Annotated in this window: 100 protein-coding genes and 1 pseudogene (1 of these 101 only partly in view); 20 read left to right on the top strand and 81 right to left on the bottom strand. The window is 31.6% G+C overall.

What is annotated here, in order from left to right:
* From ACFVR2_RS02215 to ACFVR2_RS02155, 13 genes are all read right to left on the bottom strand, one after another.
* Positions 1-685: the 5' portion of a SpoIID/LytB domain-containing protein gene (locus tag ACFVR2_RS02215; RefSeq protein WP_387358519.1), read on the bottom strand. The gene continues 110 nt to the left of window position 1, outside the view; 685 of the gene's 795 nt are visible here — the first part of the coding sequence; the start codon lies at positions 683-685; its stop codon lies beyond the left edge, outside the window.
* Positions 686-1,095: 410 nt separating this feature from the next.
* Complete coding sequence (locus ACFVR2_RS02210) at positions 1,096-2,556, bottom strand: CoA-acylating methylmalonate-semialdehyde dehydrogenase (protein WP_387358517.1); 1,461 nt, start codon at positions 2,554-2,556, stop codon at positions 1,096-1,098.
* Between the two features lie 30 nt (positions 2,557-2,586).
* The gene (gene iolC, locus ACFVR2_RS02205) at positions 2,587-3,597 is read right to left on the bottom strand and encodes a 5-dehydro-2-deoxygluconokinase (RefSeq protein ID WP_387358515.1); all 1,011 of its coding nucleotides are present in this window, start codon (positions 3,595-3,597) and stop codon (positions 2,587-2,589) included.
* A gap of 15 nt (positions 3,598-3,612) precedes the next feature.
* Positions 3,613-4,437, bottom strand: a complete 825-nt coding sequence (iolB, locus tag ACFVR2_RS02200; RefSeq protein ID WP_387358513.1) for a 5-deoxy-glucuronate isomerase — start codon at positions 4,435-4,437, stop codon at positions 3,613-3,615.
* Between the two features lie 17 nt (positions 4,438-4,454).
* Positions 4,455-6,320 (bottom strand): 3D-(3,5/4)-trihydroxycyclohexane-1,2-dione acylhydrolase (decyclizing), encoded by a 1,866-nt coding sequence (iolD, locus tag ACFVR2_RS02195; protein ID WP_387358511.1) that lies wholly within the window; start codon positions 6,318-6,320, stop codon positions 4,455-4,457.
* A 115-nt stretch (positions 6,321-6,435) separates the two neighbouring features.
* Complete coding sequence (locus ACFVR2_RS02190) at positions 6,436-7,431, bottom strand: LacI family DNA-binding transcriptional regulator (protein WP_387358509.1); 996 nt, start codon at positions 7,429-7,431, stop codon at positions 6,436-6,438.
* A gap of 26 nt (positions 7,432-7,457) precedes the next feature.
* Positions 7,458-8,366: a myo-inosose-2 dehydratase gene (gene iolE / locus ACFVR2_RS02185; RefSeq protein ID WP_387358507.1), complete on the bottom strand. Its 909-nt coding sequence runs from the start codon at positions 8,364-8,366 to the stop codon at positions 7,458-7,460.
* A gap of 17 nt (positions 8,367-8,383) precedes the next feature.
* Positions 8,384-9,352 (bottom strand): Gfo/Idh/MocA family protein, encoded by a 969-nt coding sequence (locus ACFVR2_RS02180; protein WP_387358505.1) that lies wholly within the window; start codon positions 9,350-9,352, stop codon positions 8,384-8,386.
* A 4-nt stretch (positions 9,353-9,356) separates the two neighbouring features.
* Positions 9,357-10,145 (bottom strand): sugar phosphate isomerase/epimerase family protein, encoded by a 789-nt coding sequence (locus ACFVR2_RS02175; protein WP_387358502.1) that lies wholly within the window; start codon positions 10,143-10,145, stop codon positions 9,357-9,359.
* A gap of 15 nt (positions 10,146-10,160) precedes the next feature.
* The gene (locus ACFVR2_RS02170) at positions 10,161-10,991 is read right to left on the bottom strand and encodes a carbohydrate ABC transporter permease (RefSeq protein ID WP_387358500.1); all 831 of its coding nucleotides are present in this window, start codon (positions 10,989-10,991) and stop codon (positions 10,161-10,163) included.
* On the bottom strand, positions 10,978-11,925 hold the full coding sequence (locus ACFVR2_RS02165) for a carbohydrate ABC transporter permease (protein ID WP_387358498.1): 948 nt from the start codon (positions 11,923-11,925) through the stop codon (positions 10,978-10,980). The genes ACFVR2_RS02170 and ACFVR2_RS02165 overlap by 14 nt, the downstream gene beginning before the upstream one ends.
* Before the next feature lie 40 nt (positions 11,926-11,965).
* Complete coding sequence (locus ACFVR2_RS02160) at positions 11,966-13,249, bottom strand: ABC transporter substrate-binding protein (RefSeq protein ID WP_387358496.1); 1,284 nt, start codon at positions 13,247-13,249, stop codon at positions 11,966-11,968.
* A gap of 477 nt (positions 13,250-13,726) precedes the next feature.
* Positions 13,727-14,014, bottom strand: a complete 288-nt coding sequence (locus tag ACFVR2_RS02155) for a hypothetical protein (protein WP_387358494.1) — start codon at positions 14,012-14,014, stop codon at positions 13,727-13,729.
* A gap of 625 nt (positions 14,015-14,639) precedes the next feature.
* Between ACFVR2_RS02155 and ACFVR2_RS02150 the strand changes: the two genes are divergently transcribed.
* Complete coding sequence (locus ACFVR2_RS02150; RefSeq protein ID WP_387358492.1) at positions 14,640-15,062, top strand: hypothetical protein; 423 nt, start codon at positions 14,640-14,642, stop codon at positions 15,060-15,062.
* A gap of 59 nt (positions 15,063-15,121) precedes the next feature.
* On the opposite strand, the gene ACFVR2_RS02145 is transcribed toward ACFVR2_RS02150, so the two are convergent.
* Complete coding sequence (locus tag ACFVR2_RS02145) at positions 15,122-15,634, bottom strand: DUF6933 domain-containing protein (RefSeq protein WP_387358490.1); 513 nt, start codon at positions 15,632-15,634, stop codon at positions 15,122-15,124.
* Positions 15,635-15,774: 140 nt separating this feature from the next.
* Positions 15,775-16,296: a YcxB family protein gene (locus ACFVR2_RS02140; RefSeq protein ID WP_387358488.1), complete on the bottom strand. Its 522-nt coding sequence runs from the start codon at positions 16,294-16,296 to the stop codon at positions 15,775-15,777.
* A 463-nt stretch (positions 16,297-16,759) separates the two neighbouring features.
* Between ACFVR2_RS02140 and ACFVR2_RS02135 the strand changes: the two genes are divergently transcribed.
* Entirely contained in the window at positions 16,760-17,920 is a 1,161-nt protein-coding gene (locus ACFVR2_RS02135) for an Ig-like domain-containing protein (protein ID WP_387358486.1), read from the top strand.
* A gap of 84 nt (positions 17,921-18,004) precedes the next feature.
* Here ACFVR2_RS02135 and ACFVR2_RS02130 read toward each other — a convergent pair whose 3' ends face one another.
* The 3 genes from ACFVR2_RS02130 to ACFVR2_RS02120 form a co-directional block, all read right to left on the bottom strand.
* Positions 18,005-18,463, bottom strand: coding sequence for a hypothetical protein (locus ACFVR2_RS02130; RefSeq protein WP_387358484.1), 459 nt, complete (start codon positions 18,461-18,463; stop codon positions 18,005-18,007).
* Between the two features lie 151 nt (positions 18,464-18,614).
* On the bottom strand, positions 18,615-19,607 hold the full coding sequence (locus tag ACFVR2_RS02125) for a helix-turn-helix transcriptional regulator (RefSeq protein ID WP_387358482.1): 993 nt from the start codon (positions 19,605-19,607) through the stop codon (positions 18,615-18,617).
* 207 nt (positions 19,608-19,814) lie between these two features.
* Positions 19,815-20,270, bottom strand: a complete 456-nt coding sequence (locus tag ACFVR2_RS02120) for a hypothetical protein (protein ID WP_387358480.1) — start codon at positions 20,268-20,270, stop codon at positions 19,815-19,817.
* Between the two features lie 540 nt (positions 20,271-20,810).
* On the opposite strand from ACFVR2_RS02120, the gene ACFVR2_RS02115 reads away from it, so the two are divergent.
* From ACFVR2_RS02115 to ACFVR2_RS02100, 4 genes are all read left to right on the top strand, one after another.
* On the top strand, positions 20,811-21,539 hold the full coding sequence (locus ACFVR2_RS02115; protein WP_387358478.1) for an amino acid ABC transporter ATP-binding protein: 729 nt from the start codon (positions 20,811-20,813) through the stop codon (positions 21,537-21,539).
* A 14-nt stretch (positions 21,540-21,553) separates the two neighbouring features.
* Positions 21,554-22,351 carry a transporter substrate-binding domain-containing protein gene (locus tag ACFVR2_RS02110; protein WP_387358476.1) on the top strand — a complete coding sequence of 266 codons (798 nt, stop codon included), beginning with the start codon at positions 21,554-21,556 and terminating at the stop codon, positions 22,349-22,351.
* Between the two features lie 78 nt (positions 22,352-22,429).
* Positions 22,430-23,068: an amino acid ABC transporter permease gene (locus tag ACFVR2_RS02105; RefSeq protein ID WP_387358474.1), complete on the top strand. Its 639-nt coding sequence runs from the start codon at positions 22,430-22,432 to the stop codon at positions 23,066-23,068.
* 12 nt (positions 23,069-23,080) lie between these two features.
* Positions 23,081-23,743 carry an amino acid ABC transporter permease gene (locus ACFVR2_RS02100; RefSeq protein ID WP_387358472.1) on the top strand — a complete coding sequence of 221 codons (663 nt, stop codon included), beginning with the start codon at positions 23,081-23,083 and terminating at the stop codon, positions 23,741-23,743.
* 138 nt (positions 23,744-23,881) lie between these two features.
* Here ACFVR2_RS02100 and ACFVR2_RS02095 read toward each other — a convergent pair whose 3' ends face one another.
* From ACFVR2_RS02095 to ACFVR2_RS02075, 5 genes and pseudogenes are all read right to left on the bottom strand, one after another.
* The gene (locus ACFVR2_RS02095; RefSeq protein WP_387358470.1) at positions 23,882-24,046 is read right to left on the bottom strand and encodes a hypothetical protein; all 165 of its coding nucleotides are present in this window, start codon (positions 24,044-24,046) and stop codon (positions 23,882-23,884) included.
* Between the two features lie 16 nt (positions 24,047-24,062).
* Positions 24,063-24,647, bottom strand: coding sequence for a hypothetical protein (locus ACFVR2_RS02090; RefSeq protein ID WP_387358468.1), 585 nt, complete (start codon positions 24,645-24,647; stop codon positions 24,063-24,065).
* 20 nt (positions 24,648-24,667) lie between these two features.
* On the bottom strand, positions 24,668-24,910 hold the full coding sequence (locus ACFVR2_RS02085; protein ID WP_387358467.1) for a hypothetical protein: 243 nt from the start codon (positions 24,908-24,910) through the stop codon (positions 24,668-24,670).
* A 109-nt stretch (positions 24,911-25,019) separates the two neighbouring features.
* Positions 25,020-26,132 (bottom strand): annotated as a pseudogene (locus ACFVR2_RS02080) (RNA-guided endonuclease TnpB family protein).
* A 486-nt stretch (positions 26,133-26,618) separates the two neighbouring features.
* Entirely contained in the window at positions 26,619-26,882 is a 264-nt protein-coding gene (locus tag ACFVR2_RS02075) for an excalibur calcium-binding domain-containing protein (RefSeq protein ID WP_387358465.1), read from the bottom strand.
* 412 nt (positions 26,883-27,294) lie between these two features.
* Here ACFVR2_RS02075 and ACFVR2_RS02070 point away from each other — a divergent pair, with 412 nt between their 5' ends.
* The 3 genes from ACFVR2_RS02070 (at position 27,295) to ACFVR2_RS02060 (ending at position 29,480) form a co-directional block, all read left to right on the top strand.
* Positions 27,295-28,113 carry a hypothetical protein gene (locus ACFVR2_RS02070; protein WP_387358463.1) on the top strand — a complete coding sequence of 273 codons (819 nt, stop codon included), beginning with the start codon at positions 27,295-27,297 and terminating at the stop codon, positions 28,111-28,113.
* 54 nt (positions 28,114-28,167) lie between these two features.
* Complete coding sequence (locus ACFVR2_RS02065; protein WP_387358461.1) at positions 28,168-28,914, top strand: hypothetical protein; 747 nt, start codon at positions 28,168-28,170, stop codon at positions 28,912-28,914.
* Positions 28,915-29,000: 86 nt separating this feature from the next.
* Positions 29,001-29,480: a hypothetical protein gene (locus tag ACFVR2_RS02060; RefSeq protein ID WP_387358459.1), complete on the top strand. Its 480-nt coding sequence runs from the start codon at positions 29,001-29,003 to the stop codon at positions 29,478-29,480.
* 76 nt (positions 29,481-29,556) lie between these two features.
* On the opposite strand, the gene ACFVR2_RS02055 is transcribed toward ACFVR2_RS02060, so the two are convergent.
* From ACFVR2_RS02055 to ACFVR2_RS02045, 3 genes are all read right to left on the bottom strand, one after another.
* On the bottom strand, positions 29,557-30,255 hold the full coding sequence (locus ACFVR2_RS02055) for a hypothetical protein (protein ID WP_387358457.1): 699 nt from the start codon (positions 30,253-30,255) through the stop codon (positions 29,557-29,559).
* A gap of 14 nt (positions 30,256-30,269) precedes the next feature.
* Positions 30,270-31,970, bottom strand: coding sequence for a hypothetical protein (locus ACFVR2_RS02050; protein WP_387358455.1), 1,701 nt, complete (start codon positions 31,968-31,970; stop codon positions 30,270-30,272).
* A gap of 165 nt (positions 31,971-32,135) precedes the next feature.
* Positions 32,136-33,251 (bottom strand): HNH endonuclease, encoded by a 1,116-nt coding sequence (locus tag ACFVR2_RS02045; protein ID WP_387358452.1) that lies wholly within the window; start codon positions 33,249-33,251, stop codon positions 32,136-32,138.
* Positions 33,252-34,596: 1,345 nt separating this feature from the next.
* On the opposite strand from ACFVR2_RS02045, the gene ACFVR2_RS02040 reads away from it, so the two are divergent.
* On the top strand, positions 34,597-35,541 hold the full coding sequence (locus ACFVR2_RS02040) for a hypothetical protein (RefSeq protein ID WP_387358450.1): 945 nt from the start codon (positions 34,597-34,599) through the stop codon (positions 35,539-35,541).
* A gap of 627 nt (positions 35,542-36,168) precedes the next feature.
* Here ACFVR2_RS02040 and ACFVR2_RS02035 read toward each other — a convergent pair.
* From ACFVR2_RS02035 to mreC, 25 genes are all read right to left on the bottom strand, one after another.
* A complete protein-coding gene (locus ACFVR2_RS02035) occupies positions 36,169-36,705 on the bottom strand; it encodes a hypothetical protein (protein WP_387358448.1) in 537 nt (178 codons plus the stop codon).
* Positions 36,706-36,821: 116 nt separating this feature from the next.
* Positions 36,822-37,157, bottom strand: a complete 336-nt coding sequence (locus tag ACFVR2_RS02030; RefSeq protein WP_387358446.1) for a hypothetical protein — start codon at positions 37,155-37,157, stop codon at positions 36,822-36,824.
* A gap of 8 nt (positions 37,158-37,165) precedes the next feature.
* A complete protein-coding gene (locus ACFVR2_RS02025) occupies positions 37,166-37,414 on the bottom strand; it encodes a hypothetical protein (RefSeq protein ID WP_387358444.1) in 249 nt (82 codons plus the stop codon).
* A 318-nt stretch (positions 37,415-37,732) separates the two neighbouring features.
* Entirely contained in the window at positions 37,733-37,870 is a 138-nt protein-coding gene (locus tag ACFVR2_RS02020) for a hypothetical protein (protein WP_387358442.1), read from the bottom strand.
* Positions 37,871-38,397: 527 nt separating this feature from the next.
* Positions 38,398-43,461, bottom strand: coding sequence for an FtsK/SpoIIIE domain-containing protein (locus ACFVR2_RS02015; protein WP_387358440.1), 5,064 nt, complete (start codon positions 43,459-43,461; stop codon positions 38,398-38,400).
* Complete coding sequence (locus ACFVR2_RS02010) at positions 43,458-45,026, bottom strand: hypothetical protein (protein WP_387358438.1); 1,569 nt, start codon at positions 45,024-45,026, stop codon at positions 43,458-43,460. The genes ACFVR2_RS02015 and ACFVR2_RS02010 overlap by 4 nt, the downstream gene beginning before the upstream one ends.
* Positions 45,027-45,041: 15 nt before the next feature.
* Positions 45,042-46,727, bottom strand: coding sequence for a hypothetical protein (locus ACFVR2_RS02005; RefSeq protein WP_387358436.1), 1,686 nt, complete (start codon positions 46,725-46,727; stop codon positions 45,042-45,044).
* Between the two features lie 370 nt (positions 46,728-47,097).
* Positions 47,098-47,490: a hypothetical protein gene (locus ACFVR2_RS02000; RefSeq protein ID WP_387358434.1), complete on the bottom strand. Its 393-nt coding sequence runs from the start codon at positions 47,488-47,490 to the stop codon at positions 47,098-47,100.
* Between the two features lie 97 nt (positions 47,491-47,587).
* On the bottom strand, positions 47,588-48,433 hold the full coding sequence (locus ACFVR2_RS01995) for a hypothetical protein (protein WP_387358432.1): 846 nt from the start codon (positions 48,431-48,433) through the stop codon (positions 47,588-47,590).
* Between the two features lie 13 nt (positions 48,434-48,446).
* Positions 48,447-51,890, bottom strand: coding sequence for a hypothetical protein (locus ACFVR2_RS01990; protein ID WP_387358430.1), 3,444 nt, complete (start codon positions 51,888-51,890; stop codon positions 48,447-48,449).
* Positions 51,880-52,758 (bottom strand): DUF4007 family protein, encoded by an 879-nt coding sequence (locus ACFVR2_RS01985; RefSeq protein ID WP_387358428.1) that lies wholly within the window; start codon positions 52,756-52,758, stop codon positions 51,880-51,882. Before ACFVR2_RS01985 ends, ACFVR2_RS01990 begins: the two co-directional genes overlap by 11 nt.
* A 322-nt stretch (positions 52,759-53,080) precedes the next feature.
* Complete coding sequence (locus ACFVR2_RS01980) at positions 53,081-54,118, bottom strand: hypothetical protein (RefSeq protein ID WP_387358426.1); 1,038 nt, start codon at positions 54,116-54,118, stop codon at positions 53,081-53,083.
* 10 nt (positions 54,119-54,128) lie between these two features.
* A complete protein-coding gene (locus ACFVR2_RS01975) occupies positions 54,129-54,647 on the bottom strand; it encodes a hypothetical protein (protein ID WP_387358424.1) in 519 nt (172 codons plus the stop codon).
* Positions 54,647-56,638 (bottom strand): AAA family ATPase, encoded by a 1,992-nt coding sequence (locus ACFVR2_RS01970; protein WP_387358422.1) that lies wholly within the window; start codon positions 56,636-56,638, stop codon positions 54,647-54,649. Before ACFVR2_RS01970 ends, ACFVR2_RS01975 begins: the two co-directional genes overlap by 1 nt.
* Before the next feature lie 14 nt (positions 56,639-56,652).
* The gene (locus ACFVR2_RS01965) at positions 56,653-56,823 is read right to left on the bottom strand and encodes a hypothetical protein (RefSeq protein WP_387358420.1); all 171 of its coding nucleotides are present in this window, start codon (positions 56,821-56,823) and stop codon (positions 56,653-56,655) included.
* The gene (locus tag ACFVR2_RS01960) at positions 56,810-58,981 is read right to left on the bottom strand and encodes a DEAD/DEAH box helicase family protein (RefSeq protein WP_387358418.1); all 2,172 of its coding nucleotides are present in this window, start codon (positions 58,979-58,981) and stop codon (positions 56,810-56,812) included. The genes ACFVR2_RS01965 and ACFVR2_RS01960 overlap by 14 nt, the downstream gene beginning before the upstream one ends.
* Positions 58,982-59,373: 392 nt before the next feature.
* Positions 59,374-59,595, bottom strand: coding sequence for a hypothetical protein (locus ACFVR2_RS01955; protein WP_387358416.1), 222 nt, complete (start codon positions 59,593-59,595; stop codon positions 59,374-59,376).
* Between the two features lie 356 nt (positions 59,596-59,951).
* Positions 59,952-63,704, bottom strand: a complete 3,753-nt coding sequence (locus ACFVR2_RS01950) for an AAA domain-containing protein (protein ID WP_387358414.1) — start codon at positions 63,702-63,704, stop codon at positions 59,952-59,954.
* 300 nt (positions 63,705-64,004) lie between these two features.
* Positions 64,005-64,394, bottom strand: coding sequence for a (deoxy)nucleoside triphosphate pyrophosphohydrolase (locus ACFVR2_RS01945; protein WP_387358412.1), 390 nt, complete (start codon positions 64,392-64,394; stop codon positions 64,005-64,007).
* A gap of 107 nt (positions 64,395-64,501) precedes the next feature.
* Positions 64,502-67,408, bottom strand: a complete 2,907-nt coding sequence (locus ACFVR2_RS01940; RefSeq protein ID WP_387358410.1) for a DEAD/DEAH box helicase — start codon at positions 67,406-67,408, stop codon at positions 64,502-64,504.
* A 298-nt stretch (positions 67,409-67,706) separates the two neighbouring features.
* Entirely contained in the window at positions 67,707-68,627 is a 921-nt protein-coding gene (locus ACFVR2_RS01935) for an HNH endonuclease (protein WP_387358408.1), read from the bottom strand.
* Between the two features lie 228 nt (positions 68,628-68,855).
* Entirely contained in the window at positions 68,856-71,456 is a 2,601-nt protein-coding gene (gene mngB, locus ACFVR2_RS01930) for a mannosylglycerate hydrolase (protein WP_387358406.1), read from the bottom strand.
* A 15-nt stretch (positions 71,457-71,471) separates the two neighbouring features.
* Positions 71,472-73,409, bottom strand: coding sequence for a PTS 2-O-a-mannosyl-D-glycerate transporter subunit IIABC (mngA, locus tag ACFVR2_RS01925; RefSeq protein ID WP_387358404.1), 1,938 nt, complete (start codon positions 73,407-73,409; stop codon positions 71,472-71,474).
* Between the two features lie 132 nt (positions 73,410-73,541).
* Positions 73,542-74,285 (bottom strand): MurR/RpiR family transcriptional regulator, encoded by a 744-nt coding sequence (locus tag ACFVR2_RS01920; protein ID WP_387358402.1) that lies wholly within the window; start codon positions 74,283-74,285, stop codon positions 73,542-73,544.
* Between the two features lie 147 nt (positions 74,286-74,432).
* On the bottom strand, positions 74,433-75,113 hold the full coding sequence (gene mreC, locus ACFVR2_RS01915) for a rod shape-determining protein MreC (protein ID WP_387358400.1): 681 nt from the start codon (positions 75,111-75,113) through the stop codon (positions 74,433-74,435).
* Between the two features lie 252 nt (positions 75,114-75,365).
* Between mreC and ACFVR2_RS01910 the strand changes: the two genes are divergently transcribed.
* A complete protein-coding gene (locus ACFVR2_RS01910) occupies positions 75,366-76,049 on the top strand; it encodes an EcsC family protein (RefSeq protein ID WP_387358398.1) in 684 nt (227 codons plus the stop codon).
* Between the two features lie 218 nt (positions 76,050-76,267).
* Positions 76,268-76,471, top strand: a complete 204-nt coding sequence (locus tag ACFVR2_RS01905; protein WP_387358396.1) for a hypothetical protein — start codon at positions 76,268-76,270, stop codon at positions 76,469-76,471.
* A 285-nt stretch (positions 76,472-76,756) separates the two neighbouring features.
* Here the strand turns inward: ACFVR2_RS01905 and ACFVR2_RS01900 are convergent, their stop codons facing one another.
* Together ACFVR2_RS01900 and mutT are read right to left on the bottom strand one after the other, a co-directional pair.
* On the bottom strand, positions 76,757-77,152 hold the full coding sequence (locus ACFVR2_RS01900; RefSeq protein ID WP_387358394.1) for a VOC family protein: 396 nt from the start codon (positions 77,150-77,152) through the stop codon (positions 76,757-76,759).
* Between the two features lie 193 nt (positions 77,153-77,345).
* Positions 77,346-77,735, bottom strand: a complete 390-nt coding sequence (gene mutT, locus ACFVR2_RS01895) for an 8-oxo-dGTP diphosphatase MutT (RefSeq protein ID WP_387358392.1) — start codon at positions 77,733-77,735, stop codon at positions 77,346-77,348.
* Positions 77,736-78,396: 661 nt separating this feature from the next.
* Here mutT and ACFVR2_RS01890 point away from each other — a divergent pair.
* A complete protein-coding gene (locus ACFVR2_RS01890) occupies positions 78,397-81,237 on the top strand; it encodes an immunoglobulin-like domain-containing protein (protein WP_387358390.1) in 2,841 nt (946 codons plus the stop codon).
* Positions 81,238-81,861: 624 nt separating this feature from the next.
* Here ACFVR2_RS01890 and ACFVR2_RS01885 read toward each other — a convergent pair.
* The 9 genes from ACFVR2_RS01885 to ACFVR2_RS01845 all read right to left on the bottom strand — a co-directional run bounded on the left by ACFVR2_RS01885 (position 81,862) and on the right by ACFVR2_RS01845 (position 91,119).
* Positions 81,862-82,644, bottom strand: coding sequence for an ABC transporter permease (locus ACFVR2_RS01885; protein ID WP_387358388.1), 783 nt, complete (start codon positions 82,642-82,644; stop codon positions 81,862-81,864).
* Positions 82,645-82,650: 6 nt separating this feature from the next.
* Positions 82,651-83,454 carry an ABC transporter permease gene (locus tag ACFVR2_RS01880; protein ID WP_387358386.1) on the bottom strand — a complete coding sequence of 268 codons (804 nt, stop codon included), beginning with the start codon at positions 83,452-83,454 and terminating at the stop codon, positions 82,651-82,653.
* The gene (locus ACFVR2_RS01875; protein WP_387358384.1) at positions 83,451-84,428 is read right to left on the bottom strand and encodes an ABC transporter ATP-binding protein; all 978 of its coding nucleotides are present in this window, start codon (positions 84,426-84,428) and stop codon (positions 83,451-83,453) included. The genes ACFVR2_RS01880 and ACFVR2_RS01875 overlap by 4 nt, the downstream gene beginning before the upstream one ends.
* Positions 84,429-84,597: 169 nt before the next feature.
* A complete protein-coding gene (locus ACFVR2_RS01870; protein WP_387360420.1) occupies positions 84,598-85,809 on the bottom strand; it encodes an exo-beta-N-acetylmuramidase NamZ family protein in 1,212 nt (403 codons plus the stop codon).
* 203 nt (positions 85,810-86,012) lie between these two features.
* Positions 86,013-87,383 carry a PTS transporter subunit EIIC gene (locus ACFVR2_RS01865; protein WP_387358382.1) on the bottom strand — a complete coding sequence of 457 codons (1,371 nt, stop codon included), beginning with the start codon at positions 87,381-87,383 and terminating at the stop codon, positions 86,013-86,015.
* Positions 87,384-87,836: 453 nt separating this feature from the next.
* Positions 87,837-88,574 carry an IclR family transcriptional regulator gene (locus tag ACFVR2_RS01860; RefSeq protein WP_387358380.1) on the bottom strand — a complete coding sequence of 246 codons (738 nt, stop codon included), beginning with the start codon at positions 88,572-88,574 and terminating at the stop codon, positions 87,837-87,839.
* 243 nt (positions 88,575-88,817) lie between these two features.
* Positions 88,818-89,519: an amino acid ABC transporter permease gene (locus tag ACFVR2_RS01855; protein ID WP_387358378.1), complete on the bottom strand. Its 702-nt coding sequence runs from the start codon at positions 89,517-89,519 to the stop codon at positions 88,818-88,820.
* Positions 89,520-89,586: 67 nt separating this feature from the next.
* Positions 89,587-90,369, bottom strand: a complete 783-nt coding sequence (locus tag ACFVR2_RS01850; RefSeq protein WP_387358376.1) for an ABC transporter substrate-binding protein — start codon at positions 90,367-90,369, stop codon at positions 89,587-89,589.
* Positions 90,370-90,396: 27 nt separating this feature from the next.
* A complete protein-coding gene (locus ACFVR2_RS01845) occupies positions 90,397-91,119 on the bottom strand; it encodes an amino acid ABC transporter ATP-binding protein (RefSeq protein ID WP_387358374.1) in 723 nt (240 codons plus the stop codon).
* A 230-nt stretch (positions 91,120-91,349) separates the two neighbouring features.
* Between ACFVR2_RS01845 and ACFVR2_RS01840 the strand changes: the two genes are divergently transcribed.
* Positions 91,350-92,732 carry a hypothetical protein gene (locus ACFVR2_RS01840; protein ID WP_387358372.1) on the top strand — a complete coding sequence of 461 codons (1,383 nt, stop codon included), beginning with the start codon at positions 91,350-91,352 and terminating at the stop codon, positions 92,730-92,732.
* Positions 92,733-93,348: 616 nt separating this feature from the next.
* On the opposite strand, the gene ACFVR2_RS01835 is transcribed toward ACFVR2_RS01840, so the two are convergent.
* The 5 genes from ACFVR2_RS01835 to ACFVR2_RS01815 form a co-directional block, all read right to left on the bottom strand.
* Positions 93,349-94,815: a hypothetical protein gene (locus tag ACFVR2_RS01835; RefSeq protein WP_387358370.1), complete on the bottom strand. Its 1,467-nt coding sequence runs from the start codon at positions 94,813-94,815 to the stop codon at positions 93,349-93,351.
* Between the two features lie 235 nt (positions 94,816-95,050).
* A complete protein-coding gene (locus ACFVR2_RS01830; RefSeq protein WP_387358368.1) occupies positions 95,051-96,325 on the bottom strand; it encodes a GHKL domain-containing protein in 1,275 nt (424 codons plus the stop codon).
* Between the two features lie 2 nt (positions 96,326-96,327).
* Positions 96,328-97,059 (bottom strand): LytR/AlgR family response regulator transcription factor, encoded by a 732-nt coding sequence (locus ACFVR2_RS01825; RefSeq protein ID WP_387358366.1) that lies wholly within the window; start codon positions 97,057-97,059, stop codon positions 96,328-96,330.
* Between the two features lie 738 nt (positions 97,060-97,797).
* A complete protein-coding gene (locus ACFVR2_RS01820) occupies positions 97,798-98,634 on the bottom strand; it encodes a hypothetical protein (protein ID WP_387358364.1) in 837 nt (278 codons plus the stop codon).
* A gap of 976 nt (positions 98,635-99,610) precedes the next feature.
* Positions 99,611-100,255 (bottom strand): hypothetical protein, encoded by a 645-nt coding sequence (locus ACFVR2_RS01815; protein WP_387358362.1) that lies wholly within the window; start codon positions 100,253-100,255, stop codon positions 99,611-99,613.
* A 304-nt stretch (positions 100,256-100,559) separates the two neighbouring features.
* Here ACFVR2_RS01815 and ACFVR2_RS01810 point away from each other — a divergent pair, with 304 nt between their 5' ends.
* The 4 genes from ACFVR2_RS01810 (at position 100,560) to ACFVR2_RS01795 (ending at position 103,939) form a co-directional block, all read left to right on the top strand.
* On the top strand, positions 100,560-101,006 hold the full coding sequence (locus ACFVR2_RS01810) for a hypothetical protein (RefSeq protein ID WP_387358360.1): 447 nt from the start codon (positions 100,560-100,562) through the stop codon (positions 101,004-101,006).
* Between the two features lie 125 nt (positions 101,007-101,131).
* A complete protein-coding gene (locus ACFVR2_RS01805) occupies positions 101,132-102,265 on the top strand; it encodes a hypothetical protein (RefSeq protein ID WP_387358358.1) in 1,134 nt (377 codons plus the stop codon).
* A gap of 301 nt (positions 102,266-102,566) precedes the next feature.
* Entirely contained in the window at positions 102,567-103,673 is a 1,107-nt protein-coding gene (locus tag ACFVR2_RS01800) for a hypothetical protein (protein WP_387358356.1), read from the top strand.
* Between the two features lie 17 nt (positions 103,674-103,690).
* Positions 103,691-103,939 (top strand): hypothetical protein, encoded by a 249-nt coding sequence (locus tag ACFVR2_RS01795; RefSeq protein ID WP_387358354.1) that lies wholly within the window; start codon positions 103,691-103,693, stop codon positions 103,937-103,939.
* A 25-nt stretch (positions 103,940-103,964) separates the two neighbouring features.
* Here the strand turns inward: ACFVR2_RS01795 and ACFVR2_RS01790 are convergent, their stop codons facing one another.
* The 11 genes from ACFVR2_RS01790 to ACFVR2_RS01740 form a co-directional block, all read right to left on the bottom strand.
* The gene (locus ACFVR2_RS01790; protein WP_387358352.1) at positions 103,965-104,090 is read right to left on the bottom strand and encodes a hypothetical protein; all 126 of its coding nucleotides are present in this window, start codon (positions 104,088-104,090) and stop codon (positions 103,965-103,967) included.
* A gap of 212 nt (positions 104,091-104,302) precedes the next feature.
* A complete protein-coding gene (locus ACFVR2_RS01785) occupies positions 104,303-104,872 on the bottom strand; it encodes a hypothetical protein (protein ID WP_387358350.1) in 570 nt (189 codons plus the stop codon).
* A 167-nt stretch (positions 104,873-105,039) separates the two neighbouring features.
* A complete protein-coding gene (locus ACFVR2_RS01780; RefSeq protein WP_387358348.1) occupies positions 105,040-105,516 on the bottom strand; it encodes a GNAT family N-acetyltransferase in 477 nt (158 codons plus the stop codon).
* A gap of 68 nt (positions 105,517-105,584) precedes the next feature.
* Complete coding sequence (locus ACFVR2_RS01775) at positions 105,585-106,286, bottom strand: DUF2711 family protein (protein ID WP_387358346.1); 702 nt, start codon at positions 106,284-106,286, stop codon at positions 105,585-105,587.
* Between the two features lie 70 nt (positions 106,287-106,356).
* Positions 106,357-106,806, bottom strand: coding sequence for a hypothetical protein (locus ACFVR2_RS01770; RefSeq protein ID WP_387358344.1), 450 nt, complete (start codon positions 106,804-106,806; stop codon positions 106,357-106,359).
* A gap of 102 nt (positions 106,807-106,908) precedes the next feature.
* Complete coding sequence (locus tag ACFVR2_RS01765; RefSeq protein ID WP_387358342.1) at positions 106,909-107,256, bottom strand: DUF6054 family protein; 348 nt, start codon at positions 107,254-107,256, stop codon at positions 106,909-106,911.
* A gap of 272 nt (positions 107,257-107,528) precedes the next feature.
* The gene (locus ACFVR2_RS01760) at positions 107,529-108,488 is read right to left on the bottom strand and encodes an aldo/keto reductase (protein WP_387358340.1); all 960 of its coding nucleotides are present in this window, start codon (positions 108,486-108,488) and stop codon (positions 107,529-107,531) included.
* Positions 108,489-108,533: 45 nt separating this feature from the next.
* On the bottom strand, positions 108,534-108,977 hold the full coding sequence (locus ACFVR2_RS01755) for a MarR family winged helix-turn-helix transcriptional regulator (RefSeq protein WP_387358338.1): 444 nt from the start codon (positions 108,975-108,977) through the stop codon (positions 108,534-108,536).
* 158 nt (positions 108,978-109,135) lie between these two features.
* Entirely contained in the window at positions 109,136-109,663 is a 528-nt protein-coding gene (locus ACFVR2_RS01750; protein WP_387358336.1) for a DUF3916 domain-containing protein, read from the bottom strand.
* 451 nt (positions 109,664-110,114) lie between these two features.
* Complete coding sequence (locus ACFVR2_RS01745; RefSeq protein ID WP_387358334.1) at positions 110,115-110,312, bottom strand: hypothetical protein; 198 nt, start codon at positions 110,310-110,312, stop codon at positions 110,115-110,117.
* A gap of 335 nt (positions 110,313-110,647) precedes the next feature.
* Positions 110,648-111,160 (bottom strand): DoxX family protein, encoded by a 513-nt coding sequence (locus ACFVR2_RS01740; RefSeq protein WP_387358332.1) that lies wholly within the window; start codon positions 111,158-111,160, stop codon positions 110,648-110,650.
* A 224-nt stretch (positions 111,161-111,384) separates the two neighbouring features.
* Here ACFVR2_RS01740 and ACFVR2_RS01735 point away from each other — a divergent pair, with 224 nt between their 5' ends.
* Entirely contained in the window at positions 111,385-112,110 is a 726-nt protein-coding gene (locus ACFVR2_RS01735; RefSeq protein ID WP_387358330.1) for a YwaF family protein, read from the top strand.
* Between the two features lie 115 nt (positions 112,111-112,225).
* On the opposite strand, the gene ACFVR2_RS01730 is transcribed toward ACFVR2_RS01735, so the two are convergent.
* The 3 genes from ACFVR2_RS01730 to ACFVR2_RS01720 form a co-directional block, all read right to left on the bottom strand.
* Positions 112,226-112,867, bottom strand: a complete 642-nt coding sequence (locus ACFVR2_RS01730) for a LysE family translocator (protein WP_387358328.1) — start codon at positions 112,865-112,867, stop codon at positions 112,226-112,228.
* A gap of 242 nt (positions 112,868-113,109) precedes the next feature.
* Complete coding sequence (locus tag ACFVR2_RS01725; RefSeq protein ID WP_387358326.1) at positions 113,110-113,640, bottom strand: hypothetical protein; 531 nt, start codon at positions 113,638-113,640, stop codon at positions 113,110-113,112.
* A 262-nt stretch (positions 113,641-113,902) separates the two neighbouring features.
* On the bottom strand, positions 113,903-114,343 hold the full coding sequence (locus ACFVR2_RS01720) for a hypothetical protein (protein ID WP_387358324.1): 441 nt from the start codon (positions 114,341-114,343) through the stop codon (positions 113,903-113,905).
* Between the two features lie 225 nt (positions 114,344-114,568).
* Between ACFVR2_RS01720 and ACFVR2_RS01715 the strand changes: the two genes are divergently transcribed.
* A partial coding sequence (locus ACFVR2_RS01715) for a tetratricopeptide repeat protein (protein WP_387358322.1) occupies positions 114,569-115,343 on the top strand: 775 nt, incomplete at its 3' end.

The raw sequence follows: 115,343 nt of genomic DNA, 5'->3' as shown, positions 1-115,343 counted from the left end.
TATTATATTCATTATACTTCGATGAATCTCTACCAGGTCCGTTTGTTCCAGCCTTATAATAACCTACATCCTGAATTGATGTTGAATTAACTACATGATGAACTGCTATCCCTTTGGTTGCTTTAAAAGCTGCATCTGTTTGTGGTGTCGATGTATTTGGTTTATATACCTGACAATTAGTTGTATTATCAACATAAGCTCCAAGATTTGAATATTTTGGATGATTAACATAATACCATCCAAATGATCTAACAGAAATCGCTCCCATTTTTAAAGCTTCTGGTTTCCAAGTAGATATCCATTCATTTGGTAAAACATTTCTAAGATAGGTTGAGAAGTCAATTGTTTGAGTTACTCCACTTGCTTTTGGATCATTATTTTTTCTAATATAGATTTTTATTTTTGTTGGTTCATTGTTGTACCATTTCCCCAAAGCATCCACTCTTGGACTTATAGAGGGCCCAGTTGATTCCACCTCCTTATAATTAGAATCACTCAGTATATCATTTGGAGCAATTGTGGGACGATTTGCATTTGCTCCTACATAGTTTGGATCACTTGGTAGTAATTCAGTTACTTGTTCTTCCGTAGCATAATTAGTTTCATTAGCAAATACATAAATACTACTGAGACCTAAAAAAGCTAAAATTAAGACTGTTGCGAAGAGGAAAGATTTTTTCAACATATTCATACTCCTTTTTTAACTATTTTTAAAATAGTTTGTGGAAAATAGTTTGCAAATCAATTAATCACTCATTTTAAATCACTCCTCATTTCAAGACATAAATCACTTGTGAAAACTTTAACATGTTTTCTCGTTGGAAAAATATTCTATATGTGATAAATAGTTGAAAATTTCTTGACAAAATTAAGTCAACATTTTTACTAAAATGAATAAAAAACTTATATAATTAGTAAAAAAATCAATGGTTTTACTAATAAAAGTAAAAAGCTCCAAGTAGTAAATATCTACTTGAAGCCTTTTTATTAAGAGATTTCAGTAAAAAGCTTTATATAAAGGCTAAATATTATTAATTAAGCCAGTTTTACTATACCTTTAGTCGCGTTCAAAAAGTGTTTGCCTGTTTTTTTATTCTACCAACGAGCAGTCAGCATTTTCTTTCTAGTATAAAATTCGACGCCATCTGACCCATTAGCGTGTAAATCCCCATAAAACGAGTTTTTATATCCTGAAAATGGGAAGAATGCCATTGGAGCTGGTACTCCTAAATTGACACCTAACATACCAGCATCAATTGTTTCACGGAATAGGCGAACATGGCTTCCATTTTGTGTAAATAGACATGCACCATTTGCGAATTCGGATTTGTTTGTTAAGTCGATTGCTTCTTCTAAAGAATTTACTCTAACAATTGAAAGTACTGGTGCAAAAATTTCTTCTTTCCAAATCTTCATATCTGTTGTTACTCGATCAAATATTGTTGGTCCAATAAAATAACCTTCTTCTGTAGTAGCTTCATCTTTTCTTCCATCTCTAACTAAATGAGCTCCTTCGTTTTCACCTGTTTCGATATAATGAATTGTTCTAGCTTTATGTCCTTCTCGAATAACAGGACCAAGAAATACTCCTTCATCCATTCCATTGCCAATTTTTATTTCGTTCGCAGCTTTATGAAGTCTATCTAATAATGGATCGATTACATCACCAACTGACACGACGACTGATGCTGCCATACATCTTTCCCCAGCAGAACCAAATGCTGCACTAGTAATTTCTTTTACAGCTAATTCTAAATTCGCATCCTCCATTACGATTGAATGGTTTTTAGCACCCGCTAAAGCTTGGACTCTTTTACCATTTGATGCTGCTGTTTTATATACGTATTCAGCAACCGGTTGAGATCCTACAAATGAAATAGCTTTTACATCTTGGTTCTCTAGTAGCCCGTTTACAACGTCATGTGCTCCATGGACAATATTTAAAACTCCATCCGGTAAACCAGCCTCTTTAAATAATTCAGCAAGACGATTTGCAAGTAAGGGAGTACGTTCTGAAGGCTTTAATATAAATGCATTTCCACATGCAATCGCTAAAGGAAACATCCAGCATGGTACCATCATCGGAAAATTGAAAGGTGTGATCCCACCGATTACACCAATAGGATATCGATACATTCCTGATTCAATATTCGTTGCAATATCAGGTAATTGTTTTCCCATCATTAAACTTGGTGCCCCTGCTGCAAATTCGACGCATTCAATCCCTCTTTGTACTTCCCCATGAGCTTCTCCAAAGCTTTTTCCGTTTTCTAAAGTAATCAAACGAGCTAATTCATCCCAATGATCTACAAGTAATTGTTGGTACTTAAATAAGATACGTGCTCTTTTAGGAACTGGCGTTTTCCCCCAAGTTTGAAAAGCCTCTTTGGCAACTTCAACTGCATGATCAAGCTCAGCACGAGTTGATAGTGGCACATTTACGATTATTTCATTTGTTGCAGGATTATAAACTGGTTCACTTGATGTTGAATTTGAATCTACCCATTGCCCACCAATAAAGTTTTTAATTGTTTTTACACTTGTTACGGTATTCATTTTAATAGCTCCCTTCATCACCTGTAATTTTTAGGATGTTACAATCTCGCCATTCTGACATTTTTGAATGTATTCGTTAATTTGATTTACTGTTGGCATTGCATCTGAACAGCTATGACTTGAAATGACGATAGAAGCTGCAGCTGCTCCAAAGTTCATAGATTCCAAGAGATCCCAGCCTTCCATTAAACCATAGATGAAGCCGGCAGCATATGAGTCACCTGCTCCAAAAGTCTTTATTACCTTTGCAGGGAAAGTTCTCCCTTTAACCTTTTCTCCATGTGAAGTATACGCAATCGAACCATCTTTTCCATGTTTAATGACAACTATTTTCGCATGGTAACTAAACCATTTTTTCGCAGTAATTTCATCATTATGAAGAGGATTATTTTCGAAGCATTCCATCATATCGAATTCTTCTCGCGTTCCAATAATGACATCGCATTTTTGAGCAATTAAATTATAATAGATCGCAGTCTCTTCAACTGAATTCCAAGAGTATGGTCGATAATCAATATCAAAAAATACACAAACATCATGCTTTCTTGCATACTCAACTGCTAAGAAAACAGCTTCTCGTGAAGGACTTTGTGCTAAAGCCGTTCCTGAGATCAACAGTGCTTTTGCACTTTTGATATAGTCCTCTTTTATATCCCTTGGTTCAAGTTTTAAATCGGCTACATTATCTCTGTACATTAAGATACTGCAATCTACGGGACTTTTAATTTCAGTAAATGCTAATCCAGTTTTTGAACCCGATTGATCAATTAAAACATTTGAAGTATCGATTTGATTTTCATTTAAATAATTAAGAATGAAACTTCCCATTTGATCATTTGCGACACGACCGATGAAACCAGTTTTTTTGCCTAATCTAGACAGTCCAATCGCAATATTTGCAGGCGATCCTCCTACATATTTTGTAAATGTAATCGTCTCTTCCATTGGCCGATTGATTTCATTGGCATTCAGATCAATACATAATCTACCGAGAGCAATAAAATCGATTGATGATTGATTACGAAACGTTAAATGATTCATCTTCTCTCCTACCTTCTATGATTTCAAAGCTAGTTTGTGATTTAAGATCCATTCATGGTTTGGATCATTTTGGAACTTCCATGTACGATTTGGCCCTGCCATGACGTTTAAATAATAAAGCTCGTAACCTGGAAGTGCTGAAACTGGATGATAGCCCTTTGGAACAAGAACAGCATCTCCATTTTTGATTGTCATTGTTTCGTCAATTGATAAATCGTCTGTATAGACTCTTTGAATAGCCATGCCTTGAGATGGATTCACTCGATGATAGTACGTTTCTTCTAATATCGATTCATGTGGTAAATTATTTTGATCATGCTTATGTGGTGGATAACTTGATGAATTTCCTTCTGGTGTGTAAACCTCGACAACTAGTAAACGATCTGCTGGCTCATTTTCTGGTAAAATATTATGAACCTGACGTTGAATATTTCCAACACCTCTTATTTCCACTTCGACATCTTCAGGAGTAATAAGGCGAGCAGGATAATTGCCATTACTTGGAGCTGAACAGACAGCAATTTCAATATCGGTAATCGCTTCTACTGCATAAAAATCATTTGATGAAATGTAAACTGAATAAGGAGGAATTTTCTCGAAAATATTCATCCTCTTTCCGATGTTTTTCCATGTTTCATTTTTTGAAAAAACATTGGCTTTTCCACTTAATAAAACTAAGCAAACTTCTTGATTATTTGTATTATTTTTTAAAGATTGCCCTTGCTTCAGAACATACGCTTCAAATCCGACATATTCCCAATTTGCCGATTCAGGTGTTATTTTAATGACATTTCCATCTACTTTTGGCTCACTCAAGCTATGAACAATTAGTTTTGACACTCTACTCTCTCCCATCATTAATAAGGCTTTGTCAGTTGAATATTTGTTTTCATTTCTTGATGAGCTTTTACAACTTTTGAGCTATTCGAAACTTCCGAAACTCCTACTCTCCACCACGATTCATATCCGTCAGTGTTTGTTCCTGGCAAAACTTTTATTTCGATGAGAGTTGAAGTAGTTTCTTGCTTTGCTTTTTCTAAAGCTTCACGTAACTCATCAATTGATGTCACTGTATATGCATTTGCACCTAAGCTTCTAGCATGACTAGCAAAATTAAAACTCATATATTCTCCAGCTAAACGATTAGTTCCATTTGAACGATATTTAAATTCATTACCAAAGCCTTCGCTCCCATGTCCTCTTTGCAAGTTATGAATACATTGGAAACCGTGATTATCAAATAATAGAACAGTAATTTTATAGTCTTCCTGTAAACTAGTTACTAATTCTGAGTGAAGCATTAAATAACTTCCATCACCAACAAATGCGTACACTTCACGATTTGGTTCAGCCATTTTTGCACCAAATGCGCCTGAGACTTCATAACCCATACAGGAAAAACCATATTCCATATGATATGTTTTCGGATTTTTACTTCTCCATAAGCGATGTAAATCACCAGGTAAACTACCGGCTGCACATACAATAATATCTTCATCATTTATAAAATGATTTATTTCTCCGATGACTCTTGTTTGTGATAATCCTTCTTTCATTTCAACACTGTATAATCTATCAACTTCCTGATCCCATTCCGCCTTAAGTAATTGAATTTCACTTTGTTGATATAGGCTACTATATTCATTACTTACAAGCCCTTCATGTAAAGTATTTAAAGCTTCTTTTGCATCTGCAACGATGAATGTCGAATCGAGTTTCATAGCATCAAAAGTGCTAGTATTAATCCCTAGAAACTCTATTTCACTATTTTGAAATGCTATTTTTGAGCCAGTTGCAAAGTCTCCTAATCTAGTACCGACAGCAATGATTAAATCAGCTTCTTTAGCTAATTTATTTGCTGCTAATGAGCCTGTAACTCCGATGGCTCCTACATTTAAAGGATGATCCCATGGAATCGAACTTTTCCCTGCCTGTGTTTCAGATACCGGAATTTGAAAGGCTTCTGCAAACTTTACAAGTTCTTCGGTTGCAAATGAGTAATGTACACCTCCACCAGCAATGATAAGAGGTTTCTTTTTCCGTAGAATCAACTGAAGCGCACGTTCACTAGCCGATTTTACAGCTGGTCTTCGATCAATGTGATGTACTCTCTTTTGGAAAAATTGTATCGGATAATCAAAAGCTTCAGATTGAACATCTTGTGGTAAAGCAAGGGTTACTGCACCCGTTTCAACTGGATCAGTTAAAACGCGCATTGCATTAATAGCAGCTGTCATCAACTGTTCAGGACGTACAATTCGATCCCAATATTTACTAACTGGTTTAAACGCATCCGTCGCACTAATTGTATAATCTGATGTGTTTTCAATTTGTTGAAGAACTGGGTCTGGCTGTCTACATGCAAAATTATCTCCTGGTAAAAGTAAGACTGGAATTCGATTAACAGTTGCAGTCGCAGCTGCTGTTACCATATTTAACGCACCTGGACCAATTGAAGTAGTACAAGCAAATATTTCTAAACGATTTTTTTGCTTTGCATAAGCAGTTGCTGCATGAACCATGCCTTGTTCATTTTTACCTTGAATAAATAATAGTTCCTCAGGGCCGTATTCTAATGCTTCACCGATACCAGTCACATTTCCATGTCCGAATATTCCCATAATTCCTTTTACAAATTTATGTTCAACACCATCAAATTCGATATATTGATTATCTAGAAATCGAAGTAACGCTTGGGCCATCGTTAAACGAATTGATTCCATAGATCCTCCTAATTTTTTGACTTAAAAAGGCTGAAAATAGGTAAAACTCTTGAAAAAAGGTTCAAAAATTGGGCACGTTGATAAAGTAAATACTTATCATCATGCCCCAAACTATTTATTTATGATTGATTTTACTTACAGTACCGCCTATTTGAAGAGTAGGATTTAAAACGATCTTCCTAGCAGAAGTTCGATCGCTATCCAATAAATCTAGTAATAAAGTAAGTGCTGTACTACCTAACTCATGCATCGGTTGTTTAATCGTAGTCAATGAAGGATACACAATATTTGTAATCCACGATCCATCAAAACCTACGATTGACACATCACTCGGAACTTTATTACCTGCAGCTTCAAAAGCTTTCTTAACGCCAATTGCAAGGAGATCATTCGTTACAAGATAAGCAGTATGATTCAATCCATCTTTTAAAATACGCTCACCGATTTGCTCTCCATCTACAATTTCACAGCCTTTTGCATCTATTACTTCTCTATAAGAAGAAAGTCCCTTTTCTTCCATAATGATTTGATAAGCCCTTATACGATCTTTAATGTCATTAAAAACTGGCGGTTCTGAAATTAGTGCCACTTTTTCATGACCATTTTCAATCAAATGCTGCATCGCCATTTGAATACCAGCGAAATTATCCGTAATGACACAGTTTGCCTTACTATCAAGCAAATCATTTCCGATAATTACTAAATTGTCTACTTGTTTATTCAATTTAGCAACTTGCTTAGCAGTCATATCCATCAAAAGAAGTCCATCTACATTTTGTTTGTTTAAATAAGGAATATCATTGTCTTTGTTTAATGACATGTTAGTCGTAACGATATTAATTCCTTTGTTTAATGCTTCATAATAAATCCCTTCTGCAACTTCTGCATAAAACGGATTTATATTATTTGGTGTAACTAATGCGACAGTATTTGTACGTCCAGAGGCAAGAACACCAGCCGCTGCATTATACTGGTATTGCAGACGGTCGATTACTTCGAATACCTTTTTCTTCGTCTCTGACTTTACACTCGGGTGTTCATTAATGACCCTCGAAACTGTAGCAATAGATACTCCTGCATGTTTTGCAACATCATAAATCGTTACGGACATACTGACACAACTCCAATCTATCTACTCTAAAGTTTTAAATTTGTAATGGATTCAATATAATTTATTGATTTTTGTGCATATTCAATCGGATTTGCTTGTAGTGAATCCTGTTCAGCTTCAATTACAAACCATCCTTGATAATCAACTTCTGCAAGTGTTTTGAATATTGCTTCAAAATTAATTGTACCATCACCAGGCACAGTAAAAATACCCATTCTTACAGAATCATTAAAATTAATACCATTATCTTTCACGTTTTTCAATACATCTTCACGCACATCTTTTAAGTGAACATATTTTACACGCTCACCGTACTTTTGAATCACTTCAACCGGATCTACCCCACAATAATATAGGTGACCTGTATCCAATAATAATGAAACAACTTCCGGGTCAGTACCTGCACAAAGGGTATGAATCTCATCTAATGTTTCAACACCTGTACCCGTATGAATATGGTAAACAAGTGTCATTCGATGTTGTCTGCAAAATTCACCAGCAATATTTAAACCCGTACAAAGTGACGCCCACTCACGTCCAGTATATTTTTTAATCCCTTTATTTGAACGATCCTCTCTTGGATCCCAGTGAACGGAACCTCCACCATCAGCTGTTACAACAAATGTTGAACCCATTCTCTTTAAAAATAATACATGAGCTTTAAATTTTTGTAAGCTCTCGTCTAAATGATCTGGGTCAGAGAATAGGATGTCACACCACCCTGAAGTTAAGGCTAAATTTCTTTGTCCTAATTCCTTTTGTAAAGTGAGAATATCCCTTGGATACTTACGACCAAGCTCCGTACCTCTAAAGCCAAGTTCATTCATTTCATCAACTATTTGTTGAAATGAGTAGTGATCCCCTAAATCCGCCATATCATCATTTGCCCAGTTAATTGGTGAAATAGCTAATTGACAATTATAAAAAGTATTCATTTGATGTCCCCTCCCGATTATACGTAGATAAGTTTTCCACCTTCACTAGCACTTCGATAACACGCATCTGTAATAAGAACCGAACGATACGCATCATTAGCAGATACACTAAATGTTGTTTTATGTTTAACTGAATCTAAAAAGTCTTTATGCATTTGTACATAACCCCATTTTAAATTACGGTCGATTCCTCTAACATTTTTTGTTTGCTGCTCTTGTTTTAATGGACCGCATTCTGTCACTAAATCTAACTCTTCTGTAATAATTGTTCCATGGTCGCCCCATAATTGAATTCGCTCAGATGGCCAAGTCCACGACGCATGCCCATTTGTACTTAAAACAATCGACTGACCTTCCTCTGTTGTAAACATACATGAAAAATTATCATGAAGAGGATACAAGCACTGTTGCGAAACGCATCGTACTTCACGTATTTCCCCCATTAAATAACGAACCATATCAAACATATGAATCGTTGAATCATATAAAAATCCACCTGTTAATTCAACATTTGTTACCCATGGAGGCGAGGTCATATCACCATCATTCATAATGATATTTCCAGAATATATTTTAAAACCATTTTGAATAATTTGCTTCGTTTCTGCGTAAACCGGTGCAAATCGACGGTTAAACCCGACGTATAAACGGTTCTCGTCATCTCCTAAAACATTCATAATTTCATCCGCATCTTGTAAGCTTGTAACAAAAGGTTTCTCACAAAACACTGTTGCCCCCTCTTTCAATGCCGAAACAACCGCTTCTTTATGTTTTGTATTCGGAATCGTTACAAACACAACTTCCGTTCCAGCCTGAACCATCTCAGCAACAGAACGAAATGCCCTTCCACCATGTGTTTCACAAAATGATTTGCATCTTTCATAATCAATGTCTGTTACACCCATAAACTCTACATCCGATCTTGTTTTCAAAAGAGATGCATGTAAATTCCCCATATTTCCTGCGCCAACAATACCTATTTTCATCTATTTATACCTCCATCGTTTTTTTTAATTCTTTTGATAAAAACTGACCAAACTGATTGACTACCGACTTTGGATCAAGATTCCCTTCGTATTCAATCGAAAGCCAGCCATTATAATCCACGTCTCTTAATTTTCTTAAGATGGTTGGGTAATTAATATCCCTCTCTTCTCCATTTGCATTAATCTCTTTCACTTTTGCGTGCACATGGCCTGAAAAGTGAGCTGTTTTTAAGACACCATCAAGCTGATCAACATAATTGCCGGTATCTAAAAGTAGTTTAATAGAAGGACGATTTAAGTCATTGAACATCCTCAATACATCATCACTATTAGATAAAAATCCACCATGATTATGATTTTCGATGACGACTGTTAATCCAGCTTCTTCAACAATCGTTGCTGCTTGATCCACAAATCGAATCATTGAATTCCATTGTTTCTCTTTATCAAAATCAGGCCAACCAGCAAATAAGCGGAAGTTTTGAATATGTAAAGCTTTTGCGATTTCAACCCATTCTTTCACTCGAGCAAGTTCCGCATTTATTTTTTCTTCTGATTCAAATCCAAAATTACAATCAAATGCTAGATTCACAATCGGTAGATTATATTGATTGCTTAATTCAACAATTTCATTAAGGTAACTCTTATCATTTGGATGAAAAATATGCTTATCTTCAAGTTCAACACCATTTACAAATGGTAAAGTTGAACAAAATTGATAGAATTCATCTAACTCCATTTTTCTCTCTAAAAGAAGCTCATCAAACGATTGAGAACTACATGCTATCTTCATTTTTATCTCTCCTCATTATTTAAGTGCACCAGCTGCAAGACCTTTTACTAAATGCTTGTGTATAAGTATGAATAAAATTAGTACAGGAACCGTACTTAAAAGTGACGCTCCCATCATGTAATTCCACTGAACGTCGTATCTTCCTACGAAGCTATAAAGTCCAAGTGTGATTGGCATTTTACTATCAGTTTGAACAAAGGTTAAAGCGAAAAGAAATTCGTTCCAGGCATTAATGAATGAAAACACGCCTACCGTTACGATTGAAGGGATCGCTAATGGAGTTAAAATTCGAACTAACGTATCAAATTTATTACATCCATCAATTTGTGCAGCCTCATCAATTTCGACAGGCACATTGTTAAAGAATGAATAGATAAACCATACTGCAAAGGATATTGAAAAAGTTGTATTGATAATAATGAGCGACCAAATATTGTCTAGCAAATGATGGTTCGCGAACATTTTATAAAGTGGTACTAGAATGATAATAGGAGAAAACATTTGAATCACAAGTAACAATGCCAAAACTGCATTCTTTCCTTTAAATTGCAAACGACTTAGAGCATATGAGGTTGGGATCGCTAGAACTAATACTAGTAGAGTAGAACCAAGCGCAATTTTAATACTATTTATAAAATAGACGCTTAAATTTGTATGGCTCCATAGCTTAATATAATTTGAGAAAACCATATGAATTGGTAAGAAAACCGAAGTATCATATACCTCACTTTTCGTTTTTAATGATGTAATTAACATGATGAAAAATGGAAAATCGAGCAGTATGATCATCAAAAGGAGAAAACCCCAGCGTAATGTTGACCATCCATTTAGCCTAATTCTGTACACGATTCTTCTCCCCCTTACTTAAAATGAAATAAACAACTGAGAAGACAAGCATAATCAAGAATGTTAAAAATGAAAGTGCTGAAGCTTGCCCAAAATCGATCTTAACAAATGATAATTTGTAAATTAATGTAACGAATGTTTCTGTCGACCCCGCTGGTCCACCCTTTGTTAAAATCCAGATGATTGGGAAAGCATTAAATGCCCAAAAAACCGAAAGAACAATAACTAAAGAGTTCACTGATTTCATTAAAGGCCATGTGATATGCCTAAACTGTGTGATTGGTCCAGCTCCATCTAAATTAGCAGATTCATATAACTCAGGATCGATTGATTGTAAGCCTGCAAGTAAAGTAATGACAATGAAAGATATGTTTGACCAAATACCAACGATTGAAACAACAACAAATGCCGAAGTCGGTGTACCAAGCCATTGATGATACTGCCCAATCAAGTGAAAATATTTTAATATCTGGTTTAAAGGTCCTAGTTCCCCGTGAAAAATCCACATCCAGCTCATCGTCGCGATACTTAAAGGCGCTGCCCACGGTAAAACGACTAGAATATAGGCGATTTTTCTAAAGCGAAATTTTTTGTTTAAAATTAAAGCAAGGAGATAAGCAAGAACAAACGCAACACCAACAGTCACAATTACCCAAAGTACCGTTTGACCAAGAACTGTCCAAATGCCGTCGTAGGTTAAAATAGCTTTAAAATTCCCAAAGAATCCAACCGACTGGATCTTTCCAATTCGATTTACTTTTGATACGGAAATTAGTAGCGTTTGAAGCATCGGATAGATAATTGTTAAAAAGATTAATAGTAATGTAGGGAATACGAGTAAATAAGGAAGTGCCATCTGAAAAATAGATATCTTCCTACGTTTTTTGTATGTTGAAACACCTATCTTTTGTATGAACTCTGTCTGGGTAGGCACATGAATCTCCCCTCTCTTAATATAAAACAGATACGATTAATTAATTTGCATATAAATCTTTTACTTGTTTAGCAGATTCTTTCAACGCTTCTTTCGGACTAATTTGTTGTAAATAAACTTTTTGAATTTCATCTGTTACGATATGGTCCATTTGATCACCATACTTACCAGCATCAGCATATTTATTAATTGCATTTGGTAACAGCGATGCAAAGAACTTATTATTTTCCGTGCTATTGTACTTAGGATCATTTAAAACTGCTGTTAACTCAGGAATATTTCCATGATTTAATGCAAAGTTTAAGCGATTATCTGGCTTATACATGAATTGAAGGAACTTGCCAATCGCTGCCTTTTTAGAAGGATCATCATTCATAACCGAAATAACATCTGGCTGCATGACTGATTTCGAAACCATTCCTGGTTTTGCAGTCGGAACCGGCACCATTCCATACTCTACCTTTTTATCTTGATCAAGCATCGAAGCGAACCAAGGTCCAGTAATCATCATTGCTAGCTTGCCAGATTGGAAGATTGGTTGAACTCCGTTTTCCCATTCAATTGCATTTGGATTCGGATTTGTTAAGCCATCTTTTATTAGTTTGTTTAAAAATGCTAATGAATCAACGCCTTGCTGTGAATTAAATAATAATTTATTGTGAGGTCCAAAATGTTTAGAAGATACTGCCTGATCTGAATTAAAGTAGAAATACTCAAAACCTGTCATTACGTTTGGATATTTTCCACCTACACCAAAACCATAAACATCAGAAGAAGTTAATATTTTCGCGTCATTGTATAGTTCATCCCAAGTTTTAGGAGCTTGTAAATGATTTTTCTCAAACAAATCTTTACGATAATATAAAACCCTAGGATCAAGAAAGAATGGTAAACCAGTTAGTTTTCCGTTACTTCCCTTGAAAGAATCTAATGGAGCTTGAACAAAAGTATTTAGAAGATCTTTATTTGCATATGAGTCAATAGGCTTAATCGCGTCCATATCCTTAAACTCACCAATCCATAAACCAGATAAATTCGCAATATCAGGAGCTTGATTTCCAGTAACCCATGTAACTAGACGATCATGATAATCGTTCCAGTTACTAACCAATAATTTAACTTTAATATTTGGATTTTCTTTATCAAATCGTTTAATCATATCCTGCATTTCAGGCTTAATCTTTGAGTCATACTCCGCAACAGAAAATTTAATCGTAACTTTTCCGTCCCCTTTAGTCGAAGCCGACTGCTGACTACACCCTGTAAAAAGAATCATTGCTACGAAAAGTAGAATCCAACTTCTCATTAGAAATTTTTTATTCATTTCCCTTCCCCATTCCCTTTAATTTTTATATTTTTAACTTCCCGAAAGTAAAAAAGAAAATAAAAGTATGGCTTACAAAAATTTTTTCAATGATTCATGTAACTTGCTTTCATAACAAAAGTACTTATTCTACTGGTTAATCTTATGCACCACCATTCTGTTTTTATGTAAGTTTTATGAAAATTTTGTTAAGCGTTTACATTTTTTATTTTATAATTGAGTGAATATTCTTTCAACTAAAAATATTCGCGTTTTTTCTACAAAATACCAGACGTATTCAGGAACATTAAATTACAATTAACAACTAAAATCTTAATAAATTTCCATTTTTTTCATCGAGAAAATTTTATTTATATAACTTATGTTTTGTTTGTTACAGAAATTTACATTTCACTTTCATTTATTTCTGAAAATAAAAAAACACCTCTCAAGAGATGTGAAGTTGAACTTTTTCTATTTCTTGGTTGGTATTAGATTTTATTTATTTTTTTCTTTTACAAAATAAAAGCCTGTTCCATTTTCTTGGGGAATATATCCTTGCTGTGCTGAACTATTTTCCACCATGTTTTGCTCTTCAACAGAAATATTTGTAATGATATCTCCACCGCCAAATCCTTCAAAATAATTTTGTTTTTCTACAATGTTGACACTTTTTGAAGAACCGCTAATTTCATTACTGACTGGTTTTAAAAAGTAAATCAACAAAAAAACGGTCACAATAAAAGTTAAAATTAGATATAAAATTACTCTAAAAAACTTATCCATTATACTCACCTATTTCTTCAAAGTACTTTTCAAATAACTCTAGAATAGTTAAATCCCAACATACACTAAGTTAATCCAAAGCGAAGATACTAAAATTAAACTCAAACTTAGTCCAATGTTGATCTTCTCTTTCCATCTCTTATCTGATGGAATGATTGAAATCAGAAAACTCAGCAGGCTTAATAAAATACTTATACAATTTAAACTTAAAAATAGATTGAAGTTGTTAAATCCGTTGAAGGTGACATTTAAAATGAAAATAGAGTAACTAAAAATAAGATAGTAGAAACTTTTCAAATTTAACCAACCCCCGAGAAAACATTTTGTTTTTTTGATTATATTAACATATTAATTTTCGGTAAAATGTTCTAAATTTGAATAATGTATGAAGATAAACTAATTATTAGCGTTTGTTCCTTATATTGTAACAATTACTCATAATCTCTTTTTTATTAGATGTTATATTAAATTTGATTGATCGAGTACCAATCAAAGCAGTAATCCGACTAATTTAAAAAGGAGAATTCAAATGAATATGGTTACAAATCATTAAGTTCAACTATCGCTTTATTTGTAGTTGGTGTAATTTATTCTACTAATATGCCTAATAGAGTGACTATTTCAAATGCATGAATTTGCCATTAGTAAAAATGAAAATATTATAGAAGCAGCAAAACAATTATTTGTAGGAAAAGTAGTCGAACAATTAGATACTGAATCAGATGAGGGTGGGCCTTATACACCATATAAGGTTGTAGTCGAAAATAAATTAAAAGGTGAATTGGAAGCAAATCAGGAAGTTATTGTTGAACAACGAATTGGTTATGAAAGTAGTCACAAAGCTATAAAGAAGATGGATGAAGAAGATGACTTTTTAACTACTGAAAATTCATATGTATTTGCAACAAGTAATATAAAAGAAAAAGAACGATATAGAATAATCGTTCCGTTAATAGGTAATGTAAAAATTAAGGGTAAAAATGATAGATTTCCAAAAAAGGAAATTTTAAAAGAATTTAAAGATGCATTAAAGAAAAACGAATTATGATTAATGTTCTCCCTCAATTATTGGAGATTTTTTTCATTTAAAGATTTTCTAAGATTTCTTTATTTGATAAAAGATTCATCCAATGCATCTCTCATCAATTTATATGGATATGAATTCAATTTTACTAATGGAGTCTCATTTAGATCAAGATTCAATTGGAGTAAACTAATTGTTTCTCCCTCCTCAGCCAAGAAATGAATAATATGTTCGACTTGATAGATCATATCATTCATCTGGGAAATAATACTTCGATCGCTGGTAGCTGTATATTGAACATCACCTATTTGTTCCATGTAAAAATCTATTTTCTCAATATCGAATTCGTTTCCTAGAAAGTTACCCACGATATTTTCCCTCATTAACTCTTCAAAATTTGTAAAATCCTTTTTTAATAGACCATACATGACAAAACAATATCTAGTTACATTATTCATTACCAATACACATTTTTTACGGCCAATTTTAAAGATATTCGCGTGCCAGCAAAAAAGTTGATTCTCGTTTGATAAATCTGGTTTCTCTACTTTTATTTTCATTTCATCTGAAAGTTTTTTTGTTAGTTGAATGTGCATGTCTCATTTCCTCATTTTTATTTTTCTATGGACAATTATATCTTAATTAATTTTTTGAATCACTTAACCGGACTACTATTTGAAGAAAATGTTTTGCAAAATAAAAAAAGTGACTTTTATTGGTCACTATTTCATATCTTCTACATTTTAACCAATGGTACTGAAACAGAATCAAGAAACGCTTTTAATTCTTCACCATTCGATACTGCGTTTTTTGGGAGTACAAATGCCCGATTTGATGCATAAAAGAAATAAAATGCATAATCTGCTTCTTTCACTTCAAGTATGTGCTCCCACTTGATAAAAGTCTCTTCGATCGGCGTTTTTTCAAGAAGTCCTTTTTGATCTAAAACTATTTCAGTCTCCCCAAATATCTTTTTATTTCTAGGATCTTTTGTAAACAAAGCTACACTTCTTTTGATTCGTTGCTTTTGATCGTAAGGAGTGAAAAAAAAGTGCACTACAGCTAACACGATTAAAAGCCAAAGATAATTCATAATCTTGACGTCTAACACATATGCGTACAAACAGAGCAAACCGAAAAAATAAAGAGAAGCACCAGATCGTTGTTGTAAATAGCCTTTCCCTTTTGAGTTCGAACTGTGCAAATCAAGGTTAAATCGGTATACATCATTTTCTTCGTAATTAAATGTAAAATTCATGCTGCCCCTCCTTCCCTATTTTCATAAAAAAAGTGACCAAATTGATCACTCTTTAAAGCGTTCATCCACTTAATCATTTATTTTCGAATTAATCCAACAATTCTAATTATAATGAATGAATTACTAGAAAACAATGGACAAACATCACCCAACTTACTACCTTTTTCTGGAAGAATGGTCTTTCAATCGTATATGATAATAGTTTGATAATTTACCAAAATAATCCCAAATACTTAAAGAATTATAATGATTCTTCTAATTAAAATTTACTTAAATTTGCTATAAATAGTCTTATTTAGCTTAATTATTTTTATATTCGATGATTAGAATTTCATTAAACAAGCCTATAGTCTTTCTAATTGTCGAAAAATAAATGTGTATTGAAGCCCATGGTTATGCCTGATTTTTTATAGTAGCATTAGAGACCTCAGTGTTCTTAATAATAAACAATCGGAGTGATTTGGTGCTTAATAAAAAAATCTTATCATTGGTTACTTTAGGATTATTAGTTTCACCATTGTCTTTAGGAACTGTTAAGGCAGAAGGAAACGGATACGATTTATCAAAGAAGATGATTGAACATCAGGTTAAAAAACCTCTTCAAAAAGGAATCATAGATTTTCACACGTTTAATCAGCTTGGAAAAGAAGTAAAGTATGCCAGGTCCTTTTCAGTAAAAAGCTTTAATAAAAAGGGGACCATGAATAAAGGTAATGTCACTAGCGCAGATGATGATTTTATTTATGAGACAGAGTATAATGATGAGTTTGCTTATGCAGATAATACATCATATGACAAAATCTTGATTGGGCAGTTACTTCCTTTATATGATTTAGATTTACATAAAGTAGTCGTACCGTCTGATGGACTTTTATATGTGGCTGGGGCAACTAACACTATTAATATTGATCTTTTATTTGCAGCAGTAGAAAAGGATTTTTCTGAGAGTAATAAATTAGTCTACTTAGGTTCGGAGTTTGACGATGATGGGACTGAGTATCAAGCATACCAAGCAAAAGCTGGCACTTATTATGTAGGAGTTATGGATTATGATAATGTAGACGATATTGACAATAATACCGAAAATGACTTATATGCTATCATAACTGGTTTCGAGGACAATGTTGCGCCAAATAAACCGGTCGTAAATAAAGTTGATAATAATGACAGAACTGTGACTGGAAAGGCAGAGGCTAATTCTACTGTAACTGTTAAAAGAGGATCTACAGTACTGGGTACCGCTAAAGCTAATTCGTCTGGAAACTATTCACTACCTATTGCTGTTCAAAGTGCAGGAACAAAGCTGACTGTAACCGCTAAAGATGCTGCTGGAAATGTAAGTGTAGCAACAACTGTAACAGTTGTAGATGTAATTGCACCAGGTAAGCCAAAGGTTAATAAAGTAGATGACAACGACTTGAAAGTAACTGGAAAAGCTGAAGCCAACTCATCTGTAACCGTGAAAGTTGGAAGTAAAGTCTTAGGTACTGCCAAAGCTGATTCAAAAGGAAACTTTACAGTTAAAATCAAAGCACAGAAAAAAGGAACCACTATTGCCGTAACTGCAAAGGATGCTGCAGGAAATACTAGTCAAGCGACTACTTTAAAAGTTGTAAGGCATTAAGGCATTAAGGCAAATTATAGAGCCAAGGATTAATTCCTTGGTTTTTGTTTTTTTAGTCCTCAAGTAATCAGGATTCCCCATTATTTATGGTACTTTTTTTGATAAATAGTCATCAATACTCTTCCTATAATTTTCGTAGAATTCATACAAATAATTAAGCTGGCCTTCTTTAAAAATATAGATAACTCTTTCATCTTTAGTTTGATATTCTCTTATTTTAATATTGTTTATAATTTTAGTTCTAACCTCTTTCCCGCCTTTGTAATCTAAGCCATTTGATGAATGAATACTTATGTTAATTTGATGTGAAAGGTACATATCAATATATGGAGAAAGGAATCCATCATCTATTAGATATATATTTTTCACTCCAAATTCAGGGGGAATAAGAATTGTTTGGTTAGTATTTAATTTATTACTTATTTCATTTTTCTCTATTTTAATCTTTGTATCTAGGGCTGGTTGGAAACACATTATGTATAAATACATTATTAAACCGATCCCTACAATTGAAATAAAAGAAAAGAAAATTACCTTTAGCATCATTCTCAAACCTCCATCATATTTAAAATAGCTTCACTTGTGAAAATGGTAACATATTAAAATACATTTTAATTAAAGGAATTTTGAAATTAATATGAAGTTTTTTAATGAAAAAAGAGCATCCCCGAAAGATACTCTTTTTAGAAAAAAATTATTGTTGCAAATTCATACTATACAACTTACTCATCTCAAAAATTTGCTCCTGAACCTTATCAATCACTGATTGTGGACTTATAACTTGAGCATCTTTACCCCATGTTAAAATCCAAGTAATCAACCCATCACTAATCGCAGCTTTTGTAGTTAAAATGAAATGTTCCTCATCCACTTTTTGAATATCAGCCTTTAATCCAAATCGGTCTAGTACGACATTTAATAATCCTTTTTTAAACTTGATTTTTACATAATCAGGTTCACCGGCAAACATATTAAAAACTGTACTCAAATATTCATCAACGTTAAAGCGTTCATCTTGAAATTTTTCTTCTGTTCTCTTAACTTTTCTCATTCGGTCTACGCGGAAATGTCTAAGTTGATCATCAGGTAAACTTCTTGTAATTAAGTAATAGTAGTCATTTGACCAAATTACAGCGAGTGGCTTTACTGAGTACTCTTTTCCATCATGGCTTAATTCAAATTTTTTGTTAAAATTGTATCGGCCATATTGAAATGTAAGTAATTTTTTATCAGCAATGGCTTGATGAATTTGATCGATTGAGAAGTGAATTCGATTGCTTTCACTTTTAATGGCTGTGTCTGGAATAATACCATTGTGAAGCTTTTTGGCTTCGTTTTCACTTGTAAGGTTTTTTAATTTATCAATAATCTTTTTTGATTCTTGTTTGTTTAAAAATCTTGAAGCTGTAACAGCATCTACTAATAAACGGAGTTCATGTAATTCAAAAAGTCTTTCTTGATGACTATATGTAGTTGCCTTACCATCTGAAGCGTTTTCAATTACATCAAAACCAACATGTTCTAATACCGATATATCTTTTAAAAATGTGTTTTTACTATAGGAGAAGGCCTCTTCACCTGCTGCTAGTCTCTTTTTTATTTCATCAAAGGTAAACTCATGATCGATATCTGTTTTTCTTTCTAGAAGCTTCATTAAATTATAAAAGCGTACACGGTTTTTATCCATGGAATCCTCCGTTTTTTAGTAAAATTCATAAGATGTATTTTATATGTAATTTAATCTAATTTTAATTTTAACATATTTAATTGGTAAAAATATGGTTAAAAAATACTAGTCTATTTTTACTAGAAAAGTACCCTATAGAGTAGCTTATATTAGCTGTCTACTCTATAGGGTACTTTTTAACGTGGAGATGCTTTTATTAGTTTGATATTACTCCATCAGAGAGTCCTTATAAATTGTAACAAACTCCCTTTGGGCTATTATTAAGTCTCTCGGAGTTTTTAAATCAATTAGTGTAATTTCGCGTTTATGGTTAATTGGTAAGTCTTCTTCTGAATTCCATGAAGCGAAATATTCTATTACGCCACTCTCATTAACAGCCTCTTTAATATATTCATATAAAATCTTCAAACATTTTTCACCTTCTGGAGAAATCCGTTTCTCTCCTTTCATTGGAACTTGTTGAGACATCATACATACTTGATGCTTATATTGGAAGTGTTTAGAGAAACTAAAAATCTTTTTTTCTTCTAGATCATAATTCCTTTCCATATATAGATGTGTAAAATCTAGTTCATTTGCATAAACATTAGGAGAAATAGGATTGTCACCAAAGGTACCATCTTTCAGTCGCATTGGTGAAGAAATATAATGATATTGTGTCATGAATAGATCCTCCTTTTCTAATTAACCGGTCCGCCATAGAAAGCGTGCACATTTGGAGAACGCTTTGCCGGATGATAGTGATAATAAAATTAGCTAAAGCTTCACAGTCTTAGCCTAATTTTTAGAGATATGCCAAGAGTCTTTTTAAGATTTTAACCTCGATACAGCCTCTGATTTGCCCCTTACCAATATATATGCCTCCACCTGAATTCACAGTAGTTGCAAGTGACTGTATGTGAAAATCTTAACATAAGAATTTATAGATAATTATGGTATCTATGATAAATTATTGAATTTTTTTAGTGAAATTTTACGAATTATTTCTCTTCTTCATTTTCCTTTAAATTACCGGCAATTCCATTGATCTACATCGAACAATACTGTTTTTTTCTTATATGATTCTAGTACAAAAGTCCTCGTCCAAAAAGACTAAAAACGAAATAAGCGTGATATCAAAATGTAAACAAGCATACACATAAAATATTGATTCCCAAAATTCTCCATTTTACATATTCAATAAAATTGTACAGGAGGTCAGGAATGATTGAATTTAAACATGTAAATAAGTTTTATGGCGATTTTCAAGTCTTGAAAGATATTAATCTCACAATTAATAAAGGTGAAGTTGTTGTTGTGATTGGGCCATCTGGTTCTGGTAAGAGTACTTTGTTGCGTTGTATCAATCATCTGGAAGCAATTAATGACGGGACACTTACTGTCAGTGGGATTTCAGTTGGGGATAAAAAAACTGATCTTAATAAGTTAAGACGCAATATTGGTATGGTTTTTCAGCATTTTTATTTGTATCCGCACAAAACTGTGCTTGATAATATTACCCTGGCACCTATGAAAGCGTTGGGACAATCTAGAGAAGAGGCTGATGAAACAGCCAAACATTTTCTTGAAAAAGTAGGCATTTTAGAGAAGGCGAAATCTTATCCTTCCCAGCTTTCTGGTGGTCAGCAACAACGTGTAGCAATAGCTCGCGGGCTTGCGATGAAACCGGATATTATGCTTTTTGATGAACCTACTTCAGCACTTGATCCTGAAATGATTGGTGAAGTGCTAGATGTTATGAAGACTCTTGCTCGGGAAGGCATGACGATGGTTGTCGTGACTCATGAGATGGGCTTTGCCAGAGAGGTTGCCGACCGAATCGTCTTTATGGACGAGGGTCGCATATTAGAGGAAGCAACTCCGGCTGAGTTTTATGAGAACCCGCGTGAAGAACGGGCTCGCTTATTTCTCAGTCGTATATTAAATCATTAATAGGAGGTAATGGAATGTTTCTAAAAAAATTCATGAAAATGGCACTAGTTTCAACTACGGCCGCCTTAGTTCTTGCAGGTTGTGGTGGTAAGGATGGTGCTAAAAGCAAAGATGCTCTTGCACGCATTAAGGATGATAAGAAAATCGTATTTGGCGTAAAATATGACACTCGTTTATTTGGATTGAAAAACCCATCAACAGGTAAAGTAGAAGGATTTGATATTGACCTTTCCAAAGCACTGGCAAAAGAAATCTTTGGCAATGATGTTAAACCTGAGTACATAGAGGTTACGTCAAAAACTAGGGTTGGTCTCTTAAATAATGGCAAAGTTGATGCGGTAGTCGCTACTATGACCATTAATGAAGAACGTAAAAAAGAAGTAGATTTTACTGATGTTTACTTTAATGCAGGACAATCTTTGCTTGTGAAAAAAGGCAGTAAAGTTCATGGGCTTGCAGATTTGAAAAAAGGGACAAAAGTACTTGCTGTTAAAGGGTCCACTTCTGCTGTAAATATTCGCCAAAAGGCTCCTGATACTACAGTACTTGAATTCGAAAACTATGCTGAAGCTTTTACAGCCTTAAAAGCTGGTAAAGGTGATGCCCTAACGACTGATGATTCAATCCTTTATGGTATGAAAGAAGAAGATCCTTCATTTGAATTAGTAGGTGGAACTTTTACCCAAGAACCTTATGGAATCGCTGTTAAAAAAGGCAATAAAGATCTTGTCGACGCATTAAATAAAGCATTAAAAAGCCTGAAAGATTCAGGTAAATACGATGAAATTAAGAATAAATGGATTAAAAAATAATGATTGATATTATCGTTGGGATCAGCAGAGTCCGTAATTTTACGGGCCTGCTTTTCCTGATAATTAGGAGGAAATCCTTTGATTGATTTCTCGATACTAACAGATCATATGGAGTATTTTTTAGAAGGATTAAGAGTCACCGTTTTAACTAGTTTAATTGCTTTGTTGTGTAGCTTTATTTTAGGAACAATAATTGCTGTTATGCGAATTGCTCCAATTAAACCGCTTAACTGGTTAGGTTCGGTATATGTAGAATTTATCCGTAATATCCCTGTACTAGTGGTTATTTTTTTCACTTACTTAGCTGGAAGCTTTAGTGGGATGGTTGCAGGAACGATTGGATTAACTATCTATACTGCAGCCTTCATTGCCGAAGCAATCCGTGCCGGCATCCTCTCTGTTCCAAAAGGACAAATGGAAGCCGCCCGCTCGACAGGTTTAAGTTACGGACAGGCAATGAGATTAATTATTCTTCCCCAGGCGATAAAAATAGTAATCCCTCCCCTTGGCAACCAATTTCTAAATCTAGTAAAAAACTCATCATTATTAGCAGTCGTAGCTGGTGGAGATTTAATGTATCAAGGCGATCTAATTTCTGCAATGACTTACGTAACGTTTGATACTTATATTTTCGTAGCCCTATTTTATTTAGTCTTAACGATCCCTTTAAGTATTGGTGTGGGATATTTAGAAAAACGCTTGGCTAGAAGTAATTAAGGAGGTGGATGAATGGATTTTCTGCAGCCGTTCGCTGATGCATATACACTAGATCATATCAAGTTTTTGTTGGAAGGATTTTGGGTCACCCTTAAGGTCGCTGCCATTTCAATTGTACTAAGTTTCATTATTGGTGGACTTATTGGTACGCTTAGATATACGAAGATTCCTGTTGTTACTCATTTACTTACCGCGATTGTTGAGACGATTCGGAACTTGCCTTTACTACTGATTATTTTCTTTACCTATTTTGCCCTACCGGAAATCGGGATTGAAATGAAAATAACAACAGCAGCCATCGCAGCATTAACGGTTTTTGAATCAGCTATGATTTCGGAGATTATTCGAAGTGGATTAAACTCAATCGAAAAAGGACAAATTGAAGCAGCTCGTGCATCCGGCCTCAATTACACTCAGACATTACGTTATATTGTCTTGCCTCAAGCATTAAGACGAATGGTTCCGCCAATTGTTAGTCAGTTTATTTCTTTACTGAAAGATACATCGTTAGCTGTTGTTATTGCGTTGCCCGATTTATTGCACAATGGACAGATTATTTATGCGCAGAAAGAATCTTATGTAATCCCTGTTATGGTGATGGTTTCGTTGATGTATTTTATTGTTAATTATGTTTTGTCGTTGGTTGCGCGTAGATTGGAAATTAAGCAGTCTTGAGAAATCTGGTTCATTTATTGGGCCGGATTTTTTTGATGTAAAAATAATTAAATTCTCTCGATAGAAGGAAATAAAAAAATCCCCCTTTCAAATGAATCTTAGAAAGGAGGATTTTGATATCTTCAAAGATTTTATCAATTACATTCTTCCAATTAATACGATTATAAATGCTCCTAATCCTAAAGATATAAGTAATATTATACTTGAAAGAATTATAATATATTTTTGTTTTCTCATTAAACCAATAACTAAAGAAAACAATGAAAAAAGAAACATAAAAATAATAACAATTGAAATGCCCATAATTTATCTCCTTCATTTAATATTTAGTTAGAATAATTTGAAATACTTTCTCTTTATACATTATGAAAGTCAATTTTACATTTCTCTCTTTATCAAGATACGTTATCGTTTCTCCAATTTCTTCAAGCGAGTGAATGTAGTTATTACCGTACTTATTTATAATAGTAGAAATATCATCTCCTATTCCAATACCTTTAGTAGTTTTTAGTTTAGGATCTTCAGAAACAATACTAATAATTTTATTGTTTTTAATTCCTATATAAAATTTCTTAAATTGATAGTTTCTATCATTTTCAACTGAAAGTATTACTACTATATCTGTATGTTTAACTGTTCTACCATATTTACTTTTTAGATCTACCAATAATTCAGGTGTAACTTGTTTATCCATCATAATTTCATTCATTCCTTCACCTTTTAGTGAAGTACTTTCTAGTAGTCTATTTTTTACTAAAATAGAAGTACGTTCAACAAGGAAAAAACCTATTAATAGCAATACAATAATTCCAAATAGTGCAGTAATATACTTCCAGGGGATAAGTTTAAATAATAGATTCCCTAGAATTAGTAATAAAATTAAAACTAAGACTTTTAATATCATTTTTTTATTCCCCCAAACTTTTACGAAATGTAGGTATTCCATGAAACATAACTACAAGAAAATAGCGAAGACTTCTTGGATATAGCAGAGAAGCCTTCTCTCTTCCACATCATTAAGTTGTTATTTATTAATCTTGTGATAGATGATTTAATGGCAAGTTCTATTAATGCATCTATTTTTTTCTCTGTTATACTATCAAAAGTATAAATTCTTACAAAAACAAGATTTCGATCATCATCCCAGTCTTGTGAACTACCCACCACTAGTTAACCTTCCGGTCTACTTGAAGTGGGGGCTTCTCGACTTATTGTTGCTTTTACTAGCCAACGAAAACTGACCGAGCTAACCCTCATGTTCCATGAGTTTTTGTTTCTATGCTAATACTAATAGACGAATGCCTTCATTTTTGATATTGACTGCTGAATTGTAGTCACGATCTGTCGCATAGCCGCATGAACAATGGTAGGTGCGTTCAGATAGTTGCATCAGTTTTTCTGAACCACAACAAGAACACTTCTTAGTGGAAGGAAACCACTTATCAATTTTCACAAGCTGTTTTCCTTGTTCTTTTAGTTTGTAAGCTAAGAAAGCAGTGAACATGCCCCAAGCATTGTCGTGAACGCTTTTACCAAAGTGAAGGGCTTGAGGACATTCCTTTCATGTTCAGGTCCTCTATCACGACAGCATCAAAGTTAGAAGCTAATTCTTTTGACTTATGGTGAAGGAAATTTTTGCGTTGGTTCGCTACTTTCTCATGAAACTTAGCCACTACTAGACATTGCTTATTCCAGCGTGCAGAACCTTTTTTACGCTTAGAAAGAATGCGTTGTGCTTTTGCTAATTTTTCTGACATAACACGATAGTAGCGAGGATAATTGGCTCTCTCATTCTCGCTACTCACATATAATTCAGCCATCGCAAAGTCTAATCCAATAACGTTTTTCACTTCTTTTTGTACAATTTCTTTTTCGTATTCAGTCAAAATAGAAACATAGTATTTACCAGTAGTTGTCATGGAGATCGTACATGACTTGATTATGTGGTCTGGTGGGATTTTTCTATGTTGTCTGATTCGTACCATTTTTAGCTTTGGTAATTTGATATGGCGAGCAAATAACAGTATATTTCCGTTTACGAGATTGGTTGTATATGAATTTCTACCCTTTTTGTTCTTGAATGTAGGAAAGTCATTGTGACCACTAAAGAAATTCTTATATGCAGTTTGTAAATTTAGTTGGGCATTTGCCAGGGCTAAAGAATCAACTTCTTTTAACCATTCAAATTCTGCTTTGTATTTTGCAGGAGTTGGAAACTTTTTTTCTTTAGTTGTTCCTGATCATCTTTGTATTTCTCGTATGTTTCTTTTCGTTCTGCCAACATTTTGTTGTAGACGAATCTCACACAACCAAAAGTTTTTCGCATAAGAAATGCTTGTTCTTCAGTTGGGTATAATCGAAACTTATATGCTTTATTGTGCTTTGCCATATCAATCCACCTCACTTTTGACCTTGATTTTCAATGTATTTCTTAATGGTATCTATTGCAGCCTGTTGTTAGCAGACAGAAACTTATTGACCAAAAACATTTCTTTCCATAATTTTATTCTGATAAGTGGGAAATCTCTCTACCTTCATTTATATCAAGAATCAAATGATTTTTACAATTTAGCTCTAGTTGAAGAAAATAACAGTTTTTCTTCAAAAGTCTCACTCCTTTTAATTAAATAATAAGTTAAATTTACTAATTTGTGAAAATTTTAACATATAATATTCTATTAAACTCATTATAAATGTGATAATAAATTGAAGATTTCGGAAATAAAAAATACAGTCTTCAAAAATTTGAAGACTGCAATGATACTTTATTATAGTATTGGTCACTGTAGACAAACTCGATAAAAATCAGGTTTGCCAACAGTCTGAGATAGTTAGTTCATTCTTGAGAACTATCTATCTTTTTTACTTCTTAACTTTATCTTTCACACGCTATTAAATCTTTATCGCGATCCATTTTTTTATTAGCATCATATAGAGCTTTTGATGCATACGGTTTATATTTAGTCTTACCGCCTTTATTTTTAACGGATGCACTACGGGCAACTCCACCCTTGTAAATCTCGTGCATTTCAGTACAGTTTTTAAATGTTTTCACAGCTGCACTAGCATTGTCAGTTGAAATAATTGAATAACTTTGAATAAGTCCAATTGTAAGAATACCAATAACAAATTTTTTCATTTTGAATAACTCCTATCTATTTTTGTGTAACAAATGCAAACTAATTTAAAATATTTTTAGTAAATAAATATGATTAATAGATTTAAAATTTATCTCTTAATCTCTTTATAAGTTTAGCATAGAAAATCTTGTTATTTTAGTTAAAATGTACCAGATTTATTCAGGGATTATTCACTAACTTTAATAGACCTACTCATAAATTGAGTAGGTCTTTCGTTTGTTTTCACCCTTAAGTAATGGTAAAAATTTCATATTTTTGTAATATTTTAGTAAAAAAATATAGATTATACTCTGTTAACATTATTATATAGAGATACTAATTGAGAAATTTTTTATAGATTAATTAAAAGTTAGCCTCAAGTGGTCTTATCTCTATATAAAATCTCAGTGGAAAGGTTAAGGTGAATTCTGAATGAAGAAAAAATTTATTTCAAGAAAGAAAGAATGGTATTTTTTGGTAATCATATTATTGGCATTGGTGATAACGTCTATTCCCATTAAAACTAATGCTGAAAATATAGATTCGACAAACACTTTAATTAAAGTGTTATTTAGACAAACTTATAAAGTTGATTGGAACGAGGTTTCTGAAAATGAAAAAAATAATACAATTAATTTAATTTCTAATGGCGATACTGGTTGGAGCTACAATCCAGATGAAGATATTTTTGAGCGTTTTGTTACACAGGAAAATGTTGAAGTTTCACTAGAAAATAGCGAAGAGTCGAAAACTGCAAATAACAATGGAGAAGTAGTTTTAAATGGTGATGGTAAAAAATTAGTAAACATTTCAGTAGAAGGAATAGATGATGATTTAAGCCAAATTGTTGATTTTTCTCAAAATGAAATAAGCATTATTAAAGAAATGGATATTTCTCAAATGTTAAAGGATTCAGAAAAAGACAAATATACTGAAGAGCCTAGCACAAAATTGAGTTCAAGAGCTACTTCAACAGATCCCCATTGGGAAATAGGAGAACCAGGACACTACGGTGATCGATTACATTGCAATCGTTTTAATGGACCTTTAGGAAATGGAAAATACTATCCAAATCATTATCCAGTAGCAGCAATTAATTTTATTATGAGTGACTGTGATTATTCTCTAGGTCGAAGTACAAGATGTTTAGCTGATTATACATCGAATAAATATTGTGCTGCCAGCCCAAGTTCAAAACAAGGAAAATGTTCGACTTTTATCGGTCATTATAATAGATTCCATAAACATTAAAAAGGAGAAATTGTTATTAAAAAGCATTTAAAACTAATACTATCTGTTTTACTTTTGATAAGTTTAGTATTCAATATTGGGTTTATAAAAATAATAACTCCAAAAACAGTCTTATCGATAGATAATAAACCAATCGTTAATGAACAAGAATTGTTAAAATCGTTAGAAAAAAAATATAAAATTCACGAATTAAATAATCAAGCAAATTCATATATCATTGAAAAAGAAGCAAATAAAAATAACTTATCATCGCCAAGTAAAAAAGAATTAAAAAAGCTAATTAAAAAATTCCCTGAAATGAACATAAATAAATCGAATAAACAACCATATTATGTGTATCATTTATTTAATCTAAAAAATAATGATTCTATAATAAAAAAATATTTTAAAGATAATTACCAATTAGAGGCTCCAAAGATGTATCAAGTACTTTCTTATCAAACAATTAATCATAATTTGGCCACAGAATTGCAAAATGAATTAGAATCTGGAAAAAACACAAGAATTATTGAAAAAGAACACAAAATTAATTTTGAAAAAACTTATACTGTCCATTTAGATTTTCTTCAACCAAGTACCTCAAATGATAAGTCAAATACTATAGTTGATGATTCAAATATTGGCAAAGTGGTACATCAAATGAATGATGATGGAATGACAATTATATATGTATCCAAAATATTGGATTACGCTCAAAAACCAAAATTATTTAGAGACATGTATTTTGCTAATAACTACCAAACTATTAAATCTAATTTAATTAATAAACTAAGTTCTAAATATGACATAGTAATCAAATAAAATAATCATTCATCTAGAGTAATCTCACAGTATTGACAATAAATAGATATAGCGTATATGAAAGACATAATGTGTCGAGGTGAAAAATGAAAAAATTATTTATATTTATATCCCTAAGTAGTATTTTGATTTTATGGGGATGTAATAGTGAAAAAAATCTAAAAAGCACATCCTTAGATTTAATTTCAATAAATAATATAAAAATATATGATAATATCAACGATGTAGATCTAAGTGGGTATATTAAAAGTAATCGTTTTTCAAGAGGGAATGCAAAATATTACTTTGAAAATTTAGTAATGGATATTAATAAAAAAAATCAAGTAAATTATTTATTTGGCTTTTATAGTGAAAACAAGGTAACTATAAATGGTAAATTCAATTTAAAATATATCAATGATATTACTGAATTACTTAAGAAAAATTATAAAGAAGCTTGGGAAGATAGGGAACAAGATCTTAAGTATCATAGTTACTATGATAAGAATGAGAAAATAATCTTTAAAGTAGTATATAGTATTGTATCAAAAGAAATAGTTTGGGTTGAAATTAAGTCAACTGATTAAGATTTACTCACTTTAATAAACCTACTCAAAAATTGAGTAGGTTTTTGCATCTTTCTAATTCACCAAAATGCCATCATTACTGTTTATTTATAACCAGCATCTTTTCTTTAGGTACATAGGTTACTTTGTCATAGCCTTCCTCCCAATATTCATCAACGATATTAGTAGGTGAAGGATTAATAATGGTAGGTTTTGATATTTTACCACCTTTTAAAATGACACTTTCTGCAAATGTACCACAGTTATTGGAAGTTAAAGCGTACGGCTCCCGATCTTTCTTATATTCTGTGTATTCGGGATTGGATTCTTTCAATTTCGTCATCGCAAAGCTGTCCATATCTTCAAAATTTAAGTTTTTAAAATATGCGGCTTCAATTTTTCCATTCTGGCCAGACTTTGATGAAAGGGTTGCTAGTATTCTGATTAACGAATCATCTGTTGCAAGTCCGTTACTGCCAATGTACGCATTTGGAACAGGAACATTTCTTACTTTCCCTCTTGTGCCATCTGTTGTTGGATATCTACCATACTCGTAATATCTTGTGTTTCCACCTTGAGATATTAATAGTACTCCTGCATGACCTAGTCCGCCAATTTTACCAACATAATCGATTTCAGTGTCAATTTTATAGTCAGGATAAACAATCAATAAAGCTTCTGCATCGTATGTTTTTTTCTTCGCCTGAGAATCTTCTGCATAAGAAGCCTTTAGACTAGCAATCTTACTGCTGTCACCAAGTGCCTTTTTGGTTAAAATCTTATCTTTATTATCCATACTCTACCTGACCCTCACTTATCTGGAGACTTTTTATCATAACAGCAGCAGCTAGGATTTGGATAGAGCTGACTAAAAATAGAACCTTTTTCTACTTCCGATTTTTCTAAAATCGATTTTGCAATTTCATATTTCTCCATCTCTTTTTCTTTTAAATCGTTGGCAAGCTTTTTCGTACGAATTTCCTCATCTTGTAATCCATGTGAATACGTATCAAGCGCGTCACCTTGACCTAAAATTGAATCTACAATTACCCCTTCTGTTCTCATCACATGTTTCTTAACTGAAATGATAATACCTTGTACTAAAATTTCCCGTCCCGTCTGGTCTTTATATAAGGAATATAAGGATTTAGAAAACTGATAGTAAGGATTAACCGGCTTGTTATCGAGGTCGAGTAAATTCTTTTGTTGAATAAAAGCTTTACCTGTGCTATTCCCATCTTCATCCAATCCTGTAGGTTGGTTATCTTGATAATCCTTTATAAATAAAAGCTGGTTTAATATCGCATCTTTAACTTCTTTTCTCTTTGTAGCGTCATCGACAATATATTGATCGATCAAATTATCAAGTTCAGGTAAGGTAAACTCTGTTTTGGATTTACTTTCACCGTTAAAAAATGCAAGTCTTAGATCAACCAAGTGCTGGATTGTAATAAATTCTTGATTCATTTGGCGAAATACAAAGTTTAATGTTCTACTTACATTGATATTTTCAATTTCTCTTACGATCTCAGTTTCTTCACCAGTGGATTCCTTTACTTCTGTACTTGTATTGATTTGAACATCTCTTTTTGAAGAAGCTTTAGCAGCATGCTTTGAAGTAGCATTTTGAAGATTTTTTGAAAACTCTTCCCTGGAGGAGTTTGAACCACCTTTCACCCCTCCACTAACTTTCGCACTTCCCCATCCCCAAGATGCCTCAGCCTCAGCTTCCGCATGATATTCAAAGCTTTCGGATTCATTCTGTTTAGTTGAGTTTTCACTTGAAACAGCATTTTCAAAGTCCTCCGAGCTTTCACTTGTAAACGAGTCAAGAATGCTTGAAGCTTGTTTCGATGAAGTTTCCGTTTTGTGATATGTTTTAACGCTTATCTTCGTCTTCTCACCAGGTAAAAGAGAAAATGTCTTAATTGTTCTTCCCGCTCCATATGCGCCTAAAAAGGATGACAATTTATATGTTTCAACTAAAACAATTCTAGGTCTAATAACCTTTGGCTTCACTGGAATATAGTTATGGACTAAATCACCAAACATATTTCGATATACATTTAATTTCAATCCATTTTTTATTTGAGTAGCTACTTCATCAGGACTTATACTCTGAATTCCATTTGACAATGATAAATTACTTTCTATTGATAAAGCCTTAGTTGGACTTTCAGCTAATTTAAGAAAACCTGTATTAAGCTTGGCATTTGTTAGAATCGAGTTACCGATACCAGATTTGAATTCAGTCGCAATTTTGTCTTTTAAGGCTGTTTGATCCATTGATTTCAGTTTGCTGAATTCTTGATTTTCATAATTTGCTTCTGACTTAAAGCAGTCAGGTTTAAAATAATCAGTTGGATTTTTTCCTTTTGGAATGAAGTCTAATTCGATGAAGTTTTTTCCTGTGTACGATGTCGGTTCTGGGACATTATAGCTTAGAACTGGTACTCCTCCTTTTTTAGGATCTGGAGTTTGTTCTAGCTCGATCATCGGTTTGTTTGGCATTGGCATTTCTCCTTTTGGGTTGTTGATGGTAAATGGATAAAACAAAAAAATGTGTACAGATTTGGCTGTACACATTTCTTAATTAGTATATTTAGTTGTTCTTATGATAGAACTACCTGTATTTCATTCTGAGTAAATACTCTGGTTCTTATAAATATAGTTCAATTAATTATCTTGTTTAATCGACTCTTCTTTTATTTTAATTTTATCAATAATGGAATTATTAAAAGTAACAGCATCGTTACTATAATGAGCTCTTCGGTGGCAATTGGGACAAATAGCTGCTACATTTTCTGGATGATCTGCTCCACCATCAGATAATCGAAGTAAATGATGTACTTCTAAAAATGGCTGATCTTCTGCAGTGTAGAATGGTGCTATCTGTTCACAAGACTCACATTTTCCTTTAGCTCTTACTAAAGCATATTTTTTAATGGCTGCAGCACGCCTTCTTATTATTTGTTTTCTTTCTTTAATGTCTATTAATTCTCTATTTGATTCCGATTGAATCGCTAAATTTCTTAATTCATTTAAGTTATCTAATCTTAAAATTTCATTTTTTTCATCAACTTCATATAATATACTATCTATTAGTTCAAATTGGAAAACAATAACCTTTCGGATATTTCCAAATTTATCTGGTGCATCTTTATATTGAAATCCAAGTAATTCAAGCTGTCCTTTATATTGATACATTCCATTTTTTTCATTTTTTTCGAATAAATAAACATCTTTACTATTCTTGATATGATCTTTCAGTGCTAAATTTCCTTCTTTGAACTCCTGTGGACCCGTTTGACCTTCACCAGTATAAAAGAAAATAGACTCATTTTGCCATCCGTCTTTATATCCATACTCATTTCCTCTTTTTCCTGAAAAGATTAGAATAACTGGATACTTCCTAGATGGAGAAATACCACGTTGCCTATTGCCACCAAGACTATCATGAATGTCAGACCGCTTATAATATTTATTTAGAGACAATGGCAATATCGAAGTAGTTTCTATACTCTTCTTTCTTAGTCCCCATCTTCCCGTTCCTTTTCCATCAATCGAGTAAAAAATATCATTTTCATCTCCTGGTTTACCTCTAAAAATATCACAATCACTTGAGTGTAAATATATATTCTTTCTTATTTGCGCTTTCCAGTCTGTATAATTTTCAATAATTATGTTCTTATTATTCTTTACTTGTTCATAAATATCTTCTAAAGTACCTTCTCCTTTTAAGGAGTTTATTGCTATTACAGTTTCATTTACCCAGTTATTTGTGTTAAACAAAATATAGCCCACCCTAATTAATTGTATAAAAAATTCTAAAAATACCAAATACCCCTAAAATATTTTATACTAATAATTAAAGTTTGTACATTTTGTGAACTTTTTCTTAACTTTATGAAAAAACATAATCTGCCATTACGAAAAAATATCTGCTCTTTCCAAGCCTAAGATTTCATTTCTTTAATAAAAGAGTGGACAAATATCTCTGCACATTTTTCTTGATATGCTGTTATTTTTACTTACTAAAACGGATTATCAACATACCTCTGACTTAATCCATATAAGTTTTTTCCTAAACTCAAAATTAATTTTTATGATCATATACATAAATTCATCTCCATTTGAACTGGTCTTTGATTCATACTTACTAATCTAGAAAATAAATCTTACACAAAAATATTTCTTTAACAAAGTAAATATTTGAGCTTTTCTTAAATAAAAAAATGCCACTCACAGATACTATATGGCATTTTACATATTTACAATATTTTAACTCAAGAAGTTAACATATGATTATTTTACTAACTGCTTCTTCAAAAAAACCTAACTTTCGCCAATCCTAATTACGTTTATACAATATATCCTTTACCGATATATCCCACCATAGATCTTTAAGTACTCGAATTGGGTTCTGAGAAATATCTCCATTTCCTATCAAGGTAGAAATGTTACTTGGGCTATGACAGTTTAATTATGAAAATCTTGATATAATGGTCTTTATTTTAATCTATTAGGTTTAAAAATAGAATCCGGTGGCAGTATGATGTATTTCGTTCAGTCTTGCTACCAGTTCATTCAACATCAATGTTTTCTCATTCGACATGTGCTGAGTATATGCAGCAACTCATAAGAATGCTGGAGAGTTTTAAAAAAATTTATTAATTCAAATATCTCATAGGTTAGTACAATCTTTGTTGTGGATGTATGATGTTCCTTTAATAAAACCCAAATACGGTTACTAAATCCAAAATGCGCTAAAGCTTTAGCATCACTATTTAAAAAAATGTACTATCAAATATGAATTAACTAATATTTTAAACCTTTCTATATTTTCAAAGTTCATATGGATGAATATTTTTTATTATTTTCCAGAACCTTCGTTTTAAGTACGTCGACCGCAATCTTACGTCCAGATATACGTATCGAGATTTTACTTTAAGGAAATTACCTTACTCAATACATTAAAATAGAATGTAATTGTATGATAACTTTTAATAAATGATATCTTTGCATATTCAACTTGTAGTTTAGATATAATCTCCCAACAACTCCCAGGAAAATTGAACAAGGAATCTAACTAGCTATAAAGTATAATAAATATGTATCTAAACTTAGGAGGATTTTGATGAAAAAAACTCAAGATTTTTTTGCCCACTCAATGACTAAAGCGTTTCTTGTGACTATTGTAATCATAGGTTTATGTCTTGGTGTTTCCGACGTGTTTGCACAAAACGAATCGTCTGTCTATTACGCATGTGTGAACATGAAAGCTGGAACAATAAAAATGGTCGCAAGTAATGGTCGTTGTGCAAAAAATGAACAAAAAATCAGTTGGAATCAAAAAGGGCCAAAAGGCGATAGAGGCCTAAAAGGAGACAAAGGTATTCAAGGTATACCTGGTAAGGTTGGTGAAAAAGGAGAGCAAGGTCTTCAAGGTCCTAAAGGTGAACAAGGGTTAAAAGGTGAGCAGGGTCTACAAGGTCCTAAAGGTGAGCAGGGTCTACAAGGTCCTAAAGGTGAACAAGGTCTTAAAGGCGAACAAGGTCTACAAGGTCCTAAAGGTGAACCTGGTGTAAGCGAAGTGAAGGCAACGTATGTTAGTTTCATTTCTGATTATTCAAATGATAAGCGCAATTATGCGTACAAATTCGTTGATTATCCTCATCTGGACCCTAATAGTTACGTAATAAATCACTCGGCTGATCAAATTTCGGCTAGACATGTGGATGAAGTAAATGGTACGATTTTCACACTCAAAACACCAGGTGAATATAAAATTACTTATTACGGAGAGGGAGGAAATTCATATCAGTTGTTTAGCTACCCAGCTATAGGTGATTCCTATATTGAGTCTCCTGATAGAACCTATAGTGGAGGCACCTATGAACTCCTTACGACTTTTTATCGAAATTCACCCATGCCCATGGAAGCTTATCTAACGGTAACCAATGAACCAGTTCAGTTCTTTTTTGGGAGTGGATTTATGCAGGTAAAAGCGCCGAATCTTTATTATATTGAAAATGGATTAAAACCAACACGTTTGAATGTTACAATCGAAAAAGTGAAATAAGTTAGTAAACCCTACTAACACAAATGTGTGAAGAATGTAAATGAATTAACTATTGAAATTACGTATGTTTTAGATAAATAAGTAACAAAAAAAATCCTCTTAATTTAGCGGGAAGATACTTTCAATGACTTTATTTGACGATGTAGTTTCAATGTAAAAATACAGATAACTTAGTGTGGAAGGATGGTCGCAATGGCTATCCTTTTTTTGATTTTTTTCGGTAAAGTGTAACTTTATTTGTCAGTGTTTCCATTTTATACTTCTTGAAAAATTTCTTAATTATTCCTGCTTTCGATGCATGACTAGTTCTGAAGCTCTTTCAACTAACAACTCCAATAAAAGCCACAATTTAGGACTTGTGTACGATGTCGGTTCTGGGACATTATAGCTTATAGAACTAGGACTCCTCCTTTATTTCTAGCTCGATCATCGGTTTGTTTGGCATTGGCAATTCTCCTTTTCAATTGTTGGTGGTGAGTCGGTATAAAAGAAAAAATGTGTACAGATTTGGCTGTACACATTTCTTAATTAGTATATTATTTTGTTCTTATGATAGAACGTTTTTGGTTTATTTTGGGAATTATTGTAGATTAAAGAACACTTGGCCTCTGACTAATTCCTCATATCTTAGTTGTGCTTTTCGCCTTTTTTTACTAATTTTGCAATGTAGCCTTCTTTTTCATTGCCTACGTACATTTCAAAGCTAAACTCTGGGTCTGTTGTTGCAATATTTTCTCCGCTGTAAATATCCCCATTTTCACTAACAACGTTAAAGTTCATAATGCCATCAATCATAAAAGCTAAATCTTCTGTCTTTGATTCTACAAATTTAACTTTTACTTTTGTTAAAATCCATTCATAACCTTCTGGTGCAGGTTCATTATATTCGTTCATGCTTTTTAATTTAGCGTAGGCAGCATCGCCGCGCACCACTTCTTCTACCGTTAAGTCAAACTTAATTGGAAATGAATCTCCATTGTCATTATACAATTCGTCATCAACTTTAGCAGTTTTCTTAGATGGAACTGGATTCGTTCTTGAACCAAGTATGAACTGTTTTGGTCTTTCTGCTTTTTTAGTTGTTTTTACTTTTTCTTTTTTTGGAGAGTCTTCTTTAACAGTTACGTCTTTTGTGCCTTGCCCACATGCTGATAATAATGACATTGTTATACAGTTGTTCCTAATAAACTCACAAGTTTTGAATATTTTCTGTTCATAATTTTAACCTCGCTTTTTAATTTTTTTGTTACCCTTACTAAATTTCAAAAATCATGTCAGAATTATTTATCCTTTAGTGAATCTGGGTAAACGATTTTATCAAACTCTTTTAGGGTAGCTTGATCCTTGACTAAGATGGTAACTTTATATTCATTTGGATCTACACCGTTATAAAGTTGATACATCATTCCGGACATCCCAAATGTAAATGCAGCGAGACCATCCATGCTATTTTCATAGGTTGCTTTGTCTACGATCAAAGTAAACTCTGTAAAATCTTTGTTGTAGGTAATATCCTTTAGTGAGGCAAAATCTTTACTTTGTGTTGTTTCATTGACTGTTTTAATTATTTCCTCTATCATACCTTTCATAATTTTTTTGTGTTGAGATTTTGACATTTTGTAGGTTAGAGATCCGTCGTTGTTTTTTTTACTTTGATTCCTTCTTTTTCTGTATCGGAAATTACTTTATTGATGTCGTCACCCTCGAACATTGAGGCTGGTAATGTAAGTTTTACGTTGAATAGGCCTTTATCGACTTCTACTGATTCTTCTTTTTGCTTTTTGTTTTTTGTTGTTTGTTTAGCTTGGTTGTTTGATGAACAGCCTGCTTGAGTAATTAGAAGTGCTAATAATAGGTAAGTGAACTTTTTCATTGGAAATCCTCCTTCAGTTTCTTTTAGATTGGGGTTTAATTGAATCTGGATTTATCTTAACTAATGGGATGGTCAGAAAATTGAGTGGGTAAATGAAAGTATTGGTTCTATTTGGGGGAGTGGTGTTTTTAGTAATTAATTTAACTTGAACACAAAAAAACTACTCAAAAATTTGAGTAGGTAAGTATGTAAAAATATCTTTACTTAAATTTCATAATTAATAAATTTTGTAAGAGTTTTAACTATTTTTTTAAAATATCCACTTTCTATTCCTTTTGAATACTCACCGATCAATTAAATTCTTACTTTTGTAAAATCTCACCAATTCTCTTTTAAGAATTTCTTCAAATGATAAAGTTGAAAATATAGCTCGTCTCTTACATTTTTTTCAGGATGTTGTTTTGCTTGGTTTTCTAACAGTTGGATAATAAGCAACATATCCTTTTGATTCATCATTTTTTCCCTCCTAATTGTTTGACATTCTTTTCAAGTCCCAATTGAGTAAATCGTATATTAAATCCTCTTGGATCCAGAATGTATCCTTTTTTAATGCTTTCCTCTGTTATCATTAGCACACCTACTTTATTTTGTCGGTCAACTCTCTTAACATATCCATAAAATGTTCCGTATCTCGATTTGTAGCTTTTACGCCTGATAGATTTACCAATTTCAATCATGTCCACAGAACATTTTATTTCCGCCTAAATTTGATTTTGTTCACTTGTTTCGCTTCAGTGTATATTATTTAATTTATTATCTTGTTATTAAATGATATGAATACAAAGAATTCATATATTTTCCAAATGTTAAGAAAATACCTTTCAGAAATATACCTTGTAAAAAAAAGACTCACATTATGTTTAAAGCCAATTCATCTTACTTTTGATCTTTGTGCATCTCTGTTCAAATTAATGGAAAAAGCATCCATACGTTCAAATATGGATGCCCTTTTTATGATTTTTGTAAAAATGAGCAAAACAAGTTTAACCTTCAAAATATTTTAAAAGTGCCCTACGAACTTTTGGAGTTAGATAAGGACTTTTTCCTCTAATTGTTTCCCCATACACTTTTGCTAAAAAGTCACCTTTTCCTGCTAATTTCTCTGCCCCGTCTTGTCCTAAAATTACATTTGAAGCGTGTACATCAGTCGCTCTTAAAGCTAATCTTGCACCTAAATTATTTCTAATATTTGTATTGATAATATCTGCTCTAGGATTTTGTGTACAGATAATAAGATGAATCCCAGCAGCTCGAGCCTTTTGTCCAAGTCTTAAAATTGCATTTTCTACTTCTTTTTTAACATCGCCTTCTTGACTCATAAAATCAGCAAATTCATCAAAGACAACTACAATTCTATGCATTTGCTCTCCAACTTCAGTTACATATTCTTCAAGGTTTGTTACTAATTCTTTCTGGAAAAGAGAATATCTCTCCTCCATTTCATCAACTAAACCTTTTAATATTGTGACTGCTTCATTAATATCAGTTATGACACTTTGAGTATGAGTTCTATTCTCATAAATTGTAAACTCAACCTTTTTAGGGTCAATAAAAACAAACTTCACTTGTTCCGAAGAATACAAACACATCATTCCTAGGATAATAGAATTAAGAGTAACACTTTTTCCACTACCCGTTGTTCCTCCCGTTAGTAAATGAGGTGTCACAGAATTAGAAAAGTCCATTGTAATAACATTATTTAATGGATCAAGTCCTAATGGAGCTATAAGATTTGTTCCATTTATTTTTGATTGATGTTGTTTTCTAACTAACTCCATAAAGTTTTCAAAATAAATAGTTTCAGGGTTCTCTCGTACTATATCAATGTTTATACCTTGACTATTAATAAATATGTGTGGTTCATTATTTAAACCTAACCATAATTGAATATCTTTTGAACGACTAGTAACCTTTGTTTGAGGTAAATCTGCAGGAATAGTCAAGATTAACCTTACTACACTGGAACCAACGATAGAATCTTTAATTTTTACAAAAACACCATTTTGATTAAAGTTATTTAAAAGTTTTCTACTATATTTATCTTTTAGTTCTTCACTGTATGAATCATTTGTATCGTATTCAAGTTCAAGGTCCATAAGAGCTTTTCGTTCAGGAAATTCATTATAATCAAAAATATCTACATTGTTATCATCGTCATCGTTATCATCGTCATCGTTATCATCATCAACGTTATCATCATCAACGTGGTCATTGTCTTTATTGTTATCTTCATTCTCTTCTTCGTTAGTTTCTTCTTCTACACCTGTTTCTGTTTCTACTGTATCATTATTTTTTGTTTCCTCTTCAAATAATAATTCATTCGATGCAAATATATTAATGTTATCTTCAGATTCTTCTAATTCATCATAAAAAGGCAATGATTGCTCAGTTGCATCTAACTTAGATAAAATATAGGAACGAGTATATATATTGTTTTTGTATCCTTCTTCTACGTAATCTACATAAACACCATCACTAACCTTATCAAATGGATATTCGGTCAAATTCGAAGTATAGCAATATACATCTATCGTACCTGTTACATTTACATTTAAATTTTCAATTGATACATGCTGTAATTCTTTTATTAATTTAGCATCATCAGGTGAATATGATTGTCTTTCGATTAAGTAATGGACAAGTTCATTACGCCAAAATTCTGAATCTAGCTTATTCTCATTAAAATTAAATAATTTGTTATAGAGGTTTACTCCAGATTTTATTTGTTTAACCGCATCGAATCTTTCTTTGTCGAAGATACGATGATTTATAAATTTGAGTTCCACTAATTCGAAATTTATGCTTATTTTATTATTTACTTTATTGATAATAGTACGTACCATATCAGGTCTACGTTTATTACTTGCAAACCATGAAAGTTCGTCACAAACTGACCAATTTTGTAGTGAGTTTTCATCAGAATGAGAGCGATTTTCAATTGTAAAGTATGTTGCCATCATTTCATGTGCATATTTTCCTCGACCTATAACTTTTAATACCAATCCACCAGATATATCCTTAACAGTCTGAACTGCATTTACTACTCTATCTCTGTTTATATTTTCATTTTTAAGTATTAAACCTAACTTCTTATATAATCTATCGTAATATGCGTGATCTTGGGTTTTTTCACTTAACTTTCTTATATATTTCGAAGATGAAACGATAACTTTAAAATTTTTATTAGATCCCGCTTTTGATTTATATTGAACAATTTCTGCCCTTGAAGATGCTTTTTGCAACAAAGTTTTATCTATATATCTATCCATTATCATTGACCAGTTGAAATTATCATGCATATAGTCAATTAAAGAGCTATGGGCAACATTAGAAATTGATATAAGATTCCTTAATACGTTTACTTCTTCTTTTTCAGGCATTACATTACTTTGAATGATGTATTGAAGCTGATAGAAGTTTTGAAGTACAGCTGGCATATTTTCACTTACATAACTAATTCTTTTTACTGCCTCATCAGACTTAAGTGGTTCTTTAAAAGTAGGTTCAAACCAATTGATAGATTCATTTACTTTAGTTCGCTCAAAATTATACTTAATTTGATTACCCTGTCCAAAATAATCAACAAGCGCAACAATATCAGAATCACTCATCTTCTTTTCTGCCTGACTTTTAATTTCATTAATATTTTTTCCTGAAATTACATTAATTTCAACCTTAGGAAACCTCTTACCGATCTCTGGTTTATTAAATTCTTCTCTTTGTTCAATCCATTTATTTAATTTATCATGTAATCTTGCAGCATTTTCACTATGAACTGTTAAATTTAATTTTTTAATTTTAGTTTTCTTAAATAATTCTTCTATAGATTTAGTAACCACCTCAACACTTTGACAGTATAGAAACAAGACTTCTAAACCATCTTTTGCATAAGGATACACTTCAAAATAACTCTTTACAACTTTTACCAATTCATCTGAAAACTCTTTAGACAAATAGTCTGCGTTTTCAATTGGATGAGTATTTAGAATAAATCGGCCTTCACCACCGATTTCCTTTGTTTCAATTAGAAAAGAATCATCTCCGTTACTTGTAAAGTAACGAGGGGAAAGATTACTAGTTTTTTCAACCACAAATTCTAAATATTCTTCTAGTTTTTCTACTTCAAGATTCCCTTCAGCAGCTTTACATATCCAATCAAATAATTGCTCTTGAATAAAATAATATCGTTTCATATATGAAATTAATCTAATTGGGTTAAATAAAGTTACTATCCTTTCATATGGTATACCAGTTTCATTTTTTGTGTTTTCATACGTATCAATGGTACCAATTATATTGATAATTTGATAGATATGTTTACTAACGGGTACAGAAGTATAGATATTTGAAAGGACACTATTTAGTTCATTTTCAAGTTCACTAACTTTTAATGCAAAAATTCCAACTTTACTAAGGATTTGTAAATTCTTAATGTACTTATCTAAGTACTGATTGAGATTTTGTAAATTTTCTTTAATTTCTAAATCATTACTAGATATATAATATTTTACATTATCATTTAAAATTGTCCTTACATCTAGCGTTTCAACCTCATTTTCAGCATACACTTTTATATGCGGAATCATATTCTCAGACTCTAATTGTTGAATAAAAGTATATAAATCTAATTGTTTAAACGAATATACCTTAAATTTCCTTTTATTAATCTCCTCATTATTCAACATCATGGAGAAATTAAACACTATATCATTTTCTTTAGAAGTATCATCAACATCTGGTAAAGTATTTGATTCAAATGTTATTAATGGTATAACTGAAGATATATTATTAAGATACACTTTAAGTAACTTAATAATATTTTCAGTTAATTTAGAGTTAGTTACTTCAAGTTTAAATTGAACTTCTCTTATATTTTCATTGTCTCTTTCCTCTTCAATCATACTAAATGCTTCATGAAGTAATGCAAAAGTTAAATCTTCATACTCAGAAGGGTTTCTTCGTTTTTCAATTAGACGATTAAGTTTCTTGACAAGACCATTCTGTGTATCTAATACTTCTTCGAATTCATCAACAAAATCTTGAATTGCTTCCACATCTGTCCCGTTTTCTATTTCTTCTAGACCTTCATTAAACTTTGCTAACTGATCTTTATCAAGGTGATTATTCTCTAATACACTCTCAAGTTGATTGATTAATGTGGGTTGTTTGATTGTAAATTTAAAAACTTTTTCAGCAAGTTCAAAATCGAATTTTAAAAATTCATTATTTTTTTGGTTTATAAAATCAATTGCTTCTTCTCTAAACTTCTCGGGATCTACACTTGTCCAAAGTTCTTCGCCATCCCAATTAATTTTTTCTTCTTCTTCCAAGAAACTATAGAGATTATTTTGCAACTTTTCTTGATCTAAACTTCTTGCTCCATCCCGTAGATTTGCCAAAGAAAAATTATTTTTCATTCTATTTACATTTGACATATTAATTTGCAACTTTGAATCCGAGAACAAATTCACATAGTATAAGTATTTTTGAATTTTCTCAGTTATCGATGGAGAAGGATCCATAACTATATTTACAATGAAACTTAAAATATTTCTAAGCTGTGGTTCCGATATCATGTTATACATCTCAAGAAAAGTTTTAAGTATATTAATTTCTTCAGAAGCAAATATTTCGTTTTGTGACAATACTTCGTACATTGCATCTAAACCACGTATAGACATTAAATAAGCTTCGTCAATGGTAAATAAATTTTCTAAACTTTGACCTTCAGGTGTAGTTTCATTTATTAATAAAATTAATGCTTGATTAGTCTTTGTATTATTACGTAACCAAGTACTTGTCTCATGTTCCTGATATGAAAAACTTTCTAGTCCAATAATGGGTTTCATTGTTCTTATTATAGGTTCATATGATGCTTTTAATTGAAGAAAATCTTCTTCTAATTGAATTAAAACATTTTTAAAATTTGTATTGGTTAATCCATTAATTTTAATAAAAAGCTTTTCTGTAAGATTTTTCTTTTGTTCAATAAAATGATTTCTTAATAATTGACTTATCCATTTCCCTAATAATTGATGTTCATTCATGAAAACACCACACTTTCTGATGCATCATATGGATTTCTAATCATAGCAGTAGCATCTGAATATTCCACTAATAACCCGTTTTTCTTTAGTTTTTCACGAAGTGCTAATTCATTTTTCTGAAAATAACTTATATTTAATCTTGAATTTTCGTATATTTCACTTTCACGTGCCTGCTTTACACCAATTACAAATCCATAAGATTCATATATTTTTTCTAAAAAATCGCTAAACTCAATTGAACTATTTGGCCTAACATTACTAAATACTAAAGTTTGTAAAAATGTATCTGTCATTGAATACCTATAATTTGTTCCAGTTTTATAATTACCAATACCACCATCACGTGCGAGTATTCTAACAATGCTTAATTGATGACGTTTTAATTGATCCGAAACCACTTCTTTAACTGTATTAAAGAGTTTTGTCATTACGTCACTGTAATCTTTACATTGTTTTAATGATTTAATAACAGGTTGTTTTCTAGTGCGTAATTTACTAAGACCCATAAGTTCAAGAAAATTTTCTGGATCATTTTTCCATGTTTCTAGTCTATTATTTATATCTTCTATTTCACCAATTTTTGATTTGAAAATTTCTTTAAAATAATCTTCAAATTTATTCTTTATTAGTAGCTCATTATTTTTAAATGTGTTAGAAGATATATTTAATATCTGATTTACTTGACCATCTAAACAATCAAAGAAAAATAGAACATTGTCACTCTTCTCAATTTTAGCTCGGTCATAAATATATCTCATTATTTGAAAATTGATTAAACTTGTTAGTAGCCTAAACATCTCATATATATCTACATTTATCTCCATTAATTGATCTAATTCAATTGCGAAACTATAAAAAAGTGGGTTAGTATGAGTATCTTCAGGTAAGCTAGGTGCAGCATCAACATCTCCACTGACTCTTAGAGGATATTCTAAATCTTTTTCTTTTTCTTCATCACCTAACACTTCACATATCGAATCAACTATTTTCTCTAATGACACATTTTTCCTTAATAAGATTCTCAATTTCTTTTCAATTGAACTTCTTAATTCAGGATGTCCTTCAGTCCCATATGAAAGCATTAAGTAATAAAGCTCTCCACCTCTTGCAAAGAAGTTTCGCTCATATCCAATTGAATTTCCTTTTTTTCTAACTTCGAAAAAGAGTAAACATTCATGCAAAGGGTAAAGCGTCCTTGCAAACCACGATCTATCTGCCTCTTTACCTCTTCCATCTACTAACGGAACTTCTAAGTTTCTAAAAAACTCTCTAATTACTTCAACTTTTTCCGGGTCCTGAATTTTTTCGTATAAATTTTTCTTCTTTTCATCATCTAGTTTTACTAAATCCCTTTTACTTCCTTCTTTTACTCCTTCAAAAATAAACTTTCTTAAACCTAATGCTTTTCTCCTAGAATATGAAGGTGAATTGAGATTATAATTTGCTCCTACAAGTACATTAAGAAACTCTAATACATATTCTGGGCCACGCTGACCATCTGTAAATCGATGTCCCCAAATTTTTGCGGATAATTGTGATGAGTATTGCTCCACATTTGCAACCATTTTCTTATTCCACTCCTATGGTATTAATATTTCATCTTCTATATATAAGCCTTTACTTTTATCTAATCGAAGTATGCTTAATGTGTATGGATCAGGTTCACTAATCCTAATTAATTCATTTTTAAAGGTATCAATAAGAATTTCAACATCTTCTCGTAATACATTATGTGTGTCTCCACTATTAAGTCTCATTAAATACTCAAATAAAGCAAGGTCTAATAGAAGTTCCACTTCATTATCTACTACTAGGATAAATTTTGATGGCAAATGATCTATTTCTTCTCTTTTTTGTTCTTCTTCAATTGCCAACTGTTTAAGTTTATACGACGAATGAATCATTAGGTTTTCAGTTGTCGCATGCAATTCATTTAATGGTGAGACAAGTTTCTTTGAAAAGGATCTATTCAGACCATTTATTAAATCTTTACGAATTAGTGCCCTTTTTTGTATGTTCTGAATCATCTCTTCATAATCTTGAACATATTGAAAAGGTAAAAGTGCAATTCTCTTCAAGTGATTTTCATTTTCTATCTCAAAGAACAACTTTCTTCTTAATTTATATATCCATTCATCTATTAAGTTATCGTCACTTTCCTTATTATGATCACGATAAATATTCAGCCTCTTTTTAAAATAGCCAAATTGCATATCTAAATTATTATCAAATAAGTCATTATGCAACTTTTCAACTTCTTCTTGTCCAGAAATATCTCCATTCATAATAAAATCATCAATAACTGATATAGATTGATTACCTGGATCAAGTTCTCTGAAGATCTTTAAAGCCTTCATTTCAGAAAATGCATCCAAATCAATTTCGTGTCCATAAAAATTTTGATAATATGGTTTTTTACTTTGTTCTTCAAGTTTCTTGTAATCTGCGTTATGAATATCTTTACATGTATAACCACCTGTAAGAATGTAACTTATATGAATCAACATTTCCCTCATAGTTATGTGTGTTCCTAAATAATCTAATAGGCGGTATTGTTCTACAAGACGCTTTTGAATGTATTCCTGTGATGTTCTGTCATGATTTAAATGGATAATACATTTTTTTCTAATTGGACAACTAGAACAACTACTCCAATTTTCTTCTTTATTCCATTCTGTTAAGACTTTGTCTACGTACATTGAAGAAGTAACGTCTAAAAGATTGATAATGCTAAAATCAGAATCATTTGATTTATTATCGTTAAATCTCGCCGCAACCAATTGACGTAGGGATGATAAATCTTCATGTTGAGATAAGAATTTAGTTAATTTACCTTCATTAGCAGCAATTAGATAATATATATTATTTTCATGATTAGAATTAATATATCTTTGTAAGTTACTTAGTTCTGCATGAATTATATCTTCCTTTAACTCAGATAAATCTTTAACTATTCTAATTGTTCCTTTTTCAAATTTGATATCAATAATTCCAGTAATTGGCCATTGCTTTAATCCTTCATCTACAAATGAGTCATGAACTAATCGGCAAAGTCTAGTTTTTCCGTCTCCAGCATTTCCTGTAAGGATAACACTATGAGGATTATCATTAAACAATTTCACTAAGTGTTTTTCGATTTTAGTATTAATTTTAAACGTGTAAGAATCCTTACCAGGATCATAAGTATATTCATCATATATTTTTGCATGGTTCGGTGATAAGACGTTATATTGATCTAGATAATCTATAAATGGATTTCCATACATTTTTAAACTCCCCCAAGAAACTTGATTTTCTACTTTTGATAAATACCCACATAATTAATTTAAAAGTTTTACTTGTAAATGATATATTTAATATCGTTTTCAAACCATTTTAAATCTATACTTTGCCAATTTTACATAAATGGCATTTTTTAACACAGAAATATACACAAAATCCACTGTAAAAACTTTAAAATAAATATTACAGTCAAGTTAATTTCTTTACAATTTGATTATAACAAAAAACCCATTCAAATAAATGAATGGGAACAATAAAATTATTAATTCTAACTTAACTTCTTTTCTTTTTACTCCTCAATGATCTTTAACTTCATAACAGAATCTGATCCTCAATAATAATTGGTCTATTTATTTAATCACATGTCATCGTATTATAACTATCTGGAAAATGTCGAAAATTTCCTTCAAAATTGCCAATTACCCATTTGCAGTCTAAAATTTCAACAATTGGAATACTTTTGAATTTATTATAAGGAAAATATTTGTTGCAAAGATCCTCTTTGTAATAACTTAGTATTGAATAACCATTTTTTAATGCTTTTAATGCTTCATTAAAATCTACATACTTTTTTTCAATTAACCATTCATATTCTATAGTGCATGAATTTAAAGTTAGAGATTCCCCTGTATTTGACCATACCACTCCATCTTCAGTTAAATAAACTCCATCATTTAATTCTTGCTTCTCTAAGCACTTTGCAAAACCATGTCTAGTTAATAGCCTTAACATTTCAAAAGTTTTCATAAGTTACTCCTCTGTTAAAAAGATAATAGTCTTTATAATCATTTATATAAAAAAAAAGCTCCCATATTCTTAAATATGGGATGCTTTTTCTATTATATCAAGAGAATGAACATACACATGGAATTTCCACATCTTCTTTAAAAAGGTATTTTTCAACACCTTCTCTTTCTAAAATTTCACGGTACTGTCTCAAAGTATATGGTTTTCCATCTTTTTTCATCATTGATACATTTTTATCAAAATGTTTACGGAAATTTTCTTCCATTTCTTCTTGTTCTTTATAACGTTCTGGCCATACTGCATATAGCATTGCATAATGTTGAAATCCACCTCGAACACATCGACCACCACAGTTTGCATGTGAGAAACCTTTAAAACCTAACGCTGCTAAATCAGGACGTAACTCCTCAGCAATCGTGTACATTCGTGGTAATTTAATTCCCCAATCATTTTGAATAATTCCCTTTACATCTAAATCTTCTCTGAATGTATGAATCATTGGGAAACGTGTTTGAACAGGTTCTAATGGCCAATGTTCATAAAAACTTGTTAAATTTTCAGCACGATGTTTTTCATGTGGACCAATTCCAAAATATAAAATTGGTTCTAAATTGTGCTCATCCCTTAATTCTTCTAAATAAATTAAAGTTTGACGTACTTTTAATTCCTCTGAACACTTTGCCATACGAGCATTTCCTAAGAAACGATAATCATAAAAAACTTCTTCAGGCGTTCGTCCGTCAATTCTTTCAGTAATATCAATACCAATATATTCAGCAACTTCATTCATAAAACGATAATTGTCTATATCTTCCCATAGTGTATTAGTGAAAAATAATTTACAATTTTCTTTTCCATAAGTATTCACTGTTTGATAAGCAATATATGCACTAGCAGCACCACCACTAAACATAATTATATGAACTGGTTTACGTTCAGACATTATAACGCCCCCCTTACTCTACAAATTCTTCAATTAATTTATAAATCATATTTTCTATTTCCTCACGTGGAACGTTACGACCTGCATTAGTCATCATTCTATGCACATTGTCATAAATCATTTGTGCTTTTGTTGATAGATTTACTCGGTTAATTACTTTGATTTGATCTTCTATTTTTAAAGTAACAGTAGAAATATCATTTTCAACTTTTTCATTTAAATGAGTAAAATCATATTTTAATTGTTTTTTAAATAGGTCATGTGTTGAATCAGACCAGTCTCTAATATTAACACCAACATAGTAGTAAGTAAACTTGTTAATCCATTCAGCAATTTCTGAAGTTTTCAAAAGTGCGTTAACAAATTTGTTATTTTTTTTATTATAATCAGTTTGATTTTCTGCCCATTCTTTTAATACCTTTAAATCGCTTAAATTCGTAATTTCTTTAATATCATTCTCTACTTGTCTTTCAAAATCACTTAGGTAATCATCACCATATTCTACTAATTTTCGTAAAGTCTGTATTTTACCTTTAGCATAAAATTCTTCAAATAAAGTTTGCATACTTGCTTGTGGAGAAATCTCAGTTTTCCGAACTACAGTACGTAACCATTTAAAATTTTTATTAACAAGTGAGGACAATTGAGTAATTCTTGGCAATTTCTTTAACCAGCTGTTCATCGCAGCACATAGAACTATCAGTCTTGGTTTTCCTTCTAACTGTGGATTTTTATATTCACTAAATATTTCTTCAATAATATTAAAGAAATCTATATAATTCTTATCTAAATGATAATACACGTACTCATATTCACCTGGAGCTTGTACCATTTGATAAATTTTATCTCCATCAATACCTGGAATAAACATATCCTTATTATAAAACATTAAATCATCCCAACGATCCCTTAACAGAGAAACTAATAATATTGGAATTAAAGGTTTTCTAATTGAAAATGGTCGATCAGTAAAAATATTAAGAATTTCTAATAACGTACCTTTTGATTTATTTTCCAATAAGCTAATTAAAGCATCTCTTAATAATTTATATGGTTCATAAGTAATTTCAGTAAAATTTAAATCATTCACATTTTTATTTGTATTTTCGTTATTTTTAAATACCGTAGCATAAATAAGATAATCAGGTCCTGTTCCTGAAATTCCAAAATCCTTATCTCGATAATTATTAATAATCGAATCAACAACTTTAATTCCAGCGTTCTTTTGTTGATTTGAGATATTTCTTTTATTGAAATTATCATTATTTATTACTGGTGTTTTATTATAAATTTTATATGCGTTACTAGATAAATGATTACTTAGCTGATATTCACTTCTTACATTGATTTCTTCACCTTTGTAATACCATTCAATTTCCGAACTGAAATTACTCAAGCCTTTTAAGAAACTTTTAATTTGAAAACTTATTTCTTGATCAAGAATGTCTAACTCTTCTTTCAAATGTATATCTTGTTTAATAAAATCGGTATCATTTATTAAATTTTGATAGATTACTTTATCATAAACAAGCTGTTCTATATCAGATATTTGTTTGTTAAATAGAGCGATAAAGACTCGATCATTTTTATGTGCATTTAATATTGGTAATAACTCAAACTTTTGATTCTGATTATCAGTAAATACATAGTAAATAGTAAAATCAGATTCATTTGTAGGAATTAATTCAAGTTTGTTTTCTAATATATCAGATGCAATTACGAATTCAATATTTGCAAACCTTGTCATACTCGTTGCATCATTATACTCATTTGCAAAAATGTATTTTTTACTAAATCCACTCTTCAAAATTTCTAATTTTTTTTCTACATTAAGTACAGTAACTTTTTTTTCTTCATTTACAACATTAGAAATGTTAATTGCACTACCTAAAAACAACTCCCAGTAGCCATTTATTACATTGAATCTTACAACTTTAATATGACTTAGTTCACTTAGGACATGATTTAATTCTTTAAGGTCAATATGCATACAATAAGACAGAAATTCTGTATTTAACTTTACTTCCTTCTGTAAACCACCTATATTCCAAATTGTAATTAATTTAATTAAATTAACAACATTTTGATTACTAAAAAACTCTGGTGGAATTTTATTTATAATTTTTTTATAAATCGTCATATATTCTACAAAAGTTTCTTCCATATCTACGGTCTCTATTTCAGGGAAGAAGTAGTCGAAAAGTTGATGTGGGAAAAATAATGCATCACTTTTTTTCATATGATTATTAAGTCCACCAGTTTCATTACTCTCTAAAAAAGTAAATAGTGTTCGTTCGTTTTGTCCAAACACACTTGATAAACTTGGAAGCATAAACAATGATACAGGATGAAGAGGATACATACCTTTTGCAATTATTTCTTCCTTTTCTGTCTGGTTCATACTAGGAAACAACGGGAATTTCCTTAGGCCATTTACTATATACTCATAAATATTTTCAGTAATTGAAATTTGTTCACTACGATTTTCCAAAACGATTTGTTGTGCAATTCTATTAAAAGTCGTAGCATCGCTTTGGATATAATATTGAGAAAAACGCTTTTCAATTCTTTGAAATTCTTTTGCGACTTCTTCGTTGTATAAACCAAAATATTGCCTTAAACTTTTGTGTGTAATTAATAGGACATGAAGTAGATTTGAACGATTCGTAATTTCAGCTAAATCTTGTAAGTCCTGCATTGTTTCATTAATTTTATCTCCATCTAACCCTTGTAAAAATCTTCCAAATTCATCATATACTAAAAATAGTCCCACATTTTTCTTTTGTAATTCTTCAATAATTACTTCTAAATTTGCAATAAAGTTTGTATTATAATCAATAACAAAAGTAGCACCAGCTGTTAGTTTCGGATAAGCTTCGGCGAAAAACTGAATAGTATTTTCGTCAAAGTATTCTACATTCGCCATAAATTTTTCATAACTAAAATTTTCTGCTTCTAATATTTCTAGAAATTGCTTATAGGCAAATGGAAAATCCACTTTCCACATCTCGATTGTATCTAGAATTTTAGAACTCATTCCTGGTAATTTTACATTGATACCATGTTTAGCTAATTCTCTTAAAATATTTGTTATTACTGTTTGACGAAATCTACCTTCATTGCCTGTGAGAAGAATAGGTATAAATTCACTAGAAAGATGTTTAGAAGTGCTTATTTCATCTGCTATTAAATCATCGACATTTTGAAATTTCTTTATAAGCTTATCTACAGAATCCCTACTAGCTTTTTTTGAAACAATCCCTCCAACGACAGTCGCCAGTAAAGATTTTCCTGTCCCATAAGGTCCTACTATAATATGAGCTCTATTTAATTCTTTTGTGAACCCTTGTAGTAGACCCATTAAAGCTGAAGCATGAGAAGGGGTTGGTAAGTAACGGTTCAAAAACTCTTCTTTACCAATATCAAACTTTATATTAACACTTGTCTTAAAACTCATTAACAACCAACTCCATTTCTTCGTACTCCTCTTTTAAAAATTCAATAGGATCTATTTCAGGTAATTTAACACTATCTAAATTATTCGTACGAACAAATTGAATCGGATATTTTTTATGCACTGTCAATTGGTTTAAAGCATCAATTATTTCTCCTCTTGATAAATTAAAAACCTTACCCCATAAATGCTCTTTGTTAATTATTTCATCTATACTCAATGTATCCATTCCATTGCTGTTAATATAATTTAATAAGACAAAATACAAAGCACTTAATCCAATATTTTTAACTTCTGGTCCACTCTTACGTACAACTTTTTTATATTCAGACAAAAGATTTAATTTCTTAAATGGACTATATATTACATCTTCCGGATCAAACTCATTCATATCTTTTGTATACAATTGAATTAAGCAATCTATATCTTTTTTTAATGATTTTACAGATATTTCCTTTGGTTCTTTAGAATGTACATATTCTTCAAAAGCAACTTCTAAATCATCCCTTTTTACGATCGTTTCATTATATATATTAAAAAACCAATAAAATATTGTTGCTCGGTTTTCCGCATTTTTTACTAATTGATAATGTAAAATTGATGCAGTATCATGAACTAATAATAAGCGATCATGTTTTAATACAATTTCACCTAATTTAGTTAAATTATGGATCTTCAGTTTCTTATCTTCTTCGATCAGGTTCATTGCAAGTAACCAAAATTTCAAAGACTGAACCATATTTTTACCTAAGCCTATTTGCTCAAATGCAAATTTTTCATGAAAGAATCTAGGATTTTCCTTTAAAAATTTTAATCCTTTACTCGTCCATTTATCACGCAAGTAAAAACTTTGATGTTGTGCATAGGCCACATTCATACATCCTTTCGAAATTAATTCCTTTGGAAGAACTCTTCCAATGACATTATATACTATTTACTTTTACTAAAACAAAGAAAAAAACTCTCCGTGTTAAAATATTCTTCAAACTTCTATGTTAAATTTTCTTCATTTATAAGCTATTACATCTTGATATTAGTTAAAATTCTATCTACTTAATCAATAATTTCAGTAAATTAAAGATCAAATTAATGTAAAACATCTTTATACAGAATGTACGTTCTATTTAGATGCAAAGTTATTATATGTAAAAGCACCTAGAAAACTAGATGCTTTTATATTAAAACATTTAGAATTAACTTTCAGTTTCAATCCATTCTAGTAGTTTAAGAGGATCATCAAAAAGATCATCATCTGCTTCTTCCATTAACTCATTGATATACTCGTTGTCTTCAATATCTAATTCGTCTTCTAAATTAGAGTCTTGCTCTTCGTCAATCTCAAAATCTAAAAATAATTCTTCGTCAAACTCTAACAGTAAATTTTCTTCTTCATCAATTAATAAAAGTTCTATCGATTCGCTATTATCCACATAGTCATCACCGTATATTTCTTTATAATAATTACTATATTCTGATGAGTACTCCTTAATTTTTTTATAAGAGTTTGCTTCAATCGAAGCATTTATCCCTAATGATAATGGATTAAATTCATTAACTAAACATCCATAAGTGAAATATTCTTTTGAAAGTGGAAATACATAATACTCCCTTGATATAGAATAAAGAAGATCATAGTAAAAATTATACATTGTGGTCTGAACATGATTACCAAACGATAATTGACTTATTACCTCATAAATTTTACTATCCTCATTTCTATAATTAAACCAATCCGATAAATATACATTGTTGCCATTTTCTTTACAAGTAGATTCATTTGCTACTCCTGAGAATAGTATATTATTATCGTTTTGAAACAAAATAAAAACGGGACATTTAAAAATTTTGTTTATTATCTTAGAAATATTATGTGCATCATAACTTCTATCACGTAAAGATGAATTTAGATCTATTGCCATAAATAATACTTGGTTTGTAGATTGTTCTATTAAATTCGTTTTCTTTTCTTGTAATTTATTATCTAAAGAAAATAGCATAGAAATAGTTTGAATTTTATATAAAAAGTCGTATTCATTGACACTGAACAAGATATTCTTGTTTACATATGAGTATATAAAATTTTTTATATCAAGATTTTCACCATGTGAATTTTGATAAACTGGAAATTCTAAAGCTTTAAAAAGTTTTATACTACTAGTGAATAAATCAAATTTAGTAAAATTTTGAAGCACATACTCTACATCGTATTTTTCCGAATCTAAGAATGTCATAATCTTCAACCTAACGGTAATTTTCGATTACTTCATTTATTTTATCATGTTTAACTCCCTGAATTTCTTCATTAAAATTTTCAACGACTTCATAAACTCTAGTAATATAATCTTCCTTAGTAGTGCAATCTTCAGTAAATTTTTCATATAAAACTTCTATTCCACCAAGAACATATGAATTAAAAAGCTTTATATTCATTTGATGTGCTTCGTTTTCTTTACCTTTACTATCATCCCTAAAAGCTCTGTTAATTCTGTCTTCTACAGTTTTACCAGGTGTTTCATCAAGAAGCATAATTAGCCTATAAATAAAGTCACATCTCAGCCTTTCGTTTGCAAAAGCATCTGCATAGATTCTTGCTCTGTCGGTAGAAACATTATCTTTCTCACTTTTACGCCCATGTAAAAAACCTAGGATAGCACCATTCATATAAACGTCAATAAAACGTTTAAAAACTGCTGCTTCATTAACTAAGAATTTTGTGTATGTTGCATGTTTCCCATTTATAGTAACATCATTTTCAAACATTAACTCTCACTCTCCTTTAAATAGGTTAGTGTTTCAGATTTTTTATCAAGGTAATATTTCTTACCGACGTTTTTCCCCATTACTGTTTCTGCATATCTCCAATCTTTCTCCATAACAAACATAATAACTTGTTCAGCAACTTGAGGTAGTACTTTGGATATGTTGCTTACATGTTTTTCATCCGCATTCGAAAATGGTGCATCCATAACAAGTGGGTAAGGTTCAGAGCTTAATGACATTGTGTCATTTCCTGTATTACTTACAATTTTCTCACGTGCCAAATCTACTAATCCTGCAATGAAAGCAAAGTTTTTAACTGTTTCTAATCCTTTAGATTCATCGGTTTTCACTTCATCATCTAAATAGGCAGTTAATAGTGACACTCGGTATTTTTCATCTATGACTACCTTTCGGCGTCCATGATACATTTTATTAAATATACTATTTACTTTTTCTTCTAATTTTTCTCGTATGTCAGATTCTTTTTCCTTATAAGTTGATGAGATCCATTTAAAAATTTCTTCGGCATATTTAATATATGTCATGATTTCAATGTTCTTTTCAGATACAGAAATAAGACTATCATATATTTTCTGAAATCTTTCAATATCACCAGTACAAGTGCCATCTTCTCTGATAAGTCTGTCTTTTTTGTCATTTAGACTTTTTAGTCGTTGCTTAACATCAGATAACTCCATCTCATACTTTTGCATATTTTCTTTACCTTTTATTTGAGCACTTATATAGCTGACCTCATCTTGCCAATCTTGAATTCTATCTTTATATCTGTAAATATCTTCAAATTTTGACTGTAAACCTTTAAAGTAAGATAAATTTGTACTATTATATGTTGCAACCTTATCCTTAAAATTTCTAATGATTGTACCTATTGATTGCGGAGGTAAATATTCAAGTTCTTTTTGCAAATGTAAGAAAGCTTCATTACCCTCACAGATTTCAACACCACATATGCACTTGCCACGTTTAATAATTTCAATAATTGATTGAGCAGTCATATCTTTTATACCTTTATCATCCATCTTGGCTTCCTTAAGCATGTTTAAGGCTCTCTCCATCAATGGTTGTGCAAAAAAGTTCGTTGTGTTAGTATTAAAATCTTGTATAAAATTAGTATAAGTTGACTCTAATACACCTTCTTCAATTTTTATATCTTTTTCAATCTTTTCTTTTTTACTTTGCAAATTTGAAGTTGATTGATTATCTCTTAGTATCGTGTCTAATTGGTCTTTACGGCTTTCATAGTGCTTAATTTCACTTTTCACTGTTTCTATTTGTTCTGCAATACCTTCTTTTTTCTTTTGTTCACTATGAATTCGAGCAAGAGCTTGTGTAGCTCTTTCATTTCCTCCAACATCCATACTAGCTGTTAATTTCCCAATAACACTAGACCTAAGGTTTTTGTTGCCTAAATGTTTCATTGAGCTGTCTAGAACAGTTAATCCTAATAATCCTTTTACAGAATCTGTTACATCAGCTTTAGAACTAATATTTCCAATTCGCTCTGTATCAAAGAAAAAATAATTAGATAAATTTTTTGGTAGAATTTCATTAATTGTTTGCTCTACATGGACTTGCTTAATAGGTTCAATTTGTCCATCAGGTTGTTTATAAGATACTTTCACGGGTTTTGACTGAGAAGGGCGTGTTCCTTTTGATTCACATGTATACTCTTGAGTTCTTAGTATAAAATACTCAGTTTTATCATGAATTAAATTAATTTCAACCTCTACAGTTGTTGTTTCATTTAGATTTAAATTACGAGAAACATCTAAGTTAAGTAAAAAATCTTTAGTATCAAAAACTGCAATTCCGTATAAGCACCAGTTAAAAGCTTGAAGCAAAGTTGTTTTTCCGCTCGTATTGTTACCGAGGATAACAGTTACATTTTTTTCATTACGGGTGGAGAATTCTACTGCCTGTTCTCCTTGATACTGCCTGAAGTTTTTCATTTTAATAGATTTTAGTAGCATATTCGCATCCCCCCTTAATAATTCTTCTTAACCTCATCAGAAATAATTTTTCGGATCATATCCACCATTTCAGCATCAGATTTTTCTCTAGTTTTTAGATTTTTATGTTCTAATCTAATAATGCTAAGTTTCATTTGATTCAACTTTTTTTCATCTATTTTTATTTCTCCATTAGATAAGGTCATTTTCTTCTCCTCCTACCTCATTTAATCTATATGAATAGGTAATATCGTTAATTATTTGGTCAGCTACTGAAGGATTTTCTGCTATTGATGCAAAGTCTTTCATTCTATCAATCTCTTTAATTGCTAAAGATCGCAGAGAACGTATTTCATCTTCAGACATACTTTCTGCCTCAGCTATAGAAACAGGCAAGGTAATAAAATCATAGATTTTTGCAAAGTTTTTTCCTGGATATTTCCTTAATACCCTACCTCTTCTTTGGACATACTCTTTTGGATTAGTACTACTAGCTAAAATAAAAGCAGTTTTAATACTAGGAATGTTAACTCCTTCATCTAAACATCTAATCGCAATTAATGTTTGGAGTTGTTTTCCGGTAGAAAATACAGCTTTTAATTCCTCACGTTCCTCTGCAGATTCCTCTGATGTAAATTTAGAGACCCGCATATTGAATTTATTTCCTAATAAATTAGCTACAATATCAATTTGTCTCTTTTCATCAGCTTGAACTGACCCTTCAACATAATCTAGATCTTGCATCGTTGCTGCTCCACAGTAAACGAGCATATGTGAATCATCTTTATAGTCTTCAATTTTTTCAGCTAACATTACAATCTTTTCTTGTGCAGCTGCAACCAATCTTGCCCTTTTTATTAAAATCATTTTTGCCTTATCACTTAATTTTAATTTTCCTTTTTTATCTGTAGTGCAATATTTAATTACCTGTGTAGTTAATTCCTTATATTCAGAAAGCTCATCTTCATTAAGACAGACTAGAATTGGATAATAATAATATGGTGTTAACTTATTACTATCGATCGCTTGCTTTAATGTATATTCAATACATTTTTCTCCAAAATAATTAAACAGTTTTTCAGTGCCTTCTTCATCACCGTGCCTTTCAAGAGTAGCCGAAAGAGCTAACCTATAAGGTATTTTGGGATTTAACATTTTACTCAAGTGTGCCGCACCAAAGTTGTGAGCTTCATCTACTACTAAAACTATGTTTCCTTTTAATTTATCTATTTGTTCTTGAACAAATGCAGAAGAAAAAGTGGCATTTGTAGCTATAAAGCAAAAGTGTTTTTTTACTCCCAAATTAAAAGATGTTACTGCATTTTTTAGCCTATTTTTCCAATCTCTTTGTGTAGATGCAGAATAACCAACGATTGGTTTCATTCCGAACTTTTTAATATCTTCTACCCATTGTTCAACTAAATGCTGGTAAGGACATACGATAACTACTGCTAAATTTTTTTGTAAATTGTCATATAAATTTGCTATAGCCCCTAAACCCGTATATGTTTTACCTGTACCAGTTGCCATATCGAATATGCCAATATAATTATTTGCCTTCCAATTGTTAATTGCTTCATTTTGATAATCATGTAATTCTACATTATTAGGGATTTTTGGTCCTGTACTGTACACTATCGGGGATTCACTTCTTTCGCTAAAATATTCCAATTCATCTATATTTTCATTTACTTTGCTTACTCTATAGCTTTCAAATTTCTCTTTTGCTATTTGTGGAAAGTCTATAATCTGTACATTTGGTTCTTTATCATTCCAGATTGAATAGAAATTTCGTTCCTTCGCATATACTCGCTCTTTATCTTGAGTCCATGAACAGAAAACATCAATTGATTCATAGTTATGAGAAAACGCTGTCATTGTTTCATTCATTGAACCTGTAAATGCAATAACGTTTCCTTCTTCGTCATAGATTAATCCCATTTTTTCATGGAACATTCCTATATGATTATTGTTTTCCATGAATGCAATCTTAATCTCTAACCTACCCTCTGCTATCAAGTTTGCAAGGAGATTAAGTCTTTTCTCTTCAAAAATATCGATTGGTGGAAGGATTGAATTCATCAGAGCCCTTTCAATGACTTCGTTTTTCATTTCATATCCTTTGCCAATAGCAATAAGATCATCTTCAGATAACTTTGGTGAAGCAATTAAGAGTATCTTTCCACCATTATTTACTAACCTAGAAATACCTTTAGAAATTTCAATTAATGCTGTAGATGAAAAAAAACCTACAGCTCGTTTATATAAAACAGCATCACCTAATAGTGGAATATAAAATTCTTTTACTACGTTATCCCTTGTAGATCGATACTCAGATTTAATAATTTTATCTATAAATTTCAATTATTATTCACCACTTTTTAATGTAATAAGTAATCTTATTACTTACTTTTGTAAGAATTGTCATCCAGTTTATAGTAACATATATAAAAGTAACATTTTAGAAATATTTGATTAGAAAAACTTGTAAATTAATAAATTGAATAAATATATTAGAAAAATTGATTTAAAGAAAAGAGACGCTTGTTTATTTTTTCTAATGTTGAATGTAATATATAAAGATTAGGATGACGTATTGTATTTCTGAAATTTCAACATTATTATTTTAGAAGATACAAAATTATTGAATCATAATTTGCAGATAGTCACCATTTACAATTTACTTAAGGATTTCTGACAGGATTGTAAGAAAAAAACAATTTTTTATTTCAATCCTGTCAGATTTTCAGTTCTTCTTATTGCTTAACTACTTTGATATAAATTTTAGCAGGGCGCACAGTCCCTTCATTACCGGACTCCTGCATCTCTTTTAGAAACTCTTCTGCATCCTCAAATGAGTAGAATCTAGTTGCTAGCTCTAAAACCCCTTCTAATACTTTTCCTTCAAAAACTTCATCCTCAACTACATACATATCCTCAGAAGTTTCAATTACATAAACTGTTTCCAGCTCTTCCATTATTTGGCCCCCTTAAAATTTGTGTATTATTATTAATGTTTCAACTTTTTCCGACTAATTCTTGCAAATAATAATTTCTGCCTTTATTGTATCGCATATGATATTCAAAAAATTGAACAGGTAATTTTAATTTTTGGTTCTAATTTTTATTTTGTATTAAAATTCATCTTTCATTTCTTTCACAATAAAATCCTATAATTTGTACCTAATTACTTATATTTTAATGTTTAAAGACTATAGATGTTCATTATATAGAACAAAAAAATAAGAATCTGAAAAACATTTAAACAGTTATTTAATATCTAGATCAAGTCTAATGTAAAAAAAATGCAGCCACTTAAGCTGCATTTTAAAAATTATCGGATTAACTCAGTCACTCTTTGTTTACTAATTAACTCTTTAATCACATGTTCGATTCTTTCAATTTCACCAGAACGGTTTTTCCACCAATTCCTGCTCCAAATACGTTCAATTTTCCATCCTCTGTCTTCAAGGAATTTTTGGCGATAAACGTCTCTTTCTTTAGCACTTGGTGAGCTATGGTACATAGCTCCATCACATTCAATACCAAGAAGGTATTTAGAAGGATCATTTGGATCAACAATTGCTAGATCAATACGATATCCTGATAAACCTACTTGGGTATGGACTTCGTATCCTAGTTCTACTAACATATCATAAACTTGAACTTCAAACCCTGAATCAAAATGTAATGCTTGAGGCGTAACCATCGTATTGCTTCCTTCTTGAATATCTTTTAGTGTACTTGTAACTAGTTCTCTATTGTTTTCAGAAGTAGCTTTTGCATATTCAAGATATGCTTTTAATAATTTCGGACCTCTATTTTTAGAATTTGTTACATCAAGTTCATTTGGATCAATACTTGAAACTACTAGGATTTTTTCTTTTGCACGACTTACGGCTACGTTTAACCTATTTTCGCCGCCAGATTGACTTAAAGTACCAAAACGATTATAAACTCTACCATTCTCTCCTTTAGCATATCCAATTGAGAAAATAATGACGTCACGCTCATCACCTTGTACATTTTCGATATTTTTTACAAAAATTCTTTCATCCAAATCACGTGATTGAATTTGATTATAGATCACTTCAAACTCTTTATCTGTTTCAGCAAGCTTTTCAATCTCATCTAGAATTTTTTCTTGTTGTTTAGCATTAAAAGTAATGATTCCAACCGATAATTTTGGATAGGTTATTATTTGTTTTTTAAGCTCTGATACAACAAATTGTGCTTCTATAAGATTCGATTGATTTATCCATAATCCATCGATTTTTTTCCAAGTTATTGCAGCAGGTTGTTTTAATGGCTCAACGTTTGGTGCAATCTGAATGTTCGAATTATAAAAAGCATAATTTGAAAAGTTAATCAATTCCTCGGACTTAGAACGATAATGCCATTGTAAAATGCTTTCTTGAAAATGACGCTTAGACAAGTTTAATAAACTCTTTGATTCCTCAATTTCACCCATTGTTTCATCATCTTCATCTACCTCCATACTACCTTGGAATAAATTAGATGGTGGTAATTGCATTTCATCTCCAGCTACAACTACTGTTTTCCCCCTATAGATTGAAGGGAGCCCATTTTCTACTGTACACTGAGACGCTTCATCAAAAATAACAAGATCAAATAAACCTTCAGTTAGAGGTAAAATTGATGACACAACCTCGGGTGACAATAACCAAACTGGTAGTAATTCCGTTAGTCCTTTATCTGAAAACTCTCTTACCAATTTTCTTAATGGCCATAATTGTCTCTTTTTAGATGTTTGATGGCTAAGCTCTTTAATTGCTTTTCCAAAATTTAATTTAGTTTCTTCTATTGAACTTAGTAATTTATTATGAAGCATTAGTTTACCAGTATTCCGTTTTTGTTCGATTAAATTTTTCAATTTATCACGAATTCTATTAAACTGTTCTGTACTAATTGCTTCAATTATAGGATGTTTTCTTTCAATTTCATCAATCCAATGTAAATAAATAGAATCTTTAAGGGAATACATCCATTCTTTTGCTAAATACGTTTCAACGTAAGGTACTTCTTTAATTACTAGTTCAATTAGTGAAATTACTGTATCATCTTTATCATGATAGAAACGGTCCATTCTTCTTAGCTCTTCAAAATCTGAGAAAATATATTCGTGCATTTTTTCAAGCTCATTTAATGGGATTTTTCCATCATTAACTAGTTTTTCCATACTTGTAATCCACTCTTCAGCTATATATGGAATTAAATTTTTTAACTTCGACCTGAATTTTTCTGTTTCTTTTGAAAGTTCATAAAGCGTTTTTAACCATTGCTTTATTCTAATCCATTCTTTTGAACTTGTACCTTTAAACTTATTACCCGCTAACAGCTCTTCGATAATATTTTTTCCAGTAAAAGAAGTCCAAATCCATAAACGAATATTCTTAAATGAGCGTTTCTTATTATCATCTAGATCCTCATAAATCTTCTCAATTTTTTCTTGAACTAATTTTGCATATTCCGGAGTAACAAAATCTTGTTCAAACTCGTCTAATTTAGAAACAGTAATTTTTGCACTTTCGATTAAATCATTTAAAGTATCTGTCATTTTCGATTGATCTTTTAACTCTAAATCCTTAAAACTCTTTCTTTGTTTCCATGGATAATTTTCATTTCCAAATCTTTCATAATATTCTCCGTAAGTATAAACCTCTGCAAGAATATCCTCTAAATTATATCTACTTAATTTACTTAAATAAGGTTTAACATTAACAAGGCGCTTCATTTCATCCTTTGGTTTCGAGATACTATATAAATCATAAGCTCTATAACCAAAATCCTGTACTTCAAATAATGCTCTTGAAATATCATTTAGTTGACCTTCACTCATTCTTAATTGTGAACTTACAAACTCAAACTCTTTTTGGTTTGAATCGTTCAATTGAATAGGAACATTTATCAACTGCTGAATCTTCGAATAAAGTTTTTGACGGTCGTTCTTCTCATCATGTACTAGAGCAGCAAACTTGGATAAACCCAATCCATCAAGTCTCTGATTTACTACATCTAATGCAGCTCTTTTTTGACAAACAACTAATACCTTTTTCTTCTGATTAATTGCATCTGTAATTAAATTAACAATAACTTGTGATTTTCCCGTCCCAGGAGGACCATGTACAACTAAACCCTTTTGGTTTCTAGCTAGTTGAAGTATTTCTTCTTGGGAACCATCTGTAGGTAATAAAAAAACTTTATCTCGTTCATCAATATTTTTTTCTACTTCTTCTACAATTGGTGATAATAATGAATCATTTATAATACTTTCTTCTTCAAATAACAATTCCGAAATAAACCCTAAATCACCGTTCTCTTCTAAAATTGATTTCATTAAATCATAGTCTTTTATTACTGCAGAGTTTCCTTGAGGGAAACAGCCTATTACTGCTAAACTCTCAAGTGCAATTTCTCCATCATTTAATTTTGGAATGTCTTTTAAAGTATAGTTTTGAAATTTTTGAAGTATAGTGCTTTTAATTGGAAAATTATAATCGAATTCCTTAAACCATTCATGAAGTTCTTGAATTGAAGTAACATCAGAAAAATACTCTTCATCTAACATTTTCTCTTCAATATTAAATTCATTTAGTTTTTTTAAGGCTAAGAAGAAAGTCCTATTAATTAATTTTTCTCCTTCACCTTTAACTAGATTCCAAGTTAAACCGTTTTTTTCTAACTTGATTGGGTATAAGAAAACAGGTGCTCTAAAAAAAGTACCATCCATCATTTTTCCAGTTAAGAATGGATAGCCTAAATATAAATCATACATTCCAGTTTCTTCTTCAATCCCTTTTAAATTACGGTGTAAGCTAGTTAATTTATGCGATAGAAGCATTTTCTTTTCATCATTTATATCTCTTTTAAATAATGAAATCTCATTTTTCTTATTTTTTATAATATCATCAAGAAGAGAAGAATTTTGATTCTTATCTTGATAAACAAATTCTAATTCAGTTAAATCAACCGCCCATTTATCTGCTAACTTCATAAGGCGAATAGAACGGTTTCGTTTACTTAAATCACTCAAACGATCTTTCAAATAGTCCAATTTTTGTATCATTGATGTCAACCTTTCAAAGCTTTTTCCTACATTTTATTTTTAATAAATTTTACTTATGTCTTTACTATAAATTAAATTGTTACAACTTATATATTAACCTTCGATATATATACAAATACAAACTTAAAAGCATGAGAACGATTCATTATCGAGCCCATGCTTTTAATTCTAATAAAAATTATTATAAAATATTACACTTAAATATTAATTCTCGACCTTTCAAATAATATTCGCCGATATGATAGATATATTTAAGAATCAATAAATGGCGTTCCCTATTAAGTAGGAGGACTCTATTTTTCAATTCACTAACTTCTCTACTGTAGGAATATCAGCCGGAGCCCATTCAAGCTCTTCTAATTCCGAAACATCTTTCCACTCCAATTTTGCATGCTCAGTTGCAACTGGAGTACCTAAAGAAATCTCTGCTTCATATGTTAACAGATTTACAATAATAGCATCATATTCATGGACAACATCCTCAACCAAATCTGAAACTACAATTTCACAACCCAATTCTTCCTTAATTTCTCGAACTAAAGTCTCCTCAGGTTTTTCACCTTTTTCAATTTTACCACCTGGAAATTCCCATAGGTTTGGTAAACTCATTTCAGTTGATCTAAGAGCACATAGAATTTGATTTTCATTGTTTCGAATTACCGCACCAACTACTTTAATTTGTTTTTTCATTTTTACATCCCTTTAATCATTTTATTTAACTCTATTATATTGTAAAGATTATTCAAATTAAATAAAGGAAGTAATTTTTTCTAAAATTAGCTAGAAATTAGAGCAATCTATTCTTCATTTTCACCACTAATAATGTAATAGTACAACTTACTATCAATACTGTTTTCCATGATCATATTCATCTGGACAACCGGAAGTTCTTTATCATCTTTACCTAACATAACCGATTGTTTAACCGTGTTTTTGTCAGGAAGTGCTTTTCCAAGATAGTAGAAATCTCCACCTTCATCATTATCCTTTTTCACAAAGATATGAATATCAATATTATTTTCTTTAGCATTTATTATTTTTTTAACTTCTTCTGATTCCGATGAACGATTACTTCTAGTAAACCAATTTAAGACTTCTTGATTTATAAATTCATCACCATATGCCACACTTGACTCTACTTCTTCATGTTTATGATAGGTTACAAATATTGGACAAGTATTATATTTTGTTTTGTAACCATACATTGTTGAGCTTTCGTCATTTGCCCAATTTAACAATCTGCAAGCGTCTTTTCTTGTGTATTTTTCATACAGAGTAAGTGGTACATCAGATTGATACTTGGTATTCTTTTCTTTTGATGTTTTTATAACATCCCAAACCATTTTCTTAAAGTGATCATTAATTTGTAAGCTTTCAATAATTGAACCATTTAATCTAAAGTTATTATTTTCATCTAAGATTACAATTGGAATTTCACCATATTTACTTGTAAATGATATTGTAAAAAATGAAAGATCAAAAATCCTTTTAACAGAATTTATCGCTGAATCATCAATTGAACAATTAGCTTCTTTCAAATGATCGATATAATCGTTCATCTTTATTACTCCACCTTTTAAAAGTAATTCCAAGAGAAGTATTTCATGCTTACGTTTACCATTTAATATTTCTAAAGAAAGGAATGTTAAAACCTTGTCTTCATAATCACTTAATAAAGGAACATCTTCTTTTAGTTTCAATAAAAATTGTTGATAGTTCGGATATTTATTTACGATTACATTTGGATCAATTGAATTGTTAGTAACAAAATCATATAGAAATGGAGCTCTTCCAATTCTATTTTTTAGTTCAACAAATGCCTCTCTAAGTTTTTTCAGCTCTGTTAAATTACTATTACTAATTGAACTAAATATTAACTTCTTAGCTATTTCTTCAAAATTAATAGAGGAGACACCTTTAATATAACTTGTATCCTTCATATTTCTTCGAATGCTATCTTTGTTTAACGATTTGTCTCCTGAAAGTGCGATCGGAATTAAATAATTATTTCGGTAGTTACCTATAAAATCTATTATCGTAACAAAATCTTTTGAATCATGTTTTCGTAAACCTCGACCAAGTTGCTGAATAAATATTATGCTGGATTGTGTTTGTCGGAGCATTACTACTTGATTAACACATGGAATATCGATACCTTCATTAAAAATATCAACTGTAATGATATAATCCAAGTTTCCATTCTCTAATAGTTCTACTTTTCTAGCTCTTTCTTCTTGTGAATGATCCCCTGTTAAAGCAAAAGTATTATAGCCTTTTTGGTTCAATGCAATTGATAGCTTTTCAGCCTCTTCTTTTCTACTACAGAAAATTAGACCTTTTACTTTATCACCTGAATAACCATAGTACTCAATTTTATCGATTAAATGGTTAACACGTTCATCAGTTACTAACTTTGATAATATTGTAGCATCATCAATTGTTTCTCCACCGAACTCAAGATCAGTCACTCCAAAGTAATGGAAAGGACAAAGCATGTCTTCCTCAAGCGCTTCTTGTAAACGAATTTCATACGCGATGTTGTAATCAAATAGTTCATAAATATTAAAATCATCAGTTCGCTCAGGGGTCGCGGTCATTCCCATTAAAAACTTTGGTTTAAAATAATTGATTACTTTTTGATAAGATTGAGCTCCTGCTTTATGAACCTCATCGATTAAAATATAATCAAACTCTTCAGGATCATATTGTTGTAGTGTTTCATCTTTAGAAATCGATTGAATTGTAGCAAATAAATACTTAGCATCTTTTTGTTTATTTGTACCTGATAAAATACCAAAATCCTCTTCGATTCCACCAAGTACTTTTATATAATCTGACTTAGCCTTCTGTAAAATTTGCTCACGATGTACAATAAATAACATTCGCTTAGGCATATAACTTCTAACATCAAATGCTGAAAGATAAGTTTTCCCTGTACCTGTAGCTGAAATAATTAATCCTTTATCTTTTCCAGCCTCGCGAACTGCTTTAATTTCTGCTAATGCCGTCTGTTGCATTTTATTTGGCACTATTTTTAACGCTTCTTCTATTGGATTAGTTTGATATAATACTGGGAAATCTGATATCCGATCGAAAACTCTATTCTCAACTAACTGATTATAAGCACTTTCATAACTGTCAATCCACTCATGATTTAATGGCTGAGATTTTCCCCAAACATCTTCAAATTGCTCTTGAAAATGGCGAACAATTTCACCATCTTCATGTGAGGTAAGCTTTATATTCCATTCATAATTTACTTTTAAAGCATTGGCAGTAATGTTTGAACTCCCAACAATTAATGAATAGTGAGTATCATTATTAAAGATATAACCTTTAGAATGAAATCCCTCTAAATTTGTTAATCGAACTTCAACATTCGAAATCTTCATTAACTCTCTAAAAATTTTAGGCTGATTAAAACTTAAATAAGTCGAAGTTAAAATGCGACCACTTACGCCTTTACGCCTAAGGTCAAGTAAATGAGACTTGAGCATGGCTAGTCCACTTTCAGTAATAAATGCTACTGAAAAATAAAAAGACTTACAATTATCAAGTTCTTCTAATAATGTAGATAATACATTTTCGTTATTTTTAGTATTATTGACTAGTAATTTAGGAGCAAAACTCCCATTATAATTATGTTTTTGATCTATAAACCCCTTGTGTAAAGATTCTTCTAGTTTTTGAATAAAATTCACCATACGATCCCCAATCACTACAGTTTTTATTTATTTCTAATTTGGATTTTAACTTAAAAGAATACCTAATACTATGATTATTGTCATTTCGATTTACATTTTCTGTATTTAGAATACAAAAGAACCTACTCAAAAAATTGAGCAGGTTCTTTTTGGTATACAGTTATTAAGACTGAAAACTAATCTGCTGAAAATATAAAAAGCTTCTTCTAAAATATATCATTAAGATGAACTATTATCCTTTGTTTAAATTTTCCATGTAAATATAAACTTAGAACATGAGCACATTAATAAGCACTTATTAATATTTATAAATAAATTTCTTATGCCAAATGAAATATTCTTTATTTTTGGAATGCATTTGTATATTAATCCTCTTGTCTAGCCCGTAAGTCATATAGTTTTCTTCACAAATTATTGAAGAAATGTGTAAATTCCCTTTGCCATCGAATGCAATCAATCCTTTATCATAAAGTGCATCATGATTACAACAGAGCAACACGCCGTTGTATTGATCTAAACGTTCACTATTATTGCAATCTTTCCATGGTTTCGAATGGCTAGCTCTAAGTAATTCCGTTAAATTTATATCACACAATGCGCATTTATTTTTCCAGAGTTCTAATAGATCTTTTCTAAACTTATGTTGCCCTAATCTAATTTTAGCTTTCGCTTCTAATTCCGTCGCTGATATAACATGTATTAACGTAATGTTTTCAGTTCTTCTTACTGCATCTATGGATAATTCTAATTGCTCTTCATTTATTTGATAAATATTCAGTTCATTAATTAGTTCTAGCAACTTTATTGCTAGTTCCTCGTTACAAGGATATAAGTAGCCTTGGTTTCCACTTCCATCTTGCTGAAATGCCGAATACTTTATAGGTAAAAGAGGCGAAATATCATTAAAATTTTCTCGCACATTTAAAGGTAAATCTAATTCAAAATATTTTACATTTACTAAATACCCCTCGTCATTCCATTGACTATGACCTTGCATTATAGTGGGTTTACTAGCTTTTATACACTCATCTATGGCAGTACTTATAGCAACGATATTACCTTTTACGTAATGAAATATCCTATCACCTTTTTTGATTTCCTTCATTCGTTGCCATGAATGTGGTACATTACTTCCTTTATCCTGCTGTGGAGACCAAATAATCCCTAGTTCTTTTTCTTCATGATAAGTGCGTCCTTGCATAACAATAAAATTATTCAAAGCGCTTCCTCCTAAGCAACTTTCCACTCTAATATTTTTTATGTTATATAAGTAAGATGCAATCTATACATGAAATTAAATATTCTATAGCCAGCAATAGCTAATAAATATTAGATAAAATTATTAATGTCACCTAAGCTTCCACAATACCCATCAGAAAAAGGCTATTTTCCGTTAATAATAAAACGAAAAATAGCCTTTTTTGATTTAAAAACATATATTTTTGTCTTAGAACAAAATCGATTTAACCTGATTTGTTCTCACATTAATTCCAACTTGCTGATCGTTTACAAATACTTCTTCTTTTACTTTTTCATTTAAATTAACATTGTATACCTGATCAATTTCATCATAAAATTGCCAAAAAGCATACTCTTCATTTTCTGATGCATTATAAAAACGTAAAACAAATCCATCTCCTTTCTCAGCCTTCTTCAATGTACTCAAAATCACACTCGAAGACCTCTCCCTAAAAAAGCTAAACTCAAACGGCGTCTTCACACAAGACCTATTCAACTTCATAGCATCATAAGGAATCTTATTATAAGCAACAACCGGAGTTAAATACTCCTTAGCAATCCTCGCAACATTCTCTTCCTTATTATATGTCGCAATCGCAAACTCCAACGAAAACTTCCCAATCATCTGAGAATCCGGAGTAGGCAACTTAATACCCGATGGTCTCCCTGGTCTACGTACCATCTCTTCCTTCCCCAGAAAACCAACACTCCTATACAAAGTAATCGCTATCGTATCAAATTTCCCACCAACAATTTCATACTCTCTTGTACTATTTGTTAAAACACTAACCCCATATTCATTATCAACTAAACCAACATAACTCAACATAGGATAAATTGAATCCGGACGTTCATCCCAATTCTCTTCCTCCCACACATAAATTGCCGTATCTACAACATCTCGTTTAATTGAACCAAATTGGTTATCTGATACCGAGAAAGCTGAAGCAATACCAGTTGGAATTAATACTCTTATTCGATGATCCTTCGCTTGATTATACACTTCAAATTTTATATCGAGTCTAGGTTTATGATTTGGAACATTCACAACAATATGAACGTCGACAGCACCATCGATAATTTTTTCTTTTCGTTTTTCTAAGTTCGACGGAACAGCCAATGTATATTTAATTTCAATCGTTGAGCCATACCGATTTTGTTGAATTTTTGTTTCTGCTTGAACAAAATCACTATAAATTAACTCCTCATTTAAAAGTGGTGAGAAGTCATATTCGTCCCCATCATCCCCACCATTTTCCAAACGAAGAACATTTGTAAAGCTCTGCTTAAGTTGCTTATCAAAAATATTCAAAGTTCCATTGGGATTAACGTTAATCTCATAATAATCTGTTTCAATCTCCTTTGCAGAACAAGTTATTTTGTTTTTGACTAAATCACTTTCAACTACAAAATAAGTCTTATAACCCATTGATGGAATCGTATCCTTTAACCGAATTGTATATTCAATGAATGGATCATAATTTCCATAATGAACAATTTGACGATCGATTAATCCTGGATCAGTAATCTTACTTTCGATAATTTCGAAATCTATTTCATTCGATTCATGATCAACAAGCTTAAATGATTTTAACTTAGTCATAACGCTTGTTGTCACAACTTCAGCTCGTTCATAAGGAAGTAGGTTAAAAAGTGTGATCCGATCATTTTGGTTAGTAGTATCCATCGAATCAACAATTCTACGTTTATAAAAATTAATTAGTTGATCAACTTTCTCTTCTGCTAAATAAAAACGGTTTAAAATTTCTCTGTGTACTTTATCAGAACAGCAACACCCAATACTATCATGCGCATGATTTTTCATAATTTCTTTCCATATTAACTCAATCAGACCATGATGATACTCAAATCCTAATCGATAAGCGATTGATGCAAGTGGCTCTAAAATATTAGTGATCTTATTTTCAATTCTAGTATTCGCTACTTTTATATCCATTCTAGTCGAGTAAATACTACGATGCACACGCATGTACTTCCCATCTAAAAATTCACCTTTCAATGTATCAAGGTCTTTTTGTGCTTCTAGATTTTCAAAAACATTTTCATATTTACTTAAGAAAAATTCACGCTCTGGATATAGTTTTTGTAACTTATCAATGACCGTAAAAATATTCTTTTGAATCGGCATTTGATCATGACCATTCGGTAAGATAATATGATCAGTTGTTGAACCACGATCAAGTACCGTAAAATACTTATCAATTCTAGCTTTCAGTACTTCCTCATCTTCAGGTAAATACTTACCGATTGCATACCCTAGCGGAAATAATTGAACTAATACCTTTGAACCATCGTCTGTTTCCCAATAAAATTCTGTTTTATCTGTTCCGTGACGTTCAGATGTCCCTCTCCAGAAAATTGAATGCTTAATATCAAATCCGTTTAAAATCATCGGCATTCGAGCAGACTGTCCAAACGAATCTGGAAGATAACCAATTTTCATCGGTACTCCAAACTCTTCGCAGTCCTTCATTCCGTACAATAAGTTACGAACGATTGACTCACCACCGACGATCATTTCATCCGTTTGCGTATACCATGGTCCAATAATTAATCGACCTTCTTGAACTAGTTTTTTTACTCGCCCTTTATTTTCTGGTTTAACCGCAAAGTAATCTTCTAAAATCGCAGTTTGTCCATCTAATACATAGTAAGGATAATCAGGATTTGTTTCTAACATTTCCATAATTTCTTCCATATTATTAACTAATAGAATTCTAGATTCTTCTGTTGTAAAATACCATTCTCTGTCCCAATGCATATGTGGGACGATATGAACTTTTTTCATTTTGTGCCTCCATTCTTATGCTACATTTTGTTGTGATGATTTTACTTGTATATCTTTAAGGATTTTTTGTCTTCTTGTCATGATCAGTAAAATTGTTGAAATGACTGCTCCAATTAAGGCCGCTCCAAACCAAATACTTGCAGTTACTATGGCTGGTTTTCCTTGAAGTAAAGCTAATGAGAAAATCCCAGCACCTGGAACATTTAAACCAATATTAAAGTAAGCAACAATCGCTCCTGTTACGGCCGAACCAGCAATTAATGAAGGAATCACTCGGAGTGGATCGTTAATCATAAATGGAATTGCTCCTTCTGTTATTCCAGCTAATCCAAGTAACCATGTTTGTTTACCAATTTCTTTTTCTTGTTCAGAAAATAGATGTTTACCAATTATCGTTGCTCCAGTGACCGAGAATGCAGAAACCATTTTGACAGATGCAAATGCTGCGTAAGGTACGATATTTCCACTCGCCATTGCACCAATACAGAATGTGTAAGCAGCTTTGTTTACTGGACCACCAAGGTCAAATGAAACCATAGCTCCCAAAATTGCTCCAAGTATTATCGCGTTTGTCCCACTCATTCCATTAAGCCAATCAATTAATCCTTCATTTAAGAAAGCTAATGGCTTACCAATTACAAAAAGCATAATTGAACCAACAACAAGCGTCCCAATTACAGGGTAGAACCAGAAACTAACAAATCCTGCGAAAGTCCCTTTAGGTTTGACTTTTACTTTTAAATACTTTAAGAAATAACCTGCTAGTAATCCTCCAAGCATACCTCCTAAAAATCCACTGCCTATTAAATTAGCCGCGACCCCTGCTGCAAAACCTGGCCCTAATGCTGGTTTATCCGCTATCGAGTACGCCATGTACGCTGATAAAATCGGAATCATGATTTGTCCTAATAAAGAACCACCTAATTGGCGTAATAGCCATAACCATGATCCTTCTGCGGCATATACATCTTGAAGACCAAATGCTTGAGCAATAAAGACTGCCGCTGCTAATGTCATACCACCCGCTACAATGACTGGGATAATATGAGAGATTCCTGTTAAAAGAGAATCCTTAATTTCTGTTTTAATAGATTTGTTTTCTACTTCATGATGTTTCTCTCTTCTTTCGGCCATTTCTGATATAGGCGCACTTCCCACATTTTGGAGAGCTTGTTCTAAGATTCCTTTTGCGTTTCGAATTGGTGCAGCTACAGATGTTTTAACTTTTGGAAGATGATTGAATCGCTCTTCATCTTTTACCGCAACATCTACCGCAAATACAATCGCATCAGCCTTTCTAATCAAATCAAACGAATGGCGATCTTCAATTCCATTTGCGCCTTGTTTTTCAACGAATACATTAATTCCTAATTCATTACCCGCTCTCACAAGTGCCTCCGCTGCCATATATGTATGTGCAATGCCAGCTGGGCAAGCGGTAATAGCTAATACTGTTTTATCACCATTTGGAGAGACTTTCAGATTAGTAGGTTGTAAAGGTGCATCAAGACGACCAAATAGTTCTTTATTTGTTCTTGCATGAAGTAAATTATTTTTATACTCTTCATCTGATAATCTTGTAACCAATTCAGCTAATAAAGTTAGATGTGTTGTACCTTCCTCTTCTTTTGGAATGGCTAACAAAATCACTAATTCAACTTGATTATTCGGATCGATACTCTCCCAATTACCCATTGGTTTCTCAAGTGTAACAATTGCGAACGAAGATTCTTTAACAGATGAAGATTTACCGTGTGGAATTGCTAGACCACCTTCAAAACCAGTAGGTGAAAGTTCTTCTCTTTCCATCACTGCATCGTAAAACTCTTCTTCAGAATGGATTTTACCTTCTGTCGCCAACTTTTTAACTAAGTATTTTATGATTTCTTCTTTCGATGAAAATGACATTTTTGTACTGATTAAAGCTTCTGAAGTTAACTTTTTTAATTGCATTCTTGTAACCCCTTTCATTAGTTAATGGACTACTTTGACTTCATCATAGCAAAAAAAAAATAAGAAGCTCGATACTTCTCATTTTTACACAGTTTTTAGTAAAATTTTATTTTTAGTGTGTATTTATACACATCATTTCGACGCTTTCCAGTAAAATTCAGATAAAGCTCTAAGTACTAACAATAAAGGTGTTTTATCCGTAATGTTGTATTCATTAAACTTTTGATTAGGAGAATAACAATACAAATTAACATCCGCAATTTGTTGTAAAGAATTTTTACTAAAATGTGTCAGTGAAATTAATTTAATTCCTCTTTGTTTTGCAAACTCCGCAATATCCAATACTTGAGCCGTTTCTCCTGATAATGAAATTAAAAATAATAAATTATTTTCTTTAGACTCTAATCTTGAAAGTTCATATAACATATCATGTCGGTGGAAATAATATTCAGCCTGTTTACCAACTACTTTTAGATTTTTTATCATCATTTCACAAAATGGCGCAGTATCACCTACACCAAAGAAAAGTACTCTACGTGCTTCTTGAATTAATTTCGAAGTGAGGACTAACTTATTTTTATCAATTAATCCAATCGTTTTATGAATGTTAAATGATATACTATCCTCTTCTGTAAAAACATCCTGCTTAATAATTTCCTCTTTTAAACTATTCTTCATCTGAGAAAATCCATCAAATCCTAATTTTTTTGTTAATCTCGTAATTGTATTCGGAACAGTATACAATCGAGCAGCTAAATATTGTATAGAGTAGCCAACAACTTCCTCTTTGTTATTAAGGATGAATTCGACTATTTGATCATCCGTATCGTTTAGCTTATATTCATATTTTTGAATTCTTTCTTGGAATTGTAGCATTAACATACACCTACTTTTATGTACTGGGATTATTATGCAAAAAAGAGAACAACACTAACATTGTTCTCTTTTTCTATTGTTCGTTCCTTTTTATTTTTTCCTTAACAATAAGATAACGTACTCTAAGTCGTTTAAATCATATAAAGGTTAAATATATGCTGTTTGATTTAGACCTAAATTATCAATTTTAACTTCTTTTACTTTACCTATTTCAATACCCGGTAAATAGATTCCTCCTAGACCAGAAGTAACAATGATTTCACCAGCTTTTAATTTATCATTTACATTGAAAAGAGTCATTTTTAAATAGCCAGTTTTCTCATCTGCTCCTTTAACTAGACCTTGTAATTGATGATTATTATTTGGTTGGACTGAAATATATGAGTTATATTTCACCGCACTTAATAATTCTACTATTGAACTATTCTCTGAGACTTCGATTACTTTACCTACTAGGCCTTGAGATGTCATTACATTTGTATTTATTTTCACACCATTTTTAGAACCTTTATTAATTTCAACAAAGCTGTTCCAAGTATCAAAATCTCTTTTTGTGACGACCGCTACATCAGTTTTGTAACTTTGACTTTCTTTATATAGTCTTTCTTTTAGCATTTTTAATTCTTTATTTTCAATTTTAAATTCAGTTATATTTGCTTTTAAAGATGTTTCATTACTCATCTTTTCATTTAAATAATCATTTTCTTTTTTAAAATTAAGTAAATCAAGGATATTGTTTGTGTAATTTTGGAATGTCTTGCTTTTTGAAAATAGATACCCACTTGTAATAAGAATAACTATTAGCGCTATAAATATAATTTTTTTCATAAGATTTTTCCTTTTCATACTGATTATATTATGAAGAAATGCGATATCATTTTTAAGAATACCATGAAAAATATTCCAGAAAATTAGAGTAATATGGCAATTTTGTGTTTTAACAATCTTACATTGTAAATTGAATTTCCTTAAAATTTCTCTCACATTTCCCCTTACGTTGTTTCAATATTTTTAATTTTTACAATAAAAAAGAGAAATACAGTATAATATTTCCATAAATACATAAAGAGAGGTGAAAAAATGTCTAAAATACAATCTATCACACACGATGCAATTATGAATGCATTAGATTGGTCCTATGATAAAGCAATTAATGGTGGTGTACCAGGAATGGACTCTGCAATTGAGTTAGCTGATAGTTACCTTCAAAAGGGTGGAACTCTTGAAGAAAAAGTAAAAAGTCTAATCCTATGGCAAAACACTAAAAGTGCCACAAGTGGGTTTTTAACAGGTTTAGGCGGACTTATTACTTTACCTATTGCTATTCCAGCCAACATAACTAGTGTAATTTTAGTTCAAATGAGAATGGTAGCTGCTATTGCTCATATGGGGGGATATAATCTTAAAGATGATCAGGTTAAATCCTTTGTTTATGCATGCCTAGCTGGTAATGGAGCAAAAGATATTCTTAAAAATGCAGGTATTCAAATCGGAAAAAAACTTGCAGTATCAGGCATTAAAAAAGTTCCTTTTGAAGTTATAAAAAAAATCAATCAAGCAGTTGGTTTTCGATTATTAACAAAGTTTGGAGAAAAGGGAGTTATTAATCTAGGAAAAATGGTTCCCTTAGCTGGAGGAATAATTGGTGGAACAGTAGATGCAGTGGCAACTAATACAATAGGGAACGTTGCGTATAAGCTGTTCATTCAAGATTCAATACCTAATAATATAATGGATAATGATTCTGTTATTATAGATATTTAATATAATTCAACTAGACAAGGCATTATTGCCAGGGGGATAGCTACTAGGGTCGTGGAAGTCTCTGATTATTAAGGTGAAGTCGATGATCGGCTATAACGTTGTATTAAATAATAGAGCTACCTTATGATGATGGTTTAAAGGTATGGCAATATATAACGTAAAATTGTATGTTACGAAAAATCTTTTATGTGCTAGTTAGTAAAGGGGGGGAAAACTAAATGGAAGAAAGTAAAGTGGAAGAAAGTAAAGTGGAAGAAAGCAAAAATTTATATCAATTAGGAGAATACCGTTTATGGTTTAATGCGGATTCAGGAGCACTCCGAATGAAATTAGATGGAAACAAAGAATTATATACTATCCCTAAAAACAGTAAGTTGTACGAAAGACTTATTAATGACTTTTTCAGTCAATCGACAAAATAATTTAAAATCGCCAGTTTAAAACACAAATGCCGAATATAATTTTGTGTTTGAACAATTCTAATAGAATCGATTATTTTATTATTCCCAATTGTAGAAATTGAAATATAAAAAGTCAACTGCCGACAGTTGACTTTTGTTTCTGTAAGTACGCTAAAAAAAGAGAACAACTTTAAATTGTTCTCTTTTTCTATAAATATATATACAAAGGTTTGTTTTCGTTCTTAACCATGTCACACAACAAATAAGAGGTCCCCTTATCTATCAATGACAAATCAAACCCATAAATTACTTTGCATTAGCATCAGGTTGATGAATCCCAAAAATATTACCTTCAGTGTCAATGAAGTATCCTTGCCATGCCATTCCAGGAAGTGCATATTTAGGCATTGCTACTTTGCCACCATTTTCAACAATTTTAGCTTCCGTAACATCGTAATTTTCTACTCCCATGGTACATGCATATCCATTTAATGGTTGGTTTGCTTCAGGAGGAGCACTTTGGCGCTGCATTAAGGCACCGTTAATTCCCATTTCGTCCTCATTGCCTGTCACTGCGCCAAAGTATGGCATCCCTGCATATTCACTCCAATCTTGAAACGACCAACCAAATACCTCTCCATAAAACTTCTTTGCACGTTCCATGTTATCAACGTGAATTTCGAAATGAACTAATCTTCCCATATTTTCCTCCTATGTTTTACAAGAATTTTCCTTAACTCATCTAGTATGTACACTTTAGTTGCTTATTTATTATTATATGGGATATGGAAAAAAATTCAAATTCACAAAGTAATATTTCTTTTATCAATTGTTCGACATCATTCTAAATTATTTAGTTTTATTGTTAATCGATCAGCAATAACTTATATACTTTTTATCTAATCAATTTCTCAACCGTAGGAAGGTCAGCTGGTGCCCACTCAAGTTCCTTTAAATTAGAAATTTCTTTCCATTCTATCTTCGCATGCTCATTAGCTACTGGCGCACCGCTTATAATCTTGGCTTCGTATGTTATCAAATTTACAATTATATTTGGATACTCATGAATGACATCTTCAACTAAATCAGCTATAGATATTTCGCAGCCTAATTCTTCTTGTATTTCACGAACCAACGCCTCTTCAGGTTTCTCGTTCTTTTCAATTTTTCCTCCTGGAAATTCCCAGCTATTTGGCATGCTCATCTCAGGTGAACGTAAGGCACATAGTATTTGATTTTGATTGTTTCGTATGACTGCTCCGACTACTTTAATTTGTTTTTTCATTGTTTTCAAAAATCCTTTTTATTCAATAATATAGTTATTAATTGCACTGTGCATTAGACAGCCTATCTAAATTGAATTAAATCCAATTTTGGATGAAATAAACCATCACTTATTAGTAAAATTGATTTTTAATAGAATGTATTTATATATCATGAATATCTTTCCACTTTATCTGTTCCATTTACAACAGAATACCCATCACCTGTATTAGCCATACTTTCATGAGTTTAAATATAGAGTGATCTGTGTTACTACGTCAAAACTCCGTAAACTTTATCCCAATTACCCCTAAAATTTTACTTACTTTCATTTCAACTACCTACCTTATTCACAAAAATGACTCATTATAAATTGCATCTTCCTTTTAAATTCTATTTATTTTTTACCATATAATAATTAACTAGAATAAAAAACTGTCTTTAAAAATATTTTTGAACCCTAAGTTCTTTATATAGAATGTTACCATTACACATTTCAATTAGTTGGTTTAAAATGATTAAGTAACATAAAAATATCATCATATGAATGGAGGGTTTCTTGTATGTCAGCAATTTGGATTGACGAGGAAGAGGTTTCAATTAAAATAGAAATCTAATAAACTGGTTACATATTTTAAATAGGAGTAATAAACAAAAGAGGTTTTCGAAGGGATGAATTTAAAATGGTTCTAAGGTCAATAAAACTAATGGTTGCATTCGCATTAACATTCGTTTTTGTATTTGGCAATATAATATCCGCATTCGCTGAAACAGATATCACACCACCTACGATAAAAAATATCAGTTTTGATAAAACGGTAGTTCGACCAGGGGATACGATTCTAATACAAGTTGAAGCGGAGGATTTAGAATCAGGTATAGGTGACAAAGTTTCTGATAAAACAATGATGTTAAAAGGACCAGGTAGTTTAAATATATCCAACTATATTAATCTAACTTATAACGCAAGTACCAATAAATACGAAGCAAGATACCCGATACCATCTAACGCTACAGACGGAACTTGGTCTGTCTATTATATAAACTTCGCAGATAAGGTTGGAAATCACTTCGGAGCGTATCTAAATGAAGGAGACAAACTTTATAAAACGTTTATGGTAGATGAAGGAAGTAAAGATACAACACCACCTAAAATTAATGGTATCAGTTTTAACAAAACAGTAGCTCAACCTGGGGAAACAGTTCTAATACAAGTTGATGCGGAAGATTTAGAATCAGGTATAGGTGACAAGGGTTCTGATAAAACAATGATGTTAAAAAGTCCTGGTAGTTTAAATGTATCCAACTACATTAGTCTAGCTTACAACGCAAGCACAAATAAATACGAAGCAAATTATACGGTGCCAACCAACGCGGTAAATGGAACATGGGCAGTGTATTACATAAACTTTGCTGATAAAGTGGGGAATCACTTTGGAGCATATCCAATAGTAGGAGACCCGCTATATAAAACGTTTACAGTCATTAATGGTAGTGATGATATTACACCTCCAACGATTAAGAATATTAACTTTGATAAAAAAGCGGTCCGCCCTGGTGATTCCATTTTAATTCAAGTTGAAGCTGAAGATTTAGAATCAGGTATAGGTGATAAGAATTCAGATAAAACAATGATGTTAAAAGGACCTGGAAGTTTAAATGTATCCAACTACATTAGTCTAGCTTACAATTCAAGTACAAATCGTTACGAAGCAAAATATACTGTACCTGAAAACGCAATCTATGGAACTTGGTCTGTTTATTATCTAAATTTTGCTGATAAAGTAGGCAATCATTTTGGAACTTATCCAATCGCAGGAGACCTATTATATAAGACATTTAGAGTGAATGATGATATCGTGCCACCGAATGTACCTACGATAGATGAAATAAATGACCAATCAACTATTATAACAGGAACTGCAGAGGTAAATTCTACCATCACCGTAAAACTAGGAAGAAATATAATCGGTACAACTAACGCTGGTAGTGATGGTAAGTTTTCGTTTTCCATTAATAAACTAAAAGCAGGCACAATCGTAACAATAAATGCTACTGATGTAGCTGGGAATGAAAGTGAAAATGTAGATATAACTGTAAAAGATGTAACTGCACCAAATAAACCAATCGTAGATGAAGTGACAGACAAAGCGGTAGTTGTGACAGGTTCCGCTGAAGCAAATTCAACCGTACTTGTAAAATCAAATTCTATTACGTTAGGGACAGCAATTGCAAAAGATAATGGAACTTTCTCAGTTTATATTCCTCTGCAAACTGCAGGGAACAAATTAACCATAATTGCTACTGATGCTGCAGGTAACGTAAGTACAGGAACAAATGTCATAATAAGGGATACAGTGAAACCAATTATTGTCGGAGCAGATGATAAAGTTATTAACGTTGGTGAACTGTTTAATAACTTACAAGGTGTGTATGCAACAGATAATAATGATGGTGATATTACAGCGAATATCCAAGTAAGTGGAACGATAGACAATACTAAACCAAATGTTTATACATTAACATATCGTGTGAGTGATTCATTTGATAATGTCACAACCGTTAATCGACACATTACGGTCATTGATTTGGTTAAACCTATTATTTCAGGTATTGAAAACACATCCATCAATATCAATACACCATTTGATGCAAAGAGAGGGGTAACCGCTCAAGATAATGTAGATGGTGATGTTACGAAATCAATTCAGATTATAGGTAGTGTTAATACAAATAAAAAAGGCGTATACAACTTAATTTATACAGTAAGAGATACATCAGGTAATACCACAACTTTATCTAGAAACGTAACAGTAATCGATAACATCAAACCTGTTATTACTGGAGCGACAAATAAATCGATAAATATTAATTCAACTTTCAATCCACTTACTGGTGTCACAGCACAAGATAATGTGGATGGGGTTTTAACGGATGCTCTTAAACTTACAGGTAGTGTAGATACAAAGAAAGTAGGTACTTACAAACTCACTTATACAGTAAGTGATTCTTCAGATAATAAAACAACTTTAACTAGAACGATAACAGTAATTGATAATATCAAACCAATTATTTCAGGTGCGAGTAGTAAAACCATTGCATTTGGTTCTATCTTCAATGCACTAACAGGAGTTATAGCGAAAGATAATGTGGACGGAGATTTAACGAAAACGATAAAAGTAACAGGAGTTGTTAACACGAAGAAAAAAGGCATTTATACATTAACGTATACTGTTAGTGATAAATCTGGAAATAAAACTATCATTTCACGAAAAATTACTGTTAAAGATATGACAAAGCCTGTTATTTATGGAGCGACAACTAAGATCATTAAATTGAATTCAAGTTTTAATCCAAGAGCGGGTGTGACTGCTAAGGATAATGCAGATGGAGATTTAACAAAATATATCAAAATTACGGGCACGGTAAATACAAAGAAAAAAGGAACTTACACATTAACGTATACTGTTAAAGATTTTACTGGGAATACAACTGTGGTCTATCGAAAAATTATTGTTAAATAAACTTTTTTTAAGCGAAAATTTACTATTTGTTTTCAATATAAATCTTCAATGATATAAATTTACAGCTAAATAACAAAAAAGACATCAATTAGAATTAGTTTTGATGTCTTTTTTTTAAAATTAGATAGTTCATTTCAATAGTTTTTCTATAGTTATACCCAATAAGAAAACTAAAATATTCACGTATAGTTCATTTTTGTTTAAATAAAGTCAAATGTAAATCTGTTAACATTAAATTATATCTAGAGTTAAGATTAAAGAAAGACCATTTTTAATAAAGGAAGATGCCAATGAAAACACTGTCACAATTTCAAAAATTATTCTTTTTAATTTGGATCCCTTGTATAATAATTGGATACATTTCTTTGATTAAAGAAGATGGCTTTACTATTTCTATTTGGTATCAGATTATCCTCGCGTTATCAACTTTGATCTTTAGTTATGCTAGTTGGAAAGATAGAAATCTCACAAGATTTATAATTAATGTTAGCGTATGTTTAACTGTTTCAACCTCAATATTGATTTATTACATATAGTTCTAATAAAATATTACGATTCTATAAAATGTTTAATGTTCTTCAATAAAATAACGCAACCCAATTAATGGATTGCGTCTTTAAAGTATTACGAACCTGTCGATCGATAATGCCTTACTCCAACCTGCCAAACTAGTAAACAAGGTATAATAAAAATAATCCCCACTACTGGCGATAACATATACAGATACGCTTTCCCCTCCGTCTTATCTAGAATGTACATTAAAGGTAAGTAATTCACACATCCAAATGGGATAACAAATGTAAAAAATTTTGTTACCCATTTCTGATAAATATTTAATGGATATTGTGCCATCTCTCTTCCGCCATCAGTAAAAATATTAACCACTTCGAGACCTTGTATTGTCCAAAAGCACATCGTAGCAGCAAGGATAAAGATTCCGGTAAAAATAAAGACTCCGCTAATAATCATCAAAATAACAGTTACTACTTTCATACTGCTCCATTCGATAGAGAGATTATTTAATGCCCATATCAAAACAAATAAACTCTGAAGCAATCTACCAATTCTAGTAAACTCGAATTTAGAACCCATAACCTGAACAATTGTACTTCTTGGACGAACAAGTACTCGATCAAAACTTCCGCTAGCTACTAGACTAGAGAAATTGTCAAATCCACGGGCAAAACATTCACTTAAGGCAAAGGCCATATGGATAATCGCAAAACAAAGCGCAACCTCGTAAAAAGTCCATCCTTTTATTTGTCCAAACCGTTCAAATAAAAAGTAAAGACCTGCAAACATCGAGAATGGGATTAAAAACTGGCCAATTGTTAGTAGCCAAAAAGATGTGCGGTATTCCATTTGTGATTTAAAGAGAATAAGTAGATATTTAAAATATAGTCTCATATTGGGTCAACCTCCTTGGACCACGACTCTTCGTAAGGCTTTATTAAAGGCGATTTTTCCTAGCCAAACAAGTAAACATAGCCAAACAATTTGTACAACGATACCGATTAAAGCTTCATTTTGAGGTATATTACCAGAGTACACTCGAAATGGAAAATCAGCTGTCCATCTAAACGGTAGGAAATTAGCTAAAGTCTGAAGCCACGCTGGCATTAGTGGAATTGGAATTGTTAATCCAGAGAAAAATTCCCCAATTACCCCAAACAGTAACAAGGAGCCTATAGGAGACATTGTCACAAATACTGAAATATAAATAAACATCGAAATCGAAACAAGAAGAAGTAAGCCAAAAATAAGGGCAAACAAAAATAACACAAAGGTTAAGACACTTGGTGGTAACGTCATTTTATAAGGTTGAGGTAATAAGAATGCAACAAGTAGAATTGGGAAACACCGTAGAATTGCACTCGACAGGCGTTGGGCTAAAAGTTTTGAATACCAAAATCCGTAGATTTCACATGGTCTACAGAGCTCGTATGCGATATTCCCAGTTGTAATTAAATCAAAAAGCTCATTATCACGAAACCACAGCATAATGAAAGCTAAAAAGGATTGTTGTAACCATAAGTATGTAATGATTTCTTTTAAGGAAAGTGGTTGAGAATGTACTGTTTGACTATAAAAAGCTTCAAAGATCATGATGTACATAAATCCCCAGAAAAACTGTGTTGCTACCCCCGCCAATGCTGCTGAACGATATTGCATTCCATTCATTAATCGTAGTTTTAGTACAGATACATATGGCTTCATATTTGAAACTCCTTATATAAATCTACGATAATTTCTTCAATCGGTTGTGCTTCAATCGTCACATCAAGTAGATCAACCTTACTTGATAAACTGGAAATCACATCAGATATTTTAACTTGTTCAATATCTAAACTTAAAATTGCCCTTTCAGGAGACCATGAAATCATTGTAGTTCCAGGAATTTTAAATGGATTTGAGTCCGCCTTATAATCTACCGTAATCGTTTTATGAGTCCCAAAATGTTTTCGTAATTCAGTCAAGTTCCCATCGAATAATAGACTTCCTTTACCGATTAAAATAACCCGATCAGCTAAAGCTTCAATATCATTCATGTCGTGTGTTGTAAGGATAACGGTAACGCCCTTTTCTTTATTTATCCTTTTAATGAACTCGCGTACGGCAATTTTTGAAACAGCATCTAGTCCAATAGTAGGTTCATCCAAAAATAAAATTTTAGGACTATGTAGTAATGATGCAGCGATTTCACAACGCATCCTTTGTCCTAAGCTTAATTGTCGTACAGGTGAGTGTATTAGACTTTTTAAATCGAGTGTTTCAACAAGTAGATCAAGATTATCTTGATATTCGTTTTGAGGGATTTTATAAATATCACGGAGAAGCTCAAACGAGTCTATGACGGGTACATCCCACCACAATTGAGACCGTTGCCCAAAAACAACACCGATATGTTTAACATAGGAAGCCCTTTCCTTCCATGGAGTGTATCCCAATATGTTACACGTCCCTCGATCTGGAACCAAAATTCCGCTCATGATTTTTATCGTTGTAGATTTCCCTGCGCCATTCGGACCAATATAACCTACGATTTCCCCCGGTTCAATAGAGAAAGAAATATCATTCAACGCTTCAACAATCGTATGCTCACGATAAAAAAGCCCCTTCACTGCCTGCCTAATTCCTGAAGAACGTTTCGCTACCTTGAAGGATTTACTTAAACCATCTACTGTAATCAATTTTTTCGCCTCCTAACTTTTTTTGACTGGAAGAAAAATACTATCATCATAATATCTTCGCGTCAATATTTTTTTCAGTTTATTCGGTAATTTTAGAAAAATAAATTTTTACAAGTAGATGGCAACAAAAAAAGCATGAAATATATTAATCTCATCCTTTTTTAGGAAATCACTTATACATCAAATACTTTTTTTGAACCTTCTTAAATTCATCCAGTTCCTTCTGGTATTTATTCATGATGTCTGTAACGGAATCTCCATCGAGAATCATTGGCCTGATCCAGTCGTTTCCGATTAATTTATCAAAGAAGTTGTTTGATAGAAATTCAAAATCATTCGGGTACATGTCATGAATTGTTTTAATGATATGAAGTCCTGTTGAGACCGCTTCTAATTTTTCTCGATCCGTGACATAGATTTCAACACCATGGCTCAGTTTTCCCGCATGTTTTGAAAATATTGGTATAAAGGATGCCGCTCTGAATTTTACACCCGGAAGTCTTAATGCGTTCAGCTTTGCTGCAAGGTCTTTTCCATTAATATAAGGTGCGCCGATTATTTCAAACGGCTTGGTTGTTCCGCGTCCTTCTGACACATTTGTACCTTCAATTAGACCAGTTGCTGGATAAATAAATGTTGTTGAAACTGTTGGCATATTAGGTGATGGTAAAACAAAAGGTAGTCCCGTTTCGTCGTAGTCCATGGAACGTTTCCAGCCTTTCATTTTGACGACTTTTAAATCTGCTCCAATTTTATATTGTTTATTGAAGAAAGTAGCGAGTTCTCCTACTGTCATTCCATGCTTTGTTGGTATTGGGTACAAGCCAATAAAGGATGAGGAGTCAGGTTCGAGAACAGGACCGTCAACTGAAAGTCCACCTAGTGGATTCGGACGATCAAGTATTACAATTGGAATATCGTTTTCTTTTGCAGCTTCTATTGCATATGCCATGGTATAGATATATGTGTAGTGGCGTGTACCCACGTCCTGTATATCAAAGAGAAGTAAGTCTACATTTTTAAGCATTTCAGCTGTTGGTTTATTTGTTTTTCCATAGAGGCTGTATACAGGTAGTCCAGTTTTATCGTCAATATACGATTCTACATAACTTCCAGCCTGGGCATCACCGCGAACTCCATGCTCAGGCCCGAATAAAGCTGTTAGTTCGATATCTGGATCCTCATACAACAAATCGACAATGCTGTTTAATTTTGAGTCAATACCCGTTGGATTGGTAATTAAGCCGACTTTCTTTCCTATTAAAAGTTCTTTCTGATCAGCTAAAAGTACTTCAATTCCAGGAGTTACTTTATTCTTTTTCTTATTTGCAGAAACATCTTTTTCGATAGGCCATGTACAAAGGGCAAGTACTAGAATCATAATGAGCAAAAATACTCGTTTCAATCTCCCCCCTCCTCTACTTATCGGGTAACTGATATAGATTTTGATAAGCTCAAATTTTCACTTATAGCCGTAGCTATCATTCTTCACTATTTTCCCGTCTTTTATGACAAATAGGACTGCTAAACTAGCAGCCCTTCTTTTTCAAATTTTCTGTTCTCCTGCTTACATGTAAACTTAAATTACTTGAATTCAGCAGCCATTTCATCTTTAAATCCGAATAAGTAAGTAAAAATAAAGCCAGCTACATAGGAGATAATCACTCCTGTTAAGTATAATAAAATCTGATTTGTATGAACTAAGAATGATAGTGGAAGTCCTGAAACACCGACAGCAATTGTAGCGATATGGAAATGAGCCTGAAATGCTCCTCCGACTCCAGCACCTAAACATGCCGTTAAGAATGGACGTCCTAGCGGAAGCGTTACACCAAAGATTAATGGTTCACCGATTCCGAGCATTCCTGATGGAAGTCCCCCACCAATCGCACGTTTTAAGCTTTTTTTCTTCGTTTTAAAGTAAATTGCAAACGCTGCTCCGACTTGACCCGCTCCACCCATCGCAAGGATTGGTAGTAATGGGTCATCTCCAATGGAGTTAATTAATTCAAGATGAACTGGAGTCAAACCTTGATGGAGCCCAGTAACGACTAGTGGAAGGAATGTTGCGCCAAGTACAAATCCAGCTACAACTCCTCCATAATCAAGAACATTCAATAGTCCTTTTGTGATTGCATCTGATACATAACCGCCAACAGGCATAAACACAAGGTATGTAACGATACCTGTAATTAATAACGCTATGGTAGGTGTGAGAATAATATCTAGAGATTGCGGTACAAATTTTCTTACTTGCCTTTCAACTAAAGCGATGAAGATTGCAGCAAAAAGAACCCCAATTAACCCTCCACGCCCAGGAAGAAGATTGTGCCCAAACAAAGAGATATCTGCAACTCCAGGGTTGATAACAAGAATACCTGCCAATGCCCCAAGCGCAGGTGATCCACCAAATTCCTTTGCTGCATTTATTCCGACTACGATTCCAAGATAAGCAAACAGACCCGATCCGATCACAGTTAAAATAATAGCTAATTTTGAATCTGCTGCAAGCCATTCTGCCTGAACAATTGCTTTTGTTATACCGGTTATTAATCCTGAAGCTACTAGAGCAGGAATTAACGGAATGAAAATACTTGCGATCCTACGTAAAAACAATTTAAAAGGTTTTGCATTCTTTCTATCAATCTCTGATTTGTTTTTTGAAGCTACATCATTCAGATCAAAATCATCTGCAGCTGCAAGCAGTTTATCAAACTCTGCTGCAACTTTGTTTACAACGCCAGGTCCGAGTATGATTTGAATCGTTTCTTCTTCTACAACTCCTAGAACCCCTTCTGTCTTTTTGATTGCCTCTATGTCTACCTTTGAATGATCTTTCGAAGCTACGCGTAGTCTTGTCATACAATGAGTGGACGTCGAGACATTATCCACTCCTCCAAAATGCTCTAATAATTGTTCGGCAATTAATAAGTATTTGCTAATCCCCTTTGCCATCTTTACAACTCCTTTTAATTTAACAAGTTAATTAGTTTAAAAGATATACTCTAACTCCTGAAATAGATTTGAATTAATTATGACAATTGTCGGTATTGCTAGATTGATAGTTTTTCAAATGGTTTATCCTCCCCCTTTCTTGTTCTTTTCTGAAAGAATCTCGAGTCTATCTGACCAATCAACACACTAAAAAGTAACATTCATAGTTTATTACCATAAACAAAATTTCGAATTTTACATTAAAGATTTTGAAATTTTATTTTAAATTTTACGCTAATGATATCGCTTTTATGACAAGGTATTAATAGGAAAAAGTATTAAATGAGAGAATTGATAATGAGGATGAATCGTATTTAGATGCTTATAGTAATTTCCGTTAGAGTTAAACCAAGTATGATTTTATAAAAAAATAGACGCATCCCATTTTACTGGAATACGTCTATAAGGTATCACCTATATTTTCCCTATTTTCTTTGAAATTTCTTCCGCTGCTTTTATTACTTCTTCGATCAAGAACGGAATACGTTCCTGAGTAAATCGAAATCCTGGTACATTCACGCTTAAAGCAGCAAGTACTTTGTTGTTGTATCCAGTAATTGGTGCCGCAATAGCCGCCGTATCCTCTGTTTTTTCATTTTGACTGATTGCATAACCTTTTTGTCTGATTTCGACCAGTTGTTGTTTTAAAATTGATATTGAATTAGGTGAAAGATTTAGCTGATCTAGTACTTGTTGAATTTCATGCTCTTTCATATAAGCAAGAATGGTTTTATTGGGAGCACCAATATGTAGTGGAATTCGGATACCCAAATTTTCAGCAATTCTAATTTTTAAAGGACTGTCAATTTTATCAATCACAATTCCGTCTATACCACTCTCAATATTTAAATAGATACTTTCCTCTACTTGTTTTGCTAAACGCTCCATTACTGGTCTTGCAACTAATCTGAAATCCATTTTATCTAATTGACGGAGACCAAGCTCCATCCATTTATACCCTAACTTGTAATGCTTGGTTTCAGGTATTTGTACAACAAGTCCGTGTTGGATTAAAGCGTTTAGTAATCGGTGAAGCGTACCAAGAGATAGAGATGTTTTTTCCGATAATTCGGTGATTTGCCAATTACTTTTGGATTCATCCGAATTTAGGACATCGATAATAAGCATAGCTCGGTCAATTGATTGGACCATGATCATAACTCCTATGACTCTTCACTTCTTATCTTGGGGAGTCTGTTCAAAAATCTGGGAATATTCCCCGTTAGGGAGATTCCCGTTCATTACGTACTTGTAGTATACGTACGTTTCTTTAAAGATGCGTTGACTTGAGTATCTCAGCCCTTCATGTTTACATTTCGAACTTGCAAATGAATAATTGTGAGAGTAATTTTTTACATCTATCATACAAGTTTATAGTCTGATTTTCCAAGTAATTTACAACTTGATTGATTCTAATGATGCATTAGACTTATTTTTTCTTATTTTTCGTTTTTTATTACGACTCACATCCAAAGAATCTTCAAGCTTTTTAACTCCAAACGTAATAATTAGTACAAGTGCAAGATAATATAAACCTACTACAATATATGTATTCATTTGTTCAAAGTTAGAGGCAGCCTCACTAAGTCCTGCTCCCCATAAATCTTGCATCCCTACATATGCTACAAGTGAAGAATCTTTTAATCCAATGATAAACTGATTACCAAGAGTAGGAATCGCTATTTTAAATGCTTGAGGTAGCACAATCCTTCTCATCGCTAAAGGTTGGGACATCCCAAGAGAACGAGCAGCTTCCAATTGCCCTTTGTCAATTGATTGAATTGAACCACGAAAGATTTCAGCAATATATGCTCCACTATGCACACCTAGCGCTATTGCACCAGCCCAAAACTGCGAAAATGTAATAATACTAGAAAGTCCGAAATATAAAATTGCGATTTGAACAATAAGTGGTGTCCCACGAATGACCGTGATATAGAGATTAGCAATATAATTAAGCACTTTAATACGGGAGAGTCTGAAAAATGCAAAAATAAGTCCTATTCCGCTTCCCAAAATAGTAGATACGATTGTCAATTTTAACGTTAATAAAGTTGCTACTAAAAATACATGAAATGTATTTAATAATATATGCATGATGAACCTCACCCCTCATCTTGTCCTAAAAAATCTTAGGCTCTTATTTTACTCTAGTATTCTATTATTATTTTTCTTCAAGAATATTGCGACCAAACCACTTTTTACTAATTTTTTCGTAAGTTCCATCTTTAATAATTTCATCTAGAGCCTTATTAATTTTCTTCTCAAGTTCTTTATCATCTTTCCTTACAGCAATTGCTTGATTATCGTGAGTTAGTGGTGTGCCAACATCTTTAATCTTAGCCTTACCTTCTTTAATTACTCTAAAGCCTACCATCTGATCCGTAATTACCGCATCTAGTCTACCAGTTGGAAGATCCATTATAGCCGTTAGATCACTATCATAATCAACAACATTTTCTTTTCCAGTATATTTAATCGCTAAATCTTTATATGGGCTTGCTTTTACAACGCCAATTTTCTTCCCTTTTAAATCCTCAGCAGATTTGATTTCCTTATTATTATCAGCGACAAAAATCTGAGAACCTGAAATATAATATGGATTACTGAAATCAACCACTTTTAATCGTTCATCAGTGATCGTCATACTTCCTAAAATCGCATCATACTTATTTGATATTAATCCTTGTACAATTGTTTCCCATGGATTTGTTACTGGTACAGCTTTCATTCCCATTTTATCTGAAAGAGCTTTACCAATTTCAACATCAAATCCAGTAAGCTTGCCATCTTCTTTAAAATTAAATGGTTTATATAAACCACTCATCGCATAATGAAATTCTTTTGAATTCGCTTGACTTCCAGTTTTATCTGCCCCACATGCACTTAGAAACATTGCCCCTGCTATCATTGAAGATAATAAAATACCATGCCAATTCTTTTTCATTACACATACCTCCATCATTTTTTTAAATTATAAAATACTATTAAGAAATTGTTTTGTTCTTTCATTTTGTGGATTTTCAAAAAACTGTTTAGGTGTACCCTCCTCTAAAATTAGACCTTCCTCCATGAATAAAACTCGATCCGCAACACCTCGAGCAAATCCCATTTCGTGAGTAACGACAACCATTGTCATTCCTTCACTTGCTAACTGTTTCATAACCTGAAGAACCTCTCCGACCAGTTCGGGATCCAAGGCTGAAGTAGGCTCATCAAACAACATTACCCTTGGGTTCATCGCAAGTGCACGTGCAATAGCAACCCTTTGTTTTTGTCCTCCTGATAACATTTCTGGATATTCATCAGCCTTATCTGTCAGTCCAACCTTCTCTAGCAAAACATAAGCAATCTCTTTTGCTTCACTCTTTTTCATTCCTTTAACATGAATAGGAGCTTCAATAATATTTTCTAAAACAGTTTTATGCGGAAAGAGATTGAAGTGTTGAAAAACCATCCCAACCTCCGACCGAATTTTATTCAAATCTGTTTTGCCAGGTTGAACCAATTCACCATCAAAATATATTTCTCCCTTATCATTAATCTCTAAGAAGTTTAAACATCTCAAAAGGGTACTCTTTCCCGATCCGCTTGCTCCTAATAAAACAACCACTTCTTTTTCTTGAATCGTTAAATCAATTCCTTTTAATACTTGTAAAGGCCCAAATGATTTACTTACACTTTTGATCTTAATCATATTGTTTCAACCCTCCCACCGAGTAATTAACAACACTTTTTCCACAATGCGGAAACCATTTCTATTTTATTAACATTATACACAATTCTGACTATTCCGTCATTAAGTAATTTTATTTCGCCAATTTTGTACAATTTTCATAAGTCAATGTTACAAATCTTTCCAATCACCTAAACTAGGCGAATGCATATATTGTTAGCCAATATATGTAACGAAAGGGGGCTGTTCTCATGCATGTCGATTTAACTGCCATACATTGGCTTTATGTAGCATTTATAGGTTTAATTATTTTATTTTTAATTCTTAGACGTGACACAAGCCTAGTCTGCCTCGCAGGAATTTTCCTTCTTGGTCTAGTAGCAACTGAGTCACTTTCAAGTTCCGTCAGTATCCTGTTTTCAAGTTTCATATACGCCATAACTGAGTTGCTTTCTACTATTCTAGTAATCTCGATTATTGTTTCTATGAGTAAAGCATTAACTGATAGTGGAGTGCATCAAGCACTTATCAGCCCATTTACAAAGGTGATGAGAAACGCCACACTTGCCTATTGGACGATTGGTATTGTTATGATGGTAGTTTCGTGGTTTTTTTGGCCGTCACCAGCAGTCGCTTTAATTGGTGCGGTTTTACTTCCAGTTGCTTTAAGAGTTGGGTTACCAGCTTTAGGTGTTGCGATGGCAATGAATTTATTCGGTCATGGTATTGCTCTTTCAAGTGATTACGTGATCCAAGGCGCCCCGAAACTAACAGCTGACGCGGCTGGCATTCCGGTTTCAGATGTAATACACGCTAGTATTCCACTTGTGATCGTAATGGGCGTTGTGACAACTGTGGTTGCTTTTTACTTCTTAAAACGTGATATGAAAAGAGGACTTTTAACAGTAGAAATACCTGAAGAAGATACTAAAGCTGAGGAGTATTTACTTTCTTCTACACAACAAAAATGGATGGCCGCTCTTGTTTTCATTTTATTCGCAGTGGATATTTGGGCTATGGTTCATTTCAATTTACAAGGTGGAGATGCAACGGCATTAATCGGGGGTACTTCACTAATAATCCTTTCGATCCTATCCATGTTTGGACATAAGAACAAAGGATTTGAAGAAGTAACGAATTATTTAATTCATGGATTTAAATTCGGTTTTAAAGTATTTGGTCCGGTTATTCCAATTGCTGCTTTCTTCTATCTTGGGGATAGTGGATTTACGGCGATTATTGGGGATTACTTGCCAAAAGGGTCGAATGGAATTGTTAACGATTTAGGCTTTGCTTTAGCGCATGCAGTACCTGTAAATCCTGGAGTTGCGGGAGTGACATTGACAACAGTTGGAGCAATTACAGGTTTAGATGGATCTGGATTCTCTGGAATTTCGCTTGCTGGATCAGTTGCTTCGTTATTTGCTACGGCGATTGGTCATGGTATTGCAACTTTGACAGCTATGGGGCAAATTGCGGCGATTTGGGTTGGTGGAGGGACATTGATTCCTTGGGCATTGATTCCTGCGGCGGCTATTTGTAATGTTAGTCCGTTTGAGTTGGCTAGACGGAATTTGTTGCCTGTTTTGATAGGGTTGGTTGTTACTACTGTTGTTGCGATTTTCTTGATATAAAAAGTCTAAAATATAGAGTAATGTTCTCTAAGCACTTAGCAGTAGCTGTTAAGTGCTTCTTTTTAATTTTCTATCCCCGTTTTTCCAAACGTAAAAATCTATGTTCCCCTCAATTATTTATGAAAAACACCGAAGTGTCGTCTCTGTCTAGATAAAATGATTGAAGGGTGCTGACTAGGTCAGCCCCCTATGCGACTGCCCGTCCACAAAAAGAGCCTAATCCCAAGAGGGCAGGCTCTGTTTAAATATAGATTGTATTAATGATCACAACTGGACTCTAACCAACGATTTCTACCTGTCAAAGTAGATCCCTATAACAACTTGAAATATTGTAACCAACTAACGAATAATGGAAATGATTGAAAATAAACAATAAATAAATTTATAACTAAAATAATAATACATATAATTTTATTACTTGTTAAAAACGCTGATATAAAGCCGATTAAGGGTAGGAAGATCAATGCAATTTGTAGAGTAATATTTTCTAAATTATGCATTCCCCAAGGACTAACCTGAAGCATTGAATTTTTATGATACATAAAATAGTAAACTAACCAAGATATCCAAATGGCCAAATTAAATGTATATATGAAAATTGTTTTTTTCATATTGATCACCAAGTTATGCTAGCATGAGTATCTGGATGAAATGAAAACTTTTTAGCCGGTGATACAGAAAAACTAATCCCTGATAAAGCTATTGAAGGTGTTAAAGTATAAGTACTGTTTTGATGTGCATAATTCCCGTATGCATCTAGTCTTCTAGTGTTTGTAAGAGAACCTACAGAATAATACATATAACTTGATAACGTCTTTAAATATTCCGAATCAATACCTTTATCCTTGTTATCAGGAAGGTTTATTTTTAGTGCATAGCCCCCTGCTCCCTTTTTCCATTTATTACTATCTTTGGTATATTTAGCACTTTTACTTTTTGATGGGTTTCCTATTGTAGGTTTGGTTGTCCAATTCTGTTGACCATACTGAGTACTTGGATTTGGTGCCCAGAAAGATGAATTAATGCCTATACCTATAACATCTACATATGTTTGACTTGGCAGTTTAGACCAGACTACACTATTTTTTAATCTATATTCCTTTGATGATAACTTGGTAATAGTAGTAGTCATTTTTTTATAAGATGTAGTTAAAAATTCACTACTTGCTCTAGAATTTAGGTTGTCGTTTAATTTATTAATTTCATCATAATAGGTTTCTTCGTCTAATTCTATTATAATTGCTTCATTATTTGAAATCGAATATGCAATAGTCACACGAGGCTCGATAATTTTAATATAATTTGTATTTGTGCTAATAACTTCACCTTGTAAGTCTTTATTAATCTCATACTCTTCATTAGACATTGATTCGATTTCTGAATCAGTAAATCCTAAATTTAGTAATCGATTTGTTTGAGCAAAATCTAGATTATTTGAATCAAAATCAACATTTTCGTCTTCTTGGTTATGATCGTAAAACGGAATTACTGTATTTGCTGCAAAAGAAATAGGACTTGCACCATCTTCATGAACTGCCGTTACCCTTACATAATACTCTGAACTATCGGAGTAATTAAGTCCGCCATTAATTTCAAACGCTTTTTTATAAAGTATAGAAGGATCAGCTACAAAATCTGTCCCTTTTCCGTCCCTTCTAAAATTAACTTGTCCTACTTCAATTTGTTCAGAGGTAGGAAACATTCCTTTGTCTTTAGTTGTCCATGTTGTTTGGTCGGCAGGAACATCCCAGTAGGAGTGTACAGAACCGTTAAATAATATAATTTGATACTTTGTAACTCCCTCAATAGGCTCCCAAGAAATATCTAAATATCCTGTCCCTGTACCATCTTCATTAGAATATGCTTCAACTGTAGGCATAGGCATCTGAGTATACTTAGTATTTACCGCTCTACCTTGAATAATAGGCGGTGCTGTTAAACTAGATTGTGTACTTACTTGATTAATAGTTTTTTCGTTACTTGGTTTCGAAATCTCTTCAGCATGGGATTTAATAGGAATAATGGAACCTAATATCGTTGCAGCTATTGTTATAATAGTTACGTTTTTAAATAATTTAATCATAACAGCCTCCTAGTAATATTCCAATTTGGATAATTTATCCAACATTGACCATAAAGTGTATTTAGTGCTTCTACTTCAATCTTCAAATTCTTCCCTACCTACTTCCCTAATCTATCTCCTTATTATCTATTTAATATCATTTTTCGTAATAAAATTATTAAGTGTAGTAATCTGTATACTTTAATGTCGTAAATTGAAATAAAAAAAGCATAAAACATATTGTTTTATACTTTTATCACATGGGTATAATTACAAGAGCTTGAAAAAAACCTTCCTTATATGAAAAATCATAATAGCCATTCATCTTACTTACTCTTTCTTTAATACTACTAATCCCCACACCATACCGATTAACTTTTTTTTCAGATTTCAATATTGCATTTGAAAAATTTACTTCAAAGGATTTTGAAGTATTTCTAATCTTAATTAATAATTTTCCTTCTAAATATTTTAAATTTATATCAATTACTTTTTCAATTTGATCAGGAATCCTTAATACTGCTTCTATTGCATTATCTAATAAGTTCCCTAAGACTGCAGCTAAATCAATAGAATTATGATTACTGTCTATTTCAATAGGAATTTGTAAACTTAATTCATAATGAATATCGTTTCTCTTAATTTTGTCTAACTTACTACTTAATATCGAGTCAATAGATATACAACCAGTAAATTTATTGTATGAAGAGGATCCATTTATAGCTATTAATTCATTTAACTGTTTTTTTGCTTCATCTAATTCATTACATAAAATTAATGTATGTAAGTTTACTAAAATATTATTTAAATCGTGATTTAATCTAATCAATTCCTTTTGTTTATCAAGATACTCACGATAAAATTTATTCTGCTCATCGATCAACATATATTTTTGAATCAAATAATTTTTTCTAATTAAGTTATCGTAAATCTTCATATTACAAAAATTAATTATCAATAAAAAAAATAAAAAAGCTATTTTTTGATCTGTTCTATTAAAACTAGATATCCAAATAGTAATAACTGTAGATAACGTTGGTACAATGGTTAAAAGCATATACTCTATATTGCTTAGTCCAATTTCATAATCAACTTTAAAATATAATAATAGTTTAGTTATTAGAATTACAATAATAAGTGATATAAAATTTAGGCCAAAGTAGATTAGTAATGGGTAAATTAAATTCGTTTTAAAGCTATTCCCATGTATATGAGTAGTCAAAGAAAGGCCTAGTTCTACTTGAGTAAATATGAAAACAAAAAATATAGTATGATATAATTTTTTTGAAAGTCCGCCATAGAATGAAAAATTCACAGTTATTATTAGTGTCACAATAATAAAAAGAATCCTCCAGGACATTGATATATTTTCAGGTAAAAATTTTATTAAAATTATTAGTAAAGTTACTATCAATAGATATGTTTTCTTTTTTATCTTAAGGTTCAGAAATCCCGTAAAATAGTAAAATACGGAAATACTTTGAATACACACTGAAATAACTAACAAAAATAAAAATATTAATAATCCCATTATTAAGCTTCTAACTTTTTCGATATAAATTCATGATAAGCCTCTTTAACAATCTTTTTCTGACCTCGACTAATAGTCAATATATCATTATTAGATAAATTCATTTCATTTCCAGAAATAATATAAATGTAATTTAAATTAACAATTGTTCCTTGGTTTACTTTCACGAACATTAATGGATTAAGCTTCTTCTCAATTTCTTTAATTTTGCCATAGAATAAAATTGATTTTTCACCATTACAGGTAATAATTCGAATCATTCTCCCGTTTTCTGAAGAAATCGAAATGATATCAACATATTTTATCTGATATTGTATATTTTGATATTTAAAAAATAAATATTGATTATTTAACATAATTTCATCTATAGCAATTGATAAGACATGCTTTATTTTTTGGGGATCTACAGGTTTTAATAGATACCAAAAAGGAGAAACTTCAAAACTTTCAATTGTATATTTATTGTAACTAGTAACATATATAATTAATAAATTTCTATCCTGTTTTCTTATTTCTCTCGCCACATCGATCCCATTCATCTCGTTCATTTCAATGTCTAAAAATAAAATCTGATATTCAAACTCACCTAAATCTTTTCTTTTAATTAATGAATTCGGAGAAGTAAAAACATCTATATCAACTAATAAATTGTAAAATTTTTTTGTGTAATCAAGGATAATTTCTTCCAATTTCATACTATGCATTAAATTATCATCACAAATACAAATTTTCATATTATGCTTCGCTCCTTTGTTTTCTTTTTTAAAGAATGTTTATCCACAAGAAATTTTCAAAAACAAAAGTCCTACTTATCTCTCTAGTAGGACTTTTTATAATATTGGTCTATTTGCATTTATCTAAAGTAGTTATTCATTAATGATTCAATTAAAAGGATTTGATTATAAATAGGAAAAGCTTCTGGGAAATCAAAAGAAAAATATTTGCCGAGATTATCCCTACGTTGAAATATATTATGTCTTTAATTTTTAATCCCAATAGAATAGAAAATAATAATGAAAAAATAATAGGTGTAATATATCTATAATTTTGTAAGGTAAAGAATAATTGATTATTAAATAGTATTAAAAGATATGTTATTAAAAATAATATTTCATTAACTAAGATAATAGTAATTAAAACTTTTTCTTGATTTTTTTTATAATCTAAATTATATGATGTAAATCTGTCTAAAATAAAATTAAACAAAATATTAATAAAAAGAATTAATATTAGCATGACAAAAAATATAGCAAATATAGCTATTATTATATTTGATTGTGACCACTGAATATTATAAAAATTCTTTACTTCTATCAATAATAGAAAAATGATCCCAAATAATAGAGAAAAGCTTATAAAAAAAATTGGTTTAGTATTCATATTATTAACCTCTCAATGTCTGATACACTACTTAATAAATGTTGGAAATAATATGTAGCGAAATTTTATCTATTTATACTGAACTAAAATTGTTAATTATTATACTCAATTGTCTTTTCTATTTGTTCTTCTGTAATTCCCATTAATCCATACCAAGTTGGTGGTGGAAGTAAAGCTCTTTGTTCTTTTCCATCTGAATAATGTATCAATGGCCTTAACACTGTAACAGCATAAGGAGATTTTTGAAAATCTATTTTAATAGGAACTTCTTCTTCTTTTTGTTTATTTGGATTAATAACGAATGGCTTAATATTGAATACTTGTTCACCATTCAGCACTGCATCAAATTTGTTTACAACAATATTATCGCTACCGTTATTTTGCAAACTATATATGTAATTATTTTTTTCTTCTTTAATAATAGGATAAACATCCCCTACTTCTAGAGGTTTATCCGAAGTATCTTTAATTACATTTATTCCTAATTCTCCAACATTATATTTTTTCAATCCACTTTTAGTTTGTATTGTTAATTCCCTTATTTGTGTTTTACCTTCAGATAGTCCAATTATATGAAGCCCTAAAGTTTTCGCATGGTACTTTCCAATCTTAGCATTTCCATTCACTTCAAAGCTTTCAACACTAACTGAATCTTCGTTATTGAGATTAATCGCATAAATTTCATTAAACAAGTCTTTTTTATCACTTGAATAAATGTACGTAAAATTTAGAGGTGTAACTTCTCCTACTCCAAGACTATATGACCCATTTACAGGAAGAAATGTATTTGATATTGGTTTACTTATACCTTCCTTAGTTAGATCTGATTTGCTTTTCTTATTAAAAAACATTATTTGACCTGTCAATAAAACTAGTAAATAGATTGAGACAATGATTAATATAATAAATAATATTTTTCTGTTATTCATGTTTCTAACTTAGATATACTCTCCTAATTTTTTTAGTAAACGTTTACGAAATTATCTTAGCATTTTAAAAGGTAAATTTTACTAAAACACAGTGTCTTTTTTGTGAACAATTTCACATTTTTTTCAACGGCCGCGTTTACCTCTATTGAAACCCCATGAAAATTTAACAACTATGATTCTATTAACATGCATTATTCCTATATTTTTATTTAATCTTCACAATGGTACTCTTAAAAGTAAAAATTTGTAACGTTTTACTAAAACATTCACAAAAATTTCACTGAATTCATTCTCGAGATTACTATAATTAAAGTCATTATATATTACATAAAGATGTGATTGATTTGATAGTGTTCTATATGTCTTACAAAGACGCCAACAGATTAGCCGCATCTTATAGTAGTACGGATTGGTTCAAATTTTAAGATGGAATAAAATTTTCTAGTTAAGGAATAATACAGATGTTTTTTTAATTTAGGATATAGTATAAGTATTATTTAATGAAAAATTATTTTGATAGATTAAACTAAAAAAGGAGTAATTGAAGATTATGGATGAGAATGTTTTTCTAAAGGATGAGAAAGCTTTTCCTTTATATAGAATACTATCTATTTCATCAGGCATGCAGTCTTTATTTATTATGTTAAATGCACGTTTTATGATAGAAAGTATCGTGAATGTATTAGTATCATGTTTATTTTTATTAAGTTACTTAATTATTTTTATTATAATGCCTCGAACTAAACGAAATTATCAATATATAATTTTAAGTTTTTTATTATTTGTATGTATATCAATATTTGTTAATAAATAAAATAGCGGAGGTCAGCATTGAAATTAGATTATATGTCAGTTGTATCTCATCTTTTCAAACTTGTGAATATGTTCACATTTTTCACTTAACATAAAACGTGATACAACACGAAAAGCCCCGGCAAAATCGGGGCCTTTTTATCATACAAAGTGGTAATGCTTTCTATTCAGGCCGTTTAATCTGGATCTTTGTCTTTATATATTCAGTATGAGGTTTATCTTTCTGATCAACCCAGCTTACTTTTATAGAAATCTCATTTAATTTCGTTATAGCGTCTTCGAATCTCTCTTCAGGGAATAAGTTAAAGCTTCCACCTGCAGAAATACCTCCTGGAGATTTAATAGATGGAGAGATTGTGTACTCCTTAGAAACAACTTTATCTGAAAAAGATTTTTTCATTAAAATGTTCGTAATCAACAAATCGGGAGTGTACAATACTTCATAAGCATTAATTGGTAATAGACCTGAGACGATGACATTTTTCATGTATGTTTTTGCTTTTGAAACTCTAACATCGATTTCTATTCTTCCCTCAGCAGACTGATAAGTTTCAGCTCCAACTTGAAAGTTTTTACTATTTGGTAAGAACTCAGATGGATTTTTCTTCAAAATATCTGCCGATTCAACTTTCATCGTATCGTCACCATTTTCCTTTGTTGGAGAAGCTTGTACTGTAGTGGTTGGTGTAGAAACTGGTTTCGATTCCAAAGCTTCTGTTTTTTCACATGCTGTAAAAATCGACATAGTTAAAATTGTAGCACTTAATATAATTAGTTTTTTCATTTTATGAGAACGGAATAGGTTCACCCCTATTCCTCTCCTTCTTTTTTAATTTTGGTCCTTAATAAAGAGGTTCATTATAAATTATAAGTCAAATTTACATTGGAAATCTAGAACGAGGAGAAGAATTTACACCACTTTATATTACTCCGCTGCCGTCTAATAGTCATTAGAGGTTCCCAGATCCAATTAGACAACCGTAATCTCAACTAAACGATAAATAATCAAGTACTTTCTACTATTTAACAGTGGCTATCTATCAGTATTTCTAATAAAATTAAAACTGTTGCAAATCAAACGTAATTTTACAACTAGATATCGGAGGAGTATTGTGTCAACTTATAAATCACAACTGAAACGCATCGTCGAAGATTTAAAACATACTGATTTAACAATTCGATCAAATGCAATTCATGAACTAATCGTACTTTCAGAAATAGATGACCTACAATTTAATTTATTTACACTAGAATGGTTAGCAAAAGAAGCTGCTTATCCATATCCAACATCATTTAAAGAATGGGATGAACCTAGTTACCATCTGATTAATTTCATCACTGATTTCCATCTACCTGAATTAACAGAGTCCTTAATGAAATATTACCCTGAATATAGTAAGGCTGCTAAAGAAGCAGTATTTCGATACATAACCTCTTTTGATGGAGAAGAGCATGAACAAGCAATCTTGGAATTAATCGAACAAGATATTCAGAATAACCAAGTTGTTTTACCTTTAGATGTGCTATATGATAATCCTGGCATCATTATAAACTATTAGACAAGCATACCGAATTATTTGAAGTAGAAGAATATAAAACTACTTTTTATCGATTGTTATCATACTGTTTAGATAAAAATTATCTAGACCGTTTCAAACCAAAACATATCGCGCCATTGTTATTAGTGGATTATCAAAAGCAAGTAGAGGAATTTCTGCCTTACCAAAATGATTATGATATTAAATTTGTGTATGGCTCATGGAAAGAAACCTATTTACAAATCCGTTCAGTTATGTCGATCTATCTATCTTTAATGGAGTATTACTTTAATGATGAGATGACACCTTTTATAAAAGAAGCGATGTCATTTACTGACCCGTTTATTCGAACGAATGCCATTATTGCCGCTCTTCAAAGAGACATTGACGTACCTGAAGAACAACTGCTGAACTGTGCAACAAATATAGAATCCACAGAATACTTTTACTGGGAAATACTCAGAATTCGCAAAGAACATTTATTTCCTATTAAAGAGAATAAACAAGCATATTTTGCTAAAAGTCATCTGTTCCTATCTATCGTGCATGAACATGATTTTGTACCTGAAACAATCGAGTTAATCAAACATCTTGATATTGAAAATTCATATAACCAGCCAATCCGTTATTATTTAGCTTCCGTTTCATATGATGATCAAATCATTCCAGCATGGGTAGGTGCTTATGCACTTGAGGAAGAAGATGACTCTGTTCACATGTGGGAAGGTACTTATTTAGAAGATGGACAGTTCAATGAAAAATCAATCGAAGAGCACGTACAATTATTTATGGACAAAAGAGAGAATGAAAAAGAAGAAGATGCTTCAATTGTATACTACGAAAGTAAGCCTAAATTAAGTAAATGGTTCTACACTTGGTACCTCTTACTAGCTATACGAGGATACCGAGCATTTACCACAATGGACCCAGTATACATCACTTTAACAACTTTATTTGCAATTTTAATTGTTTCATATCAAATCTATAAAACGAAACTATTAAAAAATAAAATCGAAATCATCGGAAATGCTGTCCGATATACCGAAAAAGATGCTCACTCTCAAATTTTACTAGAAGACATCAAAAAAATAACAATTCAAAAGTCTAACATGAAAGCAAGACTTCTTGACCGCCGTTCCAAAGTTGTAGCCATTTACAACAAACAAAACAAAGTTGCATTAGAATTTCCTTTAGAATGTGTATCTTACGATGAATTCGCATTTGTTGTAGATGAACTGACTGATCATTTAAAAGAACAACCGCATATTCAGCAACCATGATTTAATAAACAAAAATAGCCTGTATGTACGATTTGCAAGTAATCGATGATACAGGCTTTTTATTTTATATTTCAACAAAGTATATAGTTTAAGTTATCCCATAGCAAATCGTAATGACCACAGTTAAAAATGGAGTATAGTACATAGTTTAATTTTCATCAATTCATGAATTAAGTGAACTTTATGTGTCCAAGTAGAATCTTGTAAAATTGAAAATGAGTTCATGCTATACTTAATATGAGTTTGGTAAAGATTTCCTTTAACCATACCGATTCTACAAAATAATATAAAGGAGAAAAAAATGGAGAGCAATTTTGATGAAAGTGTAGTAGAACTCCAAAAGGTATTGGACCCTCTTATTTCAGCTGCTAATTCCAATTACAAAACGGTAAAAAAGAAAAACGGATTTGAGCGAATGTGGATACCTCTTTTCTTATTTTATCCATTTAAACAGTTAGTGTCGCTGATAACAATTGGACAATATGGTATGAAAGTATCAAAATTACAAGTTGGCGCTGGGATAACGGGTCTTGTTGCAACAATTACCAAATTTCTTCCTATTCCAGAATCATGGTTTAAATGGGGCTATGATTTTTATCATCAACATTCATTTTGGCAACTCATTATATATGGATTGATAATTTGGTACATTGTAACAGTTATATATACCTTTCTTCAGATGCCGAATTGGAAGAATGAAGATTTATTCCATATTGATGCATACAGAGTTTTTAGACCGAATGAATACGCAATTGTTCAACCGTTTTTAGGTACAACCTTTTCAATTGAATCATTAAATAATTTCATGTTACGAAACAGTGGTGAACGTGCCATCCGTGAGATAAAAGATATGACAGTAGAAGAGGTCAATAGATTACAAGATATAGTTGAAGATATGAATTTTACAATTGAATCGTATGAGCAAAATATACTGTTCCTTAATAAGATTCTTATTCATTTAGATGAAAATATTGAATTTATCGCTAATGGGACACTTGATTACCAACATCTCTATATAATGGAATCCCCATTTTGTATCTATAAAGTGAAAGATGGACAGTTTAGTCTACTACATAAAGAATATCCTAGACGTTCATTTAAAGATGAATTTAATTGTAAGGACTCTCATATGGTGAATGAACCCTACGTAAGATGTTATTTTCAAACTGATGAACTTATTTTACAAACAGATGACTCATACTCATATAAGATTTATATTGAGAGTAAAGATGAGTATTGGATCATTACGTTTTTCGTGAATCTTCAAGATGAAGTTACATTGCAAGAATTCTTAGAAAATAGTATACTTTTAGGACAAAGTGAGATATTACAAACAGCAGATATTCATAGAATCCTAAAGTCGCACTCTAAGATTATTAGCGAAAAACCACTGGTTTCTTCAAAATAATAAGAGAGGTGAATTATATGTTAAAAGAAGAATCTAGAAGAATTAACGATAGAAATAGAAAAAGATATAGTAAAGTTCGAGCTTATGCAAATAATTCAACTGGTGCTGTAACAGTAACAATTGGTGATCGAACGATAGTTGCAAAAGATAATTCACTAGAAAGTGTTATTGGCGAAGTTCGAAAACAACGAAAAGATCGATTAGCGCAAAGTAGAAATCAAACTGCAAGATTTATGGAAAAATTAAATAGTATAGGAAACAAATAGGAGCCATAAAATGCGGCTCCTATTTTTAATATTCTTTGATTTTTTTAAAAAACTCGTTTGTTTTCTGTTTTGACAATTTCAACTTTCTCTCTCGCTCTTCCCTATTCTTCTCGATAATTTTCTTAATCGTTGGAAGTTCCTTCTTTTTCATTACACTACCTCCTCATAAGAAAATATTCACAGTTTCATTTCGTATACCAATGAAATTAAATATTTTTAGAATTAGTAATTAAAATATCAAGATGAACTGACAGATCATTTAAAAGAACAAACACATATACAGCAACAATGATTTAATAAACACAAAAAGCCTGTATCCACGATTATCAAGTAATCAATGATACAGGCTCTTTATTTTATAACTTAGTATATTTGTGATATTGTTCTGTCTAGTACCCATTTACCATCCTTATATACATAATAAAAATTTTCAATTCGGTTATCATTTTTATTAATTGGCATGATATCGATTTCAAGTGCCCTAACTTTCTCAAAGACACTAACTTCAACATCAGCCCAGCCTTTCATTCTACTAATCTGATATACGCTATCAACTTTTCCTTTTGTTTTCATTCTTTCTTCAAATAAAGTTAGCGATCGCTTCGTTAATTCTGTTTTTGTTTCATTTGTAAAATAAACTATATCTTCGATTGGCTTGTAAATACTTACCGAAAATATCAAAAAAATCCCTAACAACCCGATTGTTCTAAAAGCAGCCTGAAAAGAATACCTGACAGTTTTTTTAAAGTATTTTCCCATCAATAAAAAATAAAGAAAATACGTTAAAACAATAACTAAAATTGAAAGTGCAAAATCAAATATTGAAATAAATAACCATCGACCTACAAATGATTTAGTTTGAGGTATACCAACGCAAATAGCTATTAGCACAGTTAATAAAAATGGAGCATAGTACAATAATTTAATTTTCATAGTTAACCTCTAAAAAAGATAAATACAGAATTTTTATTAAAAATGATTGTACCATTTTGAGTAAAACTTTAATTCCTTCAATAGTAGGGTATTTTATATAGTACAATTTTTCCTTATAGATAAAAAGAGCCATTTATTTGGCTCCAAGTTATGTACATCTCTTTTATTTATCTTAATCGAAACTCCATTTTTCTATTTTTTGTTGCCATTCCAATTGACTCATAAAAATGGATTGCATTTTGATTACTCTCCGAAACTCCCAATTCAATACTATCAACGTTCAATTCTTTCGCGAAATCAATAACAGAATGCATGAGTTTTCTTCCAATACCCTTTTTTCTACTCGCATCATCAACACATAAACTATTTACAAGTAAGATTTTCCTTGCATTAACAAATGAGTTTTCAGGTATTGCTTCTTCCTTCAAAACTGCCACGCCTACTATTTCAGTACCTAGAGTTGCCACAAGAATATGTTGTTTATTATCTTTTAGTTGGTTATTGAATTCCTCTTCACCTACTGGAGTTGAGTTCTTCTTGTATAGGTCCGGTCTTTCAAAAACGTGTAAATCGTGAACTTGTCTAAATAATGATATTAATGACTCGTAGTCTTCTTGATTGGCATTTCGGATTGAAATCTCCATGCATTTTCACCTCTTTGGTTGTTTTACCTTTGCAGTAGTTTATTAACTCGCATCTTTTTAAAAATAGATCAGTTGAATATACTCCAAACTATTTCTGTTTGATCATCACAGTAAAATCCTTCTAAATTACATGCTTTAACAATTTTTCCGATTGTACTTTTATCCGAACAGAGCATGGAAAAGGGACTATCCCAATGCGTAGTTAGCAATATATTATGATCATGCGTAAAAAAATTTATATGACCATTTGGAAATGTTTTATTAGCTTCAATCAAGTCATCAATATATTCTAACTTCCGTTCTGTACAAAATTCATCTCCATTCCAAATCCATTCGTGGCCTTCGTTTTTAATAGTGCTAAGAATTGAATTCATTAAAATTTCTGGGAAGGAGCCTTCAGTTGGAATGATTAATTGATGTTCTTCACAACACTTTTGAATTACTTTTTCAGTTTCTGCATTTTGGTATTTTGGCTCTAATCCCGTTATGTAAGTCCTTAATCCTATATCTAATTCTTTGTAAGTTTTAATTCCAGAAATAGTTAAAAACTGCTTCCAACTTACCACTTCACAATTATTAATAATGTCATTTTTGCCCGGATAATTATCATACTCAAATGAATCATAATCCAATGTAATAGGCTTAATAAAAGGATGATAAAAAATATAAACTTCCTCGAATACTCCTTTATAACACTCTTTAATAGACATATCAATAGAGGCACATACTGAATACCTGTGAGGTTCTGGTAATATTCTTGTATTGTTCATAAATTTCACCTGCCTACTTCTCTTGTTAATCCTTGTTTCTTAATTATCACCTTATTAAACATTCTACTACTTAATCTTCTGGATCTTCTTCAAGAATCCAGGGAATATTAGCTTTAAAACTTAACTGTAAGACTGGAATTGGCAAGGCTTCTGGCAAAAACTCTAATTCTTTTGAGAAACCGATTATAAAATTCTCGATCTCAATTGTATTTGTTTTATTAAAGTTTGAATTAGTACATAATTCGCCTTCTAGTACTCTACCAACAAAATAATAATTACCTAAGTATAAACGCCTCGCTTTTACCTCAGTAGGGAATTCTGAAAGATGCGCTGGTTTTACTGAATTAATTCCAAGTTTCTCAAAAATATCGTTTACAGTTGGGTTAAAAAACTTTGTAGCAACAAGGTAATTTTTACAATATAAGCAGTTACAGACTTCTATATCTTTATTATAAAATTCTCGTGTTCTATCAATATCAACTTCGATTAGCCATTTTCCTATTCTAATTTGTTGCAACATCGTAATCCCCATTCTGTCATACTGAGTACTATTTTAAACTTTCATTTGTTAACATTAAATCCGCTGTAACAGTAAAAAAGACAACTACACTCTAATAATGAATTAATTATCCTCAATTATTTCCAATATATTAGCTGCCAACTTTTGTCTGATTGGTTTAATAAAACTTTTCCCTGCTCCCCAACCAATATCGAATATTCCATCTCCATTACCTGAGGAAATGCACTTAACATACGTCACACCACTAAAGTCATCAATTGTAACTGTCAGTGTTGCTGTACTATTGTTTCTAAAAAAGAATTTTTGAAATACTAGGATTACAATTTCTTTCTCCTCAGCACCTTTATTATCCTGAAAAATTAAATTAGATTGTAATTCTGTGTCTTCTAAAATAAGTTGAGTTGCTTGAACTGGCTTTATGTTTACAGTGAATTCTAAGTAATGTTTCATTTGATCACTTATCCTCCTTTAAATGAGATAAATAAAAATACATCTGAATTAGTTCACTTTTATTCTATCAATTATTACTTTTAATTTTCCAAAGCAAATTATCCTATTTAATTGAATTAAATTCCATTTTACGGAATAAAAAAAGGTGACTAAACAGTTGATCAATACAATGTATTAAATTTGAAGCATCTGATATTACTTCAACACTTAAGGAGAAATAGAAAAACACGACTGTCTAATAAAAACAGTCGTTAATTTTAATTATCAATTTTCTAGTTAAATCTTACACCATTCTTAAATTCCATTTTTGGAAAACTACTACCAGCGATCTTATCTTCAGGTATTGCTTTCTCAATTCTTTCAATATCATCAGCACTTAATTTAACGTCTACAGATTTTAGTGAATCTCTAAGAGTAGTTCGTCTTGATGCACCAACTAATGTGATGATGTCATCCCCTTTTGATGAAAGCCACGCAAGAGCCAGTTGTGGAATTGTTATATTTTTCTCATCAGCTATTTTACGTAGTTCTTCAACAAGTTCAAGATTTTTATCTATATTTCCTTCAGCAAACATTGGAATATATGATTTTGCATTATTTTTTGAAAAAGTACCACTAAGTAATCCATGTGCAATTGCGCCAAATGCAACTACTCCAACGCCAAGCTCTCGTGCTGTTGGTAAAATTTCTTTTTCCATGCTCCTATTAAACAGGGAATATTCCGTCTCGATAAAGCTTATTGGATGAACAGAATTTGCTTTCCTTAACGTTTCAGCATCAACTTGTGTAATCCCAATCTGTTTTACATAACCTTCCTTAACCAAGTCAGAAATTGCGCCGATCGTTTCTTCAACAGGAATGCCTAAATCAATTCGGGCTGGTTGGTAAAGGTCGATATAATCTAAATTTAATCTTTTAAGTGTATAAGTAAGATAGTTTTTGATCGATAACGGTCTCACATCTAATCCATAAAATGAGCCATTAGGTGCAGCTAATACCCCAAACTTTACTGATACAAAAGCTTTCTCTCTCTTTTGACCTTTTAGTGCTTCACCAATTACCATTTCACTCTTTCCAAAACCATAAAAGTCTGCTGTATTTAAATGATTAATTCCAGAATCAAGTGCTTCATGGATTGTAGCGATATTTTCAGACTTATTAGCGTCATTTATCATCCCACCACAACCTAATCCAAGTTTATAAAGTTCTGAGATATTACTTTTATTGATCATCTTAAGTTTCTCCTCTTCTTCATTATTGTTTTAGATTGCTACTGTTCAATCCCTAAATCTGTTCGTACTATCAAATATCTTTTTTAAAGATCTCATCGTAATAAGCAATTCTTCTTCTGTTAATTCTTCTGTAAATAAATCCACCATTTCTTGAATTTTTTCATGAATCTCGGGCATAATGTTTTTAGCTTTTTCAGTTAAATATAACCGATAAGCCCTACTATTTTTTTCGTGTTGCTCTTTATTTACATAATCTAGATCGATTAGTTTTTTAATCGTTCTTGCTGACATAGCCTTATCATGACCGATTTCTTCGCTCAGTTTATTTTGGCTAATTCCTTCATTTTTTTCTAAAGTAATTAAATATAAAAACGAGCCACTACTAAGTTCATACTTTTTTATAACTTTGTCTAAATAAATTTGTGTGTTTCTAAAAATCTTGCTGTTGAGCATGATGAAATGCATGGTTTCTTTTTCTATTGTAATCACCATCTTTATTTTTGTTGACTAATCAACACTTATTGTATTCTTTTGTTGTTGATTAGTCAACAGTTAGTGTAGAAACAGATTTCAACTAATACTTTTCTTCATATATTAAAAACCCTCGAACTAGTGAAAGCTTCAGGGTTTTCTCCTTACATCTATTCTTATGATAAATTTCCAATAAGCCACATCGTTTCATTTTCTCTAGCTTTAAAATTACAATGATAGCCTTTTACTTCTAAGTACGATGGAACATTTATTTGCCACTCTCTTTGTAAGTAATTCGGGTCAACAATTGGAATCATTTCTTTTTCAAATCTACCACTATGATAAAGCCCTCGGTAAAAATCATCTAATCCTGCTTTAGTATAAAAAATGGATACTATCATATACTCCATATGCGGAAGAAAGAAGTAACACATTACTCGATATCCACTTTCTTTTGATGTTTTCAGATTATGTAAATTACTAACTAAATTAATAATCTCTTGTAGAAAATCTCTTTTTTTACGTCTTGGAATTAAATCAAACTCACCAATTAATTCGAACATTCGAAAATGAAAAGCATCATACCCCTTATAAGTACTACTTGTTGAACGGGGAGTTGTGAGTTTTTTAGAAAGTTCGGTTAATTCCCTTTTGAGGTTACGAATTCGTCTTCGTTCTCCTCTTAGTTTCTTTTGTCTTGTCATCAATAAATACCTCGTTATTCCATCAATTTATCTTTCTTCATTATACCCCATTAATCTTACCCTTTCTTTTAAGTATCATCAAAGTTAATAAGTAACTCTTGCTTTAGTTGAAGTATAGAATGAAGTTAATATTTTAACTGGAGTCAACAATCCCTATAACTAAACACGATCTACAAGTTTTTTGTCTTAAACAAAAAAAAAGAGCAAGAGAAATGCTACTCTTACTCCCTCGATTCATGGTCCTTATATATCTCATTTAAAAATCTTCTTACTTCCTCATCAAGATCTTTACACCAATATGGTTCATCCATCAGATGTATTCGAGTGCTCTGAATTGTGCTATACCTCGTAATATTAATTCATAATCTAAATTAATCTGGTTAGTACTTCTCTAAATTTTTTTATACAATAAAATAGTTAAAAGGAGCGATAGAATCATCTATCTCTCCTTTTAACTATTTTGATCTTCACTTTCATTTAAACGGTTTAATTTCTTTTGATTTTCTTTGATCCAAAAACTAATAAAAACAACCGAAACATACATAAATGCTGTCATGTACATCAAATGAACTTCTTCTAATTGTTTTAATAAAGTAGTTAATACACCTGCAGCAATTGTTATTTGTAGCAACACAAAATGAAATCTCATATTTCCCATTCCTTTTTACTTACTTTTCTTATTTAAAAATATGTTTTAAATTTCAAACGTCTTTTTTTCCTATTGTTCACAATATTGTAACATATTAAAGCAAAAATCATAACGATTTTAAAATACCGGTATTTTCCAAATAATTTATTATCAATTTTCCATTAATGTAGTTGTAGTATGTACGATCGTTTACACTAAAAAAAGGATAGAAATAGTAGAATTCACTTCTACATTTCTATCCTTTTTTATAAATAATTAAAATAATAATATGATTGCTTATAATGTTGAATTATTATTGTTATTTCAATGAACTAACGATGTTTTCTCTTTTTAACTTATGCTAGTTTTTTTTCTACTTGATGATTTTGCTTTATTCCACCTAATTTGGGAACAAATTTAGTAATAAAATAATCTAAACCAAATCGACCTGCATTTGATCCTGCTACAATAATGAATATACTTAATAAAACTAATTGTGGGTTAATGCTTGTCGTTCCACTAAACATGAATGCAAAGTTCATCATAAGTGCAAAGAATGTTGCTGTTTTTGTAAAGCAACCAATGATTAAACCAAGACCAATAGCAAATTCGCCGACCGGTACTAAGAAATTAAATAAGTCCACATGCGGGATAGCGAAATTTGTTAAAAAATCTGCCCACCAACCTTGAACAGCTGGGTGCTCGCCCGTTGCACTTTTTACTGCGAAAGCAAGGAAACCTGACGCATCGAATCCTCCACTTGATAATTTGCCCCAACCTGCAGTGATAAACTCGTATCCGACGTACAGACGAAGAATGGTTAATACACCTGCAGCGATTTTATTGTTTCGTAGGAAATTAATAAACATATATACTCCTCCAGTTGATTTAATGAAATTTATGTGTGCTATGTTTACAGATTGATTATACAATACACATTGTGAATATTTTCACATTATTAGTGAACATTTTGTGTCTTCACATAGCAAACAAATTGAAAACGAGTCAAAAACTGAACGCCTGTATAGAACTAACAAAATTTGCCCCAAACTAACAATACTCATAAAATCAAATCAATTAATGGGGTATTATGTTGGAAAGATTTTTTCAATTTCATTCAAAATTAGGTCCGTTTCACCTTTTTTCATTAAATCACCTATTAACAATCGGAATCATATTGATTCTCAGTATTCTACTATTATTCTTTAGAAAACAGATTCAAGAATCAGAGAAAAAACGGTTTTTTCGTTTCTCTTTAGCATTTCTCTTATTGGCTTCTGAGATTTTTTATCATATATGGCTTGTGTATGAGAATGCTTGGTCGCTTAAAACGGGGTTACCACTTGAACTTAGTGATATTACTGTCATTCTGGGAATTATAATGCTTCTGACAAATAGCTATAGAGTGTTTCAATTCATGTATTTTGCTGGGTTAGCCAGTTCTATCCAAGCCATCCTGACACCTGATCTTGGCCATTATTCGTTTCCGCACTTTCGATATTTCGAGTTTTTTGTTTCGCATGGAGGAGTGGTGCTTGCATGCTTGATTATGGTGGTGGCCAGCAAATATCGACCGACCATACCATCCATGTGGGTGACCATTCTCATTGTTAACATTTATGCAGCTTGCGTATTTTTCGTTAATAAGTTGTTGAAAGCTAACTTTATGTATCTCATGAAAAAGCCCGAAAATGCTTCTCTATTAAATTATCTAGGACCTTGGCCATGGTATCTTCTCTCGGCAGAAATGGTGATGATTGTGAGCTTTTACATTTTGTATAGCCCGTTTTGGTTAAAAAGGAAAATAGAAAAAAGGTAATCGAAGTTCTTTACATATGTCTTGAAGATTTAAGAGAAAAAAAAGAATTTTTAATTTATAAAAAAAAGCCAATCCTTAGTCTAGGAATTGGCTTTTTGTATGTTGATTATCTCACTTAATTTAATAAATTTTTGTACCCATCCATGAATACATGACCTGCAAAGTAAAGGAAAATGATTGCTGCAATAAAAGAGAAAATATTAAGTATTTTTGGACCTACTAGATGTTCAGCTTTCTTAACAACGATCGGTAATAAAAGTGACCATAATAGATTAAACAAAAGGAAGCCACCAAAAAAGTAAAAGATTTCGATTTTAGAGTGATTCTTTATGGTCGCAGAAATAATACTTCCTCCAACAGTTGCAAACCAAAGAAAACCAGATGGCGACGAAGCTGTTAAGGTAAATCCTTTAAAATAATCCTTTAAAATTGATCTTTTAACTTTACTGTTATCTGCTTCTAAGTTCAAGCTTCTTTGCTTAAACGCATCTTTTAACATGAGATATGTCATATAGATAAGAACTAATGTACCACCTACCCAAAGTACATATCTAACGTAAATATTATTTAATAAAAGGGATAAACCTACTAGCGATAAAATTGCATAAAGTAAGTCTGAAGTGGTTGCGCCTAACCCCATATAAATACCAGGGGCAGTGCCTCTAGTCAAACTTGTTTGTATAACAGCGACATTCGCAACGCCTATATCAAAACATAGAGATGCAGAAAGAGCAAATCCAACCATAAAAAGTTCCATATTGATAATTCTCCTGTATTTAAGCACTTAAATGTATATTATATAGTTTGTGAGAATTATTTTATATAGTTTTTAATTTATAAGAGTCTATACTTTTTTATAAGATACATAGAAGCTCTAAATTCTGTAAGTATTATACGGTAATTTGTTTTGCTATACCCTCTTTAATAAATAAAAATAGAGCTACAAATGTGACTCATGATTCAACTAGAGCATTGGTTAGATTTATAACAATGTAGCTATTATTTTAATTTGTTGTGTAAAACTTTTTTCATTAACTCATTTGTAATTATCAAAGCTTCACTTTTGCTATTCGCTGGACCTGTAACCACCCATCCGTCTTTACCTGACCAACCTTTACCATTATGATCTTCTCTAAGTTCCTCGATCGTCACTTTGTTAAAATCTTTGTTAGCAAAGATAATGCCATAACTATCGATTTTTGGATGTCCATTTTTAAAGTAACCATATTCAATTATCCCCATGCCATTTTGATCAAATGCTATTTCTAATTTACGATCTTTATTTGGATTAGGATAATTAGCACCTTTAACATCAATTGACCCTATAAACCTTCTTTTTCCTAATAAAGAATGATGAAGTTTGCCCTTTATTTTTATCGTCACAGCATTTACCTGATCATGACCTGAACCCAATTGATATTCAACACCCTTTATTGACTCATTTACAGTCTTTGGGATGAAATAATAAACACCAAATCCAATAGCGACTAAAAAGATGAGAAGTATACTAGAAACAATGACCTTTTTCAAAAAAATCACCTACATTCGTTAACTTTCATGTTCCTACTTTTTTAAACATCTCAATATAAATTTTTGAAAGCAATTAATTTATATATTTCGATAAACATAAATTTATTCCTTTTTATTCCAATACAGGTTGAGCAACAAAAAATGGTCTGCCGAAACAGACCTAATTTCAGTTGAAATATTGGATGAAGAAGATTTTAATACACCTTAGGATTATCTATAATTAACCACATATTTTCTTCATCTTACCCATTAACTATTCCTGTTATTTTGTGATGGGGATTAAGATTTTCAGGTTTTCTTTACATTTAATATAGTCAGCGACTCCAATTACATTTTCGGCAAAATTAACTATTACACCTTGAGGATAAAAGACTTCAATTTTACCTTCAACCTCTAATCCAATTGGATATTTTTCTTTTGTACTGTTCCAAGTATTTATTCGAACCTCACTATGTTTATTCCATGTTATATAAAATTCTTTCTCGCTAATCTCATTACCACCATCATCAAACAGTTCACTTACATCTAATAACCCTTCAGCTAAATAATAATGATGTTCGTCGTCTTTACGGTTTGACGCAATGTACTTGTTTTGTGTAACTGCAATTTGTTTGATTGCATAGCCATCATCTTCTACTTCAATATAGGTAGTGCCTCTAATATATTCGTCTTCCCAACTGAATATCGCTTCATACAGGCTCATCCCTTCGGAGTATCTTGTCCTAATAATACCATTTCCAATGAATCTAAGACTTAAAGAATTGAAAATTCATATTAGCCTATGTTTCCTCTTAATACGAAAATCCAATTCGTTTTTGAGACTATGTAACTAGCCTAGTAATACAAAAAGAAGCATATAATCAAAACGGTGAATCAGATTAATACAAAAAAATAAAGGAGAAGGCTGTTTTTTCTTTAGAATATCATCTTGCATTTATTAATTATTCTTTTGTTTGAATTTATAGATTCAATGAAAGAGGTGAGTGCAATTAAATCATTTTTAAAACTAATCTTAATATTAACTTTTGGCCTGGTTTTAGGCGGGTGTAGCTCTCTGGCAACTTATTACAATAATAAAGGCTATAAAGAAGAACAAAACGGGAAGTATGACGAGGCTATTGCTCATTTAAACAAGGCAATAAAAAACAATCCAAAAATGTGGGAAGCTTATAACAATCGCGGACTGGTATATAATGACAAAAAAATGTACGATCAAGCCATTTCTGATTACAATAAGGCGATTGAATTGAATCCGAAAGAGTATAAGCCATACAGCAACCGGGGGCTTGCCTACTACAATAAGCAGATGTATGATCAAGCTATTTCTGACTTAAATGAGTCGATAAAATTAAAACCTGATTTTGCTACATCATATAGTAACCTTGGGCTTGTCTATCTGGAAAAACAAATGTACGATGTGGCTATTTCTGATTTTGACAAAGCAATTGAATTAGATCCGAAACAATATATGGCCTATACCAACCGCGGGCTTGCCTATTACTATAAGCAGATGTATGAACAGGCCATTGCCGATTTCAATAAGTCCATTGATTTGAATTCAAAATACTACCTGACATATAACAACCTTGGACTTGTCTATAACGATAAGCAAATGTATCTACAGGCCATCTCCAATTACAACAAGGCCATTGATTTGAATCAAAAAGACTATCAGGTATATGACAACCGTGGGCTTGCCTATA

Source organism: Gottfriedia sp. NPDC057991 (assembly GCF_042886615.1).
Taxonomy (GTDB): domain Bacteria; phylum Bacillota; class Bacilli; order Bacillales; family Bacillaceae_G; genus Gottfriedia.
This window is presented reverse-complemented; position numbering and strand designations above follow the sequence as displayed.

Bases quoted from the DNA above. Each gene is read 5' to 3' on its own strand.
- ACFVR2_RS02210 (WP_387358517.1), bottom strand. From the start codon at position 2,556: ATGAATACCGTAACAAGTGTAAAAACAATTAAAAACTTTATTGGTGGG.
- iolC (WP_387358515.1), bottom strand. From the start codon at position 3,597: ATGAATCATTTAACGTTTCGTAATCAATCATCAATCGATTTTATTGCT.
- iolD (WP_387358511.1), bottom strand. From the start codon at position 6,320: ATGGAATCAATTCGTTTAACGATGGCCCAAGCGTTACTTCGATTTCTA.
- ACFVR2_RS02190 (WP_387358509.1), bottom strand. From the start codon at position 7,431: ATGTCCGTAACGATTTATGATGTTGCAAAACATGCAGGAGTATCTATT.
- iolE (WP_387358507.1), bottom strand. From the start codon at position 8,366: ATGAATACTTTTTATAATTGTCAATTAGCTATTTCACCAATTAACTGG.
- ACFVR2_RS02180 (WP_387358505.1), bottom strand. From the start codon at position 9,352: ATGAAAATAGGTATTGTTGGCGCAGGAAATATGGGGAATTTACATGCA.
- ACFVR2_RS02175 (WP_387358502.1), bottom strand. From the start codon at position 10,145: ATGAAGATAGCATGTAGTTCTCAATCGTTTGATGAGCTTCTTTTAGAG.
- ACFVR2_RS02160 (WP_387358496.1), bottom strand. From the start codon at position 13,249: ATGAATAAAAAATTTCTAATGAGAAGTTGGATTCTACTTTTCGTAGCA.
- ACFVR2_RS02155 (WP_387358494.1), bottom strand. From the start codon at position 14,014: ATGGATAAGTTTTTTAGAGTAATTTTATATCTAATTTTAACTTTTATT.
- ACFVR2_RS02150 (WP_387358492.1), top strand. From the start codon at position 14,640: ATGCATGAATTTGCCATTAGTAAAAATGAAAATATTATAGAAGCAGCA.
- ACFVR2_RS02145 (WP_387358490.1), bottom strand. From the start codon at position 15,634: ATGCACATTCAACTAACAAAAAAACTTTCAGATGAAATGAAAATAAAA.
- ACFVR2_RS02140 (WP_387358488.1), bottom strand. From the start codon at position 16,296: ATGAATTTTACATTTAATTACGAAGAAAATGATGTATACCGATTTAAC.
- ACFVR2_RS02130 (WP_387358484.1), bottom strand. From the start codon at position 18,463: ATGCTAAAGGTAATTTTCTTTTCTTTTATTTCAATTGTAGGGATCGGT.
- ACFVR2_RS02125 (WP_387358482.1), bottom strand. From the start codon at position 19,607: ATGGATAAAAACCGTGTACGCTTTTATAATTTAATGAAGCTTCTAGAA.
- ACFVR2_RS02120 (WP_387358480.1), bottom strand. From the start codon at position 20,270: ATGACACAATATCATTATATTTCTTCACCAATGCGACTGAAAGATGGT.
- ACFVR2_RS02115 (WP_387358478.1), top strand. From the start codon at position 20,811: ATGATTGAATTTAAACATGTAAATAAGTTTTATGGCGATTTTCAAGTC.
- ACFVR2_RS02110 (WP_387358476.1), top strand. From the start codon at position 21,554: ATGTTTCTAAAAAAATTCATGAAAATGGCACTAGTTTCAACTACGGCC.
- ACFVR2_RS02100 (WP_387358472.1), top strand. From the start codon at position 23,081: ATGGATTTTCTGCAGCCGTTCGCTGATGCATATACACTAGATCATATC.
- ACFVR2_RS02095 (WP_387358470.1), bottom strand. From the start codon at position 24,046: ATGGGCATTTCAATTGTTATTATTTTTATGTTTCTTTTTTCATTGTTT.
- ACFVR2_RS02090 (WP_387358468.1), bottom strand. From the start codon at position 24,647: ATGATATTAAAAGTCTTAGTTTTAATTTTATTACTAATTCTAGGGAAT.
- ACFVR2_RS02075 (WP_387358465.1), bottom strand. From the start codon at position 26,882: ATGAAAAAATTTGTTATTGGTATTCTTACAATTGGACTTATTCAAAGT.
- ACFVR2_RS02070 (WP_387358463.1), top strand. From the start codon at position 27,295: ATGAAGAAAAAATTTATTTCAAGAAAGAAAGAATGGTATTTTTTGGTA.
- ACFVR2_RS02060 (WP_387358459.1), top strand. From the start codon at position 29,001: ATGAAAAAATTATTTATATTTATATCCCTAAGTAGTATTTTGATTTTA.
- ACFVR2_RS02055 (WP_387358457.1), bottom strand. From the start codon at position 30,255: ATGGATAATAAAGATAAGATTTTAACCAAAAAGGCACTTGGTGACAGC.
- ACFVR2_RS02050 (WP_387358455.1), bottom strand. From the start codon at position 31,970: ATGCCAAACAAACCGATGATCGAGCTAGAACAAACTCCAGATCCTAAA.
- ACFVR2_RS02040 (WP_387358450.1), top strand. From the start codon at position 34,597: ATGAAAAAAACTCAAGATTTTTTTGCCCACTCAATGACTAAAGCGTTT.
- ACFVR2_RS02035 (WP_387358448.1), bottom strand. From the start codon at position 36,705: ATGTCATTATTATCAGCATGTGGGCAAGGCACAAAAGACGTAACTGTT.
- ACFVR2_RS02030 (WP_387358446.1), bottom strand. From the start codon at position 37,157: ATGTCAAAATCTCAACACAAAAAAATTATGAAAGGTATGATAGAGGAA.
- ACFVR2_RS02025 (WP_387358444.1), bottom strand. From the start codon at position 37,414: ATGAAAAAGTTCACTTACCTATTATTAGCACTTCTAATTACTCAAGCA.
- ACFVR2_RS02020 (WP_387358442.1), bottom strand. From the start codon at position 37,870: ATGATGAATCAAAAGGATATGTTGCTTATTATCCAACTGTTAGAAAAC.
- ACFVR2_RS02015 (WP_387358440.1), bottom strand. From the start codon at position 43,461: ATGAATGAACATCAATTATTAGGGAAATGGATAAGTCAATTATTAAGA.
- ACFVR2_RS02010 (WP_387358438.1), bottom strand. From the start codon at position 45,026: ATGGTTGCAAATGTGGAGCAATACTCATCACAATTATCCGCAAAAATT.
- ACFVR2_RS02005 (WP_387358436.1), bottom strand. From the start codon at position 46,727: ATGTATGGAAATCCATTTATAGATTATCTAGATCAATATAACGTCTTA.
- ACFVR2_RS02000 (WP_387358434.1), bottom strand. From the start codon at position 47,490: ATGAAAACTTTTGAAATGTTAAGGCTATTAACTAGACATGGTTTTGCA.
- ACFVR2_RS01995 (WP_387358432.1), bottom strand. From the start codon at position 48,433: ATGTCTGAACGTAAACCAGTTCATATAATTATGTTTAGTGGTGGTGCT.
- ACFVR2_RS01990 (WP_387358430.1), bottom strand. From the start codon at position 51,890: ATGAGTTTTAAGACAAGTGTTAATATAAAGTTTGATATTGGTAAAGAA.
- ACFVR2_RS01980 (WP_387358426.1), bottom strand. From the start codon at position 54,118: ATGACATTCTTAGATTCGGAAAAATACGATGTAGAGTATGTGCTTCAA.
- ACFVR2_RS01975 (WP_387358424.1), bottom strand. From the start codon at position 54,647: ATGTTTGAAAATGATGTTACTATAAATGGGAAACATGCAACATACACA.
- ACFVR2_RS01970 (WP_387358422.1), bottom strand. From the start codon at position 56,638: ATGCTACTAAAATCTATTAAAATGAAAAACTTCAGGCAGTATCAAGGA.
- ACFVR2_RS01965 (WP_387358420.1), bottom strand. From the start codon at position 56,823: ATGACCTTATCTAATGGAGAAATAAAAATAGATGAAAAAAAGTTGAAT.
- ACFVR2_RS01955 (WP_387358416.1), bottom strand. From the start codon at position 59,595: ATGGAAGAGCTGGAAACAGTTTATGTAATTGAAACTTCTGAGGATATG.
- ACFVR2_RS01950 (WP_387358414.1), bottom strand. From the start codon at position 63,704: ATGATACAAAAATTGGACTATTTGAAAGATCGTTTGAGTGATTTAAGT.
- ACFVR2_RS01945 (WP_387358412.1), bottom strand. From the start codon at position 64,394: ATGAAAAAACAAATTAAAGTAGTTGGTGCGGTAATTCGAAACAATGAA.
- ACFVR2_RS01940 (WP_387358410.1), bottom strand. From the start codon at position 67,408: ATGGTGAATTTTATTCAAAAACTAGAAGAATCTTTACACAAGGGGTTT.
- mngB (WP_387358406.1), bottom strand. From the start codon at position 71,456: ATGAAAAAAGTTCATATCGTCCCACATATGCATTGGGACAGAGAATGG.
- mngA (WP_387358404.1), bottom strand. From the start codon at position 73,409: ATGCAATTAAAAAAGTTAACTTCAGAAGCTTTAATCAGTACAAAAATG.
- ACFVR2_RS01920 (WP_387358402.1), bottom strand. From the start codon at position 74,285: ATGCTACAATTCCAAGAAAGAATTCAAAAATATGAATATAAGCTAAAC.
- mreC (WP_387358400.1), bottom strand. From the start codon at position 75,113: ATGAAAAAAATTATATTTATAGCGCTAATAGTTATTCTTATTACAAGT.
- ACFVR2_RS01910 (WP_387358398.1), top strand. From the start codon at position 75,366: ATGTCTAAAATACAATCTATCACACACGATGCAATTATGAATGCATTA.
- ACFVR2_RS01905 (WP_387358396.1), top strand. From the start codon at position 76,268: ATGGAAGAAAGTAAAGTGGAAGAAAGTAAAGTGGAAGAAAGCAAAAAT.
- ACFVR2_RS01900 (WP_387358394.1), bottom strand. From the start codon at position 77,152: ATGGGAAGATTAGTTCATTTCGAAATTCACGTTGATAACATGGAACGT.
- mutT (WP_387358392.1), bottom strand. From the start codon at position 77,735: ATGAAAAAACAAATTAAAGTAGTCGGAGCAGTCATACGAAACAATCAA.
- ACFVR2_RS01890 (WP_387358390.1), top strand. From the start codon at position 78,397: ATGGTTCTAAGGTCAATAAAACTAATGGTTGCATTCGCATTAACATTC.
- ACFVR2_RS01885 (WP_387358388.1), bottom strand. From the start codon at position 82,644: ATGAGACTATATTTTAAATATCTACTTATTCTCTTTAAATCACAAATG.
- ACFVR2_RS01880 (WP_387358386.1), bottom strand. From the start codon at position 83,454: ATGAAGCCATATGTATCTGTACTAAAACTACGATTAATGAATGGAATG.
- ACFVR2_RS01870 (WP_387360420.1), bottom strand. From the start codon at position 85,809: ATGATTCTAGTACTTGCCCTTTGTACATGGCCTATCGAAAAAGATGTT.
- ACFVR2_RS01865 (WP_387358382.1), bottom strand. From the start codon at position 87,383: ATGGCAAAGGGGATTAGCAAATACTTATTAATTGCCGAACAATTATTA.
- ACFVR2_RS01860 (WP_387358380.1), bottom strand. From the start codon at position 88,574: ATGGTCCAATCAATTGACCGAGCTATGCTTATTATCGATGTCCTAAAT.
- ACFVR2_RS01855 (WP_387358378.1), bottom strand. From the start codon at position 89,519: ATGCATATATTATTAAATACATTTCATGTATTTTTAGTAGCAACTTTA.
- ACFVR2_RS01850 (WP_387358376.1), bottom strand. From the start codon at position 90,369: ATGAAAAAGAATTGGCATGGTATTTTATTATCTTCAATGATAGCAGGG.
- ACFVR2_RS01845 (WP_387358374.1), bottom strand. From the start codon at position 91,119: ATGATTAAGATCAAAAGTGTAAGTAAATCATTTGGGCCTTTACAAGTA.
- ACFVR2_RS01840 (WP_387358372.1), top strand. From the start codon at position 91,350: ATGCATGTCGATTTAACTGCCATACATTGGCTTTATGTAGCATTTATA.
- ACFVR2_RS01835 (WP_387358370.1), bottom strand. From the start codon at position 94,815: ATGATTAAATTATTTAAAAACGTAACTATTATAACAATAGCTGCAACG.
- ACFVR2_RS01830 (WP_387358368.1), bottom strand. From the start codon at position 96,325: ATGGGATTATTAATATTTTTATTTTTGTTAGTTATTTCAGTGTGTATT.
- ACFVR2_RS01825 (WP_387358366.1), bottom strand. From the start codon at position 97,059: ATGAAAATTTGTATTTGTGATGATAATTTAATGCATAGTATGAAATTG.
- ACFVR2_RS01820 (WP_387358364.1), bottom strand. From the start codon at position 98,634: ATGAATAACAGAAAAATATTATTTATTATATTAATCATTGTCTCAATC.
- ACFVR2_RS01800 (WP_387358356.1), top strand. From the start codon at position 102,567: ATGGAGAGCAATTTTGATGAAAGTGTAGTAGAACTCCAAAAGGTATTG.
- ACFVR2_RS01795 (WP_387358354.1), top strand. From the start codon at position 103,691: ATGTTAAAAGAAGAATCTAGAAGAATTAACGATAGAAATAGAAAAAGA.
- ACFVR2_RS01790 (WP_387358352.1), bottom strand. From the start codon at position 104,090: ATGAAAAAGAAGGAACTTCCAACGATTAAGAAAATTATCGAGAAGAAT.
- ACFVR2_RS01785 (WP_387358350.1), bottom strand. From the start codon at position 104,872: ATGAAAATTAAATTATTGTACTATGCTCCATTTTTATTAACTGTGCTA.
- ACFVR2_RS01780 (WP_387358348.1), bottom strand. From the start codon at position 105,516: ATGGAGATTTCAATCCGAAATGCCAATCAAGAAGACTACGAGTCATTA.
- ACFVR2_RS01775 (WP_387358346.1), bottom strand. From the start codon at position 106,286: ATGAACAATACAAGAATATTACCAGAACCTCACAGGTATTCAGTATGT.
- ACFVR2_RS01770 (WP_387358344.1), bottom strand. From the start codon at position 106,806: ATGTTGCAACAAATTAGAATAGGAAAATGGCTAATCGAAGTTGATATT.
- ACFVR2_RS01765 (WP_387358342.1), bottom strand. From the start codon at position 107,256: ATGAAACATTACTTAGAATTCACTGTAAACATAAAGCCAGTTCAAGCA.
- ACFVR2_RS01760 (WP_387358340.1), bottom strand. From the start codon at position 108,488: ATGATCAATAAAAGTAATATCTCAGAACTTTATAAACTTGGATTAGGT.
- ACFVR2_RS01750 (WP_387358336.1), bottom strand. From the start codon at position 109,663: ATGACAAGACAAAAGAAACTAAGAGGAGAACGAAGACGAATTCGTAAC.
- ACFVR2_RS01745 (WP_387358334.1), bottom strand. From the start codon at position 110,312: ATGAGATTTCATTTTGTGTTGCTACAAATAACAATTGCTGCAGGTGTA.
- ACFVR2_RS01740 (WP_387358332.1), bottom strand. From the start codon at position 111,160: ATGTTTATTAATTTCCTACGAAACAATAAAATCGCTGCAGGTGTATTA.
- ACFVR2_RS01730 (WP_387358328.1), bottom strand. From the start codon at position 112,867: ATGGAACTTTTTATGGTTGGATTTGCTCTTTCTGCATCTCTATGTTTT.
- ACFVR2_RS01720 (WP_387358324.1), bottom strand. From the start codon at position 114,343: ATGAGCCTGTATGAAGCGATATTCAGTTGGGAAGACGAATATATTAGA.